Source organism: Enterobacter sp. JMULE2 (assembly GCF_013337145.1).
GTDB lineage: Bacteria > Pseudomonadota > Gammaproteobacteria > Enterobacterales > Enterobacteriaceae > Enterobacter > Enterobacter mori.
On record NZ_SGWD01000013.1, the window covers coordinates 401,560 to 516,902 of the forward strand.

General features: G+C 55.4%; 98 protein-coding genes, 9 tRNA genes, 3 rRNA genes, 2 pseudogenes and 1 riboswitch (3 of these 113 cut by a window edge). Of the genes and pseudogenes, 77 read left to right on the plus strand and 35 right to left on the minus strand.

The features are described 5' to 3' along the window. The 11 genes from rffC to EXW94_RS14220 all read left to right on the plus strand — a co-directional run. Positions 1–266, plus strand: partial view of a dTDP-4-amino-4,6-dideoxy-D-galactose acyltransferase gene (gene rffC / locus EXW94_RS14170; RefSeq protein ID WP_120158936.1) — the 3' portion only. It extends 412 nt beyond the left edge of the window; only the last 266 of its 678 coding nucleotides appear in the window; its start codon lies beyond the left edge, outside the window; it ends in the stop codon at positions 264–266. A 4-nt stretch (positions 267–270) separates the two neighbouring features. After that, complete coding sequence (gene rffA, locus EXW94_RS14175; RefSeq protein ID WP_042717731.1) at positions 271–1,401, plus strand: dTDP-4-amino-4,6-dideoxygalactose transaminase; 1,131 nt, start codon at positions 271–273, stop codon at positions 1,399–1,401. Position 1,402: 1 nt separating this feature from the next. Then, positions 1,403–2,653, plus strand: a complete 1,251-nt coding sequence (wzxE, locus tag EXW94_RS14180; protein ID WP_174340363.1) for a lipid III flippase WzxE — start codon at positions 1,403–1,405, stop codon at positions 2,651–2,653. Beyond that, positions 2,650–3,729 carry a TDP-N-acetylfucosamine:lipid II N-acetylfucosaminyltransferase gene (locus tag EXW94_RS14185; RefSeq protein ID WP_100167452.1) on the plus strand — a complete coding sequence of 360 codons (1,080 nt, stop codon included), beginning with the start codon at positions 2,650–2,652 and terminating at the stop codon, positions 3,727–3,729. The genes wzxE and EXW94_RS14185 overlap by 4 nt, the downstream gene beginning before the upstream one ends. Further along, positions 3,726–5,078, plus strand: coding sequence for an ECA oligosaccharide polymerase (gene wzyE / locus EXW94_RS14190; RefSeq protein WP_174340364.1), 1,353 nt, complete (start codon positions 3,726–3,728; stop codon positions 5,076–5,078). Before EXW94_RS14185 ends, wzyE begins: the two co-directional genes overlap by 4 nt. Positions 5,079–5,090: 12 nt before the next feature. Then, positions 5,091–5,831, plus strand: a complete 741-nt coding sequence (gene wecG / locus EXW94_RS14195) for a lipopolysaccharide N-acetylmannosaminouronosyltransferase (protein WP_120158932.1) — start codon at positions 5,091–5,093, stop codon at positions 5,829–5,831. Between the two features lie 196 nt (positions 5,832–6,027). Continuing rightward, on the plus strand, positions 6,028–7,413 hold the full coding sequence (locus EXW94_RS14200) for an amino acid permease (RefSeq protein WP_010426333.1): 1,386 nt from the start codon (positions 6,028–6,030) through the stop codon (positions 7,411–7,413). 102 nt (positions 7,414–7,515) lie between these two features. Beyond that, a tRNA-Arg gene (locus tag EXW94_RS14205) sits at positions 7,516–7,592 on the plus strand. A 64-nt stretch (positions 7,593–7,656) separates the two neighbouring features. Continuing rightward, positions 7,657–7,732, plus strand: a tRNA-His gene (locus EXW94_RS14210). 22 nt (positions 7,733–7,754) lie between these two features. Then, positions 7,755–7,840 (plus strand) — tRNA-Leu (locus EXW94_RS14215). A 46-nt stretch (positions 7,841–7,886) separates the two neighbouring features. Then, a tRNA-Pro gene (locus tag EXW94_RS14220) sits at positions 7,887–7,963 on the plus strand. 505 nt (positions 7,964–8,468) lie between these two features. On the opposite strand, the gene EXW94_RS14225 is transcribed toward EXW94_RS14220, so the two are convergent. The 5 genes from EXW94_RS14225 to hemC form a co-directional block, all read right to left on the minus strand. After that, positions 8,469–9,680: an MFS transporter gene (locus EXW94_RS14225; protein ID WP_174340365.1), complete on the minus strand. Its 1,212-nt coding sequence runs from the start codon at positions 9,678–9,680 to the stop codon at positions 8,469–8,471. A gap of 171 nt (positions 9,681–9,851) precedes the next feature. Continuing rightward, positions 9,852–11,051, minus strand: a complete 1,200-nt coding sequence (hemY, locus tag EXW94_RS14230; protein WP_029484909.1) for a protoheme IX biogenesis protein HemY — start codon at positions 11,049–11,051, stop codon at positions 9,852–9,854. 2 nt (positions 11,052–11,053) lie between these two features. After that, the gene (hemX, locus tag EXW94_RS14235; protein WP_174340366.1) at positions 11,054–12,247 is read right to left on the minus strand and encodes a uroporphyrinogen-III C-methyltransferase; all 1,194 of its coding nucleotides are present in this window, start codon (positions 12,245–12,247) and stop codon (positions 11,054–11,056) included. A gap of 20 nt (positions 12,248–12,267) precedes the next feature. Continuing rightward, positions 12,268–13,008, minus strand: coding sequence for a uroporphyrinogen-III synthase (gene hemD / locus EXW94_RS14240; RefSeq protein WP_174340367.1), 741 nt, complete (start codon positions 13,006–13,008; stop codon positions 12,268–12,270). Then, complete coding sequence (gene hemC, locus EXW94_RS14245) at positions 13,005–13,946, minus strand: hydroxymethylbilane synthase (RefSeq protein ID WP_143350044.1); 942 nt, start codon at positions 13,944–13,946, stop codon at positions 13,005–13,007. Before hemC ends, hemD begins: the two co-directional genes overlap by 4 nt. Before the next feature lie 350 nt (positions 13,947–14,296). On the opposite strand from hemC, the gene cyaA reads away from it, so the two are divergent. Beyond that, positions 14,297–16,840 carry a class I adenylate cyclase gene (gene cyaA / locus EXW94_RS14250; protein ID WP_108417322.1) on the plus strand — a complete coding sequence of 848 codons (2,544 nt, stop codon included), beginning with the start codon at positions 14,297–14,299 and terminating at the stop codon, positions 16,838–16,840. A 75-nt stretch (positions 16,841–16,915) separates the two neighbouring features. Here the strand turns inward: cyaA and cyaY are convergent, their stop codons facing one another. Further along, positions 16,916–17,236: an iron donor protein CyaY gene (gene cyaY, locus EXW94_RS14255; RefSeq protein WP_126815696.1), complete on the minus strand. Its 321-nt coding sequence runs from the start codon at positions 17,234–17,236 to the stop codon at positions 16,916–16,918. A 135-nt stretch (positions 17,237–17,371) separates the two neighbouring features. Here cyaY and EXW94_RS14260 point away from each other — a divergent pair, with 135 nt between their 5' ends. From EXW94_RS14260 to corA, 8 genes and pseudogenes are all read left to right on the plus strand, one after another. Beyond that, positions 17,372–17,575, plus strand: a complete 204-nt coding sequence (locus tag EXW94_RS14260) for a lipoprotein (RefSeq protein ID WP_042716806.1) — start codon at positions 17,372–17,374, stop codon at positions 17,573–17,575. 36 nt (positions 17,576–17,611) lie between these two features. Beyond that, positions 17,612–18,438 (plus strand): annotated as a pseudogene (gene dapF, locus EXW94_RS14265) (diaminopimelate epimerase). Then, positions 18,435–19,142 (plus strand): DUF484 domain-containing protein, encoded by a 708-nt coding sequence (locus EXW94_RS14270; protein WP_174340368.1) that lies wholly within the window; start codon positions 18,435–18,437, stop codon positions 19,140–19,142. Before dapF ends, EXW94_RS14270 begins: the two are co-directional and overlap by 4 nt. Continuing rightward, entirely contained in the window at positions 19,139–20,038 is a 900-nt protein-coding gene (gene xerC, locus EXW94_RS14275; protein ID WP_174340369.1) for a tyrosine recombinase XerC, read from the plus strand. The genes EXW94_RS14270 and xerC overlap by 4 nt, the downstream gene beginning before the upstream one ends. After that, a complete protein-coding gene (yigB, locus tag EXW94_RS14280; RefSeq protein ID WP_010426308.1) occupies positions 20,038–20,754 on the plus strand; it encodes a 5-amino-6-(5-phospho-D-ribitylamino)uracil phosphatase YigB in 717 nt (238 codons plus the stop codon). The genes xerC and yigB overlap by 1 nt, the downstream gene beginning before the upstream one ends. 107 nt (positions 20,755–20,861) lie before the next feature. Then, positions 20,862–23,024: a DNA helicase II gene (uvrD, locus tag EXW94_RS14285; protein ID WP_120158928.1), complete on the plus strand. Its 2,163-nt coding sequence runs from the start codon at positions 20,862–20,864 to the stop codon at positions 23,022–23,024. Between the two features lie 149 nt (positions 23,025–23,173). Then, complete coding sequence (gene ysgD, locus EXW94_RS28065; RefSeq protein WP_212743980.1) at positions 23,174–23,230, plus strand: YsgD/CorL family protein; 57 nt, start codon at positions 23,174–23,176, stop codon at positions 23,228–23,230. 150 nt (positions 23,231–23,380) lie between these two features. Continuing rightward, positions 23,381–24,331 carry a magnesium/cobalt transporter CorA gene (gene corA / locus EXW94_RS14290; protein WP_010426304.1) on the plus strand — a complete coding sequence of 317 codons (951 nt, stop codon included), beginning with the start codon at positions 23,381–23,383 and terminating at the stop codon, positions 24,329–24,331. A gap of 82 nt (positions 24,332–24,413) precedes the next feature. Here the strand turns inward: corA and rarD are convergent, their stop codons facing one another. Both rarD and yigI read right to left on the minus strand, forming a co-directional pair. Further along, positions 24,414–25,310 (minus strand): EamA family transporter RarD, encoded by an 897-nt coding sequence (gene rarD, locus EXW94_RS14295; RefSeq protein WP_010426302.1) that lies wholly within the window; start codon positions 25,308–25,310, stop codon positions 24,414–24,416. 51 nt (positions 25,311–25,361) lie between these two features. Continuing rightward, positions 25,362–25,829 carry an acyl-CoA thioesterase YigI gene (gene yigI / locus EXW94_RS14300; protein WP_010426301.1) on the minus strand — a complete coding sequence of 156 codons (468 nt, stop codon included), beginning with the start codon at positions 25,827–25,829 and terminating at the stop codon, positions 25,362–25,364. Between the two features lie 160 nt (positions 25,830–25,989). Between yigI and pldA the strand changes: the two genes are divergently transcribed. The 3 genes from pldA to rhtC all read left to right on the plus strand — a co-directional run bounded on the left by pldA (position 25,990) and on the right by rhtC (position 29,461). Further along, positions 25,990–26,859 (plus strand): phospholipase A, encoded by an 870-nt coding sequence (gene pldA / locus EXW94_RS14305; RefSeq protein ID WP_108417326.1) that lies wholly within the window; start codon positions 25,990–25,992, stop codon positions 26,857–26,859. Positions 26,860–26,949: 90 nt separating this feature from the next. Further along, positions 26,950–28,779: an ATP-dependent DNA helicase RecQ gene (gene recQ, locus EXW94_RS14310; RefSeq protein ID WP_010426289.1), complete on the plus strand. Its 1,830-nt coding sequence runs from the start codon at positions 26,950–26,952 to the stop codon at positions 28,777–28,779. Between the two features lie 61 nt (positions 28,780–28,840). Further along, positions 28,841–29,461 carry a threonine export protein RhtC gene (rhtC, locus tag EXW94_RS14315; RefSeq protein WP_010426287.1) on the plus strand — a complete coding sequence of 207 codons (621 nt, stop codon included), beginning with the start codon at positions 28,841–28,843 and terminating at the stop codon, positions 29,459–29,461. Here rhtC and rhtB read toward each other — a convergent pair. Continuing rightward, positions 29,458–30,078, minus strand: coding sequence for a homoserine/homoserine lactone efflux protein (gene rhtB / locus EXW94_RS14320; protein ID WP_008501533.1), 621 nt, complete (start codon positions 30,076–30,078; stop codon positions 29,458–29,460). The two genes, rhtC and rhtB, sit on opposite strands and share 4 nt — an antisense overlap. 110 nt (positions 30,079–30,188) lie before the next feature. Here rhtB and pldB point away from each other — a divergent pair, with 110 nt between their 5' ends. The 3 genes from pldB to EXW94_RS14335 all read left to right on the plus strand — a co-directional run bounded on the left by pldB (position 30,189) and on the right by EXW94_RS14335 (position 32,989). After that, positions 30,189–31,181 (plus strand): lysophospholipase L2, encoded by a 993-nt coding sequence (gene pldB, locus EXW94_RS14325; RefSeq protein ID WP_174340370.1) that lies wholly within the window; start codon positions 30,189–30,191, stop codon positions 31,179–31,181. A 25-nt stretch (positions 31,182–31,206) separates the two neighbouring features. Beyond that, positions 31,207–32,007, plus strand: coding sequence for a sugar/pyridoxal phosphate phosphatase YigL (yigL, locus tag EXW94_RS14330; protein WP_174340371.1), 801 nt, complete (start codon positions 31,207–31,209; stop codon positions 32,005–32,007). 82 nt (positions 32,008–32,089) lie between these two features. Continuing rightward, the gene (locus tag EXW94_RS14335) at positions 32,090–32,989 is read left to right on the plus strand and encodes a carboxylate/amino acid/amine transporter (RefSeq protein ID WP_174340372.1); all 900 of its coding nucleotides are present in this window, start codon (positions 32,090–32,092) and stop codon (positions 32,987–32,989) included. On the opposite strand, the gene metR is transcribed toward EXW94_RS14335, so the two are convergent. Next, positions 32,877–33,830: an HTH-type transcriptional regulator MetR gene (metR, locus tag EXW94_RS14340; RefSeq protein ID WP_010426278.1), complete on the minus strand. Its 954-nt coding sequence runs from the start codon at positions 33,828–33,830 to the stop codon at positions 32,877–32,879. The genes EXW94_RS14335 and metR overlap by 113 nt on opposite strands. 115 nt (positions 33,831–33,945) lie before the next feature. Between metR and metE the strand changes: the two genes are divergently transcribed. Further along, complete coding sequence (gene metE, locus EXW94_RS14345) at positions 33,946–36,207, plus strand: 5-methyltetrahydropteroyltriglutamate--homocysteine S-methyltransferase (protein ID WP_174340373.1); 2,262 nt, start codon at positions 33,946–33,948, stop codon at positions 36,205–36,207. A gap of 48 nt (positions 36,208–36,255) precedes the next feature. On the opposite strand, the gene EXW94_RS14350 is transcribed toward metE, so the two are convergent. Further along, on the minus strand, positions 36,256–37,062 hold the full coding sequence (locus tag EXW94_RS14350) for a dienelactone hydrolase family protein (RefSeq protein ID WP_120158925.1): 807 nt from the start codon (positions 37,060–37,062) through the stop codon (positions 36,256–36,258). A gap of 256 nt (positions 37,063–37,318) precedes the next feature. Here EXW94_RS14350 and udp point away from each other — a divergent pair, with 256 nt between their 5' ends. From udp to tatD, 9 genes are all read left to right on the plus strand, one after another. Beyond that, complete coding sequence (gene udp, locus EXW94_RS14355) at positions 37,319–38,080, plus strand: uridine phosphorylase (protein WP_003860792.1); 762 nt, start codon at positions 37,319–37,321, stop codon at positions 38,078–38,080. 139 nt (positions 38,081–38,219) lie between these two features. Next, positions 38,220–39,677 carry a DNA recombination protein RmuC gene (rmuC, locus tag EXW94_RS14360; protein WP_174340374.1) on the plus strand — a complete coding sequence of 486 codons (1,458 nt, stop codon included), beginning with the start codon at positions 38,220–38,222 and terminating at the stop codon, positions 39,675–39,677. Positions 39,678–39,743: 66 nt separating this feature from the next. Continuing rightward, on the plus strand, positions 39,744–40,499 hold the full coding sequence (ubiE, locus tag EXW94_RS14365) for a bifunctional demethylmenaquinone methyltransferase/2-methoxy-6-polyprenyl-1,4-benzoquinol methylase UbiE (protein ID WP_010426273.1): 756 nt from the start codon (positions 39,744–39,746) through the stop codon (positions 40,497–40,499). Positions 40,500–40,512: 13 nt separating this feature from the next. Then, complete coding sequence (gene ubiJ / locus EXW94_RS14370; RefSeq protein ID WP_042715673.1) at positions 40,513–41,118, plus strand: ubiquinone biosynthesis protein UbiJ; 606 nt, start codon at positions 40,513–40,515, stop codon at positions 41,116–41,118. Next, a complete protein-coding gene (ubiB, locus tag EXW94_RS14375) occupies positions 41,115–42,755 on the plus strand; it encodes a ubiquinone biosynthesis regulatory protein kinase UbiB (protein WP_089598243.1) in 1,641 nt (546 codons plus the stop codon). Before ubiJ ends, ubiB begins: the two co-directional genes overlap by 4 nt. A 76-nt stretch (positions 42,756–42,831) precedes the next feature. Continuing rightward, positions 42,832–43,086 (plus strand): Sec-independent protein translocase subunit TatA, encoded by a 255-nt coding sequence (tatA, locus tag EXW94_RS14380; RefSeq protein ID WP_010426269.1) that lies wholly within the window; start codon positions 42,832–42,834, stop codon positions 43,084–43,086. Between the two features lie 3 nt (positions 43,087–43,089). Next, entirely contained in the window at positions 43,090–43,632 is a 543-nt protein-coding gene (gene tatB / locus EXW94_RS14385) for a Sec-independent protein translocase protein TatB (RefSeq protein ID WP_042715671.1), read from the plus strand. A 2-nt stretch (positions 43,633–43,634) separates the two neighbouring features. Beyond that, a complete protein-coding gene (tatC, locus tag EXW94_RS14390) occupies positions 43,635–44,405 on the plus strand; it encodes a Sec-independent protein translocase subunit TatC (RefSeq protein WP_126546334.1) in 771 nt (256 codons plus the stop codon). A gap of 41 nt (positions 44,406–44,446) precedes the next feature. Next, positions 44,447–45,229 (plus strand): 3'-5' ssDNA/RNA exonuclease TatD, encoded by a 783-nt coding sequence (gene tatD / locus EXW94_RS14395; protein WP_108417331.1) that lies wholly within the window; start codon positions 44,447–44,449, stop codon positions 45,227–45,229. On the opposite strand, the gene rfaH is transcribed toward tatD, so the two are convergent. Continuing rightward, complete coding sequence (gene rfaH, locus EXW94_RS14400) at positions 45,226–45,717, minus strand: transcription/translation regulatory transformer protein RfaH (protein WP_010426265.1); 492 nt, start codon at positions 45,715–45,717, stop codon at positions 45,226–45,228. The genes tatD and rfaH overlap by 4 nt on opposite strands. A gap of 170 nt (positions 45,718–45,887) precedes the next feature. Here rfaH and ubiD point away from each other — a divergent pair, with 170 nt between their 5' ends. The 3 genes from ubiD to EXW94_RS14415 all read left to right on the plus strand — a co-directional run bounded on the left by ubiD (position 45,888) and on the right by EXW94_RS14415 (position 49,960). Then, complete coding sequence (ubiD, locus tag EXW94_RS14405; RefSeq protein ID WP_174340375.1) at positions 45,888–47,381, plus strand: 4-hydroxy-3-polyprenylbenzoate decarboxylase; 1,494 nt, start codon at positions 45,888–45,890, stop codon at positions 47,379–47,381. Between the two features lie 42 nt (positions 47,382–47,423). Beyond that, positions 47,424–48,125 (plus strand): NAD(P)H-flavin reductase, encoded by a 702-nt coding sequence (gene fre, locus EXW94_RS14410; protein ID WP_010426263.1) that lies wholly within the window; start codon positions 47,424–47,426, stop codon positions 48,123–48,125. A gap of 215 nt (positions 48,126–48,340) precedes the next feature. Continuing rightward, positions 48,341–49,960, plus strand: coding sequence for an ABC-F family ATP-binding cassette domain-containing protein (locus EXW94_RS14415; protein ID WP_174340376.1), 1,620 nt, complete (start codon positions 48,341–48,343; stop codon positions 49,958–49,960). A gap of 39 nt (positions 49,961–49,999) precedes the next feature. On the opposite strand, the gene EXW94_RS14420 is transcribed toward EXW94_RS14415, so the two are convergent. Next, entirely contained in the window at positions 50,000–50,287 is a 288-nt protein-coding gene (locus EXW94_RS14420; protein WP_010426260.1) for an HTH-type transcriptional regulator, read from the minus strand. Positions 50,288–50,618: 331 nt separating this feature from the next. Between EXW94_RS14420 and EXW94_RS14425 the strand changes: the two genes are divergently transcribed. Both EXW94_RS14425 and cspA read left to right on the plus strand, forming a co-directional pair. Beyond that, on the plus strand, positions 50,619–51,329 hold the full coding sequence (locus EXW94_RS14425; protein WP_042715665.1) for a DUF3053 domain-containing protein: 711 nt from the start codon (positions 50,619–50,621) through the stop codon (positions 51,327–51,329). A 247-nt stretch (positions 51,330–51,576) separates the two neighbouring features. Beyond that, positions 51,577–51,789 (plus strand): RNA chaperone/antiterminator CspA, encoded by a 213-nt coding sequence (gene cspA / locus EXW94_RS14430; protein ID WP_003860775.1) that lies wholly within the window; start codon positions 51,577–51,579, stop codon positions 51,787–51,789. 58 nt (positions 51,790–51,847) lie between these two features. Here the strand turns inward: cspA and ghrB are convergent, their stop codons facing one another. From ghrB to EXW94_RS14460, 6 genes are all read right to left on the minus strand, one after another. Continuing rightward, on the minus strand, positions 51,848–52,822 hold the full coding sequence (gene ghrB, locus EXW94_RS14435) for a glyoxylate/hydroxypyruvate reductase GhrB (protein ID WP_174340377.1): 975 nt from the start codon (positions 52,820–52,822) through the stop codon (positions 51,848–51,850). A 27-nt stretch (positions 52,823–52,849) separates the two neighbouring features. Continuing rightward, the gene (locus EXW94_RS14440) at positions 52,850–54,130 is read right to left on the minus strand and encodes an MFS transporter (protein WP_174340378.1); all 1,281 of its coding nucleotides are present in this window, start codon (positions 54,128–54,130) and stop codon (positions 52,850–52,852) included. A 117-nt stretch (positions 54,131–54,247) separates the two neighbouring features. Beyond that, a complete protein-coding gene (locus EXW94_RS14445) occupies positions 54,248–55,186 on the minus strand; it encodes a sugar kinase (protein ID WP_174340379.1) in 939 nt (312 codons plus the stop codon). Between the two features lie 3 nt (positions 55,187–55,189). Continuing rightward, the gene (locus EXW94_RS14450; RefSeq protein ID WP_174340380.1) at positions 55,190–55,939 is read right to left on the minus strand and encodes a sugar phosphate isomerase/epimerase; all 750 of its coding nucleotides are present in this window, start codon (positions 55,937–55,939) and stop codon (positions 55,190–55,192) included. Positions 55,940–56,039: 100 nt separating this feature from the next. Next, on the minus strand, positions 56,040–57,056 hold the full coding sequence (locus EXW94_RS14455) for a LacI family DNA-binding transcriptional regulator (RefSeq protein ID WP_010426243.1): 1,017 nt from the start codon (positions 57,054–57,056) through the stop codon (positions 56,040–56,042). Positions 57,057–57,236: 180 nt separating this feature from the next. Continuing rightward, positions 57,237–57,899 carry an OmpA family lipoprotein gene (locus EXW94_RS14460; protein ID WP_010426241.1) on the minus strand — a complete coding sequence of 221 codons (663 nt, stop codon included), beginning with the start codon at positions 57,897–57,899 and terminating at the stop codon, positions 57,237–57,239. Positions 57,900–58,064: 165 nt separating this feature from the next. Here EXW94_RS14460 and EXW94_RS14465 point away from each other — a divergent pair, with 165 nt between their 5' ends. Further along, positions 58,065–60,392, plus strand: coding sequence for a molybdopterin guanine dinucleotide-containing S/N-oxide reductase (locus EXW94_RS14465; protein WP_174340381.1), 2,328 nt, complete (start codon positions 58,065–58,067; stop codon positions 60,390–60,392). Here the strand turns inward: EXW94_RS14465 and EXW94_RS14470 are convergent. Together EXW94_RS14470 and tag are read right to left on the minus strand one after the other, a co-directional pair. Further along, positions 60,355–60,801 (minus strand): N-acetyltransferase, encoded by a 447-nt coding sequence (locus EXW94_RS14470; protein ID WP_010426237.1) that lies wholly within the window; start codon positions 60,799–60,801, stop codon positions 60,355–60,357. The genes EXW94_RS14465 and EXW94_RS14470 overlap by 38 nt on opposite strands. Further along, the gene (tag, locus tag EXW94_RS14475; RefSeq protein WP_010426235.1) at positions 60,779–61,360 is read right to left on the minus strand and encodes a DNA-3-methyladenine glycosylase I; all 582 of its coding nucleotides are present in this window, start codon (positions 61,358–61,360) and stop codon (positions 60,779–60,781) included. Before tag ends, EXW94_RS14470 begins: the two co-directional genes overlap by 23 nt. Before the next feature lie 163 nt (positions 61,361–61,523). Here tag and EXW94_RS14480 point away from each other — a divergent pair, with 163 nt between their 5' ends. The 9 genes from EXW94_RS14480 (at position 61,524) to dppF (ending at position 72,093) form a co-directional block, all read left to right on the plus strand. Further along, entirely contained in the window at positions 61,524–62,222 is a 699-nt protein-coding gene (locus tag EXW94_RS14480; protein WP_174340382.1) for an autotransporter domain-containing protein, read from the plus strand. Positions 62,223–62,460: 238 nt separating this feature from the next. Beyond that, positions 62,461–63,663, plus strand: coding sequence for an MFS transporter (locus EXW94_RS14485; protein WP_126815680.1), 1,203 nt, complete (start codon positions 62,461–62,463; stop codon positions 63,661–63,663). Between the two features lie 241 nt (positions 63,664–63,904). Beyond that, positions 63,905–65,599 (plus strand): kdo(2)-lipid A phosphoethanolamine 7''-transferase, encoded by a 1,695-nt coding sequence (eptB, locus tag EXW94_RS14490; protein WP_174340383.1) that lies wholly within the window; start codon positions 63,905–63,907, stop codon positions 65,597–65,599. A 91-nt stretch (positions 65,600–65,690) separates the two neighbouring features. Continuing rightward, positions 65,691–65,767: transfer RNA gene (locus tag EXW94_RS14495), tRNA-Pro, on the plus strand. 620 nt (positions 65,768–66,387) lie between these two features. Then, entirely contained in the window at positions 66,388–67,995 is a 1,608-nt protein-coding gene (gene dppA, locus EXW94_RS14500; protein WP_010426223.1) for a dipeptide ABC transporter periplasmic-binding protein DppA, read from the plus strand. A gap of 177 nt (positions 67,996–68,172) precedes the next feature. After that, complete coding sequence (gene dppB, locus EXW94_RS14505) at positions 68,173–69,192, plus strand: dipeptide ABC transporter permease DppB (RefSeq protein ID WP_006177810.1); 1,020 nt, start codon at positions 68,173–68,175, stop codon at positions 69,190–69,192. Positions 69,193–69,201: 9 nt separating this feature from the next. After that, positions 69,202–70,104 carry a dipeptide ABC transporter permease DppC gene (dppC, locus tag EXW94_RS14510; protein WP_010426221.1) on the plus strand — a complete coding sequence of 301 codons (903 nt, stop codon included), beginning with the start codon at positions 69,202–69,204 and terminating at the stop codon, positions 70,102–70,104. 10 nt (positions 70,105–70,114) lie between these two features. Further along, a complete protein-coding gene (gene dppD / locus EXW94_RS14515) occupies positions 70,115–71,098 on the plus strand; it encodes a dipeptide ABC transporter ATP-binding protein (RefSeq protein ID WP_010426220.1) in 984 nt (327 codons plus the stop codon). Then, a complete protein-coding gene (dppF, locus tag EXW94_RS14520; protein WP_010426213.1) occupies positions 71,095–72,093 on the plus strand; it encodes a dipeptide ABC transporter ATP-binding subunit DppF in 999 nt (332 codons plus the stop codon). Before dppD ends, dppF begins: the two co-directional genes overlap by 4 nt. Before the next feature lie 41 nt (positions 72,094–72,134). Here the strand turns inward: dppF and coaA are convergent, their stop codons facing one another. Further along, entirely contained in the window at positions 72,135–73,088 is a 954-nt protein-coding gene (gene coaA / locus EXW94_RS14525; RefSeq protein ID WP_010426211.1) for a type I pantothenate kinase, read from the minus strand. A 318-nt stretch (positions 73,089–73,406) separates the two neighbouring features. On the opposite strand from coaA, the gene EXW94_RS14530 reads away from it, so the two are divergent. The 13 genes from EXW94_RS14530 (at position 73,407) to rpoC (ending at position 87,473) form a co-directional block, all read left to right on the plus strand. After that, positions 73,407–73,482: transfer RNA gene (locus tag EXW94_RS14530), tRNA-Thr, on the plus strand. An 8-nt stretch (positions 73,483–73,490) separates the two neighbouring features. Continuing rightward, positions 73,491–73,575: transfer RNA gene (locus EXW94_RS14535), tRNA-Tyr, on the plus strand. A 117-nt stretch (positions 73,576–73,692) separates the two neighbouring features. After that, positions 73,693–73,767: transfer RNA gene (locus tag EXW94_RS14540), tRNA-Gly, on the plus strand. Between the two features lie 6 nt (positions 73,768–73,773). After that, positions 73,774–73,849: transfer RNA gene (locus tag EXW94_RS14545), tRNA-Thr, on the plus strand. Positions 73,850–73,966: 117 nt separating this feature from the next. After that, a complete protein-coding gene (gene tuf / locus EXW94_RS14550; protein ID WP_023309456.1) occupies positions 73,967–75,151 on the plus strand; it encodes an elongation factor Tu in 1,185 nt (394 codons plus the stop codon). A gap of 229 nt (positions 75,152–75,380) precedes the next feature. Continuing rightward, positions 75,381–75,764, plus strand: coding sequence for a preprotein translocase subunit SecE (gene secE / locus EXW94_RS14555; protein WP_003862342.1), 384 nt, complete (start codon positions 75,381–75,383; stop codon positions 75,762–75,764). A gap of 1 nt (position 75,765) precedes the next feature. Next, a complete protein-coding gene (gene nusG / locus EXW94_RS14560) occupies positions 75,766–76,311 on the plus strand; it encodes a transcription termination/antitermination protein NusG (protein WP_003862341.1) in 546 nt (181 codons plus the stop codon). A 156-nt stretch (positions 76,312–76,467) separates the two neighbouring features. Then, a complete protein-coding gene (rplK, locus tag EXW94_RS14565; RefSeq protein WP_008503452.1) occupies positions 76,468–76,896 on the plus strand; it encodes a 50S ribosomal protein L11 in 429 nt (142 codons plus the stop codon). A gap of 3 nt (positions 76,897–76,899) precedes the next feature. Next, positions 76,900–77,604, plus strand: coding sequence for a 50S ribosomal protein L1 (gene rplA, locus EXW94_RS14570; protein ID WP_006176745.1), 705 nt, complete (start codon positions 76,900–76,902; stop codon positions 77,602–77,604). A 291-nt stretch (positions 77,605–77,895) separates the two neighbouring features. Next, on the plus strand, positions 77,896–78,393 hold the full coding sequence (gene rplJ, locus EXW94_RS14575; protein ID WP_001207203.1) for a 50S ribosomal protein L10: 498 nt from the start codon (positions 77,896–77,898) through the stop codon (positions 78,391–78,393). 66 nt (positions 78,394–78,459) lie between these two features. Further along, a complete protein-coding gene (rplL, locus tag EXW94_RS14580) occupies positions 78,460–78,825 on the plus strand; it encodes a 50S ribosomal protein L7/L12 (RefSeq protein ID WP_006176746.1) in 366 nt (121 codons plus the stop codon). 319 nt (positions 78,826–79,144) lie between these two features. After that, positions 79,145–83,173, plus strand: a complete 4,029-nt coding sequence (rpoB, locus tag EXW94_RS14585) for a DNA-directed RNA polymerase subunit beta (protein ID WP_100167617.1) — start codon at positions 79,145–79,147, stop codon at positions 83,171–83,173. A gap of 76 nt (positions 83,174–83,249) precedes the next feature. Beyond that, complete coding sequence (gene rpoC / locus EXW94_RS14590) at positions 83,250–87,473, plus strand: DNA-directed RNA polymerase subunit beta' (protein ID WP_042715985.1); 4,224 nt, start codon at positions 83,250–83,252, stop codon at positions 87,471–87,473. A gap of 115 nt (positions 87,474–87,588) precedes the next feature. On the opposite strand, the gene EXW94_RS14595 is transcribed toward rpoC, so the two are convergent. From EXW94_RS14595 to EXW94_RS14640, 10 genes and pseudogenes are all read right to left on the minus strand, one after another. After that, on the minus strand, positions 87,589–87,906 hold the full coding sequence (locus tag EXW94_RS14595) for a PTS lactose/cellobiose transporter subunit IIA (RefSeq protein ID WP_003862327.1): 318 nt from the start codon (positions 87,904–87,906) through the stop codon (positions 87,589–87,591). Further along, positions 87,906–88,214: a PTS sugar transporter subunit IIB gene (locus EXW94_RS14600; RefSeq protein ID WP_010425948.1), complete on the minus strand. Its 309-nt coding sequence runs from the start codon at positions 88,212–88,214 to the stop codon at positions 87,906–87,908. Before EXW94_RS14600 ends, EXW94_RS14595 begins: the two co-directional genes overlap by 1 nt. Before the next feature lie 133 nt (positions 88,215–88,347). After that, positions 88,348–89,892 (minus strand): sensor domain-containing diguanylate cyclase, encoded by a 1,545-nt coding sequence (locus EXW94_RS14605; RefSeq protein WP_174340384.1) that lies wholly within the window; start codon positions 89,890–89,892, stop codon positions 88,348–88,350. A gap of 334 nt (positions 89,893–90,226) precedes the next feature. Then, entirely contained in the window at positions 90,227–91,360 is a 1,134-nt protein-coding gene (thiH, locus tag EXW94_RS14610; protein WP_148400229.1) for a 2-iminoacetate synthase ThiH, read from the minus strand. Then, a complete protein-coding gene (gene thiG / locus EXW94_RS14615; RefSeq protein ID WP_174340385.1) occupies positions 91,360–92,127 on the minus strand; it encodes a thiazole synthase in 768 nt (255 codons plus the stop codon). Before thiG ends, thiH begins: the two co-directional genes overlap by 1 nt. Before the next feature lies 1 nt (position 92,128). Beyond that, a complete protein-coding gene (gene thiS / locus EXW94_RS14620) occupies positions 92,129–92,329 on the minus strand; it encodes a sulfur carrier protein ThiS (protein WP_010425940.1) in 201 nt (66 codons plus the stop codon). Further along, on the minus strand, positions 92,313–93,068 hold the full coding sequence (thiF, locus tag EXW94_RS14625; protein ID WP_174340386.1) for a thiazole biosynthesis adenylyltransferase ThiF: 756 nt from the start codon (positions 93,066–93,068) through the stop codon (positions 92,313–92,315). Before thiF ends, thiS begins: the two co-directional genes overlap by 17 nt. Next, positions 93,061–93,696, minus strand: a complete 636-nt coding sequence (thiE, locus tag EXW94_RS14630) for a thiamine phosphate synthase (RefSeq protein ID WP_174340387.1) — start codon at positions 93,694–93,696, stop codon at positions 93,061–93,063. The genes thiF and thiE overlap by 8 nt, the downstream gene beginning before the upstream one ends. A gap of 10 nt (positions 93,697–93,706) precedes the next feature. Beyond that, positions 93,707–95,590: pseudogene (gene thiC / locus EXW94_RS14635) on the minus strand (phosphomethylpyrimidine synthase ThiC); the annotation flags it as partial. Positions 95,591–95,668: 78 nt separating this feature from the next. Next, a riboswitch (TPP riboswitch) is annotated at positions 95,669–95,778 on the minus strand. A gap of 54 nt (positions 95,779–95,832) precedes the next feature. After that, complete coding sequence (locus tag EXW94_RS14640; protein WP_010425933.1) at positions 95,833–96,330, minus strand: Rsd/AlgQ family anti-sigma factor; 498 nt, start codon at positions 96,328–96,330, stop codon at positions 95,833–95,835. A 95-nt stretch (positions 96,331–96,425) separates the two neighbouring features. On the opposite strand from EXW94_RS14640, the gene nudC reads away from it, so the two are divergent. The 6 genes from nudC to EXW94_RS14670 all read left to right on the plus strand — a co-directional run bounded on the left by nudC (position 96,426) and on the right by EXW94_RS14670 (position 100,778). Next, positions 96,426–97,199, plus strand: coding sequence for an NAD(+) diphosphatase (nudC, locus tag EXW94_RS14645; RefSeq protein WP_174340388.1), 774 nt, complete (start codon positions 96,426–96,428; stop codon positions 97,197–97,199). 38 nt (positions 97,200–97,237) lie between these two features. Continuing rightward, a complete protein-coding gene (gene hemE, locus EXW94_RS14650; protein WP_174340389.1) occupies positions 97,238–98,302 on the plus strand; it encodes a uroporphyrinogen decarboxylase in 1,065 nt (354 codons plus the stop codon). A 9-nt stretch (positions 98,303–98,311) separates the two neighbouring features. Next, the gene (nfi, locus tag EXW94_RS14655; RefSeq protein ID WP_010425928.1) at positions 98,312–98,983 is read left to right on the plus strand and encodes a deoxyribonuclease V; all 672 of its coding nucleotides are present in this window, start codon (positions 98,312–98,314) and stop codon (positions 98,981–98,983) included. Between the two features lie 41 nt (positions 98,984–99,024). Next, the gene (locus tag EXW94_RS14660) at positions 99,025–99,615 is read left to right on the plus strand and encodes a YjaG family protein (protein ID WP_108418149.1); all 591 of its coding nucleotides are present in this window, start codon (positions 99,025–99,027) and stop codon (positions 99,613–99,615) included. Positions 99,616–99,801: 186 nt separating this feature from the next. Beyond that, the gene (gene hupA / locus EXW94_RS14665; protein WP_002445246.1) at positions 99,802–100,074 is read left to right on the plus strand and encodes a nucleoid-associated protein HU-alpha; all 273 of its coding nucleotides are present in this window, start codon (positions 99,802–99,804) and stop codon (positions 100,072–100,074) included. 11 nt (positions 100,075–100,085) lie between these two features. After that, positions 100,086–100,778 carry a DUF1481 domain-containing protein gene (locus EXW94_RS14670; protein ID WP_174340422.1) on the plus strand — a complete coding sequence of 231 codons (693 nt, stop codon included), beginning with the start codon at positions 100,086–100,088 and terminating at the stop codon, positions 100,776–100,778. 48 nt (positions 100,779–100,826) lie between these two features. Here the strand turns inward: EXW94_RS14670 and purD are convergent, their stop codons facing one another. Continuing rightward, a complete protein-coding gene (gene purD / locus EXW94_RS14675) occupies positions 100,827–102,119 on the minus strand; it encodes a phosphoribosylamine--glycine ligase (protein ID WP_120158905.1) in 1,293 nt (430 codons plus the stop codon). 15 nt (positions 102,120–102,134) lie between these two features. Beyond that, positions 102,135–103,724, minus strand: coding sequence for a bifunctional phosphoribosylaminoimidazolecarboxamide formyltransferase/IMP cyclohydrolase (gene purH / locus EXW94_RS14680; protein ID WP_174340390.1), 1,590 nt, complete (start codon positions 103,722–103,724; stop codon positions 102,135–102,137). Between the two features lie 559 nt (positions 103,725–104,283). Between purH and EXW94_RS14685 the strand changes: the two genes are divergently transcribed. The 7 genes from EXW94_RS14685 to aceK all read left to right on the plus strand — a co-directional run. Next, positions 104,284–105,823: ribosomal RNA gene (locus tag EXW94_RS14685) — 16S ribosomal RNA — on the plus strand. A gap of 208 nt (positions 105,824–106,031) precedes the next feature. Further along, positions 106,032–108,936: ribosomal RNA gene (locus EXW94_RS14690) — 23S ribosomal RNA — on the plus strand. Between the two features lie 73 nt (positions 108,937–109,009). Then, positions 109,010–109,125: ribosomal RNA gene (rrf, locus tag EXW94_RS14695) — 5S ribosomal RNA — on the plus strand. The 16S, 23S and 5S rRNA genes sit together here, the layout of an rRNA operon. A gap of 173 nt (positions 109,126–109,298) precedes the next feature. Then, positions 109,299–110,228: a homoserine O-succinyltransferase gene (metA, locus tag EXW94_RS14700; RefSeq protein ID WP_108418110.1), complete on the plus strand. Its 930-nt coding sequence runs from the start codon at positions 109,299–109,301 to the stop codon at positions 110,226–110,228. Positions 110,229–110,498: 270 nt separating this feature from the next. Continuing rightward, entirely contained in the window at positions 110,499–112,100 is a 1,602-nt protein-coding gene (gene aceB, locus EXW94_RS14705) for a malate synthase A (RefSeq protein WP_174340391.1), read from the plus strand. Between the two features lie 31 nt (positions 112,101–112,131). Next, a complete protein-coding gene (gene aceA / locus EXW94_RS14710; RefSeq protein WP_126817299.1) occupies positions 112,132–113,436 on the plus strand; it encodes an isocitrate lyase in 1,305 nt (434 codons plus the stop codon). A gap of 52 nt (positions 113,437–113,488) precedes the next feature. Continuing rightward, on the plus strand, positions 113,489–115,343 hold the 5' portion of the coding sequence (aceK, locus tag EXW94_RS14715) for a bifunctional isocitrate dehydrogenase kinase/phosphatase (protein ID WP_375336645.1). The gene runs 11 nt beyond the window's last position; the window shows 1,855 of its 1,866 coding nt (coding positions 1–1,855); the start codon lies at positions 113,489–113,491; its stop codon lies off the right edge, out of view. After that, a protein-coding gene (gene iclR / locus EXW94_RS14720) for a glyoxylate bypass operon transcriptional repressor IclR (RefSeq protein ID WP_074136400.1) crosses the window boundary here: on the minus strand, positions 115,262–115,343 show its end. Its footprint extends 746 nt past the window's final position; only the last 82 of its 828 coding nucleotides appear in the window; the start codon falls outside the window, past its right edge; the stop codon is at positions 115,262–115,264. The genes aceK and iclR overlap by 93 nt on opposite strands.

The window sequence follows — 115,343 nt, forward strand, 5'->3', positions numbered from 1 at the left end:
ATGTGTGTCTGGTTTTCCGCGCGGTGGATGGACAGATTCAGGGCTTTGTTTCCCTGCGTAAGGTGAATGAGCAGGACGCGCGTATCGGCTTACTCGCCGGACGCGGCATGGGGAAGAAACTCATGCAGGCCGCGCTGCACTGGGCTGAGCAGGAACAGTTATCGACGCTGCGGGTGGCGACCCAGATGGGCAACACCGCCGCGCTTAAACGTTATATTGCGAGTGGGGCCAACGTCGACGCCACCGCTTACTGGTTATACAGGTGACATGATGATTCCATTTAACGCACCACCCGTCGTGGGAACGGAACTCGACTATATGCAGTCTGCCATGGGCAGCGGCAAACTTTGCGGCGACGGCGGTTTTACCCGTCGCTGCCAGCAGTGGATGGAGCAGCGTTTTCACAGCGCCAAAGTGCTACTGACGCCATCCTGTACGGCCTCCCTGGAGATGGCCGCACTGCTTCTGGACATCCAGCCCGGCGATGAAGTGATCATGCCGAGTTATACCTTTGTCTCTACGGCGAACGCGTTTGTCCTGCGCGGGGCGAAAATTGTCTTTGTGGATATCCGTCCGGATACCATGAACATCGACGAAACGCTGATTGAAGCGGCGATTACCGACAAAACGCGCGCGATTGTCCCGGTTCATTATGCGGGCGTGGCGTGCGAAATGGACACGATTATGGCGATCGCCAAAAAGCACAACCTGTTCGTGGTGGAAGACGCCGCGCAGGGCGTGATGTCCACCTATAAAGGGCGCGCGCTGGGCACGATCGGCCACATCGGCTGCTTTAGCTTCCACGAAACCAAAAACTACACCGCAGGCGGTGAGGGTGGGGCGACGCTGATTAACGACCGTGCGCTGGTGGAGCGTGCCGAGGTGATCCGCGAAAAAGGCACCAACCGCAGCCAGTTCTTCCGTGGTCAGGTTGACAAGTACACCTGGCGCGATATCGGCTCAAGCTACCTGATGGCCGATCTGCAGGCCGCATATCTTTGGGCGCAGCTGGAGGCGGCGGAGCGTATTAATCTGCAGCGCCTGTCCCTGTGGCAAACCTACTACGACGCGCTGGAGCCGCTGGCGAAAGCCGGGCGTATTGAACTGCCGACGATCCCGGCAGACTGCGTCCACAACGCCCATATGTTTTACATCAAGCTGCGCGATAACGACGATCGCAGCAGCCTGATTGCCTGGCTGAAAGAGGCTGAAATTCTGGCGGTATTCCACTACATCCCGCTGCACTCCAGCCCGGCTGGAGAAGCGTTTGGCGTATTCGCGGGCGAAGACCGTTACACCACCAAAGAGAGCGAGCGTTTGCTCCGCCTGCCTCTGTTCTACAACCTCGCACCCGTTAATCAACGCACGGTGATCAATACCCTTCTGAGTTATTTCGGCTGATATGTCTCTGGCAAAAGCATCGGTGTGGACGGCTGCGTCCACGCTTGTAAAAATTGGTGCCGGATTGCTGGTCGTCAAGTTGCTGGCTGTCTCATTCGGCCCGTCAGGCGTCGGGCTGGCGGGCAATTTCCGCCAGCTGGTCACGGTTCTCGGCGTGTTGGCCGGGGCGGGAATATTTAACGGCGTCACCAAATACGTGGCTCAGCATCATGATGATGCCGAAAAACTGCGCACGGTTGTGGGAACGTCCTCGGCCATGGTCCTGGGATTTTCCACGCTGCTGGCCGTTATGTTTTTACTGGCGGCGGCACCGATTAGCCAGGGGCTGTTTGGACACACGCAGTATCAGGGGCTGGTTCGTCTGGTCGCGCTGGTTCAGATGGGGATTGCCTGGGCCAACCTGCTGCTGGCACTGATGAAGGGCTTCCGTGATGCGGCGGGCAATGCGCTGGCGCTGATCCTGGGAAGCATCATCGGTGTGATTGCCTATTATTTCTGCTATCGTCTGGGTTGCTATGAGGGCGCACTGCTGGGGCTGGCGCTCGTGCCTGCTCTGGTTGTCGTTCCGGCAGCGTTTATGCTGATGCGCAGAGGGGTCATCCCGCTACGTTACCTGAAACCGCAGTGGGACACGATGCTGGCGGGGCAGTTAGGCAAATTTACCCTGATGGCGCTCATCACCTCGGTGACGCTTCCGGTGGCCTACGTCATGATGCGAAACCTGCTGGCTGCGCATTACAGTTGGGATGAAGTCGGGATTTGGCAGGGCGTGAGCAGCATTTCCGATGCCTACCTCCAATTTATAACGGCTTCCTTTAGCGTCTATTTGCTGCCAACCTTATCCCGGCTGACCGTAAAAAAGGATATTACCCGCGAGATTTTCCGCTCACTGCGTTTTGTGCTTCCTGCCGTGGCGGCCGCCAGCTTTACCGTCTGGTTATTACGTGATGTCGCCATCTGGCTGCTCTTCTCGGCAAAGTTTATCGCCATGCGCGATCTGTTTGCCTGGCAGCTGGTAGGCGATGTGTTGAAAGTCGGCTCTTACGTTTTCGGCTATCTGGTGATTGCGAAAGCCTCGCTGCGGTTGTATATCCTGGCGGAGATTAGTCAGTTTGCGCTGCTGACGGCGTTCTCTCACTGGCTGATCCCTTCGCACGGCGCGCTGGGGGCTGCTCAGGCCTATATGGCAACTTATATCGTTTATTTCGCTGCCTGTTGCGGCGTATTTTTACTTTGGCGTAAACGCGCATGACTGCACTGATTCACATCCTGGGATCGGACATCCCACACCATAACCAGACCGTACTGCGGTTCTTCAACGATGAGCTGGCGTCGGGCAATCCTGATGCGCGCGAGTTTATGGTTGCAGGTCAGGACAATGGCCTGGGCGCGGCGTGTCCGGCGCTTAACATCACCTTCTGGCCAGATAAAGCCGCGCTGGCGAAAGCGGTCATCGCGAAGGCAAAAGCCGATCGTGAACAACGCTTCTTTTTCCATGGGCAGTTCAATACGGGCCTGTGGATGGCTCTGCTGAGCGGCGGGATAAAGCCTTCCCAGTGTAGCTGGCATATCTGGGGCGCCGATCTCTATGAAGTGTCGCGCGGCTGGAAGTTCCGCCTTTTCTATCCGCTGCGCCGTATGGCTCAGGGGCGCGTGGGCTGCGTGTTCGCGACCCGTGGCGATCTTAACTACTTTGCTGAACGGCATCCGAACGTGCGCGGTGAGCTGCTCTATTTCCCGACCCGCATGAACCCGGCGCTGAACAATATGGCGAACGATACGGTGCGCGAGGGCAAACTGACGATTCTGGTGGGGAACTCCGGGGATCGCAGTAACGAACATGTTGCGGCGCTCCGGGCGGTGCATCAGCAGTTTGGCGATACGGTGAACGTGGTAGTGCCAATGGGCTACCCGGCGAATAACGACGCCTACATCGCTGAGGTCCGTCAGCAGGCGCTGGCGTTATTCAGCGCTGAGCATGTGAATATTCTGCAGGATAAGCTGGAATTTGATGACTATCTCGCGCTCCTGAGACAGTGCGACCTGGGTTATTTTATCTTTGCCCGTCAGCAGGGGATTGGTACCTTATGTCTGCTTATCCAGGCAGGCGTTCCGTGCGTGCTGAACCGCGAAAACCCGTTCTGGCAGGATATGACCGAGCAGCATATTCCGGTATTGTTTACCTCGGACACGCTGAACATCGATATCGTGCGGGAAGCGCAGCGTCAGCTGGCGCTGGTGGATAAAAATAGCATCGACTTCTTTAGCCCGAACTACCTCACGCCGTGGCACCGCGCGCTGCGTATCGCTGCAGGAGACAACGCATGAGCCAGTTGCAATTTAGCGGCTTGTTGGTGGTTTGGCTGCTGAGCACGATGTTTATCGCCACGCTCACCTGGTTTGAGTTTCGTCGGGTGCGCTTTAACTTCAACGTCTTCTTCTCGCTGCTGTTTTTGCTGACCTTTTACTTCGGCTTCCCGCTGACCAGTATTCTGGTTTTCCGTTTTGATGTGGCCGTTGCCCCGCCGGAAATTTTGCTGCAGGCGCTGCTCTCCGCAACCTGCTTCTACGCCGTCTACTACGTCACCTATAAAACGCGCCTGCGCTCAGCGACAGCGTCCGCACCGCGGCGACCGATTTTCACCATGAACCGGGTGGAGACGCACCTTACGTGGGTGATGCTGATGACTATCGCGCTGGTCAGCGTCGGCATCTTCTTCATGCATAACGGCTTCCTGCTGTTTAAGCTCCAGTCCTACAGCCAGATTTTCTCTGCTGAAGTGTCAGGCGTGGCGCTCAAACGGTTCTTCTACTTCTTCATTCCGGCGATGCTGGTGGTCTTTTTCCTGCGCCAGGACAGCAAGGCGTGGCTGTTTTTCCTCGTCAGTACCGTCGCCTTCGGCATCCTGACTTACATGATTGTGGGTGGGACGCGCGCCAACATTATTATCGCCTTCGCCATCTTCCTGTTTATCGGCATCATTCGCGGGTGGATCTCCCTGTGGATGCTGGCGGCGGCAGGCGTATTTGGCATTGTGGGAATGTTCTGGCTGGCGCTGAAGCGCTATGGGTTAAACGTTGCCGGTGACGAAGCGTTTTACACCTTCCTCTACCTCACGCGCGACACCTTCTCGCCGTGGGAAAACCTGGCGTTGCTGCTGCAAAACTACGACAAGATCGACTTCCAGGGGCTGGCACCCATTGCCCGCGACTTCTACGTCTTTATTCCGACCTGGCTGTGGCCGGACCGTCCGGGCGTGGTGCTCAATACGGCGAACTACTTTACCTGGGAAGTGCTGAACAACCATTCTGGCCTGGCGATCTCGCCAACGCTGATTGGCTCGCTGGTCGTAATGGGCGGCGCGTGGTTTATCCTGCCTGGCGCGATTGCGGTTGGGCTGATCATTAAATGGTTCGACTGGCTTTACACGCTCGGTAACGAAGAGACCAACCGCTATAAGGCGGCTATTTTGCACAGTTTCTGCTTTGGTGCCATTTTCAATATGATTGTTCTGGCACGCGAGGGGCTGGATTCGTTCGTCTCGCGCGTGGTGTTCTTCATGGTCGTTTTCGGTGTGTGTCTGGTGCTGGCAAAACTGTTGTACTGGCTGTTTGACAGCGCAGGGCTTGTCCACCGACGCGAGCATCAGGGCAGCACAACGCTGTCGCAAGTCTGAGTAGGGATTGTAATGACTGACACAACTTCTGCGCCGCGCTATGCGCTGCGCGGTCTACAGCTTATAGGCTGGCGTGATATGCAACACGCGCTGGATTTTCTGTTCTCGGACGGGCAGATGAAATCGGGCACGCTGGTGGCCATCAATGCGGAAAAAATGCTCGCGGTTGAAGATAACGCGGAAGTGAAAGACCTGATTACCGCCGCCGAATTCAAGTACGCAGACGGCATCAGCGTCGTGCGCTCTATTCGCAAAAAGTTTCCTGGCGCTAATGTTTCACGCGTGGCGGGGGCTGACCTCTGGGAACAGCTCATGGCGCGCGCGGGAGCGGAAGGCACGCCGGTCTTCCTGATCGGCGGTAAGCCGGAGGTGCTGGCCCAGACGGAGCAGAAGCTGCGTAGCCAGTGGAATGTTAACATTGTGGGTAGCCAGGACGGCTATTTTAAACCTGAGGATCGGCAGGCGCTGTTTGAACGCGTGCGCGACAGCGGGGCGAAAATTGTTACCGTGGCGATGGGCTCGCCGCGTCAGGAGATCCTGATGCGCGATTGCCGTCTGGTCTGCCCGGATGCCCTGTACATGGGCGTTGGTGGCACCTACGACGTCTTTACCGGCCACGTTAAGCGCGCGCCGAAAGTCTGGCAAAACCTCGGCCTGGAGTGGCTGTATCGTCTGTTATCACAACCGACGCGTATCAAACGGCAGATCCGTCTGCTGCGCTATCTCGCCTGGCACTACACCGGTAAAATGTAATCAAAATGTAGCGCGATATGCTGTTCGCGCTGCAACTCCCCTGCAAAACTGCTGCTAATCTGTGCAATGCATTCATTTTTTTAATGCATCGTTTGCCATTTAGCAGAATTTAAGAAACCATTCGCACCGTATTTTAGTTCCCCTAAAAAACAATAACCGGCTTAAGCCGGTAACCAGCAGACACAACCGAGGATTTATGGCAGAGAAAAAACCGGAGCTACAGCGTGGGCTGGAAGCTCGACACATTGAATTGATAGCGCTGGGCGGCACTATCGGCGTTGGCCTGTTCATGGGCTCCGCAAGTACGCTCAAATGGGCGGGTCCTTCCGTATTACTGGCGTACATCATCGCCGGGCTGTTCGTTTTCTTCATCATGCGTTCAATGGGCGAAATGCTCTTCCTGGAGCCTGTCACCGGCTCTTTCGCCGTTTACGCGCACCGCTATATGAGCCCGTTCTTTGGCTACCTTACGGCCTGGTCGTACTGGTTTATGTGGATGGCCGTGGGCATCTCGGAAATCACGGCGATAGGGGTCTACGTACAGTTCTGGTTCCCGGACATGGTCCAGTGGATACCTGCGCTCATTGCTGTGGGGCTGGTGGCGCTGGCTAACCTGGCTGCCGTGCGACTCTACGGTGAGATCGAGTTCTGGTTTGCGATGATCAAAGTCACCACCATTATCGTGATGATTGTCGTGGGTCTCGGGGTTATTTTCTTTGGCTTCGGCAACGGCGGGCACGCGATTGGCTTCGGCAACCTGACCGAGAACGGTGGCTTCTTCGCGGGCGGCTGGAAGGGCTTCCTGACGGCGCTCTGTATCGTTGTCGCCTCCTATCAGGGCGTGGAGCTGATCGGTATTACTGCCGGTGAAGCGAAAAACCCGCAGGTCACGCTGCGTAGCGCGGTGGGCAAAGTGCTGTGGCGTATCCTGATTTTCTATGTGGGCGCAATTTTCGTTATCGTGACTATCTTCCCGTGGAATGAAATCGGCACCACCGGCAGCCCGTTTGTCTTAACCTTCGCGAAGATTGGTATTACGGCAGCAGCAGGGATTATTAACTTCGTGGTGCTGACGGCTGCGCTCTCTGGCTGTAACAGCGGGATGTACAGCTGTGGCCGCATGCTCTACGCGCTTTCTAAAAACAACCAACTGCCTGCGGCGATGGGGAAAGTGTCCCGTGCGGGCGTGCCGGTTATGGGCGTGGCAGTATCGATCGTGATTCTGCTGATTGGTTCATGTCTGAATTACATCATCCCGAATCCGCAGCGCGTGTTCGTTTACGTTTATAGCGCCAGCGTGCTGCCGGGCATGGTGCCGTGGTTTGTGATCCTGATTAGCCAGCTGCGTTTCCGTCATGCGCATAAAAAAGCGATCGCCAGCCATCCGTTCCGCTCCATTTTGTTCCCGTACGCGAACTATTTGACGATGGCGTTCCTGATTTGCGTATTAATTGGGATGTACTTTAATGAAGATACCCGCATGTCGCTGTTTGTCGGGATGATCTTCCTGGCTGCCGTTACAGCGGCATATAAGCTTTTTGGCCTGGGTCGCCGCGCCACCACGCATAAAGTGGAGGAATAAGCGGCAAAATGTGCAAACCATAACCAAACGCGCATTTTTTTCAAAAAAGCACTAGACAGCGGGGACGGAGGTACGTAATATCCAGCCCCGCAACGGCGCTAAGCGCCCGTAGCTCAGCTGGATAGAGCGCTGCCCTCCGGAGGCAGAGGTCTCAGGTTCGAATCCTGTCGGGCGCACCATTAACCCGGTGCTAGAGCTGCGGTGGTCTGAGAAGTAGTCAGTACCGCGTGAAAGAATACAGTGGTGGCTATAGCTCAGTTGGTAGAGCCCTGGATTGTGATTCCAGTTGTCGTGGGTTCGAATCCCATTAGCCACCCCATTATTTGAAAGAGTTGTGAATTGCGAAGGTGGCGGAATTGGTAGACGCGCTAGCTTCAGGTGTTAGTGTCCTTTGGATGTGGGGGTTCGAGTCCCCCCCCTCGCACCACGACTTTTTAAATGAATTGAACTAAAAATTCAAAAAAGCAGTACATCGGCGAGTAGCGCAGCTTGGTAGCGCAACTGGTTTGGGACCAGTGGGTCGGAGGTTCGAATCCTCTCTCGCCGACCAATTTTGAACCCCGCTTCGGCGGGGTTTTTTGTTTTCTGCGGTTTTAATCCCTGTCGTTATTCCCCAACAACACACTTCTCCATTGTCGCGATTTGGCGACACGCAATGCCTTGAAAATAAACAATTTACTATTTCGGCGGCTTTATTGTCTCTTGCCGACGACACGTTGAATCTCTTATCGGTACATTATCGGGCTTCAGGCGGTTCTTAACAGCAGAATTTCCTTTTATCTTAGAATGTTGCGCAATGTAAAAGTTCTGCGTGTAAACCTGGCATGTAACGTGCAATAATATGCGTGTAGATGCTCATTCCATCTCTTATGTTCGCCTTAGTGCCTCATAAACTCAGGAATGACGCAGAGCCGTTTACGGTGCTTATCGTCCACTGACAGATGTCGCTTCGGCCTCATCAAACACCATGGACACAACGTTGAGTGAAGCACCAAATATGTTGTCTTACAGACCTGTTTTAACGCCTGCTTTTATAGCAGGCGTTTTTTTATGTCTTAATCACTGAAACGCCGCAGTACCAGCGTAACGAAAAGCAGCGCGGTGCCAGAGACCATATACAGCGCCTCAACTGCCCCAAATGCTGTCGCTACCATCGCTGCGAGGCCAGTAAAGAGGGAAGCGCTAAGCGTTTGCCAGCGCCAGGCTTTACTGCTTGCTGACGAAATCTGGGCCTTCTGAAAGTTACTAAGCACCCCAAACGTACCTGCCGCAAACACAATATTCGACGCCAGATGTGCAATGAAGATCATTCCCAGCGCCGGCACAACCCAGCCGGATAACAGCGGAAGCACCCCATAAGCAGCCAGAAAGAGAGCAAGGTAGCCCATCAGCAGGAGAGGTTGGGTCGCGACGCGCGTCAGACTGTCTCTCTTGAGCAACACTGGACCGCAAAGCTGCCCCATGCTCCTGGCGAAAAGCAGGGGCAGCGCGAGACCTGCCGCATTCTCAGGCTGTATCTCCTGCGCCAGGGCGGGCAGTAACGCCATAGCGGGTGAGCCTACGGCAGCCAGCGCTGGCAGCAGGAGCAAACAGCGTTTTTGCCGCTGGGTTAGCCTCTGCCAACGTAGCGCGACGAGTGCGTGAGCGTCGGTGGGAGAGGGTTTTATCCGTGCCGCAAACACTCGCCTCGCCAGCAGAAGCATCAAGAGCGATCCCAGAAAACTGGCGGCATCGATTGCCAGCAAATCGACGACCGGCATTTTCTGAAAAAGCACGACGCCAAGTCCGGTTCCCAAAAGGACTTGAGAAGCAAATATGAGATTCTCCAGAACGGTTGCGGCAGGCAGCTCGGCATCACTGAGGCCGCGTTTGAACAGCAGCGTTAGCGCAGGCCAGCCGATCCCACTCAATAATGCTTCAGCGGATTGCATGGCAAGCAGGGCGGGTATGCTGTGATAATGCACGCCGAGAAAGGGAAAGATCAGGGCGAGCAATCCCAGTACCTCAGTCAGAATCAGCAAAGACAACGGGGAAAATCGAGAGCACAATTTTTCGCCGATCATACTGCCGAGGAGTCCCGGCAGCGTGGCAAAAAGAAAAGCGAGCGTTAGCAGTACCGGTGGTGCTGCCCACTGCAGCAGTAAGCCGAAAACAACAACCTGGGTCAAATCATTCCCCAGTGAAGAGAAGATAAACGCGCAGGCAAGCAGGCGCAGCCAGCGGTGGCAGCGCAGCGCTTCAATAAGCGCATACAAAAGCGAATTCATGACGATTTCCTTTCAAAAACGTTTTACTCCACGCTGCAAAATGCGCGTGTGCGAAAAAGGGGTTAATGAAAAGCGATCGTTACATTGGCGGGTTCGTTTCCTGCGGAAGATGCAATGAATGTAGCAGGAGAGTGAAGATAAAAAAAGGAGGCCTCAAGGCCTCCATTTCAATTACGGCTGGTTACCGTTATTTTGCAACGTCAGAAGTAGCCCGTCACGCCGCATGGCGGCGGCCTCTTCCGGCTTGTGCTGTTTATCCAGTGAATCGGCAAGCCAGGCGTAGTCAAACGCGTCCGGACGCTGTTTTAGTGCCGCGCGGAAGGCGAGGCTCGCCTCCTGCCATTCGCCGTGCTTCATCAGCGACTGACCGAGCGTGCTCCACAGCAGCGGGCGGTCGCCCACGGTTTTGATCTGCTGGCGCAGCACTTTTTCGATCTGCTCAGGATTATTGGTTTTCAGGCGCGGGATCACCATTACCAGGCGGTCGTCGTACTGGCGCTTGAGACCGTCGAGGAGGATCTCCTGCGCAGTGTCATGATCGTCACATTCAATCAGATGTTCCGCCATCGCTACCTGCAGTGGAACCTGCTGACGCGTTTTACGGCTCTGATTCTTCCACCAGGTTTTCAGACCGTCGCTGCCCAGGTCGGCGCGCGCCTGATCCATCAGCCCAATCCACGCCATGCGCTGCAGTTCGTCACGATGTTCATCGTCACCGACGTCTGCTTTTGCCATCGACGGAATGATGTCCAGCAGTGAACCCCAGGCACCGGTACGGATGTAGGCCTGTTCAGCAAGACGCAGCACTTCGGGATGGCGTGGGGTGATTTCCAGCAGTCGGTCAACGCCGTGGCGCGCCGCATGGTTTTCGTTCCGCGCCAGCTGCAGGCGAACGCGGGTGATCTCCACCGGAATCGGATCTTTAGGAGAAAGCTCGGACGCGCGCTCAAGATGTTGATTAGCACGGGCTTCATCGCCGCGCTGCTGTGCCGCTTCAGCAGCCAGCAGATAGTTCACCACCGGCTGTTCTGCGTGATCGGCATTCTTCGACATCAGCTTTTCTACCTGCTGATAATCACCTTCGGCCAGTTTCAGCAGCGCTTGCTCTGTTTGCTTACGGGCACGACGGCGCTTACGACCAACGAACCAGCCGCGGGTATGCGCCCCGGTGCGAAAAATACGGCGCAGGATCCATTCCACAGCAAGCAGCACCACCACGCCGAGGACCAGGATAATCACTAAGCCGGTAACGCTGGTTTCAATGTTGTAGTTATCAGTCTGGATCAGCACATAGCCTTGATGGCCCGCGAGCATCGGCCCCAGGACGATCCCGGCGATCAGCAGGATAAAGAGTAAGAGGACTTTAAGCATCATTACTCTCCTTGTGGCGCGCTTTCAGGCGCTGGCGCGGCGGCCGGTGCTTCAGCCGTGCCTTCCGCCGGAACGCCGGGCTGGGCCAGCAGGTTACGCACGCGCGTCTGCATCAGCTTCTCCAGAATCGGCTGGCTTTCCAGCTTATCCGGCACGTTCATGGTGATGTTTTGCTGGCTCAGCTTATCGATGTCTTCCAGGAAGGCCGTGGTCGTCGCGTCATCAGTGTTGTAATACGCACGCACCCACGTCGAGACGTTATCCAGCGCCTGCTTGTAGGTCTCTTCCTGATGACGCGGTACGGCCTGTGCCGCAACCAGCAGGCGGGAGCGGATGTTTTCGCGCAGATAGATATCCTGGTTCGGTGCTAACAGCGGCACGGCGGTTTCATCGCGGCGGCGGATGGTGATGAAGCTGTCCATAAAGTTCTGCCAGCTTTTTTGCAGGTTTATGCGCCATTCGCTCAGGGAGCTGGAAAGCTCGGTACCGTCGGAATCCATCGGGGAGTCGTCGTCGTTGTTATCCGCCAGCTGCAGGTTATCAATCTGGTTCGAAAGCTGGTTCACCTTGAGGATAATGCCGTCGTAATCCACCTGCGAGACGGCGGAGAGGCTGGCGATATCTTCGGTAATGGCGCGGCGCGCGGCGATCAGGCTTGGGTCGTTCATGTCTGCCAGGCTCGCGTCGGCGCTTTTCAGCAGCGCGGCGGCAGTGGTAACGTCCTGATCGCTCCAGAGCTTACGTCCGGCCAGTTTCACCAGAAAATCGGCCTGTGAGAGCAGCCAGGTTTTGGCATCGGTACCCGAAATCGTGGCGACTTTCTCCTGCACTTCACTCAGCTGTTTGGTCAACTCTTCCCGTTTGCTGTTCGCATCGGCAAGCGCGGCGGCCTGCTGTTTGATCACGCCTTCCAGCTCGGTTTTCTGCGTCTCCTGCGCTTTTTGCAGGGCGGTAATTTGATTGACCAGCGCATCGCTGGTGGCCGTCTGGTTAGAGCCTTGCTGCTTAACAAGACCGTACAGGCCAACGCCTGCCGCCAGGGCAATGGCGATGGCAATTGCGCTCAGCGCGAGGCTGGTTTTGTTGCTGCCGTTTTTCTTCTCAGCGGTTTTCTCTGTCGTCTCTGGCTGTGGGGTTGTGTCCACAGTCTCCCTGGTCTCTTCAACCACGGCGGAGGATTTTTCGTGTTCCGTCATTATGGCTTCCCATTTGAGAGTTATTGTAATGCGCGCAGCAGCGCATCGTTGTCGGCGTTATCAGCGATCCGAATATCTTGCCAGCCCAGTTCCCGGGCGTGGTTCGCCAGACGCTCACTGACGACCAGAAGCCGACAGTGGAGTAACCAGTTCTCACGATACCATTGTGGAATAAGCGACCATAGCTGCTGCAGCATTTCACCGCTGGTTACGACCAGGGTATTGATGCCGCGCATGTGCCAGCGCATTGCCTCTTCCGCGCCATCGTAGTGTTTCGCACAACGCTGATAGCATTCGCAGAACGTGACGTTAGCCCCGCGTTCCCGCAGCGTTTCACCCAACAGTTCACGTCCACCGTTACCGCGTAAAATGAGCGCACGTTTTCCGGCAATAGTTTGTAATTCAGGTAATTGTAGCAAGACTTCGCTGATTTCCCGACCTAACGGGTAGCGAATGTCTGTTCCGCTCACGGTATGTAAGGCCAGTGCGGTTGTTCGCCCGATAGCGAAATAGCGGGGAGCGGTTGGCCACTCTCTCCCTGCTTGTTGCAACTGCGCATGGGCAAATTCCACGGCATGTTGCGACAGCGCAAAGATCAGGTCGCCTTCCTGCAGGGCATTCATCTGGCCGACGAGCATGGACAGCTCCCGACCGGGGGAGAATTCAATCAGCGGAAAACTCCAGGCCACCTGCCCCAGTGCGCGCAGACGGCTCACTAATTGCTCTCCTGCGGGAGAAGGGCGGGTGACAAGAATACTCATGCAGGGGGTTCTCCATTATAAACGTCAGCCAGAATTTCGCGGGCACCGTTATCCAGTAACTCTTCGGCCAGCGACACGCCAAGCTGCTCGGCATCTTGCGCCTTACCGCGACGTTCGCCGCGTACCATCTGTGAACCGTCCGGCGCGCCAACCAGCGCACGCAGCCACAGCTCACCGTCGGTTAATTCAGCATAGCTGCCAATTGGCACCTGACAGCCGCCTTCGAGGCGAGTGTTCATGGCACGCTCGGCTTTTACGCGGATGGCGGTCTCGTCATGGTTCAGCGGTGCAAGCAGCTCGCGCGTGCGCACATCGTCAAGACGGCACTCAATGCCCACCGCACCCTGGCCCACGGCCGGTAGCGACAGCTCTGGCGGCAATGCGACGCGAATGCGTGATTCCAGTCCCAGACGCTTCAAACCGGCAACGGCGAGGATAATGGCATCGTAGTCGCCGTTATCCAGCTTGCCCAGACGCGTACCCACGTTTCCGCGCAGCGAGCGAATCACCAGGTCCGGGCGGCGTTCAGCCAGCTGGCACTGACGGCGTAAACTGGACGTGCCAACCACGCTGCCTTCCGGCAACGCGTCAAGAGAATCATACTGGTTGGAGACAAACGCATCGCGCGGATCTTCACGTTCGCAGATGGTCACGAGCCCCAGCCCTTCCGGGAATTCAACGGGCACATCCTTCATGGAGTGCACGGCGATGTCAGCACGGTTCTCAAGCAAGGCCATTTCCAGCTCTTTGACAAACAAGCCTTTTCCGCCGACTTTCGCCAGCGGCGTATCAAGGATCACGTCACCGCGCGTCACCATCGGCACCAGCTCGACGCGCAATCCGGAATGGCAGGCTTCAAGGCGCTGCTTCACATAATGTGCCTGCCAGAGCGCAAGAGGGCTTTGGCGTGTGGCAATTCTCAAAACATTGTCTAACATGCTTGTTACCGTCATTATCAATCGCTAACTATCCTAACATTGTTGACTCTGGGATGGCAGTTTTACGGTTGATGAAGGGTGAGAGGGACAAGGCGGCGTATTCGTCTGCCGTAGCCGTATTCAGGAATTTACACGTACAGAACGGTGCTACACTTGTATGTAGCGCATCTTTCTTTACGGTCAACCGGCAAGGTGTTAAATTGATCACGTTTTAGACCATTTTTTCGTCGGTACCACCATAATGATAAGGGCGAAAGAAGGGTAACGGTTATCTTTTTGAAATACTGCGGGCTCGCTGTTATTCGTGTTTTGAATAGCTTACGACACCCGGAAACATCAGGCGATACGTCTTGTACCTCTATATTGAGACTCTGAAACAGAGACTGGATGCCATAAATCAACTGCGCGTGGATCGCGCGCTTGCTGCCATGGGCCCTGCTTTCCAGCAGGTATACAGTCTGCTGCCGACATTATTGCACTATCACCATCCGCTGATGCCGGGTTACCTCGATGGTAACGTTCCCCAGGGCATTTGCCTTTTCACGCCTGATGAAACCCAACAGCACTATCTGAACGAGCTGGAACTCTACCGCGGCATGCCGCCTCAGGTTTCTCCGAAAGGTGAACTGCCAATCACTGGCGTTTACACAATGGGGAGTACCTCATCGGTAGGGCAAAGCTGTTCTTCTGACCTGGATATCTGGGTCTGCCATCAATCCTGGCTCGATAACGAAGAGCGCCAGCTGCTGCAGCGTAAATGCAGCCTGCTGGAGAGCTGGGCGGCGTCGCTCGGCGTGGAAGTGAGCTTCTTCCTGATTGATGAAAACCGTTTCCGCCATAACGAAAGCGGTAGTCTCGGTGGTGAAGACTGCGGCTCAACTCAGCACATCTTATTGCTGGATGAGTTCTACCGTACTGCCGTTCGCCTCGCCGGGAAGCGTATTCTGTGGAATATGGTGCCGTGCGATGAAGAAGAGCATTACGACGATTACGTCATGTCGCTCTATTCTCAGGGCGTACTGACGCCAAACGAATGGCTGGATCTGGGGGGCCTGAGCTCTCTGTCCGCCGAAGAGTACTTTGGCGCGAGCCTCTGGCAGCTTTATAAGAGCATCGACTCACCGTACAAAGCGGTGCTGAAAACGCTGCTGCTGGAAGCCTATTCCTGGGAATACCCTACGCCGCGCCTGCTGGCGAAAGACATCAAACAGCGTCTGCACGACGGGGAGATTGTCTCCTACGGGCTTGATGCCTACTGCATGATGCTGGAACGCGTTACCGAATACCTGAAAGCCATTGATGACACCACGCGTCTCGATCTGGTGCGTCGATGTTTCTATCTCAAAGTTTGTGAAAAACTGAGCCGCGAACGCGCCTGCGTGGGCTGGCGTCGTGAAGTGGTCAGTCAGTTAGTCAAAGAGTGGGGATGGGACGAAGCGCGTCTGTCCATGCTCGACAACCGCGCCAACTGGAAGATCGATCAGGTGCGTGAAGCGCACAACGAACTGCTCGATGCAATGATGCAAAGCTACCGTAATCTGATCCGCTTTGCGCGCCGTAACAACCTCAGCGTTTCCGCCAGCCCGCAGGACATCGGGGTATTGACCCGCAAGCTGTACGCCGCGTTTGAAGCGCTGCCGGGTAAAGTCACCCTGGTGAACCCGCAGATTTCACCTGACCTGTCAGAGCCGAACCTGACCTTTATCTTTGTGCCACCGGGCCGCGCAAACCGCACCGGGTGGTATCTGTACAACCGTGCCCCAAGCATGGATTCGATCATCAGCCATCAGCCGCTGGAGTATAACCGCTATCTGAACAAGCTGGTGGCCTGGGCCTGGTTCAACGGCCTGCTGACCTCGCGCACGCGCCTGTTTATCAAAGGCAACGAGGTGGTTGATCTCGCTAAGCTGCAGGAGATGGTCGCGGATGTGTCGCACCACTTCCCGCTGCGTCTGCCTGCGCCAACGCCAAAAGCGCTCTACAGCCCGTGCGAGATTCGCCATCTGGCGATTATCGTCAACCTGGAGTACGACCCGACGGCGGCCTTCCGCAATCAGGTGGTCCATTTTGACTTCCGCAAGCTGGACGTCTTCAGCTTTGGCGAGCAGCAAAACTGCCTGGTAGGCAGCGTAGACCTGCTGTACCGCAACTCGTGGAACGAAGTACGTACCCTGCACTTCAACGGCGAGCAGGCGATGATCGAAGCGCTGAAAACCATTCTTGGCAAGATGCACCAGGACGCCGCGCCGCCGGACAGCGTCGAAGTGTTCTGCTACAGCCAGCACCTGCGCGGTTTGATCCGTACCCGCGTGCAGCAGCTGGTCTCTGAGTGCATCGAGCTGCGTCTTTCCAGCACCCGTCACGAAACCGGGCGCTTTAAAGCGCTGCGCGTCTCCGGCCAGACCTGGGGGCTGTTCTTCGAGCGCCTGAACGTGTCAGTACAGAAGCTGGAAAATGCCATCGAGTTCTACGGCGCGATTTCACACAACAAGCTGCATGGCCTGTCGGTGCAGGTGGAAACCAACCACGTTAAGCTGCCGCAGGTGGTGGATGGTTTTGCGAGCGAAGGGATTATTCAGTTCTTCTTCGAAGAGTCGGGTGAGGATGCCGGTTTCAATATCTACATCCTTGATGAGACTAACCGCGCCGAGGTGTATCACCACTGTGAAGGCAGTAAAGAGGAGCTGGTGCGCGACGTCAGCCGCTTCTACTCCTCTTCGCACGACCGTTTCACCTACGGCTCAAGCTTCATTAACTTCAACCTGCCGCAGTTCTATCAGATTGTGAACGTCGATGGTCGTACGCAGGTGATCCCGTTCCGGACCCAGGCCGTAACGCCTGCCGCGCCGGCGAATCAGGATACCGCGCCGCTGTTGCAGCAGTATTTCTCCTGATCCTTTTTGCCGGGTGGCGCTAACGCTTACCCGGCCTACGGTTCGAGTCGCTGTTGCCGCCACCCGACAACAAAACTACCTGAAACTCACTTTCTCACCCGCCTGCGCGGTCGCCGCCTGTTCCAGCAGATCCCAGAACGGTACGCCGCTACGGTCGCACACCCACTCATCACCCTTCAGATCGAAGTGATAGCCGCCCTGTTTGGCCGCCAGCCACACCTGGTGAAGCGGTTCCTGACGGTTAATAATAATTTTGCTGCCGTTTTCAAAGCTTAAGGTCAGGATACCGCCGTTGATTTCACAATCGATATCGCTGTCGCCGTCCCAGTCGTCCAGGCGCTCTTCGATGGTCATCCACAGGGTGTCGGCAAGGCGATGGAATTCACTGTCATTCATGGTTTTGTTCCTGTTTTTCGTGATGCCGGCAGTATAACGCTAAATAATTCCCGTTGCAGGAAAGCGGCAAACTCTTGCTTTTGTGTCTTCTCCTGCGATGATAGAAACAGATTTGAACTTACGAGCAACTTGATAATGAAAAACGTCTTCCGAACGCTTGCCGTTCTCATCACGCTGTTTAGCCTGACGGGTTGTGGACTGAAAGGACCGCTGTACTTCCCGCCAGAGGATAAAAACGCACCGCCGCCAACGAAACCTGTGCAAAGCGGCATTGAGTCGACGACGCCAGATACTAACGATCGCGGCGATAACGGTGGCCCGACTCAGGTTAATCTCTGACAGATTACGTTCTGTACCCGCGCAATGGAGCAAATGATGCAGTTCTCTAAAATGCATGGCCTTGGCAACGATTTTATGGTCGTCGACGCGGTAACGCAGAATGTGTTTTTCTCCCCGGAGCTGATTCGCCGCCTGGCGGATCGGCACGTGGGCGTGGGGTTCGATCAGCTGCTGGTGGTCGAGCCGCCTTACGATCCCGATCTCGATTTCCATTACCGCATTTTTAACGCTGACGGCAGCGAAGTTAACCAGTGCGGCAACGGCGCGCGCTGTTTTGCCCGCTTTGTCCGCCTGAAGGGGCTGACCAACAAGCGCGATATTCGCGTCAGTACTGCGAACGGCCGTATGGTGCTCAGCGTGACCGATGACGAGCTGGTACGCGTGAATATGGGCGAGCCAAACTTCGAGCCTTCCGCCGTACCGTTCCGCGCAAACAAAGCGGAAAAGACCTATATTATGCGTGCGGCGCCGAGCAGACAGTATTGTGCGGCGTCGTCTCGATGGGTAACCCTCACTGTGTGATTCAGGTTGATGATGTGCAAACCGCCGCGGTTGAAACGCTCGGTCCGGTGCTGGAAAGCCACGAACGATTCCCGGAGCGCGCGAACATCGGCTTTATGCAGGTGGTGAAGCGTGAGCACATCCGTCTGCGGGTTTACGAGCGCGGCGCGGGCGAAACCCAGGCCTGCGGAAGCGGTGCCTGTGCTGCAGTTGCTGTGGGCATCTCTCAGGGGTTACTGGCAGAAGAGGTTCGCGTGGAATTACCGGGCGGTCGGCTTGATATCGCCTGGAAAGGACCGGGTCATCCACTGTATATGACGGGCCCGGCGACACATGTTTATGACGGGTTTATCCATCTATGAAACAACCAGGGGAAGAACTGCAGGAAATAATGACGGAACTGGATGACAGCGCTGTTGTTGATTACCTGCTGAACAATCCTGAGTTTTTTATCCGCAATGCACGCGTTGTTGAACAGATGCGCGTACCGCATCCGATTCGTGAAACCGTGTCGCTGGTCGAATGGCACATGGCGCGCTCGCGCAAGCACATCAATCAGCTTGAAGAGAACATGACGCTGCTGATGGAGCAGGCCAGCAATAACGAGAGCCTGTTTTATCGCCTGCTGCACCTGCAGGCGCGTCTGGCCTCGGCGCACAGCCTTGAAGAGTTCCTCAGCCGCTTCCACCGCTGGGCGCGTGAGCTTGGGCTGGCAGGCGCGACGATTCGCCTGTTCCCGGACCGCTGGCGCATTGGCGCGCCGTCCGGGTTTACCCATCTGGCGCTGAGCCGCCAGGCGTTTGAGCCTCTGCGCATTCAGCGTCTGGGCCGTGAGCAGCACTATCTCGGGCCGCTAAACGGGCCTGAGCTGCTGGTCGTGTTGCCGGAAGCCAAAGCGATTGGCTCGGTGGCGATGTCGCTGATGGGGCGCGATGGCGATCTGGGCGTGATGTTATTTACCAGCCGTGACGCACATCATTATGAGCAGGGGCAGGGTACGCACCTGCTGCAGGAAATCGCCCTGATGCTGCCTGAGCTGCTGGAGCGCTGGATTGAGCGCGTATGACAGATGCACTCGCCGCTGACGTCACGCGCTTTCTGCGCTATCTGGGCGTGGAACGTCAGCTCAGCCCCATAACGCTGCTTAACTATCAGCGTCAGCTTGATGCCATCATCCAGATTGCCGACGAGATCGGCCTGAAAAGCTGGCAACAATGTGATGCTGCCACGGTGCGCGGGTTCGTTGTGCGTAGCCGTAAAAAAAAACTCAGCCCGGCGAGCCTGGCGCTCAGGCTTTCCGCCCTGCGCAGTTTCTTCGACTGGCTGGTGAGCCAGGGCGGTTTAAAAGCCAACCCGGCGAAAGGCATCGCCACGCCAAAAGCCCCTCGCCATCTTCCGAAAAATATCGACGTCGACGACGTAAATCGCCTGCTGGATATCGACCTTAACGATCCGCTGGCGGTGCGCGACCGCGCGATGCTGGAGGTAATGTACGGTGCGGGCCTGCGTCTCTCTGAGCTGGTGAACCTCGATTTAAAGCATCTCGATCTGGAATCCGGCGAAGTGTGGGTCATGGGCAAGGGCAGCAAAGAGCGCCGTCTGCCGATTGGCCGCAACGCGGTCTCCTGGATTGAGCACTGGCTGGATCTGCGCGGGCTGTTTGGCGCAGAGGAGAATGCGCTGTTTTTATCAAAGCTCGGCAAGCGGATCTCGGCGCGTAACGTGCAGAAGCGCTTTGCGGAGTGGGGCATCAAGCAGGGGCTAAACAGCCACGTTCACCCGCACAAGCTGCGCCACTCGTTCGCCACCCACATGCTGGAATCCAGCGGCGATCTGCGCGGCGTGCAGGAACTGCTTGGCCACGCAAATCTGTCGACCACTCAAATCTATACCCACTTAGACTTCCAACACCTTGCCTCGGTGTATGACGCGGCGCATCCACGCGCCAAACGGGGGAAATAATGCGTTTTTACCGCCCACTCGGTCAGATCTCGGCCCTGACGTTTGACCTTGATGACACCCTTTATGACAACCGTGAGGTGATCCTGCGTACCGAGCAGGAGTCGCTGGCGTTTGTGCAGAACTACCATCCCGCGCTGAAAGCGATGCAGAACAAGGATTTTCAGACCCTGCGTCAGTCCCTGCGGGAGACCGAGCCGGACATTTACCACGACGTGACCGAATGGCGTCGTCGTGCGGTTGAGCAGGCGATGCTCAACGTGGGCCTGAGCGTACAGGACGCGGCCATCGGTGCCGAAGCGGCAATGGAAAACTTCGCCAAATGGCGCAGCCGTATCGACGTGCCGCAGGAGACCCACGACACGCTGGCGAAGCTTGCCGAAAAGTGGCCGCTGGTGGCCATCACTAACGGTAACGCACAGCCTGAACTGTTTGGCCTCGGGGATTACTTTGAGTTCGTGCTGCGCGCGGGCCCGCACGGGCGCTCGAAGCCGTTCAGCGATATGTACCATCTGGCAGCGGAAAAAATGAACCTGCCGCTCGGTGAAATTTTGCACGTGGGCGACGATCTGACCACGGATGTCGCGGGTGCCATTCGCTGCGGCATGCAGGCCTGCTGGATCAAGCCAGAAAACGCCGACCTGATGACCACGAAGGATAGCCGTCTTCTGCCGCACGTGGAAATTTCGCGGTTGGCATCCCTCACGACGCTGATATAATCACCAGTAATATTGTATAAATTACCAGGGTTTTGCAGTTGTAGGCCCGGTAAGCGAAGCGCCACCGGGCGTTTTGCTGTGTTCCTGAATACTATGTGACGGTGCCAATGGACGTTTCTTACCTGCTCGACAGCCTTAATGACAAACAGCGTGAAGCCGTAGCGGCCTCGCGCACCAATATGCTGGTGCTGGCTGGAGCGGGCAGTGGTAAGACGCGCGTGCTGGTTCACCGTATTGCCTGGTTGCAGAGCGTGGAGAACTGCTCGCCGTACTCCATCATGGCGGTCACGTTTACCAACAAGGCGGCGGCGGAGATGCGCCACCGTATCGCACAGCTGATGGGCACCAGCCAGGGCGGTATGTGGGTTGGCACCTTCCACGGCCTGGCGCACCGCCTGCTGCGCGCGCACCATATGGACGCCAACCTGCCGCAGGATTTCCAGATCCTCGACAGCGAAGACCAGTTGCGCCTGCTGAAGCGCCTGATCAAGGCGATGAACCTCGACGAGAAGCAGTGGCCGCCGCGTCAGGCGATGTGGTACATCAACGGCCAGAAAGATGAAGGGCTGCGCCCGCACCACATTCAGAGCTTCGGCAACCCGGTCGAGCAGACCTGGCAGAACGTCTACAAGGCCTATCAGGAAGCGTGCGATCGCGCCGGTCTGGTGGATTTCGCCGAGCTGCTGCTGCGCGCCCACGAGCTGTGGCTCAACAAGCCGCACATCCTTCAGCACTACCGTGAACGCTTCACCAATATCCTGGTGGACGAATTCCAGGATACCAACAACATCCAGTACGCATGGATCCGCCTGTTGGCCGGTGATACCGGCAAGGTAATGATCGTAGGCGATGACGACCAGTCGATCTACGGGTGGCGCGGGGCGCAGGTGGAGAACATCCAGCGCTTCCTCAAGGACTTCCCCGGCGCGGAAACCATCCGTCTGGAGCAGAACTACCGCTCGACGAACAACATCCTCAGCGCGGCTAACGCCCTGATCGAAAACAACAACGGGCGTCTGGGTAAAAAGCTGTGGACCGACGGCGTCGACGGCGAACCGATTTCGATTTACTGCGCCTTCAACGAGCTCGACGAAGCCCGCTTCGTGGTGAACCGCATCAAAACCTGGCAGGACAACGGCGGTGCCCTGGAGCAGTGCGCCATTCTCTACCGCAGCAACGCCCAGTCGCGCGTGCTGGAAGAGGCGCTGCTGCAGGTGAGCATGCCGTACCGCATTTACGGCGGGATGCGCTTCTTCGAACGTCAGGAGATCAAGGATGCGCTCTCGTATCTGCGCCTGATCGCCAACCGCAACGACGATGCGGCGTTTGAGCGCGTGGTGAACACGCCGACGCGCGGCATCGGTGACCGCACGCTGGACGTGGTGCGCCAGGCCTCGCGTGACCGCCAGCTTACGCTCTGGCAGGCATGCCGCGAGCTGCTGCAGGAAAAAGCCCTCGCCGGACGTGCCGCCAGTGCATTACAGCGCTTCCTCGAACTGATTGACGCGCTGGCGCAGGAAACGGCCGATATGCCGCTGCACGTGCAGACCGACCGGGTGATTAAAGACTCCGGCCTGCGTACCATGTACGAGCAGGAGAAAGGCGAGAAGGGCCAGACCCGTATTGAGAACTTAGAGGAACTGGTGACGGCAACGCGCCAGTTCAGCTACAACGAAGAAGACGAAGACCTGATGCCGCTGCAGGCGTTTCTGTCCCACGCCGCGCTGGAAGCGGGAGAAGGGCAGGCGGACACCTGGCAGGATGCGGTTCAGCTGATGACCCTGCACTCCGCCAAAGGTCTGGAGTTCCCGCAGGTGTTTATCGTTGGGATGGAAGAGGGGATGTTCCCGAGCCAGATGTCGCTGGATGAAGGCGGGCGTCTGGAAGAAGAGCGTCGTCTGGCCTACGTGGGCGTGACCCGTGCGATGCAAAAGCTGACGCTGACCTACGCTGAAACCCGCCGTCTGTACGGCAAAGAGGTTTATCACCGTCCGTCGCGCTTCATCGGCGAGCTGCCGGAAGAGTGCGTGGAAGAGGTGCGTCTGCGGGCAAGCATCAGCCGTCCGGTCAACCATCAGCGTATGGGTTCACCCATCACTGAAACCGATACCGGCTACAAGCTGGGCCAGCGCGTGCGTCATTCGAAATTTGGTGAAGGCACCATCGTGAACCTCGAAGGTAGCGGTGAACACAGCCGCTTACAGGTGGCGTTCCAGGGCCAGGGGATCAAATGGCTGGTGGCTGCTTACGCCAGGCTGGAAACCGTGTAACTTTCAGAAAAATATCATTATTTTGTAATAATCTGCTAACCTTATAGGCTGAAGGTCAATTAATGCCCTTCAGCGTTCCGTTGCGTGTTGACGCCACAGTTACTGCTGGCGTAACATGCGCGCACGATTACGCTAAGAGGACATTCGCCTTGGACACACCCAGTAGATACTGGCTCAATTCCCTGTCATCCAGGAACAACTCCTAAGGCTATCTCCCCTTGCTGATGGCCTTAGTGGTTGTCAGCGACTGCATTATCCCCGTCGCGCTGAGTCAGGCTGTTTAATGGTCTGAAACCCAAATTGTTTCTGTGTGCCCACCGAACTGTCCGATATTTTTTGCATTGGGAGTCCCGGTCATGTTGAGCGCATTTCAACTCGAAAATAACCGACTGACTCGGCTTGAAGCCGAAGAGTCACAGCCCCTCGTTGATGCCGTATGGGTGGATCTGGTCGAGCCGGACGACGATGAGCGCCTTCGCGTACAATCTGAGCTGGGGCAAAGCCTGGCAACGCGTCCTGAACTGGAAGACATCGAAGCATCCGCACGTTTTTTTGAAGATGAAGACGGTCTGCACATCCACTCCTTCTTCTTCTTTGAAGACGCTGATGACCACGCGGGTAACTCCACCGTGGCGTTTACCATCCGCGATGGTCGTCTGTTTACCCTGCGCGAGCGCGAACTGCCTGCGTTTCGTCTCTACCGCATGCGCGCCCGTAGCCAGGCGATGGTGGACGGTAATGCTTACGAGCTGCTGCTCGATCTGTTCGAAACCAAAATTGAACAGCTGGCGGACGAAATTGAGAATATCTACAGCGACCTGGAAAAGCTGAGCCGCGTGATCATGGAAGGCCATCAGGGCGATGAATATGACGAAGCGCTTTCGACGCTGGCGGAGCAGGAAGATATCGGCTGGAAAGTGCGTTTGTGTCTGATGGATACCCAGCGTGCGCTGAACTTCCTGGTGCGTAAAGCACGTCTGCCGGGCGGTCAGCTGGAGCAGGCGCGTGAGATCTTACGAGATATCGAATCCCTGCTGCCGCACAACGAATCCCTGTTCCAGAAGGTGAACTTCCTGATGCAGGCGGCGATGGGCTTTATCAACATCGAGCAGAACCGCATCATCAAGATCTTCTCGGTGGTGTCCGTGGTGTTCCTGCCGCCGACGCTGGTGGCATCCAGCTATGGGATGAACTTTGAGTTTATGCCGGAGCTGAAGTGGAGCTTTGGCTACCCGGGGGCGATTATCTTCATGATCCTCGCCGGGCTGGCACCGTATCTCTATTTCAAGCGTCGGAACTGGCTGTAAAAATCTGGCGGGTGGCGCTCCGCTTACCCGCCCTACGATCGAACGCCCTCTCCTGTGGGAGAGGGTTGGGGTGAGGGCAACATTACAACCCTTTGCGCACCCTGCGCTGGGTATAAATTGCATCGGCAACGAAAATCGCCAGCGCCACCCAGATAAAGGCGAAGGTAACCATCTTATCCGCACCCGGCACTTCCCCGTAAAACACCACTGCCAGCAGGAACATCAGCGTCGGGCCAATGTACTGGAAGAAGCCCAGCGTGGAGAGACGCAGCCGCGTCGCCGCGCCGGTGAAGCACAGCAGCGGAATGGTGGTCACCACGCCCGCGGCCATCAGCATCAGGTTCAGCGACCACGGGTTGCTGCCCATGTGGCTGGTGGCGCTGTCGGCGATGCCAAACAGATAAATTGCCGCCACCGGCAGCAGCCACAGGGTTTCAAACAGCATCCCGGTCTGTGCTTCCACCGCAATCTTCTTACGTACCAGCCCATAGAACGCAAAGCTGAACGCCAGACCGAGGGCAATAATCGGCAGTGAGCCGAAGGTCCACAGCTGCACCAGCACGCCGCAGAAAGCCAGAATGACCGCTACCCACTGCATCCGGCGAAAGCGTTCGCCGAGGAAAATCATCCCCAGCACAATGTTCACCAGCGGGTTAATAAAGTATCCCAGGCTCGCTTCAAGCATGTGATGGTTATTCACCGCCCAAATGAACAGCAGCCAGTTGCCGCCGATCAGTACCGCAGAAAGCGCCAGCAGGAAGACCTTTTTAGGGGTTTGCAGCAGCGTTTTGACGCCGGACCACTGACGGCTGACGCTCATCAGCGCAATCATAAAGAAGAACGACCAGATGACGCGGTGGGTGAGGATCTCGTCGGCCGGTACATAGGCGATAAATTTGAAGTACGCCGGTGCGATACCCCAAATAAAATAAGCGGCAAGGGCGAGTAAAACGCCCTGCCGCGTCTGTTTAGCATCCATCGGGAAAATCCGTTACAAAAGAGTGAATTAATTTTACCCGTTTTTATCGCCTTAACCCACCATATAAGTGGCGGTTGCGCTGGCGATATAAACCTGTTCTTCGTTATGCAACTCAACGCGCGCTACCGCGACTTTGTTGCCCGCGCGCAGCAGGCTGCTGGTACAGGTAAAGCGATTACCCCGTCCAGGGCGCAGATAGTCGACGCGTAAATCGATAGTGCCCATCCGCGAAAGACGCTGGCGGAGCTCCTCTTCATTGATGGTGTCATGGCGCGTCAGCGTGCTGCCGACGCAGACCAGCCCCGCCGCCACGTCCAGCGCGGAGGCAATTACTCCGCCGTGCAAAATGCTTTGCGCCCAGTTGCCTACCATCATTGGCTGATTATTAAAGCTGAGCTGGGCAAAGTCTTTCTCGTATCGCTCCAGCTCCAGCCCCAGCGCGCGGTTAAACGGCATGTGGTACACAAAAATCTCGCCCACGAGTTTTAACGTTTCTTCGGCGGTAAGCGTGGCTGACATGAGGGGTTGCATCCTTGTTGTTAACAAAATGTTGATTTTATGCCTCAACAATAAGGATTTCCACTTTCAGAAACGAGGAGGCGGAAGTTGCTGCAGAAGTCTGTAGAATGCCCGGACAAAACTATTCATTAAATATCACCCTTTCAGGAGAACACCACCGATGCGGACGTATCTGGGTTGGTTACTGGCGGCGGTTTCGCTGCCCCTCACAGCATATGCGCAAGAAGCAACCGTCAAAGAAGTGCACGATGCCCCCGCAGTGCGCGGCAGCATCATCGCCAATATGCTTCAGGAGCATGACAATCCGTTCACGCTGTACCCGTATGACACCAACTACGTGATCTACACCCAGACCAGCGATCTCAACAAAGAGGCGATAAGTTCCTATAACTGGTCCGATAATGCGCGTAAAGATGAGGTGAAGTTCCAGCTCAGCCTCGCGTTCCCGTTCTGGCGAGGCATTCTTGGGCCGAACTCGGTGCTCGGTGCGTCATACACCCAAAAGTCCTGGTGGCAGCTCTCCAACAGCGGGGAGTCCTCGCCGTTCCGTGAAACCAACTATGAGCCGCAGCTGTTCCTCGGCTTCGCAACGGATTACGAATTTGCTGGCTGGACGCTGCGTGACGTCGAGGTGGGCTTTAACCACGATTCCAACGGACGTTCCGACCCAACCTCGCGCAGCTGGAACCGTGCCTATACGCGCCTGATGGCGCAGAACGGTAACTGGATGGTGGAAGTGAAGCCGTGGTATGTGGTGGGTGACACTGACGATAACCCTGACATCACCAAATACATGGGTTACTACCAGCTCAAGATTGGCTATCAGCTGGGTGATGCCGTGCTGAGCGCGAAAGGCCAGTACAACTGGAACACCGGCTACGGTGGTGCTGAGGTTGGCCTGAGCTACCCGGTAACGAAACACGTGCGTCTTTATACGCAGGTGTACAGCGGTTACGGCGAGTCGCTTATCGATTACAACTTCAACCAGACCCGTGTGGGTGTGGGCGTTATGCTGAACGATATTTTCTAGGTCGCTCGAATGTTTTTGCGTTAAACGTTGAAGTTTCTTTCTCAGGCGCTGAAAATAGCGCCTGTTTCATTTCTGGCATATGGGGTTAACGTGGCGCAGGCGGAAGTATTGAATCAGGAATCGCTGGCTAAACAGGTTTTGCATGAAACCTTTGGCTACCAGCAGTTCCGCCCCGGCCAGGAAACCATCATTGAAACCGTGCTGGAAGGCCGCGATTGCCTGGTGGTGATGCCGACCGGCGGCGGGAAATCCCTCTGCTATCAGGTGCCCGCGCTGGTGCTGAACGGCCTGACGGTCGTGGTATCCCCCCTCATTTCTCTGATGAAAGACCAGGTCGACCAGCTGCTCGCCAACGGCGTGGCGGCCGCCTGTCTTAACTCCACGCAGACCCGCGAGCAGCAGCAAGAGGTGATGGCGGGTTGCCGCACCGGACAGATTCGCCTGCTGTATATCGCGCCGGAACGCCTGATGCTGGATAACTTCCTCGACCATCTCGCGCACTGGAACCCGGTGCTGCTGGCGGTGGATGAAGCGCACTGTATCTCCCAGTGGGGACACGATTTCCGCCCGGAATATGCCGCCCTCGGCCAGCTGCGTCAGCGCTTCCCCGAGCTGCCGTTTATGGCGCTTACCGCCACGGCGGATGACACTACACGCCTGGATATCGTTCGTCTGCTCGGGCTGAACGACCCCTACATTCAGGTCAGCAGCTTCGATCGTCCAAACATCCGCTATATGCTGATGGAAAAATTCAAGCCGCTGGATCAGCTCTTGCGCTATGTGCAGGAGCAGCGCGGCAAGTCCGGCATCATCTACTGCAACAGCCGTGCGAAGGTGGAAGACACCGCCGCGCGTCTGCAAAACCGCGGCTTTAGCGCCGCCGCGTATCACGCCGGACTGGAGAACCACATCCGCGCCGACGTGCAGGAGAAATTCCAGCGCGACGACCTTCAAATCGTGGTCGCGACGGTGGCGTTCGGGATGGGCATCAACAAGCCCAACGTGCGCTTTGTGGTGCATTTCGACATCCCGCGCAATATCGAATCCTACTATCAGGAAACCGGTCGCGCCGGGCGTGACGGCCTGCCTGCGGAAGCGATGCTGTTTTACGATCCGGCGGACATGGCGTGGCTGCGCCGCTGCCTGGAAGAGAAACCGCAGGGACAGCTGCAGGATATCGAGCGTCACAAGCTCAACGCGATGGGCGCCTTTGCCGAAGCGCAAACCTGCCGCCGTCTGGTGCTGCTCAACTACTTTGGCGAGGGGCGACAAGAGCCGTGCGGCAACTGCGATATCTGCCTTGATCCGCCGAAGCAGTACGATGGTCTGATGGACGCGCGTAAAGCGCTCTCAACCATTGGGCGCGTCAATCAACGCTTTGGTATGGGCTACGTGGTGGAAGTGCTGCGCGGGGCGAATAACCAGCGTATCCGCGATATGGGCCACGACAAGCTGCCGGTTTACGGCATCGGTAAAGAGCAGAGCCACGAGCACTGGGTGAGTATCATTCGCCAGCTGATCCACCTTGGCTTTGCTACGCAAAACATTGCCCAGCACTCTGCGTTGCAGCTTACCGAAGCCGCGCGTCCGGTACTGCGCGGTGAAGTTGAACTGAAACTGGCCGTTCCACGCGTCATCGCCCTGAAGCCGCGTGTGATGCAAAAATCCTACGGCGGCAACTACGACCGCAAGCTGTTCGCCAAACTGCGCAAGCTGCGTAAAGCGATTGCCGACGAAGAAAACATCCCGCCGTACGTGGTGTTCAACGACGCGACGCTGATTGAGATGGCCGAGCAGATGCCGCTCAGCGCGAGCGAGATGCTGAGCGTCAATGGCGTCGGCACGCGCAAGCTGGAGCGCTTCGGGAAAGAGTTTATGGCGCTCATCCGCTCTCACGCCGATGGTGATGACGAGGAGTAGTCAGCCGGGCGAAAAAGTGCCAGGATGGTGACTCACTACATTATTTCCCCGCGAGCTAATTATGTTAATGCTATTTCTCACCGTGGCATTGGTGCACATCGTTGCGCTGATGAGCCCTGGCCCTGACTTTTTCTTCGTGTCGCAAACCGCCGTCAGCCGCTCCCGCAAAGAGGCGATGATGGGCGTGCTCGGTATTACCATGGGCGTCATGGTCTGGGCGGCGGTCGCACTGCTCGGTCTGAACCTGATCCTGGCGAAGATGGCCTGGCTGCATAACATCATTATGGTCGGCGGTGGGCTGTACCTGTGCTGGATGGGCTACCAGATGCTGCGCGGGGCGCTGAAGAAAGAAGAGAAAAAGCCGGAAGAGCCAAAGGTGGAGCTGGCGACGGGCGGTCGCAGCTTTGTGAAAGGGCTGCTGACCAACCTGGCGAACCCGAAAGCGATTATCTATTTCGGCTCGGTGTTCTCGCTGTTTGTCGGCGATAGCGTTGGCGCGGGCGCGCGCTGGGGTATCTTCCTGCTGATCGTCGTTGAAACCTTTGCCTGGTTCACTATCGTGGCCAGCCTGTTCGCTTTACCGGCAATGCGCCGTGGCTACCAGCGCATTGCGAAGTGGATCGACGGCTTCGCCGGCGCGCTGTTCGCCGGCTTCGGCATTCATCTCATCATCTCTCGCTAAGCATGACGCGCTGACGCAAGCAGCGCGCCAACCAGCATAAACAGCGAGCCAAAGACTTTATTCAGGGCCTTCATCTGCTTAGGCCCTTTGATCCACGCCGCAATTCGCTGCGCCAGCGTCGCATAGCCAATCATCACGATGATATCGACAATGATGGTGGTCGCTCCCAGCACCACGTACTGCATCACCTGCGGCTGGTGCGGCACGATAAACTGCGGGAACAGCGCGGCGAGGAAAACGATGCTCTTCGGGTTGGTCAGGTTGACGAAGACCGCGCGCTTAAAGAGATGGCCTCGGTTTTGCGTCTGAGCGAGCGTATTGAGGTTGATGGAGCCTGCCGCGCGCCACTGCTGGATGCCGAGCCAAATCAGATATGCCGCACCGGCCCATTTCAGCACTTCAAACGCCAGCACCGAGCGGGAGAACAGGGTCCCCAGACCAATTCCGACCAGGACGATATGAATGCCCAGCCCGGTCTGCAAACCGGCAATCGACGCCGCCGCACCGCGATAGCCGTGATTGATGGAGGTAGTCATGGTGTTAATGGCACCCGAGCCCGGTGAAAGGCTGAGGATAATGGATGTCAGCAGGTAGGCGAACCACCATTCGAAGGTCATTTGAAACTCCCGAACCGTCTATTTTTATGCCACAATACGCTATTATTGCGTCATTTTGTGACCAGTGATGAAAAAAACGATATTCCCTGGATTACGTGAGTGGAAACCCAATGTTTCAGCAGAAAAAGGACTGGGAAACACGAGAAAACGCTTTTGCTGCTTTCTCTATGGGGCCGCTGACCGATTTCTGGCGGCAGCGTGAGGAAGATGAGTTTACGGGCGTCGGGGGCATCCCGGTGCGCTTCGTTCGTTTCCGCAATGAAAAAAATGACCGTGTGATTGTCGTCTGCCCCGGACGCATCGAAAGCTACGTTAAATATGCCGAACTGGCTTACGACCTGGTCCATATGGGGTTCGACGTGCTGATCATCGACCACCGTGGACAGGGGTTGTCCGGTCGTATGCTGCCGGATACGCACCGTGGGCACGTGGATAACTTCAGCGATTACGTCGACGATTTTGCCGCGTTCTGGCAGCAGGAAGTCCAGCCTGGCCCCTGGCGCAAGCGGTATATCCTTGCGCACTCCATGGGCGGTGCCATTTCGATGCTGTTTTTGCAGCGGTATGAGCACCAGTGCGACGCCATTGCGCTCACCGCACCGATGTACGGTATTGTCATTCGTTTTCCCGATTGGATGGTGCGCCATCTTCTCGACTGGGCTGAGGGCCATCAGCGCATTCGTGAAGGCTATGCCATCGGTACCGGACGCTGGCGGGCATTGCCGTTCGCCATCAACGTTCTGACCCACAGCCGGCAGCGCTATCGTCGCAACCTGCGCTTTTATGCCGATGAACCGCGCTTGCGCGTTGGCGGCCCGACCTGGCACTGGGTGCGGGAAGGGATTCATGCCGGTGAGCAGGTGCTGGCGGGCGTAGGCGATGATGACACGCCGACGCTTCTGATTCAGGCGGAAGAAGAGCGTGTGGTGGATAACCGCATGCATGACCGCTATTGTGAACTGCGCGCTGCCGCCGGTCACCCCTGCGAAGGGGGAAAACCGCTGGTCATCAACGGCGCGTACCATGAGATCCTTTTTGAAAAGGACGCTATGCGCTCAGTCGCGCTTAACGCCATTGTTGAATTTTTCAACAGGCATAATTGATATTCACCAGAGGTTAAATTTCCCTATGTACCAGGTTGTTGCATCTGACTTAGATGGCACGCTGCTTTCCCCCGACCACACCCTCTCGCCTTACGCGAAAGAGACATTAAAACTCCTGACTGCCCGTGGCGTGAACTTCGTGTTTGCCACCGGTCGCCACCACGTGGACGTGGGGCAGATCCGCGATAATCTGGAAATCAAATCGTACATGATCACCTCCAACGGTGCGCGCGTGCACGACACGGATGGTAACCTGATTTTTACCCACAATCTGGACCGCGATATTGCCGCCGATTTGTTCGGCGTGGTGCACAATAACCCGGATATCGTCACCAACGTTTATCGCGATGACGAGTGGTTTATGAACCGCCACCGCCCGGATGAGATGCGCTTTTTCAAGGAGGCCGTATTCCAGTACTCACTGTACGAGCCTGGCCTGCTGGAGCCGGAAGGGATCAGTAAGGTGTTCTTCACCTGCGAAAGCCATGAAGCGCTGCTGCCGCTGGAGCAGGTGATCAACGCTCGCTGGGGCGACCGCGTTAACGTGAGCTTCTCCACGCTGACCTGTCTGGAAGTGATGGCCGGTGGCGTCTCCAAAGGTCATGCGCTGGAAGCGGTGGCTAAACGTCTGGGCTTTGAGCTGAAAGACTGCATCGCGTTTGGCGACGGCATGAACGACGCTGAGATGCTCTCCATGGCGGGCAAAGGCTGCATCATGGAGAACGCGCACCAGCGTCTGAAAGACCTGCACCCGGAGCTGGAAGTGATCGGCACTAACGGCGATAACGCTGTGCCTAAGTACCTGCGCAAACTGTTCCTTGAATAATCTTCATTCGATTATTTATTGTTCAGTTGTCAACTAAAGAGTTCGCTACAATGCCTGTCCTTCTTTCTGAGAGACAAGCATTGTGGCGCTACTCATTATCACCACTATCCTGTGGGCCTTCTCCTTTAGCCTGATTGGCGAATACCTTGCCGGATCGGTCGACAGTTACTTCTCGGTGCTGATGCGCGTGGGGCTGGCGGCGCTGGTGTTCCTGCCGTTTCTGCGCGCGCGCGGACAATCGCTGAAAACGATACTGCTGTATATGCTGGTGGGCGCGATGCAGCTCGGCATCATGTACCTGTTCAGCTTCCGGGCTTACGTTTATCTGTCTGTCTCGGAATTCCTGCTGTTCACCGTGCTCACGCCGCTCTACATCACCCTGATCTACGACCTGCTCAGCAAGCGTCGTCTGCGCTGGGGATATCTTTTAAGTGCGGGGCTGGCGGTGCTTGGGGCGGCGATTATTCGCTATGACAAGGTAAGCGATCACTTCTGGACAGGGCTGATGTTCGTCCAGCTCGCCAATATCAGCTTCGCCATCGGCATGGTGGGATACAAACGGTTGATGGAGACCCGTCCGATGCCACAGCACAACGCGTTCGCCTGGTTCTATATGGGCGCCGCGATTGTCGCGGTAGCGGCGTGGTTTATGCTCGGCAACCCGCAAAAACTGCCGACGACCACCGTGCAGTGGAGCGTTCTGGTCTGGCTGGGCGTGGTGGCTTCCGGGCTGGGATACTTCATGTGGAACTACGGCGCTACGCAGGTAGACGCCGGTACGCTGGGGATCATGAATAACGTGCATGTCCCGGCAGGGCTGCTGGTCAATCTTGCCATCTGGCAGCAACAGCCGCACTGGCCGAGTTTCCTTATTGGGGGAGCGGTGATCCTGGCTTCGCTGTGGGTACATCGCCGTTGGGTCGCTCCGCGCTCCGCACAAACGGAAGATGGTCGCACGCGTGGTTCCGCGCTGAGCGAATAAACGCTTCCGTAATCGGCTGACGCTGCTCGCCATCGCGCACGGCGGCGTACAGCCTGCTCCACAGTCCTTCACCCAGGGTTTTGGTCACCACCAGACCCTGGCGTTCAAAACTCTCCACTACCCAGTGCGGCAATGCCGCGATGCCCATTCTGGCCGCCACCATCTGTATCAACAGCAACGTGTTATCCACGCTTTTCAGCTGTGGGCTAATCCCAGCGGGCTGCAGGAAGTGACGCCAGATATCCAGGCGACTGCGCTGCACGGGATAAATCAGCAGCGTTTCTGTCGCTAAATCTTCCGGCGTGATGCGCGTTTTACTGGCCAGCGGATGGTCCGGGGCCAGCACCAGGCGCACTTCATAATCAAACATCGGCGAATAGTGCAGGCCGCTGCGCGGCAGAATATCTGACGTCATCACCAGATCCAGCTCGCCCTGCTGCAGCGACGGCTGCGGGTCAAAGGTCACGCCGGATGTAAAGTCCATTTCCACCTGCGGCCACTTCTGGCGGAAGTTCTCAAGCGCGGGGGTCAGCCACTGAATACAGCTATGGCACTCAATGGCAATACGCAGTTTGGTTTGCTGCGGCTCGTTACAGGACTGCAGCGCGCTGGCGATCTGCGGCAGTACCTGATTTGCCAGTTGCAGCAGAATTTCACCCTGCGGCGTAAAGCGCAAAGGCTGGCTCTTACGCACAAAAAGACGAAAGCCGAGGCGTTGTTCCAGATCGCTGAACTGGTGAGAAAGGGCAGACTGGGTCTGGTGCAGCGTGGCCGCCGCTGCCGCAAGAGAACCGCAGTTCCGCAACGCTTGTAGCGTTTTCAGGTGTTTAATCTCGATCATGAAAGTCCTTCACTTCGCCATGAACATTTTGCGCTTGAGGAATATACAGTACCTGCCAATTATAGATGTGTAAACATCTGGACGTCTAAATAACAAATTTCACAAGGGGCATAACATGACAATCCGCAATCACACTCTCGGTTTTCCTCGCGTTGGCCTGCGCCGCGAACTGAAAAAAGCGCAAGAAAACTACTGGGCGGGTAGCACCACCCGTGAAGAACTGCTGACGGTGGGACGCGAGCTGCGCGCCCGTCACTGGGAGCAGCAAAAACAGGCGGGCATTGACCTGCTGCCGGTGGGCGATTTCGCCTGGTACGACCATGTTCTGACGACCAGCCTGCTGCTTGGCAACGTGCCGGCTCGTCATCAGAACAAAGATGGATCGGTAGATATCGATACTCTGTTCCGCATCGGCCGTGGCCGTGCACCAACGGGGGAGCCAGCGGCAGCGGCGGAAATGACCAAGTGGTTCAACACCAACTATCACTATATGGTGCCGGAGTTCGTGAAAGGTCAGCAGTTCAGGCTGACCTGGACGCAGCTGCTGGATGAAGTGGACGAAGCGCTGGCGCTGGGTCATCAGGTGAAGCCCGTATTGCTGGGGCCAGTCACCTACCTGTGGCTGGGTAAAGTAAAAGGCGAACAGTTTGACCGCCTCAGCCTGCTGAACGATATTCTGCCGGTCTACAAACAGGTGCTGATTGAGCTGGGCAAGCGCGGCATTCAGTGGGTGCAAATCGACGAACCCGCGCTGGTGCTCGAGCTGCCGCAGGCGTGGCTTGATGCCTTCAAACCGGCGTATGACGCGCTCACCGGGCAAGTGAAGCTGCTGCTCACTACCTATTTCGAAGGCGTGACGCCAAACCTGAAGACCATTACCGCGCTGCCGGTTCAGGGCCTGCACGTTGACCTCGTTCACGGTAAAGACGATGTCGCGGAGCTGCACAAGCGCCTGCCAGCGGACTGGCTGCTTTCTGCCGGGTTGGTTAACGGTCGCAACGTCTGGCGTGCCGATCTGACCGAGAAATATGCACAAATCAAAGACATTGTCGGCAAACGTGAGCTGTGGGTGGCATCCTCTTGCTCGCTGCTGCACAGCCCAATCGATCTCAGCGTGGAGACCCGTCTCGACCCTGAAGTGAAAAGCTGGTTTGCCTTTGCCCTGCAAAAATGCGAAGAGCTGACGCTGCTGCGCGACGCGCTGAACAACGGCGAGACGGCGGCGATTACCGAATGGAGCGCACCGATCCAGGCGCGTCGTCACTCGGCCCGTGTGCACAACCCGGAGGTGGAAAAACGCCTGGCGGCCATCACCGCACAGGACAGCCAGCGCCAGAACCCGTATGAAGTACGCGCCGAAGCGCAGCGTGCCCGTTTCAACCTGCCCGCGTGGCCGACCACCACAATTGGTTCTTTCCCGCAAACCACAGAAATCCGCGGCCTGCGTCTGGACTTCAGGAAGGGCAACCTGGATGCGAACAACTACCGTACCGGTATCGCTGAGCACATTAAGCAGGCAATTATCGAGCAGGAGCGTTTAGGTCTGGACGTGCTGGTGCACGGTGAGGCCGAGCGTAACGACATGGTCGAATACTTCGGTGAGCACCTGGACGGTTTTGTCTTTACCCAGAACGGCTGGGTGCAGAGCTATGGCTCCCGCTGCGTGAAGCCGCCAGTGGTCATCGGCGACGTTAGCCGCCCGGAAGCGATCACCGTGGAGTGGGCGAAGTATGCCCAATCCCTGACCGATAAGCCGGTGAAAGGGATGCTCACCGGTCCGGTAACCATTCTCTGCTGGTCCTTCCCGCGCGAAGACGTGACCCGTGAGACCATCGCGAAGCAAATTGCGCTGGCGCTGCGTGATGAAGTGGCAGATTTGGAAGCCGCAGGCATTGGCATCATCCAGATTGACGAACCGGCGCTGCGTGAAGGTCTGCCGCTGCGTCGCAGCGACTGGGATGCTTACCTGCAGTGGGGCGTGGAAGCGTTCCGCATCAACGCCGCGGTGGCGAAGGACGACACCCAGATCCACACCCACATGTGCTACTGCGAATTTAACGACATCATGGATTCGATTGCCGCGCTGGACGCCGACGTGATCACCATCGAGACCTCGCGTTCAGACATGGAGCTGCTGGAGTCGTTTGAAGAGTTCGACTACCCGAACGAAATCGGGCCGGGCGTGTACGACATTCACTCCCCGAACGTGCCGAGCGTGGAGTGGATCGAAGCCCTGCTGAAAAAAGCCGCCCAGCGGATCCCGGCGGAACGTCTGTGGGTGAACCCGGACTGCGGACTGAAAACCCGCGGCTGGCCGGAGACGCGCGCGGCGCTGGCGAACATGGTGAAGGCGGCGCAGAACTTGCGTCAGGCTTGATGCAGCGTAGGCCCGGTAAGGCGTTGCCGCCACCGGGCTTTTTTGCTTTTATGCTTTTTTCCCGCCGTACTGGCTAAACCACGCCAGCATCCGCTGCCAGCCATCTTTGGCTGATTCTGCGTGATAGCTCGGGCGATAATCGGCATTAAACGCGTGTCCGGCATCCGGGTATACCACAATCTCCGCCTTCGCGTTCGCCGCGCGTAGCGCATGACGCATGGTCTCGACGGTATCAAGCGGAATGCCTGTATCCTGACCACCATAAAGCCCTAGCACCGGTGCATTCAAATCCGTTGCGATATCAACAGGCTGTTTCGGTGAGTTCAGCGTTTTTTCGCCCACCAGTTTGCCATACCAGGCGACGGCCGCTTTCAACTGCGGGTTATGCGCGGCATACAGCCAGCTAATGCGTCCGCCCCAGCAGAAGCCGGTCACCAGCAGACGATGTGCATCGCCCCCGTTGCGCGCGGCCCAGCTGGCAACGTGATCAAGGTCAGCCAGCACCTGGGCATCCGGAACTTTGCTCACCAGATTGTTGAACAATGTAGGGATATCGCTGTAATCGTTCGGATCGCCCTGACGGAAATAGAGCTCTGGCGCAATGGCCAGGTACCCTTCCTGCGCCAGGCGGCGGCAGAGGTCGCGAATATGCTCGTGAACGCCAAAAATTTCCTGAACCACAATCACGATCGGCAGCGGGCCGTCTGCCGATTTTGGCCGCGCGTGATAAGCAGGCATATTCTCCCCCTGCGAGGGGATGGAGGTCTCGCCCGCAGTAATGGCTTCTTCTGAGGTTGAGACGATGGTTGAAGCATGCGGAGCCGCAGCAGGTGCAAAACCGGTTTTTTCAGTCATGGCATTCTCCGTACCAATGAGTTAGCGCAAAGGTAAATATAGTCACCAGGTTAACAACCCACAGTGCCTTATACGGTCTATCTTTTGTGCAGCACCTGTCGATATAACTTGTTAATGTGATGTAAGTCACTATTTAATGGAAATTAACTGCAACCATTTTCATTCATGGTGAGGTGTGTCACGAAAATATGCTTACTGCTTCTGTAAAGTACCGTTTTACTTCTTCTGACTAACCGACCCACAGAGGAGTCACCCTATGTCTAAGTCTGATGTTTTTCATCTCGGCCTCACAAAAAACGATTTACAAGGGGCTACGCTCGCTATCGTCCCTGGCGATCCTGAGCGTGTGGAAAAGATCGCCGCGCTGATGGATAAGCCGGTTAAGCTGGCAGCCCATCGTGAATTCACCACCTGGCGCGCAGAGCTGGATGGCAAAGCGGTGATCGTGTGCTCTACCGGTATCGGTGGCCCGTCTACGTCTATTGCGGTGGAAGAGCTGGCGCAGCTGGGCATTCGTACTTTCCTGCGTATCGGCACCACTGGCGCTATTCAGCCGCACATCAACGTGGGCGACGTGCTGGTCACGACCGCCTCCGTCCGTCTGGACGGTGCAAGCCTGCACTTTGCACCGATGGAATTCCCGGCAGTGGCTGATTTCGAATGCACCACCGCGCTGGTTGAAGCCGCGAAATCCGTGGGCGCGACCACTCACGTGGGCGTCACCGCCTCTTCCGATACCTTCTATCCGGGCCAGGAGCGTTACGACACCTTCTCAGGCCGCGTGGTGAGCCGTTTCAAAGGCTCTATGGAAGAGTGGCAGTCCATGGGCGTGATGAACTACGAAATGGAGTCTGCAACGCTGCTGACCATGTGCGCAAGCCAGGGTCTGCGTGCCGGTATGGTGGCGGGCGTGATCGTCAACCGTACCCAGCAGGAGATCCCGAACGCCGAAACCATGAAGCAGACCGAAAGTCATGCGGTGAAAATCGTGGTGGAAGCGGCTCGTCGGCTCATCTAATCCTCTCTTCAGAGACACAAGGCCGACATGTTCGGCCTTTATTTTTTGCGTAGCGCCTCGCAGGAAAACCCTTTCAAACTGGACGTTTATACAGCACAATTCTATTTTGTGCGGGTAATACGTTGATGCAGGGGGCATTGTGGATATCTCAATCCTGATTTATGCGGTGGTTGCGCTGGTGAGCGTGGCGGTAGGCTGGCTGATTTCCAGCTACCAGCATGCGCAGCAGAAAGCCGAGCAGCTGGCAGAGCGCGAGGAGATCGTCGCCGATCTCAGCGCGGCAAAACAACAGCTTGCTCAAGGCTCGCACTGGCGTGACGAGTGCGAGCTGCTTAATAATGAACTGCGTAACCTGCGCGACATCAACACTTCGCTGGAGGCCGATCTCCGCGAAGTGACCACCCGTCTTGAATCCACCCAACTGCATGCGGAAGACAAAATCCGCCAGATGATCAACAGCGAGCAGCGCCTCAGCGAACAGTTTGAGAACCTCGCCAACCGAATTTTTGAGCACAGCAACCGCCGCGTTGACGAACAGAACCGACAGAGCCTGAATAGCCTGCTGACGCCACTGCGTGAACAGCTGGACGGGTTTCGCCGTCAGGTACAGGACAGCTTTGGTCAGGAGGCGCGCGAGCGGCACACCCTGGCGCATGAAATCCGTAATCTCCAGCAGCTGAATGCCCAGATGGCGCAGGAGGCGGTGAACCTGACGCGCGCGCTCAAAGGCGATAACAAAACGCAAGGAAACTGGGGGGAAGTGGTGCTGACGCGCGTGCTTGAAGCGTCTGGCCTGCGCGAAGGGTATGAATACGAAACCCAGGTCAGCATTGAGAACGATGCCCGCTCGCGTATGCAGCCGGATGTCATTGTACGTCTGCCGCAGGGTAAAGATGTGGTAATTGACGCCAAAATGACGCTGGTGGCCTACGAGCGCTATTTCAACGCGGAAGATGACTACACCCGCGAGTCGGCGCTGCAGGAACACATCGCCTCCGTGCGTAACCATATTCGTCTGCTGGGCAGAAAGGATTATCAGCAGCTGCCGGGCCTGCGCTCGCTGGACTACGTGCTGATGTTTATCCCGGTAGAGCCCGCCTTCCTGCTGGCGCTCGACAGACAGCCCGAACTGATCACCGAAGCGCTGAAAAATAACATTATGCTGGTCAGCCCTACCACGCTGCTGGTGGCCTTGCGGACCATTGCTAATCTGTGGCGTTACGAGCATCAAAGCCGTAACGCGCAACATATTGCCGATCGCGCCAGCAAACTTTACGACAAAATGCGCCTGTTTGTGGACGATATGTCCTCGGTCGGGCAAAGCCTGGATCGTGCGCAGGATAACTACCGGCAGGCGATGAAAAAGCTCTCCTCCGGGCGTGGCAACCTGCTGGCGCAAGCCGAAGCGTTTCGCAGCCTGGGGGTGGAGGTGAAACGCGAGATTAATCCGGAATTGGTTGAACAGGCGACGTCGCAGGACGAAGAGTTCCGCCTGCGTGAAGGCGCGGGTGAACAAAATACACACAGTGAAGACAACGATTTAGCGGCGAATTTATCGCCAGAAGAGCAGCCGACGCGTTTCTTTCGCGGTGGTTGAATCGTAGGGCAAACGCGCCCAATCTGTTACACTTCACGAACATTTTACTGATAAGCAGGCTCTGAGATGGTTGACGATTCACAAGACACGACGCACTTTGGCTTTCAGACTGTTGCCAAAGCGCAGAAAGCTGACATGGTGGCCCACGTATTTCATTCCGTGGCGGCGAAGTACGATGTGATGAATGACTTGATGTCCTTCGGCATTCATCGCTTGTGGAAGCGCTTTACTATTGACTGCAGCGGTGTGCGTCGTGGACAAACAGTTCTCGATCTGGCTGGCGGAACGGGCGATCTGACGGCGAAATTCTCTCGTCTGGTGGGTGAAACCGGTCGCGTCGTGCTGGCTGATATCAACGACTCAATGCTGAAAATGGGACGCGAGAAGCTGCGTAACATCGGCGTTGTGGGTAACGTGGAATATGTGCAGGCAAACGCCGAAGCGCTGCCGTTCCCGGATAACACCTTTGACTGCATCACCATCTCTTTTGGTCTGCGTAACGTCACCGACAAAGACAAAGCGCTGCGCTCCATGTACCGCGTGCTGAAGCCGGGTGGACGTCTGCTGGTGCTTGAATTCTCCAAGCCCATTATTGAGCCGCTGAGCAAAGCCTACGACGCCTACTCCTTCCACGTTCTGCCGCGTATTGGTGAGCTGGTAGCGAACGATGCAGAGAGCTATCGCTACCTGGCCGAATCCATTCGTATGCACCCGGATCAGGATACCCTGAAAGCGATGATGCAGGACGCAGGCTTTGAAAACGTTGAGTATTTCAACATGACGGCGGGTGTCGTCGCGCTACACCGCGGTTACAAGTTCTGAGTGGAGGTGTCCCGTGCCCTTTAAACCCTTAGTCACCGCAGGCATTGAGAATGTACTGAATGCCTTTCTGTATCGCGCTCCGGCGCTGAAGGCTGCACGTCAGCGGCTGAACGGAAAGGTACTGCGTATCGTTTTAAAAGAGTTCTCGACGCCGCTTGTGCTGGTCTTCAGCGAGCGCCAGCTTGACGTTCTGGGTGAATGGGAGGGCGAGGCGGATTGCTCGGTCATCACTCATATGAGCGTGCTGCCAAAACTGCGTGACCGTCAGCAACTGACGGCGCTTATCCGCAGCGGTGAACTCGAAGTTGAAGGCGACATTCAGGTCGTGCAGAACTTCGTGGCGCTCAGCGATCTGGCTGAGTTTGACCCGGCAGAACTGCTTGCGCCTTTTATCGGCGACATCGCCGCCGAAGGGATCGGAAAAGCGATTCATGGCGGTACGGCGTTCCTGCGCAAAAATCTGCAACGGCAGCAGCGCTATGCCGCAGAGGTCATCACCGAAGAGTGGCGCATGGCCCCCGGGCCGCTGGAAGTGGCATGGTTTGCAGAAGAGACCGCTGCTGTTGAACGCGCGGTTGATGCGTTAACCAAACGCCTGGAAAAACTGGAGGGCAAATGACGCCTGGTGAAATTCGGCGCCTCTATTTTATCGTTCGCACCTTTTTGAGCTACGGGCTCGACGAGCTTATCCCCAGAATGCGTATCACGCTGCCGCTTCGTATCTGGCGGCGCACGCTGTTCTGGATGCCAAATCGCCACAAAGATCAGGTTTTAGGCGAACGCTTGCGTCTTGCGCTGCAGGAGCTGGGCCCGGTATGGATCAAGTTTGGGCAGATGCTTTCTACCCGCCGCGATCTCTTCCCACCGCAAATTGCCGATGAACTGGCGATGCTGCAGGATCGCGTTGCGCCGTTCGACGGGGTGAGAGCGAAGAAGCAGATCGAAGAAGCGATGGGCAACATCCCTGTTGAAACCTGGTTTGATGATTTCGACATTCAGCCGCTCGCATCGGCCTCCATTGCCCAGGTACATACGGCTCGCCTGAAAGAAAACGGCAAAGAAGTGGTTATCAAGGTTATTCGTCCGGATATCCTGCCGATCATCAAAGCCGATATGAAGCTGATCTACAGGTTGGCCCGTTGGGTACCGCGTCTGTTACCGGATGGCCGCCGACTGCGCCCGATGGAAGTGGTGCGGGAGTATGAAAAAACGCTGATTGACGAGCTTAACCTGCTGCGTGAATCGGCGAACGCCATTCAGCTGCGTCGTAACTTTGAAGACAGCCCAATGCTGTATGTTCCTGAAGTCTATTCTGACTATTGCAGCCAGAACATGATGGTCATGGAGCGTATATACGGTATTCCGGTCTCGGATGTTGTTGCGCTGGAAAAGCAGGGCACCAACATGAAGCTGCTGGCCGAGCGTGGTGTGCAGGTCTTCTTTACCCAGGTCTTCCGCGACAGCTTTTTCCATGCGGACATGCACCCGGGCAACATCTTCGTGAGCTACGAACACCCGGAGGATCCGAAGTACATCGGGATCGACTGTGGCATTGTTGGCTCGCTGAACAAAGAAGATAAGCGCTATCTCGCAGAGAACTTCATCGCGTTCTTCAACCGCGACTACCGCAAGGTGGCCGAGCTGCACGTGGATTCTGGCTGGGTTCCACCAGACACCAATGTCGAAGAGTTTGAGTTTGCGATCCGCACGGTATGCGAACCGATTTTCGAAAAACCGCTGTCGGAGATCTCCTTCGGTCACGTTTTGCTGAACCTGTTCAATACCGCGCGTCGCTTCAATATGGAAGTGCAGCCACAATTAGTTTTACTTCAGAAAACATTACTTTACGTTGAAGGCGTAGGTCGCCAGCTCTATCCTCAGTTAGACTTATGGAAAACGGCGAAACCTTTCCTTGAATCCTGGATCAAAGATCAGGTTGGCATTCCAGCGCTGGTTCGCTCCCTTAAGGAGAAAGGCCCGTTCTGGATTGAAAAAATGCCTGAAATTCCTGAACTGGTTTACGACAGTTTGCGTCAGAGCAAGAACCTTCAGCACAGCATGGATAAAATCGCGCACGAGCTTCAGTCCAGCCGCGTGCGCCAGGGACAGTCACGCTACCTCTTTGGCATTGGCGCGACGTTGCTGCTGAGCGGTACGCTGCTGCTCATCAATCGCCCTGACTGGGAGATGATGCCCGCCTGGCTCATGGCTGGCGGCGTTGTTGTCTGGCTCGCTGGCTGGAGAAAAACGCGCTGATTTTGCGTCGCTATCACCAGGTTGCATACGTATAATGCAACCTGACTCATTAAGCATCTATCACTGAGGATTACGTATGGGTGGTATCAGTATCTGGCAATTGTTAATCATTGCCGTCATCGTCGTACTGCTGTTTGGTACGAAGAAACTCGGTTCTATCGGTTCCGACCTTGGTGCATCTATCAAAGGCTTTAAGAAGGCCATGGGTGATGATGAAAGTAAGCAGGATAAAACCAGCCAGGACGCTGACTTTACTGCTAAATCCATCGCTGATAAGCAAGATGAAGCCAAAAAGGAAGACGCTAAACGCCACGATAAAGAGCAGGTGTAATTCGTGTTCGACATTGGTTTTAGTGAGCTGCTGCTGGTCTTTGTGATTGGTTTGATTGTGCTGGGGCCGCAGCGTCTTCCTGTTGCGGTCAAAACCGTGGTGGGTTGGGTGCGTGCGCTTCGCTCGCTGGCAACCACCGTGCAAAACGAGCTGGCGCAGGAGCTTAAGCTCCAGGAATTTCAGGACAGCCTGAAAAAAGTTGAGAAGGCGAGCATGGAAAACCTGACGCCCGAGCTGAAAGCATCAATGGATGAGTTGCGCGAAGCGGCTGAATCTATGAAGCGTTCATACAGCATCAACGATCCTGAAAAGGCGAGTGATGAAGCTAACACCATCCATAACCCGGTGGTGAAGGGCAGCGAAGAGCAGCGTGAGGGCGTAACGCCGTCCAGCGCGGAGCATCAGGCTGCCGCACCAGAACAGACGCCGCAGGAACCTGAAGTGAAAAAACAGGCGCAGTCGGTCGAGCCAGTGTTAAAAGCGGCTGAAGCAAAGCCTGCTGCGTCCGTTTCCGAATCATCCCCTTCCTCGAGTGATAAAGCGTAAACATGGCAGTAGATGATACTCAACCGCTCATTACGCACCTCATTGAGCTGCGCAAGCGCCTGTTAAACTGCATTATTGCGGTTCTCCTTATATTCCTGTGCCTGGTCTATTTTGCCAACGATATCTATCAGGTGGTCTCTGCACCGCTGATTAAACAGATGCCGCTGGGCGCGACGATGATCGCCACGGACGTGGCTTCACCGTTTTTCACCCCGATCAAGCTGACCTTCTGGGTATCCTTGATTGCGTCTGCGCCGGTTATTTTGTACCAGGTCTGGGCCTTCGTCGCGCCGGCGCTGTACAAGCACGAGCGTAAACTGGTGATCCCTCTGCTGGTCTCCAGCTCGCTGCTGTTCTATATCGGCATGGCGTTCGCCTATTTCGTTGTCTTCCCTCTGGCCTTTGGCTTCCTGACGCATACCGCGCCGGAAGGGGTTCAGGTGTCGACAGACATCGCCAGCTATCTCAGCTTCGTCATGGCGCTGTTTATGGCGTTTGGTGTGGCGTTCGAAGTACCGGTGGCGATTGTCCTGCTGTGCTGGATGGGCGTGACAACGCCTGACGATCTCCGCAAGAAGCGTCCGTATATCCTCGTAGGCGCATTTGTGGTGGGCATGCTGCTGACGCCACCGGATGTCTTCTCGCAAACCTTACTGGCGATACCGATGTATTGTTTGTTTGAGGTCGGCGTGTTCTTCTCGCGCTTCTATGTGGGCAAACGACGTCCGCAGGAAGATGAAGAAGACGGGTCTGAAAAGACCACTGAAGAATAACACCAGCCGCCCGTCAGGGCGGTTGTCATATGGAGAGGGGCATGTTTGATATTGGGCTTAACCTGACCAGCTCGCAGTTCGCGAAAGACCGGGATGAGGTCGTCGCCCGTGCTTTTGCCGCCGGGGTGAAAGGGCTGTTGCTGACGGGAACCAACCTTCATGAAAGTGAGCAGGCGCAGTTGCTGGCGCAACGCTACGAACGCTGCTGGTCAACCGCAGGCGTCCACCCTCATGACAGTAGCCAGTGGACGCAACACAGCGCTGAAACGCTCCACGCGCTGGCGAAAATGCCACAGGTGGTCGCCATCGGCGAGTGCGGTCTTGATTTCAATCGCAATTTTTCCACGCCGGAAGACCAGGAAAAAGCATTCACCGCACAATTGGCGCTGGCCGCTGAGCTTGAAATGCCGGTGTTCATGCATTGCCGCGATGCGCATGAGCGTTTTCTGACCCTTCTGGAACCGTGGCTGGATAAACTGCCTGGTGCTGTGTTGCACTGCTTTACCGGATCGCGTCAGGACGCGCTGGATTGCCTGAATCGAGGACTTTATCTGGGCATTACCGGTTGGGTTTGCGATGAGCGTCGCGGGCTGGAACTGCGTGAATTGTTGCCAGCGATCCCGGCCGAACGCCTGCTGCTGGAAACCGATGCCCCTTATTTGCTGCCGCGTGACATGAAGCCCAAACCGGCATCGCGGCGTAACGAACCGGCGTATCTGGGGCACATCGTTGAGAGTGTGGCGCACTGGCGCGGAGAAGATCCGCACTGGCTGGCCGCGCAGACGGATGACAACGTGCGCCGCCTGTTTCGAATTGCGTTTTAAAGCTTACGGAAGTCGGTGTTTTTCACGCTCTGTAGCACCTGTTTATTCAACAGGTTAAGCAGCAACATAGAGCGCGCTTCGCCATCAGGTTCAGAGAATATGGCCTGCAGGCCTTCAAAGGCACCTTCTGTAATCACCACGCTATCGCCCGCATAAGGGGTTTCCGGGTCGGTAATCCCTTCGGGTTGTTGATAAATCGAAAGCTGATGAATGACGGTTGAGGGAACCGTCGCTGGGCTGGTGCCAAAACGGACAAAGTGACTGACACCGCGCGTGGCGCTGATTGTCGTGGTGTGGATCACTTCCGGGTCGAATTCGACGAACAGATAGTTCGGGAAGAGAGGCTCGCTGACCATCGTGCGTTTCCCGCGCTGCATTTTTTCAAGCGTGATCACGGGCGTCAGGCAATTCACCGACTGACGTTCAAGATGTTCCTGCGCGCGCTGAAGTTGCCCGCGTTTGCAATACAGTAAATACCAGGCCTGCATAATCACTCTTTCCCTTAGTTCGGGGCGCAAGCATATCAAAACCCTGGCCGGATCGCTAAGTTGATTATAATGGGCGAAAGTGGAGTAAGTCGCGGAAGTTCACGCTAATTTAACAAAATTACAGCATCACGTAGGCTTACGCCGTATAATGAAGCGCTTACAGAGAGGCCATGACTAACTGCATGAAATACCACGATCTACGCGACTTCCTGACGCTGCTGGAAAAGCAGGGCGAACTTAAACGGATTACGCTTCCTGTTGATCCTTATCTGGAAATGACAGAAATTGCTGACCGCACCCTGCGTGCCGGTGGGCCTGCGCTGCTGTTTGAAAATCCGAAAGGCTACAACATGCCGGTGCTGTGCAATCTGTTCGGCACGCCGCGCCGCGTGGCGCTAGGCATGGGGCAAGAGGATGTCACGGCGTTGCGTGAAGTGGGTAAACTGCTGGCGTTTTTGAAAGAGCCGGAGCCGCCGAAAGGTTTCCGCGATCTGTTCGACAAGCTGCCGCAGTTCAAGCAGGTACTGAACATGCCAACCAAACGCCTGCGCGGAGCGCCGTGCCAGCAAAAAGTGCTGGAAGGCGATGCGGTTGATCTGACAAAAATCCCGATTATGCAGTGCTGGCCTGAAGATGCTGCGCCGCTGATTACCTGGGGTCTGACCGTCACCCGTGGGCCGCACAAAGAGCGCCAAAACCTCGGTATCTACCGCCAGCAGCTGATTGGTAAAAATAAACTTATTATGCGCTGGCTGTCACATCGTGGCGGCGCGCTCGATTTCCAGGAGTGGTGCGCGGAACATCCCGGTGAACGATTCCCGGTTTCTGTTGCCCTGGGGGCCGATCCGGCAACGATTCTGGGCGCGGTTACGCCTGTTCCGGATACGCTGTCCGAGTATGCCTTTGCAGGGCTGCTGCGCGGCACTAAAACGGAAGTCGTAAAGTGTGTCTCCAATGACCTGGAAGTGCCAGCCAGTGCGGAAATCGTGCTGGAAGGCTACATCGAACAGGGTGAGCTTGCACCGGAAGGGCCTTACGGCGACCATACGGGTTATTACAATGAAATTGATAACTTCCCGGTGTTTACCGTCACGCACATTACCCAGCGTGAAGATGCGATTTACCACTCGACCTATACCGGCCGTCCACCGGATGAGCCTGCGGTGCTGGGCGTGGCGCTGAACGAAGTCTTTGTGCCGATTTTGCAAAAACAGTTCCCGGAAATTGTTGATTTCTATCTGCCGCCGGAAGGGTGCTCGTATCGTCTGGCGGTAGTGACGATGAAGAAGCAGTATGCCGGTCACGCTAAACGCGTGATGATGGGCGTATGGTCTTTCCTGCGCCAGTTTATGTATACCAAGTTTGTTATCGTCTGCGATGATGACGTCAACGCCCGCGACTGGAACGATGTTATTTGGGCGATTACTACACGCATGGACCCCGCGCGTGATACGGTGTTAGTCGAAAACACGCCGATAGATTATCTGGACTTTGCCTCGCCGGTTTCCGGTCTTGGCTCAAAAATGGGACTGGATGCCACGAATAAATGGCCTGGCGAAACCGACCGTGAATGGGGTCGCCCGATCAAAAAAGATCCTGCCGTGACCGCGCGAATAGACGCGATCTGGGACGAACTGGCCATAATGAATAACGGTAAATCTTAAGCTGACCGTTAAGCCCTATAGACTTCCCGACAGAGAGAGCGAATGACAACCTTAAGCTGTAAAGTGACCTCGGTAGATGCCATTACCGACACCGTATATCGCGTCCGTTTAGTGCCAGAATCGGCATTCTCTTTCCGCGCTGGTCAGTACCTGATGGTCGTGATGGATGAGCGCGATAAACGTCCTTTCTCTATGGCGTCTACGCCAGCGGAGCAGGAATTTATTGAGCTTCATATTGGTGCGTCTGAGCTTAACCTTTACGCCATGGCTGTCATGGACCGCATCCTGAAAGAGCGTGAAATCGTGGTAGACATTCCGCACGGTGAAGCCTGGCTGCGTGAAGATGAAGACCGTCCGCTTATCCTGATTGCTGGCGGTACGGGGTTCTCGTATGTTCGCTCTATTCTGTTGACCGCGCTGGCACGTAACCCGAACCGCGACATCACCATCTACTGGGGCGGCCGCGAAGAGAAACACCTGTACGACCTGTCCGAACTGGAAGCGCTGAGCGTGAATCACCCGAACCTGCGCGTTGAGCCGGTTGTTGAGCAGCCGGAAGAGGGCTGGCGCGGGCGCAGTGGTACGGTGCTAACGGCGGTCCTGCAGGATCATGGCACGCTCGCCGGGCACGATATCTACATTGCTGGCCGTTTTGAAATGGCGAAAATTGCCCGCGACCTGTTCTGTAATGAGCGCGACGCGCGGGAAGATCGCCTGTTTGGCGATGCGTTCGCGTTTATCTAAGTGTCTAACCCGCTTCGGCGGGTTTTTTGTCTCGGTGAGAATTGGCGATAATTTGACCTTGAAAAGGTTAGTGCATTGCCGCTATCCTTAGCGCTGTTATTGTCCTCCCTCAGGAGCGCCCCCCAAAAATGAACAAACACGACTGATGAATTTCTGTCCTTGCTAAACGCTACCGCGTCGGCAGGGGAAGTTTTTGATTTCATTCAGGAGTGCTTATGGCTCATTTTGCGCAGTCCCCTTCTTTTATTTTGCATCAGGTCACCTGTCAGTTTGCGACGGGCGATACCCTTTTCGGTCCGCTAAATCTTACACTCGATGCGTCGCCGTGCGCGCTGGTTGGCCGCAACGGCAGCGGTAAAACACGCCTGCTGCGTCTACTGGCAGGCATTGATGAACCTGAAAACGGCCATATTGAGCGTTTCGGTACCCATGTCTATGTGGCGCAGCAGCATGATATTTCCTCGCAGACCACGCTTACGGAACTGCTCGGATATGACGCGATTTTCGCCGCCCGTAAGCGCATCGACAGCGGTGACTATCAGCCAGAGGATCTGGAAACGCTCGACGGTAACTGGGATTTGGCGGAACGCCTGAGTGAAGCGTTTATGAACGCGCACCTCCCGCCGTTTGATCCCGATAAACCGGCCAGGGAACTCAGCGGCGGTGAGCGTATTCGCGCCCTGCTCTGCGGGGCATTGATTGCGGATGCGGATTACCTTCTGCTGGATGAACCCACGAACCATCTGGACAGACAAGGGCGTGAATGGTTTTACGACCAGCTTTTCCACCACCAGGGCGGCGTGCTGGTGGCTTCTCACGATCGTGAATTGCTGGCACAGGTGCCGCGCATTCTCGAGCTGAGCCCTTTTGGCCTGCGCAGCTTCGGTGGAAACTATGCTGATTATCAAACTCAGCGCGATACGGAACAGCAGGCTGCCCGCGCCGCGCTGGAGCACGCGGCCACCGAGCGCAAACGAATCCGCGCGCGGATGCATAAAGAGCACGACGACAGCCAGCGACGTTCAGCAAAAACGTTGCGTACGGTTGATAGCCTCAATATCGCCTCCTTTGAGCGGGTGAAATACAAAATGGCGGCAAAAGAGCGCATTGGCTCGTGGAAAAAACAGCACAGCGAACAGAATGACGCGTTAAATACCGCAGTAAGCAACGCGCGCGAGCGGGTAGAAGACGATAACCCGGTCATCTTCACCCTGCCGGGCAGTCGCGTCTCGGAGGGGAAACAGGTACTGGTGCTGGAGGCGCTGGCGCTGCCGCATGTGGATATTCCGCCGATAAGCTGGCGTATGGACGGGCCAATGCGTGTCGCACTCCGTGGGCCGAATGGCTGTGGTAAATCGACGCTCTTGAAAGTGATGTCTGGAGAGGAAGCACCTCTTTCAGGAACCTGCACGGTATCGGTCACCTCCGCCTATCTCGATCAACAGCTGTCGCAGTTCGATCTTTCACAGTCGGTGATGACGCATCTCAACCTCAGCAACTCGCCGCTTGAAGAAGGCACGTTGCGTACTCGCCTGGCACAGCTTCAGCTTGGCGCAGATAAGGTCTCGCTCCCCCTGGCGGAACTGAGCGGCGGTGAACGCCTCAAAGCCGCGCTGGCCATTGTCTTATGGCGTGAAGAGGCCACGCAGCTTTTGCTCCTGGATGAGCCCACTAACCATTTGGATCTGGCCTCCGTTCAGGCCATTGAGGCTGCACTGGCGGAATTCCCTGGCGCGCTGCTGGTGGTGTCGCATGATGAAACGTTTTTGAAGGGATTAACGCTGACGCATAACCTGGTGTGGAATGAGGCGGGATGGAATTGTGTAAGCCTGTAAAACACAAGCCCCCGCAAGGGCGGGGGCGGTCAAACTGTATTAGGCTATCTGTTTACTGAGTGCAGGGTTCGCCTGAATCAGGCGCATCAGCTTTAACTCGGTTGGCGTGGGCTTTTCACGTTTTGATTCCCACTCCAGCACCATCGCCACGCTGACACCCATCGCTCTGGCGAATTCATCTGTTTGCAGCCCTGTCCCTTTGCGCAATTGCTCAAATTCTGTAAAGGGATTGGACTTTTGTTGCAGGGTAACCGTCTGCGGTACATCTTTAAAAATAATCTGTTCCAGGCTGCTCAGCAGCTCAAACTCAGGATCTTTATATTCCATTGAGGACTCCTCTTAAATCACACATCGGGATCAAGAACATCAGAGAGCCAATTAAGAATAGTCCCTAATACAAACGAAGGATCGTTGCGGATGTGATTAATCGTGCGGTAACGATAGCTTTATCCGTTTCAGCTATATGGATAGTTATGCTAATTACCTGATTAGCCATATATCGGCTTCGACAGGTATTTTTTTGTAAATGGTAAGAAATAAAACGGCAATAGCCGTTTTGCATGAAAAGAGTATCTTGCGGGGCTGACCTGGACTATCCTTGTCAGCGTTGGGCACGCGTGTGCCGGTGTGCGCTTTTTTGGGTGAAAGGAGTAATAAAATGGCGACAGGAAAGTCCTGCTCTCGCTGGTTTGCGCCTCTTGCGGCGTTGTTGATGGTAGTTAGCCTGAGTGGGTGTTTCGATAAAGAAGGCGATCAGCGCAAAGCGTTTATCGATTTTCTTCAGAATACAGTGATGCGTAGCGGCGAGCGTTTACCAACGTTGACTGCGGATCAGAAAAAACAGTTTGGTCCTTTCGTGTCCGATTACGCCATCCTTTATGGTTATTCGCAGCAGGTGAGCCAGGCGATGGACTCCGGCCTTCGTCCGGTGCTGGATAGCGTTAATGCGATCCGTGTACCGCAGGATTATATGACCCAACGTGAACCGCTGCGCCAGTCCAACGGCGCGCTTGGCGTGCTGAGCCAGCAGTTACAGAATGCGAAAATGCAGGCTGATGCGTCACGTTCTGCGCTGAAACAGGGCGAGGATCTCAAGCCTGTCTTTGACAAAGTGTATGAGAAAGTGGTGACGAAGCCGTCTGACGCTTTGCAGCCGTTGATCCCGGCCGCGCAGGTCTTCACGCAGCAGCTGGTTCAGGTGGGGGATTTTATCTCCCAACAGGGGACGCAGGTGAGCTTTGTCTCTAACGGTATCCAGTTCCCAACCTCACAGCAGGCAAGTCAATATAATACGCTGATTGGGCCGCTGGCTTCCCAGCACCAGGCCTTTAGCCAGGCGTGGAGTGCGGCAGTCGCTGCCACCGAGTAAGATAAAAATCCCCGCTTCGTGCGGGGTTTTTTTTGGGGGTAGTGAAAATAACGCTTGTCATTCCTCTACCACATCGGTATAACTATCCCCGTCGGTTTGTTACACAGACCTAAAGCAGTTTAGTAAAGCAGTCCAGATTGTTATCCATAGATACCCTTCGTTGTGACCCTTCCTTCATCGCTTAAAAATCTGTAACGCAATCCATCAAGCCGGAAGGCACAATATATTTGTTAATAAGGTAATTTCTATGTCTGCTAAAATGACTGGTCTGGTAAAATGGTTCAACGCTGATAAAGGTTTCGGCTTCATCACTCCTGACGATGGCTCAAAAGACGTGTTCGTACACTTCTCTGCTATCCAGAACGATGGCTACAAATCTCTTGATGAAGGTCAGAAAGTTTCCTTCACCATCGAAAGCGGCGCTAAAGGCCCAGCAGCTGGTAACGTTGTAAGCCTGTAAGCTTCCAACCCAGTAGCACAAAATTCAAAAACCCGCCTTCTGGCGGGTTTTTTCGTTTCTACTGTTGGATCTGCGGGTTAACGCAGTTCTTATCCACTTTTCCGCCGAGCGCGGCAATCAGATTGTCTACCGCAGTCGCCGCCATGTTATAGCGCGTCTCGTGAGTGGCAGAGCCGATGTGGGGCAGGGCGACGACGTTTGGCAGTTTGAGCAGCGGGGAATCGACTGACAGCGGCTCTTGTTCAAACACGTCCAGACCTGCTGCATGGATCTCGCCGTTTTGCAGCGCCTCAATCAGCGCCTTCTCATCCACTACCGGGCCGCGACCCGCATTGATGAAAATGGCCGACGTCTTCATCTTTTCAAACTCGGCTTTGCCAATCAGGTGACGCGTTTCGTCCGTCAGCGGCAGAACCAGGCAGACAAAATCGGCTTCCTGCAGCAGGCTATCAAGCTCGCAGTAACGCGCGTTGAAACGTTCTTCAGCTTCACCGTGGTGACGGCGTGCGTTGTACAGAATCGGCATGTTAAAACCGAAATGCGCGCGCTGTGCCAGCGCCAGCCCGATACGCCCCATACCCACGATGCCCAGCGTTTTGCCGTGAACGTCCACGCCGAACCAGTCCGGACCAATGCTTTTGGTCCATTCGCCCGCTTTGACGCGCTCAGCCACTTCTACCACGCGGCGGGCCGTGCTGAGCACTAGCGCCATCAGCGTGTCGGCCACGGTTTCCGTCAGGGCATGTGGCGTATGCATCAGTAGGATCTTGCGGGCGTTAAGGGCACCCACGTCGAAGTTGTCGTAACCCACAGAAACGGTAGACGTCGCACGAAGCTTCGGCATTTTCTCCAGCAGGGCGACATCCACTTTCTCGCTTGAACCCAGCAGACCTTCAGCGCTGGCGAACGCCCCGGCGTGCTGTGCCACGGTTTCCGGGCTCAGGTTCTTCACCTGCGTGACGGTGAAGTGTTCTTCAAGGCGTTTTTGCAGATCATCAGGCAGTGCTTTGTACAAAATGACGGACGGCTTCATGCTAATCTCCGTTGATTTTAAAAGGTTTCAGGCGTGTCGTACGCCGACGGGAAGCTGTTGATTATTAGCAGGCTTAACGATCAGAGTAAGCCATACCGAGGCGAAAAGCGCCACCCCCATAAAGATGTACGACGCTGACGGGCTGCCGGTTGCACCGTTCAGATAGCCCACAAACCAGGAACCACAGAACGACCCCAGCGCGCCCATGCTGTTAATCAGCGCCATCGCGCCGCCTGCCACATTACGCGGCAGCATTTCCGGAATGATGGCAAAGAACGGACCATACGGGGCGTACATCGCTGCACCCGCAATCACCAGCAGCGTATAAGAGACCCAGAAATGGTTCGCACCAACGGCCCAGGAGCCAATGAAGGCAAAGGCAGCGATGAGCAGCAGGGGCCAGACGAACAGCTTACGATTTTGCAGTTTGTCCGATGCCCAGGAAGCGATAATCATCGCGATGGTGGCAGCCAGATAAGGCACGGATGACAGCCAGCCCACTTCGACCATGCCAAGATTGTCGCCACCGCTGCGGATAATCGACGGCAGCCACAGTACAAAGCCATATACGCCAATGCTCCAGGTAAAATATTGCGCGCACAGCAGGATCACGTTGCGAGAGCGGAAGGCTTCACCGTAGTTGCGAACCGCCTTCAGACCCTGCTGCTCTTTATCCAGCTGGGCCTGCAGCGCGGCTTTTTCATCTTCGGAAAGCCATTTCGCCTGGGCAGGTTTATCCTTCACCAGCACCCACCAGCAGAATGCCCAGATCACTGCTGGCACCCCTTCGATGATAAACATTTCGCGCCAGCCGAAGGACTGGATCAGGTAGCCAGACACCACCGACATCCACAGTACCGTGACCGGGTTACCGAGGATCAGGAAGGTATTCGCGCGCGAGCGTTCAGATTTGGTAAACCAGTTGCTGATGTAAATCAACATCGCCGGCATGACCGCCGCTTCAACGACGCCGAGGATAAAGCGAATGGCGGCCAGAGCAGGAATATTGTTTACCACGCCGGTCAGTGACGCGCAGGCGCCCCACAGGATCAGGCAGACGAAGATCAGCTTGCGCACGCTGCGGCGTTCCGCGTAAATCGCGCCGGGGATCTGGAAGAAGAAGTAGCCGAGGAAGAAAAGGGCGCCGAGCAGGGAGGATACACCTTTGGTGATACCGAGGTCTTCGGTGATCCCCGCAGCGGATGCGAAACTGAAGTTAGCACGATCGAGGTACGCCAGGCTGTACGTGATAAACACGATTGGCATAATGTACCACCAGCGTTTTACTGCATTGGTCGAACTGTTCATAGGCTTGCCTCTGTTGTTGAGGTTGTTACCGCCGTTGTCTGTAGGGTACACGGTGGCTTAATTATTTGGTGCGGTCTGTTGCCCTCACCCTGGCCCTCTCCCACGGGGAGAGGGAATTTAAACGCCGAGCTCTGCTCGCGTTGGTAATCCTTCGCTGTCGCCCTGCACCTGAATCGCCAGCGAGCCAATCTTGTTGCCACGCGCAACGGCCTGCTGCAGCGGTTTGCCTTCCAGCAGGGCGCTAATGACGCCCACGGCAAAACCATCGCCCGCGCCGACGGTGTCGACCACGTTCTCAACCTTCACCGCCGCGACCGCGCCCTGTTCGCCGTTGGCCGTTTTAAACCATGCGCCATCGGCACCGGTCTTCAGCACCACCGCTTTTACCCCGTTATTCAGGTAGAAATCGGCAATGGCTTCCGGCGTCTTTTCACCCGTCAGGATCATCCCTTCTTTCAGGCCCGGCAGAACCCAGTCAGCCTGGAACGCCAGACGGTTCAGCTTCTCGACCATTTCCGCTTCGCTTTTCCACAGCACCGGGCGCAAATTGGGATCGAAAGAGATCGTTTTACCCTGAGACTTCATGGCTGTTGCCGCATGGTCCAGCAACGCATACGAGCTGGCAGACAGCGCTGCCGCCACGCCGCTGAGGTGCAGATGGCGCGCGGAGGCAAAATAGTCGGCGTGGTAATCCTCCACGGAGAGATGGCTTGCGGCCGATCCCTTACGGAAATACTCCACGATGGGATCGGTTCCATTTTCGACTTTAGATTTCAGCTGAAAACCCGTTGCGAAACGTCCGTCGAGCGTGACGCCTGCGGCATCAATTCCCTCTTTTTTCAGTGAATCGAGAACGAAATGGCCAAAGCTGTCGTCCCCTACGCGACTCACCCAGCCGACGTTCAGGCCCAGGCGCGCCAGGCCCGTGGCGACGTTCAGCTCTGCACCCGCCACGCGTTTCATAAAGTGTTCTACCGCGCTCAGGTCGCCCGTTTCGGTGGCCACAAACATCGCCATGGCTTCGCCGATAGTGATCACATCCAGCGTCTTTTGCATGGTTTACTCCTCACGCAGCAGGTTAACGTAGTGGCGGGTAACGGCAGTTAAATCTGCCCCCTCCAGGGGGAATTCGATACCGCGCGGGGCATCGGCAGGAAGCTGATTAAGCAGGTCCAGCCAGCGTGATTCCGCGCGGTCCGGCGCAATGGCGCGGAACTGCTCCTTATGCGGAACGGCGGCCTTAACGTGGATATAGCTCACGGCCGGAGCCAGATGACGCGCGGCTTCTTCGGGGGAATCGCCCACCCACAGCCAGTTGCCCATATCGAACGTCAGGGTGACGGGCAATGCCATCACCCGGCAGGCGGCTTTGAAGCGCTGCATGGGCGCGAGCTGGCCGCAGTCGGTCTGGTCATTTTCCACCACCAGCGCCATGCCGCTTTCATTCAGCATCGCGCGTAAAGCTTCAAGCGGCTGTTTATCGTTGAAATGACCCAGCGAGACTTTCAACCACAGCGCGTTGAGCGCGGTGGCTTCGGCCAGATAGCGGGGAAGGTCGGGGTTAAGCGTTCCGTTGGGCATAAACAGGGGGGCGGGTGCGGAATAGCATGCCAGCAGACCCAGCAGTTCGATGGATTCGCCCAGCGCAGGTAGCGCCAGCAGCTCTTCGCTGTTGAACAGCTCACGGCGGATTTCTACACCGTCCGCGCCTGCGCCCGCAATGACGGGAAGCATTGCGCGTTGACCACCGGCCTGTCGGACCTGGTCCGCGCCATAAGCGGCGGTGACCACCATTATTTTCCTGCTCATACCAGACTCCATCGCGTAATCGATAGTATTACGCTAGATGGAACCGGTTCCAAAGAAAAGATCGGGATGTTGAATTTATGATCGCTGTCACGAAGGGAATTTAGCGGGCGGTAGAGCCGCGAACGATCAGTTCGCCAGAGAAGACCTGTTCACGCACGGCGTCGCTTGCACCTTCAATACGGCGAACCACCTGTTCAACAGCGGCATAGCCGATTTGCCACGTGGGTTGCTTGAGCGTGGTGATGCCGACGCCAGCCAGCTCTGCCCACTCAAGCTCATCGAAACCCAGCAGGCCGATATCACTTCCCCAGTGCAGGCCAATGCGCTTGAGGGAGCGGGCAACCTGGAGCGTTAGCGCCCCGTTTGCGGAGATGACGGCTTTACGCATTCCACGGTGACGCGTGTGGAACTGGCGAAGGGTATTGTCAATCTGGTCAGCTTCATGCAGCGGCGTTTCGGCATTTTCGGCGATCACGCCGGGATAGCGGTCCAGCGTGGCGCGAAAGGCGCTTAAGCGCTCGCGACGCGTGTTGACCATTCCCAACGGTTCACTCAGGAAAAGGACCGCTTCAAAACCCTGTTCGATGAGGTGCTCGGTGGCGGTAGTGGCCGCCTGCGTGTTATCCAGCCCGACGACATCGCAGGCAAATTCCGGGATTTTGCGGTCGATAAGCACCATTGGCAGCGAAGACTGCTGCAGCCGGTTGAGCCCTTCTTCACGCATGCCCACGGCATTCACCACAATACCTTCCACCTGGTAGCTGCGTAGCAAATCCAGATAGTGCAGCTCCTGATCGACCTCATTGTTGGTGTTACAGACCAGCGGCGTAAAGCCTTTTTCGCGACAGGCGGCTTCGATGCCGCTGAGCACGTTGACGGAGTAGGGGTTAGTGATATCGGCGATGATCAGACCAATCAGGCGAGTTCTGCCGCGTTTCAGGCCGCGCGCCATAAGGCTTGGGCGATAGTCGAGTTCGGCAATGGCCTGTTCAATGCGGGCGAGCAGCGCGTCGGACAGCAGGTGTTTCTCACCGTTGAGATAGCGCGAAATGCTGGTTTTACCGGTTTTGGCGGCTTTCGCCACGTCGCTGATGGTGGCCCGGGTTGGTTTGCTCATCGCTGATTTCCCTGAATTTAGTGAGAATACCTTAGCGGGAAAATCTGGCGAATCAAGTAATTTGCCCGGTGTCGCTGCGCTTACCGGAGGTTGCGGTCTGATGCCCTCACCCCAACCCTCTCCCACGGGAGAGGGCGCAAAACACTAAAAACGGCAACGGGGTTGCCGTTTTGCTTTTACCTACTGAATTGGGCTTAACGTAATCTCTACGCGACGGTTCTGCGCTTTGCCTTCCGCCGTGCTGTTGCTGGCGATTGGATTTGCCGGACCCATGCCGCTGGTGCGGATACGGTTCGCTTCAACACCCTGGGCGATCAGCGAGCTGGCCACGGAATCGGCGCGCTGCTGAGACAGACGCATGTTCAGATCCTGGCTGCCGGTACTGTCGGTATAGCCAATCACGTTAACGGCGGTTTTATTGTACTCTTTCAGCACCATCGCAACGCCGGTCAGGGTGTTTGCGCCTGCTGGTTTCAGCGTTGCGCTGCTGCTGTCAAAGGTCACGTTGTTTGGCATGTTCAGGATGATGTTGTCGCCGCTGCGCGTGACGCTCACGCCTGTGCCTTTCATTTTGTCGCGCAGTTTCGCTTCCTGCACATCCATGTAATAACCGACGCCGCCGCCCAGTGCTGCACCTGCTGCTGCGCCAATCAGTGCGCCTTTACCGCGATCTTTCTTGGAGGAGGAGAGTGCCCCAACGCCTGCCCCAACCAGCGAGCCGATGCCCGCGCCGATGCCGGATTTACCCGCTTCGCGTTCACCGGTGTAAGGGTTAGTTGTGCAGCCAGAAACAGCCAGTGCACCGCTCACCAGAGCGGCAATAACGAGTACGCGTTTTTTCATCTTATTTCCTTAATCCTTTTTATTCTTTGCCACGGCGAGCGTGGCAGTTGATTATGACGTCCAGATACGGAGAAAATTCAGTGTATAACTCTGAAATTTGTGACAAACCATAAATCGCCTCAATTAAGAAGGCCGTAAACCTGCACGCAACCAGGAGCGCACGCTTTGAGCACCTCAACCAAAACCATTCTGACCGCCGCCCACTGGGGACCCATGCTGGTCGAAACCGACGGGGAAACTGTCCTGTCGTCCCGCGGGGCACTGCCAACACAGCATCCCAATTCGTTACAGACTGTCGTTCGCGATCAGGTGCATAGCAAAACGCGCGTGCGCTGGCCGATGGTGCGTAAAGGTTATCTGGCTTCGCCAGACAAACCGCAAGGTATTCGGGGACAGGATGAGTTTGTCCGCGTGAGCTGGGATGAGGCGCTGGCATTGATTCACACCCAGCATAAACGTATCCGTAATAGCTATGGTCCGTCGTCCATTTTCGCCGGCTCTTACGGCTGGCGTTCGAACGGCGTGCTGCACAAGGCCTCGACGCTGCTGCAGCGCTATATGAGTCTGGCCGGGGGCTATACCGGGCATCTGGGAGATTACTCCACCGGTGCGGCGCAGGCGATTATGCCGTATGTCGTGGGAGGGAATGAGGTCTACCAACAGCAGACCAGCTGGCCGCTGGTGCTGGAACATACTGATGTGGTTGTGCTGTGGAGCGCTAACCCCCTCAATACCCTGAAAATTGCCTGGAATGCCAGCGATGAGCAGGGCGTGTCATATTTCGACGCGCTGCGCAAAAGCGGCAAGCGCATCATCTGTATTGACCCAATGCGTTCGGAAACCATGGATTTCTTCGGCGACAGCGCCGAGTGGATTGCCCCGCATATGGGCACCGACGTGGCGATGATGCTGGGTATCGCCCATACGCTGGTTGAAAACGGCTGGCACGATGCGGAATTCCTGGCGCGTTGTACCACCGGTTTCGATAAATTTGCCGACTACCTGACGGGCCAATTCGATGGGGTGGCTAAAACAGCGGAATGGGCAGCAGAGATTTGTGGCGTTCCTGCGGGTAAACTCCGCGAACTGGCGGCGTTGTTCCATAAAAATACCACCATGTTAATGTCCGGCTGGGGAATGCAGCGCCAGCAGTTTGGCGAGCAGAAGCACTGGATGCTGGTGACCCTTGCCGCAATGCTTGGGCAGATTGGCACGCCGGGCGGAGGTTTTGGTCTCTCCTATCACTTTGCGAACGGCGGTAACCCAACGCGTAAAGCGGCGGTGCTGGCGTCTCTGCAGGGCTCGGTGCAGGGCGGCGTGGATGCCGTGGATAAAATCCCGGTGGCGCGCATTGTTGAAGCCCTGGAAAACCCGGGCGGTTTTTATCAGCACAACGGTCTGGACCGCCACTTCCCGGATATTAAATTTGTCTGGTGGGCGGGCGGGTCGAACTTCACGCACCATCAGGACACCAACCGCCTGATCCGCGCCTGGCAGAAGCCGGAGCTGGTGGTCATTTCCGAGTGCTTCTGGACCGGCTCGGCTAAGCATGCCGATATTGTGCTGCCTGCGACCACGTCGTTTGAGCGTAACGATCTCACCATGACCGGCGACTACAGCAACCAGCACATGGTGCCAATGAAGCGTGTTGTCGCGCCGCGCGATGAAGCGCGTGATGATTTTGACGTCTTTGCGGAACTGAGCGAGCGCTGGGAAGCGGGCGGGCGCGAGCGTTTTACCGAAGGCAAAACGGATCTGGAATGGCTGGAAACCTTCTACCAGATTGCGGCCCAGCGTGGCGCAGCCCAAGGGGTGACGCTACCGCCGTTTGCTGAGTTCTGGGAAGCGAACGGCATCTTCGAAATGCCGGAGAGCGAGCAAAATGCGCAGTTTGTCCGTTTCGCTGATTTCCGCCGCGACCCGGAGAACCACCCGCTAAAAACCGAAAGCGGGAAAATCGTTCTCTTCAGCGAGCGCATTGCTGGCTTTGGCTATGCTGATTGCCCACCGCACCCCATGTGGCTGGAGCCAGACGAATGGCACGGCAACGCGCAGCCGGGGCAGCTTCAGATCTTATCTGCCCATCCGGCGCACCGCCTGCACAGCCAGCTGAACTATACGTCACTGCGCGAGCAGTATGCGGTTGCCGGGCGCGAGCCCATTACCCTGCATTTCGAAGATGCGAAAGCACGTGGAATCGCAGATGGCGATGTGGTGCGCGTCTGGAACGGGCGCGGACAGGTGCTGGCGGGAGCGGTGGTGAGCGACGGAATTAAGCCGGGCGTTATCTGCATTCACCAGGGGGCATGGCCGGATCTGGACCTGAGCGAAGGCGGTATTTGTAAAAACGGGGCGGTTAACGTGCTGACCAAAGATCTCCCCAGCTCGAAGCTGGGGAATGGCTGCGCGGGGAATACGGCGCTGGCATGGGTCGAGAAATATCAGGGGCCAGCGCTTACGTTAACGGCGTTTGATCCGCCTGCCAGCTCATGATCCACGTCGGGTGTTGGGTATCATCCTGCCAGGCGCTATCTTCAATACGAAAGCCCTGCGCATGGTAGAAATTCACTGCCCGGACATTTTTCTGGTACACCTCGAGGCTTAAATGCGGAAAGCGCTGTTGAACATGGTTCAGCAGCGCCCGCCCGATGCCTTTCCCGATGTACGACGGTGCGACAAACAGCGCGCCGACAAACTGCGACTGCATCACGCTGATAAATCCGCACGGCTTTCCGTCCTGTTCCCAGACCCAGGTTTCCGCCGACGGCAGGTAAACCTCCCGCACCATGGCTTCGTTCTCTTTCCAGTAGTTTGCATCGATAAACGGATGCGCCTCCGTGGTGCTTGCAAGCCACAAACTCAGAAGCGGATCGGTATTTTCACTTTGCCATTTGCGGATCATGGTGGCCTCCCGGATGACAGAAGCAGCCCGTAATATGATCGTTGACCAGCCCACAGGCTTGCATAAAGGCGTAACAGATGGTGCTGCCCACAAATTTAAAACCGCGTTTTTTCAGCGCCTTAGAGAGTGCATCTGAAGCGGGTGTGGAGGCGGGGATCTCCCCGAGCGTAGCGGCCTGCGTGACGTGTGGCGTGTCATTCACAAAAGACCAGACAAATTCTGAAAATGACTCGCCGTTTTGCTCCATCGCCAGGTAAGCGCGTGCATTGCCGATGATGGCCTGGATTTTCCCGCGATGACGAATGATACCAGCGTCCAGTACCAGTCGTTCGACGTCCTCTTCGGTCATGGCGGCGACGGCGACAGGATCGAACTGGTGGAAGGCGTTGCGGTAATTTTCCCGTTTTTTCAGTACGGTAATCCATGACAAACCCGCCTGCTGGCCCTCAAGGCAGATCATTTCAAACAGTTTTTTGCCATCCGTTTCCGGTATGCCCCATTCACGATCGTGATAGTCGATATAGAGCTGATCCTGGCTTACCCAGCCGCAACGTTGCATAGGTTATCTCCCTTATTCACACGGTTATCGCAAAAAATTTCATTTCGTCAGGCTTGACGTGTCTACTTTAAAGACAATAGTTAATACAGGGCTATATGCCCGTTAACCTCTTCCTGAACAACGATAAATATCGCCGAAATTGGCTCTTTCTGGAGTCGCTTTGATGATGATAAAAAAAATCAGTGGTCGCCATGCTGTTTCTGGCCTGGTGGGGATTTCAGCGTGGTTGTTTTTTTGTCACACAGCATCTGCCTGGCAACAGGAATATATCGTTTCAGACGCACAAAGTAATACGGCGGAACGCTATACATGGGATGCGGATCACCAACCGCGTTATGAAGACATTCTGGCTGAACGTATCAAGACTTCGCAAACTGGACCTGGGCTTGCCCTGAATTCGCCTTCTGGCCCGACAGCGGAAGGCAGCATGAGCGTGGGCTGGAATTTTCCGCTGACGGGAAATATAACAACCGGCCCGGTGATGGCGTGGCGTTACGATGGCACGGCACCCATGATGATTAATGAATTCGGCGATAGCGTGACGACGCAGGGGCTGACCGATCCGCTCTGGCATGCCAGCGTGAGCAGCCTGGGCTGGCGCGTGGATACGCAATATGGCGATCTTCGGCCCTGGGCGCAGGTCAGTTTCAACCAGCAGTTTGGCGAGAACCAGTGGAAATCTCAGTTCGGCATGTCACAGACGCCTGCTATTGCACAAAACAGCAGCTGGATGGACGTGACCGTCGGAACGGATATGCCGTTTACAACCCATATGGCGGCCTATGCGTCATTGGCTCAGGGGGAAAACACCACGACGGGCGAGGAGTTCATGTACACCCTGGGCGTGAGTGCAAACTTTTAAAGTTGTCACTTTTTCCAACGTTGCGATAACATCTTAAATACAATAACGGCGCGCCTTGTCGCGATAGCGAGCACTAACAATTGTGCATGTCGTTCCCCGGCAAGGTCATTCATTCCCAATTCCAGGCATTTCATTCCGTTCCTCCTGCATTTCATGCCGTTTTACCCCAGCGGTAATAAGGTTTTGTTTATTGTTGTCCTCAGCGAACTTCCTTAATTTCTCTTGCAGGACAACGGCCATGAACACTTCAACTTATAACCGTACGCGCTGGCTCACGCTTTTCGGCACTATCGTCACCCAGTTCGCGCTGGGCTCGGTCTACACCTGGAGCCTGTTCAACAGTGCGCTTTCCGATAAGCTCGGTGCACCGGTGAGCCAGGTGGCGTTCTCTTTCGGCCTGCTGAGCCTGGGGCTGGCGCTTTCCTCTTCCGTAGCGGGCAAACTGCAGGAGCGCTTTGGCGTTAAGCGCGTCACCATGGCGTCCGGGATCCTGCTGGGCGTGGGCTTTTTCCTGACGGCGCATTCCAACAACCTGATGATGCTCTGGCTGAGCGCCGGGGTGCTGGTGGGTCTGGCAGACGGTGCGGGTTATCTGCTGACGCTGTCGAACTGCGTGAAGTGGTTCCCGGAGCGTAAAGGTTTGATCTCTGCGTTTGCCATCGGTTCATATGGTTTGGGCAGCCTCGGGTTCAAATTTATCGATTCCCACTTGCTGGCCTCCGTTGGCCTTGAAAAAACCTTTATGATCTGGGGCGTTATCGTTCTGGTGATGATTCTGTTCGGTGCAACGCTGATGACCGATGCGCCACAGCAGGAGGTGAAATCCGTTAACGGCGTGGTGGAGAACGACTTCACCCTGGCTCAGTCTATGCGCAAACCACAGTACTGGATGCTGGCGGTGATGTTCCTGACGGCCTGCATGAGCGGTCTGTATGTCATTGGCGTGGCGAAAGATATCGCGCAGGGCATGGTGAAACTGGACGCGGCCACGGCGGCGAATGCGGTCACCGTGATTTCTATTGCCAACCTCTCGGGCCGTCTGGTGCTCGGTATTCTGTCTGATAAAATTGCCCGTATCCGGGTCATTACGATAGGGCAGGTGGTTTCGCTGGTGGGCATGGCGGCACTGCTGTTTGCACCGCTGAATGAGGCCACTTTCTTTGCCGCGATTGCCTGTGTAGCCTTTAACTTTGGCGGCACCATTACCGTCTTCCCGTCTTTGGTGAGCGAGTTCTTTGGTCTGAACAATCTGGCAAAAAACTACGGCGTCATCTATCTGGGCTTCGGGATCGGCAGTATCTGCGGTTCGCTGATTGCCTCCTTGTTCGGCGGGTTCTACGTGACCTTCTGCGTGATATTTGCCTTGCTGATTATTTCCCTCGCGCTGTCGACCACTATTCGCCAGCCGCAGCGTGAAGTATTTAAAGAAGCGCATGCTTAACGAATAAGAAGAGGCCGTAATGGCCTCTTTTTTTTGCGCTGGGGAATACGCTTCCTGACTTGCTTTTTTGTAAAAATTTGCACGGATCACATTCTCTGCTGCCACTTTTCTCTCCCGCTGTGGTCTACTTACCGCGCTTGTAGACGTTTCTGATAACGCTTTCCTACGCACATACTTACTCTGTCTGTTTTCTCGATGAGAGTCGGCGGGTCTCTATACCCCTTCCCCCAGGGTTGTTTGCATGAAATACATTAGGTCTCTTACCCAGCAAAGATTGTGTCTGATGCTGGCTGTCTATATCGGTTTGTTTCTGAATGGCGCGGTGCTGTTCAGACGAGTGGAAGGTTATTTCGAGCACCTCACCGTAAGAAATGGAATTTTTGCTGCAATTGAAGTGTTCGGTTCCATCCTCGCGACATTCTTCCTGTTACGTCTGCTTTCCCTTTTTGGCCGACGCCCGTGGCAAATTCTGGCTTCACTGGTTGTCATTATTTCTGCCGCCGCCAGTTATTACATGACCTTTATGAATGTGGTCATTGGCTATGGGATTGTGGCGTCAGTCATGACCACCGATATCGATCTCTCGAAAGAGGTCGTAGGTAAGGGCTTTATCGTCTGGACGGTTTTAACCTGTCTGATACCGCTCTTCTTTATCTGGAGTAATACCTGCCGCTATACGTTGTTACGCCAGCTGCGCACGCGCGGGCAGCGGATCCGGAATATCGCCGTTGTCCTGTTGGCCGGATTACTGGTCTGGGCACCGATTCGCTTGATGGAAAAACAGCAAAAACGTATCGAAAAAGCGACGGGCGTCGACATGCCAAGCTACGGCGGTGTGGTCGCTAACTCTTATTTGCCCTCCAACTGGCTCTCGGCCTTAGGCCTGTATGCCTGGGCACAGGCGGACGAATCGAGTGATGTAAAATCCCTGATAAATCCGACGAAAAAATTCAATTACGTGGCACCGGCTGACGGGCTGGATGATACCTACGTCGTCTTTGTTATCGGTGAAACCACGCGCTGGGATCATATGGGTATTCTCGGCTATGACCGCGATACCACGCCAAAACTGGCCCAGGAAAAGAACCTCGTGGCTTACCGCGGTTACTCCTGCGATACCGCGACGAAGCTCTCTCTGCGCTGTATGTTTGTGCGTGAAGGCGGTGCCAGCGATAACCCGCAGCGTACGCTCAAAGAGCAGAACGTATTTGCTGTACTGAAGCAGCTTGGATTTAGCTCCGACCTGTTCGCTATGCAAAGTGAGATGTGGTTCTACACCAACACCATGGCGGATAACATCGCCTATCGTGAGCAGATTGGCGCCGAGCCGCGCAACCGTGGGAAGAATGTCGATGACATGCTGCTGCTCTCCGAGATGGAACAGTCGCTGAAAAACCATCCGCAGGGTAAGCACCTTATCGTGCTGCATACCAAAGGCTCGCACTACAGCTATTATCAGCGTTATACGCGCGATTTCGCGAAATGGACGCCTGAGTGTGTCGGCATTAACAAAAACTGCAGCAAGCAGGAGCTGATCAATGCCTACGACAACTCGATTCTGTATGTGGACACGTTCCTGAGCAGGGTGATCGACGAGCTTCGCGATAAGAAAGCGATTGTGATATACGCGGCTGACCACGGCGAGTCCATCAACGAAAAAGAACACCTGCACGGTACGCCACGCAAGCTTGCGCCGCCGGAGCAGTTCCGCGTGCCGATGATCATGTGGATGTCGGATAAGTACCTTGAGAACCCTGATAAAGCCAAAATGTTTGCGCATTTGAAGCAGCAGGCAGAGATCAAGGTCCCGCGCCGTCACGTTGAGCTGTACGATACCATTATGGGTTGTCTCGGCTATACCTCACCGAACGGTGGGATTAACGAAAACAACAACTGGTGTAAACTCCCTGATAACACCGCAAAAGCCGCGCAGTAGCTGCTCTGGCGAGAATATCGCCAGTTGAATGGCTTTTTGAAAATAAGGGATTGACGGGGGCGCACCTCAGCAGTAAGATGCGCTCCGCATTCGGCGAGTAGCGCAGCTTGGTAGCGCAACTGGTTTGGGACCAGTGGGTCGGAGGTTCGAATCCTCTCTCGCCGACCACATTTAAAAAAGGGCTAACCGCAAGGTTAGCCCTTTTTGCATTATGGCGTTAGCCAGCCAGACTCATTAAAACGCCCCTTAGCCCTGCTTCACCCTGCCTGTTAACGATTTTGTGACATTATCCATTGTATTTTTTTATATATGGATTGATCTTTTTTCGCGTTGCTTATGGATAACCTTAGCATTTTTCGCTGTGCGTTTTAACGTTCGCGGAATTTAGTGCTCAGATAATCACCATTCCGCAAGAAAATTTACCCAATCTGAATAAAAGTTAATCACTACATGTTGCGAAATATGAAGATATTTGTGCTGCCACATGGCGAGTAGCATAAATTTCCCTGCTGAAAACTGGCGCCGGAGGTTTTTTTAATCTTTGTTTGCGGTTTCTCACACTCCGCGTAAATCCCCGTCACCTGTATTGACGTTTTCACATTCTGTTGACAGATTGTAGGGCATGAGGGGCATTTCAGGGACGATCTGCGCTGCAACTCAAACGCTCTTCTGAAAGGATTCTCCATCCCTTTAAAGCCTTCGGGCATCACCGACCAGACCGGGTAAAAAATAAATAAAGGTCAGGCGGCGTAACACAACAAAGCAAAACATCACATTGGAGCAGAATAATGAGTATTTCCTTGAAGAAGTCAGGGATGCTAAAGCTTGGTCTGAGCCTGGTGGCTATGACCGTAGCAGCAAGCGTACAGGCAAAAACCCTGGTTTACTGTTCTGAAGGCTCGCCGGAAGGCTTTAACCCACAGCTCTTTACCTCTGGTACGACGTACGACGCAAGCTCAGTACCGATCTATAACCGTCTGGTTGAATTTAAAACCGGCACCACGGAAGTGATTCCGGGTCTGGCTGAGAAGTGGGAAGTCAGCGAAGACGGTAAAACCTATACCTTCCACCTGCGTCAGGGCGTGAAGTGGCAGGACAGCAAAGAATTCAAACCAACGCGCGACTTTAACGCCGACGACGTTGTGTTCTCTTTCGACCGTCAGAAAAATGCCCAAAACCCGTACCATAAAGTGTCTGGCGGCAGCTATGAATACTTCGAAGGGATGGGTCTGCCGGACCTGATCGCCGAAGTGAAGAAAGTGGACGATAAAACCGTTCAGTTCGTGCTGACGCGTCCGGAAGCGCCATTCCTGGCTGACCTGGCCATGGACTTCGCTTCTATCCTCTCTAAAGAGTACGCGGACAACATGCTGAAAGCCGGTACGCCGGAGAAAGTCGACCTGAACCCAATCGGTACTGGTCCATTCCAGCTGCTGCAGTACCAGAAAGACTCCCGCATTCTGTATAAAGCATTCGAAGGCTATTGGGGCACCAAGCCGAAGATCGACCGTCTGGTCTTCTCCATCACGCCTGACGCTTCCGTGCGTTACGCAAAACTGCAGAAAAACGAATGCCAGGTGATGCCGTACCCGAACCCGGCTGACATCGCTCGTATGAAGCAGGACAAGAACATCAACCTGCTGGAGCAGGCTGGCCTGAACGTGGGCTATCTCTCCTTCAACACCGAGAAGAAACCGTTTGATGATGTGAAAGTGCGTCAGGCGCTGACCTACGCGGTGAACAAAGAAGCGATCATCAAAGCCGTTTACCAGGGCGCTGGCGTTGCTGCCAAGAACCTGATCCCACCAACCATGTGGGGCTATAACGACGACATTAAAGACTACACCTACGATCCTGAGAAAGCGAAAGCGCTGCTGAAAGAAGCAGGCCAGGATAAAGGCTTTACCGTTGAACTGTGGGCAATGCCTGTTCAGCGTCCATATAACCCGAACGCGCGCCGTATGGCGGAAATGGTTCAGGCTGACTGGGCGAAGATCGGCGTTCAGGCCAAGATTGTGACCTACGAGTGGGGCGAGTACCTGAAGCGCGCCAAAGCGGGTGAACACCAGGCGGTGATGATGGGCTGGACCGGCGACAATGGGGATCCGGACAACTTCTTCGCCACCCTGTTCAGCTGCGCGGCAGCGAAAGACGGTTCCAACTACTCTCGCTGGTGCTACAAGCCGTTTGAAGATCTGATCCAGCCGGCGCGTGCGACCGACGATCACAACAAACGTATTGAACTGTACAAGCAAGCGCAGGTTGTTATGCACGATCAGGCCCCGGCGCTGATTGTTGCTCACTCCACCGTGTACGAGCCAGTGCGTAAAGAAGTGAAGGGCTACGTGGTTGATCCACTGGGCAAACACCACTTCGAAAACGTATCTGTTGAATAATTAAAAGCAACGCCAGGCGGCGCTGCGCTTGCACTGGCCTACGGTATGTAGGCCGGGTAAGCGTAGCGCCACCCGGCAGCAGTGCTTTATTCCCTCTCTAAAAGGGGAGGGAATAAGATTTGTGAGCAATACAGACGTCACGCCACTGGTCGTGCGTCATCAGAGAGAATCCGGGTTATGTTGCAGTTCATCCTCCGACGTCTGGGACTCGTTATCCCGACGTTTATCGGTATCACCCTTCTCACTTTTGCCTTCGTCCATATGATCCCCGGCGACCCGGTAATGATTATGGCGGGCGAGCGTGGTATCTCCCCTGAGCGTCATGCGCAACTGCTGGCTGAACTCGGCCTTGATAAGCCAATGTGGCAGCAGTACCTCCACTATATCTGGGGCGTGTTGCATGGTGATTTAGGGATTTCACTCAAAAGCCGTCTTCCGGTGTGGGACGAGTTCGTGCCGCGTTTCAAAGCGACGCTGGAACTGGGCATCTGCGCCATGATTTTCGCCACTGCGGTGGGTATTCCTGTTGGGGTACTGGCTGCCGTTAAGCGTGGCTCTATTTTCGATCATACCGCCGTGGGTCTGGCGCTGACCGGTTACTCCATGCCTATCTTCTGGTGGGGCATGATGCTGATCATGCTGGTCTCCGTGCAATGGAACCTAACCCCGGTCTCCGGGCGCGTCAGCGATATGGTCTTCCTTGATGATACCAACCCGCTCACCGGCTTTATGCTGATCGACACGGCTATCTGGGGCGAAGAGGGCAACTTCATTGATGCCGTCGCGCACATGATCCTGCCTGCGATGGTGCTGGGCACCATTCCTCTGGCGGTCATCGTGCGTATGACCCGTTCCTCCATGCTGGAAGTGCTGGGCGAAGATTACATCCGTACCGCGCGTGCCAAAGGGTTAACCCGCATGCGCGTCATCATCGTTCATGCCCTGCGTAACGCCATGCTGCCGGTCGTTACCGTTATCGGTCTGCAGGTGGGGACGCTGCTGGCAGGGGCGATCCTGACGGAAACCATCTTCTCCTGGCCGGGCCTCGGTCGCTGGCTGATTGACGCGCTGCAGCGCCGTGACTATCCGGTTGTGCAGGGCGGTGTACTGCTGGTTGCGACGATGATTATCCTCGTCAACCTGCTGGTCGATTTGCTGTACGGCGTGGTGAACCCGCGTATTCGTCATAAGAAGTAAGGGGCCGTCATGTCACAAGTCACTCAAAATAACGTGGTCGCTGCACCGGTTCCTATGACGCCGCTGCAGGAGTTCTGGCACTACTTCAAGCGCAACAAAGGCGCGGTGGTAGGGCTGGTGTATGTTGTTATCATGATCCTGATTGCGGTGTTTGCGAACTTCCTCGCACCGTATAACCCGGCGGACCAGTTCCGCGATGCGCTACTCGCGCCACCTGCCTGGCAGGACGGCGGTAGCCTGACACACCTGCTCGGTACCGATGATGTGGGTCGTGACGTGCTGTCACGTCTGATGTACGGCGCGCGTCTGTCGCTGCTGGTGGGCTGCCTCGTTGTTGTACTGTCGCTGATCATGGGCGTTGTGCTCGGCCTGGTGGCTGGCTACTTCGGCGGCATCGTCGATAACGTCATTATGCGTATCGTCGACATCATGCTGGCGTTGCCAAGCCTGCTGCTGGCGCTAGTGCTGGTGGCGGTCTTTGGACCTTCGATAGGTAATGCTGCCCTGGCGTTGACGTTCGTTGCGCTGCCGCACTATGTCCGATTAACCCGTGCGGCTGTCCTGGTTGAGGTGAATCGAGACTACGTCACCGCTTCTCGCGTGGCGGGTGCGGGTGCGATGCGCCAGATGTTCGTCAATATTCTGCCTAACTGCCTTGCGCCGCTGATTGTTCAGGCGTCGCTCGGTTTCTCTAACGCCATTCTCGATATGGCCGCTCTTGGCTTCCTTGGCATGGGTGCGCAGCCGCCAACACCGGAGTGGGGCACTATGCTCTCCGACGTGTTGCAGTTCGCGCAAAGCGCCTGGTGGGTCGTCACCTTCCCGGGTCTGGCGATTCTGCTGACGGTGCTGGCATTTAACCTGATGGGTGATGGTCTGCGTGATGCACTTGATCCCAAACTGAAGCAGTAAGAGGCACGAGATGGCGTTATTAAATGTAGATAAATTATCGGTGCACTTCGGCGATGAAGGCACACCGTTTCGCGCCGTGGACCGCATCAGCTACAGCGTAAATCAGGGCGAAGTGGTTGGTATCGTAGGGGAGTCTGGTTCCGGCAAGTCAGTCAGCTCGCTGGCAATTATGGGACTGATTGATTATCCCGGCCGCGTAATGGCGGAAAGCCTGGAATTTAATGGTCAGGATCTGCAGCGCATTTCCGAGAAGCAGCGCCGCCAGCTGGTGGGCGCGGAAGTGGCAATGATCTTCCAGGATCCAATGACCAGCCTGAACCCGTGTTACACCGTGGGTTTCCAGATTATGGAAGCCATTAAGGTGCATCAGGGGGGGAACAAGCAAACCCGTCGTCAGCGCGCTATCGATCTGCTGACGCAGGTGGGTATTCCCGATCCGGCATCGCGTCTGGATGTGTATCCGCACCAGTTATCCGGCGGGATGAGCCAGCGTGTGATGATCGCCATGGCAATTGCCTGTCGGCCAAAACTGCTGATCGCCGATGAACCGACAACCGCGCTGGATGTCACCATCCAGGCGCAAATCATCGAGCTGCTGCTGGAGCTGCAGCAGAAAGAGAATATGGCGCTGGTGCTGATTACGCACGATCTGGCGCTGGTGGCTGAAGCGGCACATAAAATCATCGTGATGTATGCAGGCCAGGTGGTGGAGACCGGAAGTTCGCACGATATCTTCCGTGCCCCGCGTCATCCGTATACGCAGGCTCTGCTGCGTGCGCTGCCGGAATTTGCGCAGGATAAAGCGCGTCTGGCCTCGCTTCCGGGGGTTGTGCCGGGTAAATATGACCGTCCGCAGGGCTGTCTGCTTAACCCGCGCTGCCCGTATGCGACGGATAAATGCCGCGTCGACGAGCCAGAGCTGAATCTGCTGGCTGACGGTCGCCAGTCCAAATGCCACTATCCACTCGATGATGCCGGGAGGCCAACACTATGAGTACGCAACAACTGCTGTTGCAGGCCATCGACCTGAAAAAACACTACCCGGTGAAGAAGGGCTTATTTGCTCCCGAGCGCCTGGTCAAAGCGCTGGACGGTGTCTCCTTTACCCTTGAGCGCGGTAAAACGCTCGCGGTGGTGGGGGAGTCCGGCTGTGGCAAATCGACGCTGGGCCGTCTGCTGACGATGATTGAAGTGCCAACCGGCGGCGAACTGTACTATCAGGGGCAGGATCTGCTCAAGCACGACCCACAGGCGCAGAAGCTGCGTCGCCAGAAAATCCAGATTGTGTTCCAGAACCCGTACGGTTCACTGAACCCGCGCAAAAAAGTGGGGCAGATTCTGGAAGAGCCTTTGCTTATCAACAGCAACCTGAGCAAAGAGCAGCGTCGTGAGAAAGCGCTGGCGATGATGGCGAAAGTGGGTTTGAAAACTGAGCATTACGATCGCTACCCGCATATGTTCTCGGGCGGCCAGCGTCAGCGTATCGCCATCGCCCGTGGTCTGATGCTTGACCCGGACGTGGTGATTGCCGATGAGCCTGTTTCTGCGCTCGACGTATCCGTACGTGCGCAGGTGCTGAACCTGATGATGGATCTGCAGCAGGATCTGGGGCTGTCGTATGTGTTCATTTCACATGATTTGTCTGTCGTGGAGCACATTGCCGATGAAGTGATGGTGATGTACTTAGGGCGCTGCGTGGAGAAAGGGACGAAAGAGCAGATCTTCAATAATCCTCGTCACCCGTATACCCAGGCACTGCTGTCTGCGACGCCGCGTCTGAATCCGGACGATCGTCGTGAGCGCATTAAGCTGACCGGCGAGTTGCCAAGCCCGCTGAATCCACCTCCGGGATGTGCGTTCAATGCCCGCTGTAGCCGACGCTTCGGGCCCTGCACGCAGTTGCAGCCACAGTTGAAGGATTATCGTGGACAACTGGTGGCCTGCTTCGCGGTCGATCAGGATGAAAATGGCGAAAAGCCGCATGCGTAAAGAAAAAAACCGGCGTGAAGCCGGTTTTTTTTATATCTGCGTTATGACTTCCGTAGACGGATCTGGTCGACAGCGTGTTTCTCACTCTTGGTGAGGATCAGGCTGGCGCGCTCACGTGTTGGCAGGATGTTCTCTTTCAGGTTCACGTAGTTGATCTCATTCCACAGTCCCGTTGCGACGTTGATCGCCTCTTCTTTAGAGAGTTGGGCGTAATTATGGAAGTAGGAATCAGGATCGGTGAACGCCCCTTCGCGGAACTTCAGGAAGCGGTTGATATACCAGCTTTTCAGCAGATCTTCCGGCGCATCAACATAGATAGAGAAGTCAACAAAGTCGGACACAAAGACGTGGTGCGGGTCGTGAGGATAATCCATCCCGCTTTGCAGCACGTTTAACCCTTCCAGAATCAGGATGTCCGGCTGCACAACCGTTTTGTCTCCATCCGGGATACGGTCGTAAATCAGATGTGAGTAAACCGGCGCGGTGACGTTAGGCGCGCCCGATTTCAGATCAGAGACGAATTTCACCAGACGGTGCATATCATAAGAGAGCGGGAAGCCCTTCTTCTTCATCAACCCGCGTTCTTTCAATACTTCATTGGGATGCAGGAAGCCGTCGGTGGTAATCAGCTCCACGCTGCGGTGTTCTGGCCAGCGGCTTAGTAACGCCTGTAACACGCGCGCGGTGGTGCTTTTACCCACTGCCACGCTACCCGCGATACTGATGATATAAGGAATACGCTGACCGTTAGTACCGAGGAACTGTTCCAGTACCGCCTGGCGGCGGAGGTTCGAGCTTATATAGAAGTTAAGCAAGCGAGAGAGGGGAAGATAAATTTCTGCCACCTCTTCCAGGGACAGATCTTCGTTTATCCCTTTTAACCGTGCGATTTCACCTTCCGTCAGCGTCATAGGAACGGAATCACGCAGGGCAGCCCACTGGCTGCGGTTAAAGTGAAGATAGGGTGTCATTAACGTTTGCTCTTTTTTGCTCATAAGCATGCTTCTGTGAGCCAGCACAAAACTGCCGGGTCATGGCTCTTCACATAGTTAATTTTGGACAATGGGCAGGAGGTTAACACCAGATGACAGGAATAATAAGAAAAAATATGGGAAAGCGATGCTTTACGCGGGAGGTATCACGGTACGGTATAGAAGGGGTAAATCAGGGGTTCATGTTGAATATTTGACCGCGAGCGGATGAATTTAAAGCGGTAAGCACTGGTTTCGCATAAAATGTGAGCGAAAGAACGTTTTATGCAATTTTTTAGTTGCATGACTGCGCATGTCTCCATAGAATGCGCGCTACTTGATGCCGACTTAGCTCAGTAGGTAGAGCAACTGACTTGTAATCAGTAGGTCACCAGTTCGATTCCGGTAGTCGGCACCATCAAGTCCGGTGGGGTTCCCGAGCGGCCAAAGGGAGCAGACTGTAAATCTGCCGTCACAGACTTCGAAGGTTCGAATCCTTCCCCCACCACCACTTTCTGGCAGCGTAAATGCCGCCGGAGCTGGTTGGAAAAATTAACCAGCTCGAACATGAAAAGAGAGAAATCTCTTTTTTTGTTACAGAAAGAACTGGGTAGCCGAGTTTCAGGATGCGGGCATCGTATAATGGCTATTACCTCAGCCTTCCAAGCTGATGATGCGGGTTCGATTCCCGCTGCCCGCTCCAATACGTGCTGATATGGCTCAGTTGGTAGAGCGCACCCTTGGTAAGGGTGAGGTCCCCAGTTCGACTCTGGGTATCAGCACCACTTCACTTCTCCTCCCGTTTCTCTCTGTTTCAATTTAAATGTATTCAACAGTTCAGGCATTTCGCCTGGTTGATGTGGTGATATCACCGATTTATCCGTGTCTTAGAGGGACAATCGATGTCTAAAGAAAAGTTTGAACGTACAAAACCGCACGTTAACGTCGGTACTATCGGCCACGTTGACCATGGTAAAACAACGCTGACCGCTGCAATCACTACCGTTCTGGCAAAAACCTACGGTGGTTCTGCTCGCGCATTCGACCAGATCGATAACGCACCAGAAGAAAAAGCTCGTGGTATCACCATCAACACTTCCCACGTTGAGTACGACACCCCGACTCGCCACTACGCACACGTAGACTGCCCAGGCCACGCCGACTATGTTAAAAACATGATCACCGGTGCTGCGCAGATGGACGGCGCGATCCTGGTTGTTGCTGCGACTGACGGCCCAATGCCTCAGACTCGTGAGCACATCCTGCTGGGTCGTCAGGTAGGCGTTCCTTTCATCATCGTGTTCCTGAACAAATGCGACATGGTTGATGACGAAGAGCTGCTGGAACTGGTAGAGATGGAAGTTCGTGAACTGCTGTCTCAGTACGATTTCCCAGGCGACGATACCCCAATCGTTCGTGGTTCCGCGCTGAAAGCGCTGGAAGGCGACGCAGAGTGGGAAGCAAAAATCATCGAACTGGCTGGCTTCCTGGATTCTTACATCCCAGAACCAGAGCGTGCGATTGACAAGCCATTCCTGCTGCCAATCGAAGACGTATTCTCCATCTCCGGTCGTGGTACCGTTGTTACCGGTCGTGTAGAGCGCGGTATCATCAAAGTTGGTGAAGAAGTTGAAATCGTTGGTATCAAAGAGACTGCTAAGTCTACCTGTACTGGCGTTGAAATGTTCCGCAAACTGCTGGACGAAGGCCGTGCTGGTGAGAACGTTGGTGTTCTGCTGCGTGGTATCAAACGTGAAGAAATCGAACGTGGTCAGGTTCTGGCGAAGCCAGGCTCAATCAAGCCGCACACCAAGTTCGAATCTGAAGTGTACATCCTGTCCAAAGACGAAGGCGGCCGTCATACTCCGTTCTTCAAAGGCTACCGTCCACAGTTCTACTTCCGTACAACTGACGTGACCGGTACCATCGAACTGCCAGAAGGCGTTGAGATGGTAATGCCAGGCGACAACATCAAGATGGTTGTGACTCTGATCCACCCAATCGCGATGGACGATGGTCTGCGTTTCGCAATCCGTGAAGGCGGCCGTACCGTTGGCGCGGGCGTTGTTGCTAAAGTTCTCGGCTAATCGCTGATAACATTTGACGCAATGCGCAATAAAAGGGCATCATTTGATGCCCTTTTTGCACGCTTTCACATCAGAACCTGGCTCATCAGTGATTATTTTTGTCATAATCATTGCTGAGACAGGCTCTGCAGAGAGCGTATAATCCGAAAAGCGAATAAGCATTTCGATTTGGTTTGCCTCGCAATCGCGGGGTGAAAATGTTTGTAGAATACTTCTGACAGGTTGGTTTATGAGTGCGAATACCGAAGCTCAAGGGAGCGGGCGCGGCCTGGAAGCGATGAAATGGGTAGTTGTAGCCGTGCTGCTGATCGTGGCAATTGTTGGCAACTATCTTTATCGTGACATGATGCTGCCGCTACGCGCGCTTGCAGTGGTAATTCTGATTGCTGCAGCGGGTGGTGTCGCGCTGTTGACGACAAAAGGCAAAGCGACTGTCGCTTTCGCTCGCGAAGCACGTACCGAAGTCCGCAAGGTCATTTGGCCGACTCGCCAGGAAACATTGCACACCACGCTGATCGTAGCGGCGGTTACCGCTGTAATGTCACTGATCCTGTGGGGACTGGATGGTATTCTGGTTCGCCTGGTTTCCTTTATCACTGGCCTGAGGTTCTAAGATGTCTGAAGCCCCTAAAAAGCGTTGGTACGTCGTTCAGGCGTTTTCCGGTTTTGAAGGCCGCGTAGCTACGTCGCTGCGTGAGCATATCAAATTACACAACATGGAAGAGTTATTTGGCGAAGTTATGGTTCCGACCGAAGAAGTGGTCGAGATCCGTGGCGGCCAACGTCGCAAAAGCGAGCGTAAATTCTTCCCGGGTTACGTGCTGGTTCAGATGGTGATGAACGACGCGAGCTGGCACCTGGTGCGCAGCGTACCGCGCGTGATGGGCTTTATCGGCGGCACGTCTGACCGTCCGGCGCCAATCAGCGATAAAGAAGTTGATGCGATTATGAACCGCCTGCAGCAGGTGGGTGATAAGCCGCGTCCGAAAACGCTGTTTGAACCGGGTGAGATGGTTCGTGTTAATGACGGTCCGTTTGCTGACTTTAACGGCGTCGTTGAAGAAGTGGACTACGAGAAGTCCCGCCTGAAAGTGTCTGTTTCTATCTTCGGTCGTGCGACCCCGGTAGAGCTGGACTTTGCACAGGTCGAAAAAGCCTAAGCAGCGATCAAAAAAGCAACGATTAAATCGTTGCACAAGGCGCGAGATTGGAATACAATTTCGCGCCTTTTGTTTTTATGGGTTACGGCCCGTAAAACGAATTTTATTCACGGGGAGCCTCTCTGAGGCGCTATCACCCAATCAGAGGATTTTAGAATGGCTAAGAAAGTACAAGCCTACGTCAAGCTGCAGGTTGCAGCTGGTATGGCGAACCCAAGTCCACCAGTTGGTCCAGCTCTGGGTCAGCAGGGTGTGAACATCATGGAATTCTGTAAAGCGTTCAACGCAAAAACTGAATCCCTGGAAAAAGGTCTGCCAATCCCAGTCGTAATCACTGTTTACGCTGACCGTTCTTTCACTTTCGTTACCAAAACCCCTCCAGCAGCAGTTCTGCTGAAGAAAGCGGCTGGTATCAAGTCTGGTTCCGGTAAACCGAACAAAGACAAAGTGGGTAAAATTTCCCGCGCTCAGCTGCAGGAAATCGCGCAGACCAAAGCTGCCGACATGACTGGTGCCGACATTGAAGCGATGACTCGCTCAATCGAAGGTACTGCACGTTCCATGGGCCTGGTAGTGGAGGACTAAGAAATGGCTAAACTGACCAAGCGCATGTCCGTGATCCGTGACAAAGTTGATGCGACCAAACAGTACGACATCAACGAAGCTATCGCTCTGCTGAAAGAACTGGCAACTGCTAAGTTCGTTGAAAGCGTTGACGTTGCTGTTAACCTGGGCATCGACGCTCGTAAATCCGATCAGAACGTTCGTGGCGCAACTGTACTGCCACACGGTACTGGCCGTTCCGTTCGCGTAGCTGTATTTGCTCAGGGTGCAAACGCTGAAGCTGCTAAAGCTGCCGGCGCTGAACTGGTAGGTATGGAAGATCTGGCTGATCAGATCAAGAAAGGCGAAATGAACTTTGACGTTGTTATTGCTTCTCCAGATGCAATGCGCGTTGTTGGCCAGCTGGGCCAGGTTCTGGGTCCACGCGGCCTGATGCCAAACCCGAAAGTGGGTACTGTAACCCCTAACGTTGCTGAAGCGGTTAAGAACGCTAAAGCAGGTCAGGTTCGTTATCGTAACGACAAAAACGGCATCATCCACACCACCATCGGTAAAGTGGACTTTGACGCTGACAAACTGAAAGAAAACCTGGAATCTCTGCTGGTTGCGCTGAAAAAAGCAAAACCAACTCAGGCTAAAGGCGTGTACATCAAGAAAGTTAGCATCTCCACCACCATGGGTGCAGGTGTTGCAGTTGACCAGGCTGGCCTGAGCGCTGCTGCAAACTAATGCCTTTACGTGGGCGGTGATTTTGTCTACAATCTTACCCCCACGTTTGCTAACGAAAGTTAGCGGCTAACAGAATTGTTCGTTGGAGCCTGGCCTAATCCAGGCCTCCGTCGAAGACCGCAGGTGTTTCGCAAGAGACTTAATCCCCTGCGTAGACGGTGACAGAACGCTAAGATTATTTTTGAATACTCTGGCTTGTTTCTGCTCACCGTATTAAGACGCTCTTCTCGTTGGGGAGAGTGAAGTGAGTTCCGGGACATGAGTTCCGGCAAACATCCAGGAGCAAAGCTAATGGCTTTAAATCTTCAAGACAAACAAGCGATTGTTGCTGAAGTCAGCGAAGTAGCCAAAGGCGCGCTGTCTGCAGTAGTTGCGGATTCCCGTGGCGTTACTGTAGACAAAATGACTGAACTGCGTAAAGCAGGTCGTGAAGCTGGCGTATACATGCGTGTTGTTCGTAACACCCTGCTGCGTCGCGTAGTTGAAGGTACTCAGTTCGAGTGCCTGAAAGACACGTTTGTTGGTCCGACCCTTATTGCATACTCTATGGAACACCCGGGCGCTGCTGCTCGTCTGTTCAAAGAGTTCGCGAAAGCGAATGCAAAATTTGAGGTCAAAGCTGCAGCCTTTGAAGGTGAGTTGATCCCGGCATCGCAAATCGATCGCCTGGCAACCCTGCCGACCTACGAAGAAGCAATTGCACGCCTGATGGCAACCATGAAAGAAGCTTCGGCTGGCAAACTGGTTCGCACTCTGGCTGCTGTTCGCGATGCGAAAGAAGCTGCTTAATCGCAGTTATCTTTATAAAGCATTTGCTTACGTATAAACTTATTCTGATTTTCAGGAACAATTTAAATGTCTATCACTAAAGATCAAATCATTGAAGCAGTTGCAGCTATGTCCGTAATGGACGTTGTAGAACTGATTTCTGCAATGGAAGAAAAATTCGGTGTTTCTGCTGCTGCTGCTGTAGCTGTAGCTGCGGGCCCGGCTGAAGCTGCTGAAGAAAAAACTGAATTCGACGTAATTCTGAAAGCTGCTGGCGCTAACAAAGTTGCTGTTATCAAAGCAGTACGTGGCGCAACTGGCCTGGGTCTGAAAGAAGCTAAAGACCTGGTAGAATCTGCTCCAGCTGCGCTGAAAGAAGGCGTGAGCAAAGACGACGCAGAAGCACTGAAAAAATCTCTGGAAGAAGCTGGCGCTGAAGTTGAAGTTAAATAAGCCAACTTTTCTGGTTGCAGCCTAAGTCATTAGGCTGATGGCTGGTGACTTTTTAGTCACCAGCCTTTTTGCGCTGTAAGGCATCAGTAGCATTTCACACTGTTTGACTGCTGGTTGTCCTGACAATGCATGTTTCTATCGACGACTTAATATATTGCGACAGGGTGCTCGCTCTGTGTAAATCGCGACGAAATGATTTAAGCGTGATAGCAACAGGTATTGCGGAAAGTATTCAATTTTCCGGTCCACAAAATGGTGTTGCACAAACTGTCCCTTCGTCGGACAGATGGGTCGACTTGTCAGCGAGCTGAGGAACCCTATGGTTTACTCCTATACCGAGAAAAAACGTATTCGTAAGGATTTTGGTAAACGTCCACAAGTTCTGGACATTCCATATCTCCTTTCTATCCAGCTTGACTCGTTCCAGAAGTTTATCGAGCAAGATCCTGAAGGGCAGTACGGTCTGGAAGCAGCCTTCCGCTCCGTGTTCCCGATTCAGAGCTACAGCGGTAACTCCGAGCTGCAGTACGTCAGCTACCGCCTTGGCGAACCGGTGTTTGACGTTCAGGAATGTCAGATCCGTGGCGTGACCTATTCCGCACCGCTGCGCGTAAAACTGCGTCTGGTGATCTACGAGCGCGAAGCGCCGGAAGGCACCGTTAAAGACATTAAAGAACAAGAAGTCTACATGGGTGAAATTCCACTCATGACAGACAACGGTACTTTCGTAATCAACGGTACTGAGCGTGTTATCGTTTCCCAGCTGCATCGTAGCCCGGGCGTCTTCTTCGACAGCGATAAAGGTAAAACACACTCTTCCGGTAAAGTACTGTATAACGCACGTATCATTCCTTACCGTGGTTCATGGCTGGACTTCGAGTTCGATCCGAAAGACAACCTGTTTGTCCGTATCGACCGTCGTCGTAAGCTGCCTGCAACCATCATTCTGCGTGCGCTGCAATACACCACTGAACAGATCCTGGACCTGTTCTTTGAGAAAGTGATCTTTGAAATCCGCGACAACAAGCTGCAGATGGAGCTGGTGCCGGAACGTCTGCGTGGTGAGACCGCGTCGTTCGACATCGAAGCCGACGGCAAAGTGTATGTGGAAAAAGGTCGCCGTATCACCGCGCGCCATATCCGCCAGCTGGAAAAAGATGATATCAAACTCATCGAAGTTCCGGTTGAGTACATTGCAGGAAAAGTAGCCGCGAAAGATTACGTTGACGAATCAACGGGTGAGCTGATCTGCCCAGCGAACATGGAGCTGAGCCTGGATCTGCTGGCTAAGCTGAGCCAGTCTGGCCACAAACGTATCGAAACGCTGTTCACCAACGATCTGGACCACGGCGCGTATATTTCTGAGACTATCCGTGTCGACCCAACCACCGATCGTCTGAGCGCGCTGGTAGAAATCTACCGCATGATGCGTCCTGGTGAGCCACCAACTCGCGAAGCGGCGGAAAGCCTGTTCGAGAACCTGTTCTTCTCCGAAGACCGCTACGATCTGTCCGCGGTTGGTCGTATGAAGTTCAACCGTTCTCTGCTGCGTGATGAGATCGAAGGTTCCGGTATCCTGAGCAAAGACGACATCATCGAAGTGATGAAGAAGCTCATCGATATCCGTAACGGTAAAGGCGAAGTGGATGATATCGACCACCTCGGCAACCGTCGTATCCGTTCCGTAGGCGAAATGGCGGAAAACCAGTTCCGCGTTGGCCTGGTGCGTGTTGAGCGTGCGGTGAAAGAGCGTCTGTCTCTGGGCGATCTGGATACCCTGATGCCTCAGGATATGATCAACGCCAAGCCGATTTCTGCAGCAGTGAAAGAGTTCTTCGGTTCAAGCCAGCTGTCTCAGTTCATGGACCAGAACAACCCGCTGTCTGAGATTACGCACAAACGTCGTATCTCTGCACTCGGCCCAGGCGGTCTGACCCGTGAACGCGCAGGCTTTGAAGTTCGAGACGTACACCCGACCCACTACGGTCGCGTATGTCCAATCGAAACGCCTGAAGGTCCAAACATCGGTCTGATCAACTCCCTGTCCGTGTACGCACAGACTAACGAATACGGTTTCCTCGAGACCCCGTATCGTAAAGTGACCGACGGTGTTGTTACCGACGAAATTCATTACCTGTCTGCTATCGAAGAAGGCAACTACGTTATCGCTCAGGCGAACTCCAACCTGGATGACGAAGGCCACTTTGTAGAAGATCTGGTTACCTGCCGTAGCAAAGGCGAATCCAGCTTGTTCAGCCGCGACCAGGTTGACTACATGGACGTATCCACCCAGCAGGTGGTATCCGTCGGTGCGTCCCTGATCCCGTTCCTGGAACACGATGACGCCAACCGTGCATTGATGGGTGCGAACATGCAACGTCAGGCCGTTCCAACTCTGCGTGCTGATAAGCCGCTGGTTGGTACCGGTATGGAACGTGCTGTTGCCGTTGACTCCGGTGTTACTGCAGTTGCTAAGCGTGGCGGTACCGTTCAGTACGTCGACGCATCCCGTATCGTTATCAAAGTTAACGAAGACGAGATGTATCCGGGCGAAGCGGGTATCGACATTTATAACCTGACCAAATACACCCGTTCTAACCAGAACACCTGTATCAACCAGATGCCTTGCGTATCTCTGGGTGAGCCAGTTGAGCGCGGCGACGTGCTGGCAGACGGTCCGTCCACCGACCTCGGTGAACTGGCGCTCGGTCAGAACATGCGCGTAGCGTTCATGCCGTGGAACGGTTACAACTTCGAAGACTCCATCCTCGTCTCCGAGCGTGTGGTTCAGGAAGATCGTTTCACCACCATCCACATTCAGGAACTGGCATGTGTGTCCCGTGACACCAAGCTGGGGCCAGAAGAGATCACCGCTGACATCCCGAACGTGGGTGAAGCTGCGCTCTCTAAACTGGATGAATCCGGTATCGTTTACATCGGTGCTGAAGTGACCGGCGGCGACATTCTGGTTGGTAAGGTTACGCCTAAAGGTGAAACCCAGCTGACGCCAGAAGAGAAACTGCTGCGTGCAATCTTCGGTGAGAAAGCGTCTGACGTTAAAGACTCTTCTCTGCGCGTACCAAACGGTGTTTCCGGTACGGTTATCGATGTTCAGGTCTTCACCCGTGACGGCGTTGAGAAAGATAAGCGTGCGCTGGAAATCGAAGAGATGCAGCTCAAACAGGCTAAGAAAGACCTGTCTGAAGAACTGCAGATCCTCGAAGCGGGTCTGTTCAGCCGTATCTATGCGGTGCTGGTTGCCGGTGGCGTTGAAGCTGAGAAGCTCGACAAACTGCCACGCGATCGCTGGCTGGAACTGGGCCTGACCGATGAAGAGAAACAAAATCAGCTGGAACAGCTGGCTGAGCAGTATGACGAACTGAAACACGAGTTCGAGAAAAAACTCGAAGCGAAACGCCGCAAAATCACTCAGGGCGACGATCTGGCACCAGGCGTGCTGAAGATTGTTAAGGTTTATCTGGCCGTTAAACGTCAGATCCAGCCTGGTGATAAGATGGCAGGTCGTCACGGTAACAAGGGTGTTATCTCTAAGATCAACCCGATCGAAGATATGCCGCACGATGCTAACGGTACGCCGGTAGATATCGTACTGAACCCACTGGGTGTACCGTCTCGTATGAACATCGGTCAGATCCTGGAAACCCACCTGGGTATGGCTGCGAAAGGTATCGGCGACAAGATTAACGCCATGCTGAAGCAGCAGGAAGAAGTCGCGAAACTGCGCGAATTCATCCAGCGTGCCTACGATCTGGGTACCGACGTGCGTCAGAAAGTCGACCTGAACACCTTCAGCGATGATGAAGTTCTGCGTCTGGCGGAAAACCTGCGTAAGGGTATGCCAATTGCAACGCCGGTATTCGACGGTGCAAAAGAAGCTGAAATTAAAGAGCTGCTGCAACTGGGTGGTCTGCCAACGTCTGGTCAGATTACGCTGTTTGACGGCCGTACCGGTGAACAGTTCGAGCGTCCGGTAACCGTAGGTTACATGTACATGCTGAAACTGAACCACCTGGTCGACGACAAGATGCACGCTCGTTCTACCGGTTCTTACAGCCTGGTTACTCAGCAGCCGCTGGGTGGTAAGGCTCAGTTCGGTGGTCAGCGCTTCGGGGAGATGGAAGTGTGGGCGCTGGAAGCATACGGCGCAGCATACACCCTGCAGGAAATGCTCACCGTTAAGTCTGATGACGTGAACGGTCGTACCAAGATGTATAAGAACATCGTGGACGGCAACCATCAGATGGAGCCGGGCATGCCAGAATCCTTCAACGTACTGTTGAAAGAGATTCGTTCGCTGGGTATCAACATCGAACTGGAAGACGAGTAATTCTCGCTCAAACAGGTCACTGGTGTCGGGTTAACCCCCGACACCAGATTGTGCTAACTCCGACGGGAGCAAATCCGTGAAAGATTTATTAAAGTTTCTGAAAGCGCAGACTAAAACCGAAGAGTTTGATGCGATCAAAATTGCTCTGGCTTCGCCAGACATGATCCGTTCATGGTCTTTTGGTGAAGTTAAAAAGCCGGAAACCATCAACTACCGTACGTTCAAACCTGAGCGTGACGGCCTTTTCTGTGCGCGTATTTTCGGGCCAGTAAAAGACTACGAGTGCCTGTGCGGTAAGTACAAGCGCCTGAAACACCGTGGTGTGATCTGTGAGAAGTGCGGCGTTGAAGTGACCCAGACCAAAGTACGCCGTGAGCGTATGGGCCACATTGAGCTGGCGTCTCCGACTGCTCACATCTGGTTCCTGAAATCTCTGCCGTCCCGTATCGGCCTGCTGCTGGATATGCCGCTGCGCGATATCGAACGTGTTCTGTACTTCGAATCTTATGTTGTGATCGAAGGCGGTATGACGAACCTGGAACGTAACCAGATTCTGACCGAAGAACAGTATCTGGACGCGCTGGAAGAGTTCGGTGACGAATTCGACGCGAAGATGGGTGCGGAAGCTATCCAGGCCCTGCTGAAGAGCATGGATCTGGAGCAAGAGTGCGAGCAGCTGCGTGAAGAGCTGAACGAAACTAACTCCGAAACCAAGCGTAAAAAGCTGACCAAGCGTATCAAACTGCTGGAAGCGTTCGTTCAGTCTGGCAACAAGCCAGAGTGGATGATCCTGACCGTTCTGCCGGTTCTGCCGCCAGATCTGCGTCCACTGGTACCGCTGGATGGTGGTCGTTTCGCAACGTCCGATCTGAACGATCTGTATCGTCGCGTTATCAACCGTAACAACCGTCTGAAGCGTCTGCTGGATCTGGCTGCGCCGGACATCATCGTACGCAACGAAAAACGTATGCTGCAAGAAGCGGTAGATGCCCTGCTGGATAACGGTCGTCGCGGTCGTGCGATCACTGGTTCGAACAAACGTCCTCTGAAATCTTTGGCCGACATGATCAAAGGTAAACAGGGTCGTTTCCGTCAGAACCTGCTCGGTAAGCGTGTTGACTACTCCGGTCGTTCTGTAATCACCGTAGGTCCATACCTGCGTCTGCATCAGTGCGGTCTGCCGAAGAAAATGGCACTGGAGCTGTTCAAACCGTTCATTTACGGCAAGCTGGAACTGCGTGGCCTGGCCACCACCATCAAAGCCGCGAAGAAAATGGTTGAGCGTGAAGAAGCTGTCGTTTGGGATATCCTGGACGAAGTGATCCGCGAACACCCGGTACTGCTGAACCGTGCACCAACACTGCACCGTCTGGGTATCCAGGCATTTGAGCCAGTCCTGATCGAAGGTAAAGCTATCCAGCTGCACCCGCTGGTTTGTGCGGCTTATAACGCCGACTTCGATGGTGACCAGATGGCTGTTCACGTACCGCTGACGCTGGAAGCCCAGCTCGAAGCGCGTGCGCTGATGATGTCTACCAACAACATCCTGTCTCCAGCGAACGGTGAACCAATTATCGTTCCTTCTCAGGACGTTGTATTGGGTCTGTACTACATGACCCGTGACTGTGTTAACGCCAAAGGCGAAGGCATGGTGCTGACTGGCCCGAAAGAAGCTGAGCGTATTTATCGCGCTGGCCTGGCCTCTCTGCATGCGCGCGTTAAAGTGCGTATCACCGAATACGAAAAAGATGAAAACGGCGAATTCGTTGCGAAAACCAGCCTGAAAGACACGACCGTTGGCCGTGCCATTCTGTGGATGATCGTACCGAAAGGTCTGCCTTTCTCCATCGTCAACCAGGCGCTGGGCAAGAAAGCGATCTCCAAAATGCTGAACACCTGTTACCGCATTCTGGGTCTGAAGCCGACCGTAATCTTCGCTGACCAGACAATGTACACCGGCTTTGCTTATGCAGCGCGTTCAGGTGCATCTGTTGGTATCGATGACATGGTCATCCCAGAGAAGAAACACGAGATCATCTCTGAAGCGGAAGCCGAAGTTGCTGAGATCCAGGAGCAGTTCCAGTCTGGTCTGGTAACCGCAGGCGAACGCTATAACAAAGTTATCGATATCTGGGCAGCGGCGAACGATCGTGTATCCAAAGCGATGATGGATAACCTGCAGACCGAAACCGTGATTAACCGTGACGGCGTAGAAGAGCAGCAGGTTTCCTTCAACAGCATCTACATGATGGCCGACTCCGGTGCGCGTGGTTCCGCAGCACAGATTCGTCAGCTGGCAGGTATGCGTGGTCTGATGGCGAAGCCAGATGGCTCCATCATCGAAACGCCAATCACCGCGAACTTCCGTGAAGGTCTGAACGTACTCCAGTACTTCATCTCCACGCACGGTGCTCGTAAAGGTCTGGCGGATACCGCACTGAAAACAGCGAACTCCGGTTATCTGACGCGTCGTCTGGTTGACGTTGCGCAGGATCTGGTTGTGACCGAAGACGATTGTGGCACCCTCGAAGGTATCACCATGACCCCGGTTATCGAGGGTGGTGATGTTAAAGAGCCACTGCGCGATCGCGTTCTGGGTCGTGTGACCGCGGAAGACATTCTGAAGCCGGGCACTGCAGACATTCTGGTTCCACGCAACACGCTGCTGCACGAGCACTGGTGTGACCTGCTGGAAGCGAACTCTGTTGACTCCGTGAAAGTGCGTTCCGTTGTATCCTGTGACACCGACTTTGGTGTATGTGCGCACTGCTACGGTCGTGACCTGGCGCGTGGCCACATCATCAACAAAGGTGAAGCAATCGGCGTTATCGCGGCACAGTCCATCGGTGAGCCGGGTACACAGCTGACGATGCGTACGTTCCACATCGGTGGTGCGGCATCTCGTGCGGCTGCTGAATCCAGCATCCAGGTGAAAAACAAAGGTAGCATCAAGCTCAGCAACGCGAAGTCTGTTGTTAACTCCGCAGGCAAGCTGGTTGTGACCTCTCGTAACACCGAGCTGAAGCTGATCGACGAATTCGGTCGTACCAAAGAGAGCTATAAAGTGCCTTACGGTGCGGTTATGGCGAAAGGTGATGGCGAGCAGGTTGCCGGCGGTGAAACCGTTGCAAACTGGGATCCACACACCATGCCGGTTATCACCGAAGTAAGTGGTTTCATCCGCTTCACTGACATGATCGACGGCCAGACCATTACTCGTCAGACCGACGAGCTGACCGGTCTGTCTTCTCTGGTGGTTCTGGATTCTGCTGAACGTACTGCCGGTGGTAAAGATCTGCGTCCTGCACTGAAAATCGTTGATGGTCAGGGTAACGACGTTCTGATCCCGGGTACCGACATGCCTGCGCAGTACTTCCTGCCGGGTAAAGCGATCGTACAGCTGGAAGATGGCATTCAGATCGGTGCGGGTGATGCTCTGGCGCGTATTCCTCAGGAATCCAGCGGTACCAAGGACATCACCGGTGGTCTGCCACGCGTTGCGGACCTGTTTGAAGCACGTCGTCCGAAAGAGCCTGCAATCCTGGCTGAAATCAGCGGTATCATTTCCTTCGGTAAAGAGACCAAAGGTAAACGCCGTCTGGTTATCACCCCAGTAGATGGCAGCGAGCCGTACGAAGAGATGATTCCTAAATGGCGTCAGCTCAACGTGTTCGAAGGTGAACGTGTAGAACGTGGTGACGTGGTTTCCGATGGTCCAGAAGCTCCGCACGACATTCTGCGTCTTCGTGGCGTACACGCGGTAACGCGTTACATCACCAACGAAGTACAGGACGTTTACCGTCTGCAGGGCGTTAAGATTAACGATAAGCACATCGAAGTTATCGTTCGTCAGATGCTGCGTAAAGCAACCATCGAAAACGCAGGCAGCTCCGAGTTCCTGGAAGGCGAACAGGTTGAATACTCTCGCGTTAAGATTGCTAACCGCGATCTGGAAGCGAACGGCAAAATCGGTGCGACCTTCGCACGCGATCTGCTGGGTATCACCAAAGCGTCTCTGGCAACCGAGTCCTTCATCTCTGCAGCATCGTTCCAGGAGACCACGCGTGTCCTGACCGAAGCGGCTGTTGCTGGTAAGCGTGATGAATTGCGCGGTCTGAAAGAGAACGTTATCGTGGGTCGTCTGATCCCGGCCGGTACCGGTTATGCGTACCACCAGGATCGTATGCGTCGTCGTGCTGCGGGCGAACTGCCAGCTGCACCGCAGGTCACTGCAGAAGATGCATCCGCGAGCCTGGCAGAACTGCTGAACGCAGGTCTGGGCGGTTCCGACAACGAGTAATCGTTGATGCCCGGTGATAAACATTACCGGGCATGTGCCTCGTAGGTCGGGTAAGCGTAGCGCCACTCGACAATAAAAAACCCGCCTCGGCGGGTTTTTTTACATCTGTGTGTTATCAGTTTACCAACGGGATCCGTCGATAAAGTTCAATCATATCGCCCGCCAGATCCTGAATGACCATCGCGTTCATCAGGTGATCCTGAGAGTGAACGGTGATCAGGTTAACCGGAAGTTTCCCGGTTCCTTCATCAAGACCGATAAGCTGCGTCTGGATCGTATGCGCGTGTTTTACATATTCGCGCGACTCTTCCATCGCCTTCTCGGCTTCGTCAAAGTCGCCTTTACGTGCCATCTGCAGTGCGGTCAGAGCAGCACTTCGCGCTGCGCCCGCGTTCACCAGCAGTTCCATGATTGTGGTTTCTAAGTCTTCCATTATGACTCCAGCAGCTTGAGCGCTTTTTCCAGTACGGCATCACCTTTCATCATGCCGTAATCCATCATGTCGATCACCGCGACTTTTTTGCCCAGCGGGTCGGCCTGAGCCTGAAGTTTCGCCTGCTCGTATTTTACCTGTGGCCCCAGCAATACGATGTCGGCCGTCGCGATATTGTCTTTAAACTCCGCGACCGGAACGGCTTTAATGGTGACTTCAACCCCTTTTTTCTGCGCGGCATCTTTCATACGTTGAACCAGCATGCTGGTTGACATTCCCGCTGCACAGCATAAAACGATGTTCTTCATAATCAGCCTCGATCTACATGTGTTTATTGATAATTATCCCGTGCAGACCGCTTCAACAACCGCTTTACCGTGATTGTGTGTCAGGCATCACAAAGAAATCGGCATTTTTCTGAAACCGGTTACAATTTTGTGGTCACTCGCTGTCAGATGTACGAACGATACGATTTTTTCCCTGCTGTTTTGCCGTGTAAAGCGCGCCATCGACGCTACCTACAAAGTGTTCCAGCGGCTCGAAGTGCCATTCCCCTAGGCCCGCACTGAACGTCACGTGCAGGTTTTCCTCACGCCAGACGCGCCGTTCCACGGCGGTGCGCCACGCTTCCAGCAGCGCGTGAGCGGTAGCGATCGGCTCCGTATGGAAGATCACCGCGAACTCTTCGCCGCCGTAGCGGTAAACAGAGATGTGATGGGGCTGCATGATCTGGATCCCCTCGCGGGCAACGTTACGCAAAACGATATCGCCGCTCAGGTGTCCCCAGGTGTCATTAATGGATTTGAAGTTATCGATATCGATCAGGCCCAGCGCGAAAGGTTGATGGGCGTTCAGCAGTTCATCCACATCGTTGTCGAAAGCGCGGCGGTTTTTACAGCCCGTTAATGCATCATGGGTTGCCTGACGCACATAGGCCTGTTCACGCTCTTTGTTTGACTGAATGGTATGGCTGAGCATTGCCTCAAGGCGCGGGGCCTGGCTGACATCCCCGGTTTTGATGGCGTTGATAATATTCATCAGCACAGTACGGGAAGCATGGCGCAGGTACAAACCAAACAGAATGATGATAATGGCTGCGAGTGCAAATCCCCAACTGACAACAACGGTTTCGTGGCGGGTAATGGCGGTAAGCGTGGCGTCGGATACCCGATAAATAACAAACCAGTCCGGGTTGGTGAAGGAGTAGTAGTAGTACCAGGATTTGCTTTTTGGATCGAATAAATGGCCTTCGCCGCTGGTCATTTTGTCCATCAGCGCTTCGCTGACGTACGGTTTAAAGAGCGCGCCCGTGTCCGGGTGAAGTACCACGGCACCATCGCGTTCGACAACGAAAAATTCCCCCTGTACGGGTGCCACCATTTGACGAAGGGTGTATCCCATAGAGGTCAAATCGAGATGAAAAGCGAGCGTTCCCTTCAGCCTGCCTTCGGGTGAAATCACCGGTTTGTAGAGGGTGACGGTTGGGTGGTCGGTGAAATAGTCCATATAGGGGCTGGTATAGTGGCTAAAGATACTGGCCTCTGCCTGGCCTATAAACCACGGGCGGGTTCGCGCGTCGAATGTCTTGCTCTTTTCCGTTGGAAGCACTTCCGGCGCGCGCAGATAATGCCCCTGCGTGTCTGTCAAAGAGATGGACGACACGGTCGGCATCAGGTTTTGCAAATGCATTAACATCTGCAGCCCTTGTGCCGGGTCGACGTTGATTGTCTGATTCAGCCGGTCATTGCGCGCAAAATACATCGCTGCACGCCCCAGAATATAGTCGTTTTCACGCAGAATGGATTCGGTATAGTTCACCGCCAGGTTATGGGTGAAATTACTATTAATCTTATGATAATCCTCAAGAAAATCCTTTCTCTGAGAAAGCGTAATCAACACGGCGATCAGCGCGAAGCTGCAGAGGATCCCCGCAAAGCTGACCATAATCGGCCGGGTGAAAGAGAGCTTTTTACTGTGAAGTGCCATGAGCTGTAGATTAATCCAGATGATGAATACGTTACGCCTGCTGATATTCTCTCAGCTTAGTCGCTGTCCTGAGGTTGGTAGCGAATTATACGGAACAGGATTTCAGGCGAGATGATTTATCTTAAGAATCATTAAGAAATTACTCATTATTTTTATTTTCTCAACTTTTGTTATGTTTGGGAGGAGGCAGGGCGAAACGAGGAAGAAGCTTTTCGCCCTGGACAGCATCCGTTGCTGACGAAAGCAGAATAGAAAAACCGGGCACCTGTTCACAACTGCCCGGTGTTTATCTCAGAAGACGCCTCGTCATTTTTTTACGTAGTTGCAGCACATTTCAACGTAATTGCGAGGCGCGTCCCAGCCAGCTGTCCCAGTCTTTCCAGACAGGCTGAAGCCCCTGGGCGATCAGCGCTTCAGCGACGGCTTCCGGACGTCGAGCATCGTGTGGCGCAAACTGCTCCAGCTCCGAACGATCGTCGGCGTAACCGCCCGGCTGCGTTTTGGAAAACGCGCTGACGTTGTTAATCGCAAGCGGGATAACGCGATCGCGAAACGCCGGGGATTCACGCGTTGAGAGCGATAATTCAACGTCCGGGGCGAGCAGGCGAAACGCGCAGATAGTTTGTACCAGCTGGCGCTCATCCATCACCGAGGCCGGTTCGATGCCGCCTGTACACGGACGCAATCTGGGGAAAGAGATGGAGTAGCGACTCTGCCAGTAATGCTGCTGGAGCCACAGCAGATGTTCCGCCACCAGATAGTTATCCACTCGCCAGTTGTCTGAAAGCCCCGTCAGTGCGCCGAGGCCGATTTTGTCGATCCCGGCGCGTCCCAGCCTGTCCGGCGTTTCCAGCCGGAAGAAAAAGTCCTGCTTTTTCCCCTTCAGGTGATGCCGGGCGTACGTCGCCTCGTGATAGGTTTCCTGGTAGACCATGACCCCGTCCAGCCCAAGCGTTTTCAGTTCTGCGTACTCGTCCTGCGACAGGGGCTGCACTTCCATCTGCAACGATGCAAACTCACGGCGAATAGCCGGAAGATGCTGACGGAAATAGTCCATTCCCACCTTCCCCTGATGTTCGCCCGTGACCAGCAGAAGATGCTCAAAGCCCATTTCACGAATGGCCGCACACTCGCGCGCAATCTCACCTTCATCGAGCGTTTTGCGCTTAATGCGGTTGCTCATGGAGAAGCCGCAGTAGGTGCAGTCGTTGGCGCACAGGTTTGAGAGGTAGAGCGGCACGTAGAAGCTCACCGTGTTGCCAAAGCGCTGGCGGGTGAGCCGCTGCGCGCGCTGCGCCATCGGCTCAAGGTAGGCGCTAGCCGCCGGTGAAAGCAGGGCCATCATGTCTTCGCGGGTCGGATGACGCGCGTTTAACGCACGCTCGACATCCGCAGCCGTTTTGCTGTTGATGCGCAGGGCAATATCGTCCCAGTGGATCTGCCGCCAGCGATCGGTAAACGTGGTCATCAGAGCGCCTCCAGGAAACCGGTCAGCGGGCTGGTGGCCTGCGCCTGAACACTGCGGGAGCCGGGGCCAGACTGCCGTGCCAGCAAACCTGACTCCACCGCCAGGCGAAACGCACGCGCCATCATGACCGGATCGTCAGCCACCGCAATAGCCGTGTTCACCAGCACCGCGTCGGCGCCCATCTCCAGCGCCTGCGTCGCATGGCTTGGTACGCCGATACCGGCGTCCACCACCACCGGCACGGTGGCCTGCTCAATGATGATCTCCAGCATGGCGCGTGTCTCCAGCCCCTGGTTGGAACCAATCGGTGCGCCGAGCGGCATGACGGCAGCGCAGCCAGCTTCCTCCAGCCGCTTGCACAGGACGGGGTCGGCACCGCAATAGGGCAGGACGGTAAACCCCTGCTGCACCAGCTTTTCCGCCGCTTTAAGGGTTTCAATGGGATCGGGTAGAAGCCAGCGGGCATCCGGATGAATCTCCAGCTTTAGCCAGTGCGTACCCAGCGCCTCGCGCGCCAGCCGGGCGGCAAAAATCGCCTCCTCAGCGGTTTTGGCTCCGGACGTGTTCGGCAGCAGCGTCACGCCTGCCTCCAGCAGCGGCGCCAGAATGGCATCGCTATGATGGCGCAGGTCCACGCGCTTCATCGCCAGCGTCACCAGCTGGCTGCCGCTTTCACGGATGGCATCCACCATCAGCTGCGGCGAGGCGAATTTTCCGGTTCCGGTAAACAGATGCGAATCAAAAACTTTATCGGCAATACGTAACATTTCAGCCCCCTGCGATGACCTGAAACAGCAGGATCTGGTCGCCTTCATTGACCTGCTGATGTTCCCACTGCTCGCGCGGCAGGATCTGTTGATTGAGCGCCAGCGCCGTTCCCGGCTTGAGCTGGCGTAGCCTTTCGAGCAGCACGGCAACGGTAAGTCCGTCATCGCACTTCATTGGCTCATCGTTAAACAGAATGCGCATCGCGGCCTCCGCATACCGGGCAGCGGCTGGCGCGGTGCAAGGCCAGGTGACGCCAGCCGCTTGAGCGCGCATCAAACAGCCGCAGCGTATTACGTTCCGTCTCCATGCCGCTGAGCAGCTTGATGGCCTCCAGTGCCTGCAGCGTGCCCATCACACCAACGACTGGACCGAGAATGCCTGCGGTGCGGCAGTTACGCTCTGGCTCGGCATCGTCCGGCCACAGGCAGCGATAGCAGCCCTGCGCCCACGGAGGCGTCAGGACCATCATCTGTCCCCCGAAACCGACCGCGCTGGCGGTGATAAGCGGCGTGTTATGTGCCACACAGACGGCGTTAATCGCCTGACGCGTCGCCATATTGTCCGTGCAGTCCAGCACCACGTCGGCAAGGGCAACTTCACGCTGCAGGCGTTCACCACCGAGCCGCTCCTGCAGGGCAATCAGCTCGATGTCCGGGTTAAGCTGGTTCAGCCGCTGCCGGGTGATCTGCGCTTTAGGCTGGTCGATATCTTCCATGGTGAAAAGAATTTGCCGCTGCAGGTTGCTGAGATGTACCTCGTCGTCGTCGGCAAGCACCAGCGTGCCGACGCCCGCACCCGCCAGATAAAGCGCGGCGGGCGCGCCTAAGCCGCCCAGACCGACAATCAGCACCCGGCTGGCGAGCAGTTTTTGCTGCCCGTCGATGGCGATATCCTCCAGCAGGATCTGACGGCTGTAGCGCATAAAATCACGATCATTCATCGCCTGCTCCTGCCAGCTGTAACAGCTGTGCGGTCGCGGCCTGCCAGTCAGCGGCCTGGGTGATGGCGCTGACGACGGCGATACTGCCGACGCCGGTATCCAGCACCGACGGGGCACGTTCAAGGCTGATCCCGCCGATGGCGACGGTGGGGTAATCCGCCAGACGCTTAACATGACTCGCCAGCTGCGTCAGCCCCTGCGGTGCGGAGGGCATCTGCTTGGTTTGCGTCGGGAATACGTGACCCAGCGCGATGTAAGAGGGACGGGCCGCCAGCGCCACGTCGATCTCCATGTCATCATGCGTTGAAACGCCAAGGCGTAGCCCGGCTTCACGGATAGCGCTCAGATCCGTTGTTTCCAGGTCCTCCTGGCCCAGATGCACGCCATACGCCCGGTGCTTAACGGCCAGCCGCCAGTAGTCGTTGATAAACAGGCGGGCGTTATGTCGACGCCCAAGCGCGACGGCGGCAACCACATCGGCTTCCACCTCGACATCGCGTTTATCTTTGATGCGCAGCTGGAGAGTGCGAACGCCAGCCTTCAGCAGGCGCTCTATCCACTCCACGCTGTCCACCACCGGATAAAGCCCTAAGCGGAAGGGCACCGGGGGAAAATCGGGCTGGTACATTACGCCTCCTCTTTTTGAGGTAGATTTCGCCGCCTTTGGCGCGGAAGGTTTCTGACATGTCCGCCATACCCACTTCAATGGTTTGCGCGGCGGCGTAGTCGCGCACCTCCTGGCTGATTTTCATCGAGCAGAATTTTGGCCCGCACATGGAGCAGAAGTGCGCGACTTTGCCCGATTCCTGCGGCAGGGTCTCGTCGTGATAGGCGCGCGCGGTGAACGGGTCCAGCGCCAGGTTGAACTGGTCTTCCCAGCGAAATTCAAAGCGTGCCTTCGACATGGCGTTATCGCGGATTTGCGCGCCCGGGTGGCCTTTCGCCAAATCCGCCGCGTGGGCGGCAATCTTGTAGGTAATCAGCCCCTGCTTAACGTCCTCTTTGTTAGGCAGGCCGAGGTGCTCTTTTGGCGTCACGTAGCAGAGCATGGCGCAGCCGAACCAGCCGATCATCGCCGCCCCAATGCCTGACGTGAAGTGGTCATAGCCCGGCGCGATGTCGGTTGTCAGTGGCCCCAGCGTGTAGAACGGCGCTTCGTGGCAGTGCTCCAGCTCCTCGGTCATATTGCGGCGGATCATCTGCATCGGCACGTGGCCCGGGCCTTCAATCATCACCTGCACGTCGTATTCCCAGGCGATTTTGGTCAGCTCGCCCAGCGTGTGCAGTTCGGCAAACTGCGCTTCGTCATTCGCGTCGCGAATAGAGCCCGGACGCAAGCCGTCGCCCAGTGACAGAGAGACATCATACGCGGCGCAGATTTCGCAGATCTCGCGGAAGTGTTCGTAGAGGAAGTTTTCCTGATGATGTGACAGGCACCACTTCGCCATGATGGAGCCGCCGCGCGAGACGATGCCGGTCAGACGTTTCGCCGTCATCGGCACGTAGCGCAGCAGCACGCCCGCGTGAATGGTGAAGTAGTCCACGCCCTGTTCCGCCTGCTCCAGCAGCGTGTCGCGGAACGCTTCCCAGGTGAGGTCTTCGGCAATGCCGTTGACCTTCTCCAGCGCCTGATAAATCGGGACGGTGCCAATCGGTACCGGGCTGTTACGCAGGATCCACTCGCGGGTTTCGTGAATATAGCGGCCGGTGGAGAGGTCCATTACCGTGTCCGCACCCCAGCGCGTGGACCAGACCAGCTTTTCCACCTCTTCTTCGATGGAGGAGGTGACGGCAGAGTTACCGATGTTCGCGTTGACCTTCACCAGGAAGTTGCGGCCGATAATCATCGGCTCGGATTCCGGGTGGTTGATGTTGGCGGGGATGATCGCGCGACCGGCAGCCACTTCGTCACGCACAAACTCCGGCGTGATGTTCTCCGGCAGACGAGCGCCAAAGCCTTCGCCCGGATGCTGATAGCGCAGTATTTCGCTACGGATGCGCTCGCGACCCATGTTTTCGCGGATGGCGATGAACTCCATCTCCGGCGTGACGATGCCCTGGCGCGCGTAGTGCAGCTGGGTCACGCATTTGCCCGCTTTAGCACGTTTTGGCGTCAGCAGGCCGGTAAAGCGCAACTCGTCCAAACCGTCGTCGGCCAGGCGTTCTTTGGTGTAAGCAGAGCTTTGCTCGTTTAGCGCTTCGCTGTCATTACGCGCGTCAATCCACGGCTGGCGCAGCTTCGCCAGACCCTGCTGGACGTTAATTGCCACATCGGGATCGCCATACGGGCCGGAGGTGTCGTATACCGGCACGGCTTCGTTGTCTTCAAACTGCGGATCCTCTTTGCTGCCGCCGATAAGCGTCGGGCTGAGCTGGATCTCACGCATCGGGACGCGAATATCGGCCTGCGAGCCGGAAATGTAGATACGTTTAGAGTTCGGGAAAGCAGTGCCTTCCAGGGTATCGATGAAGTGTTGGGCCTGTGCGCGCTGTTCGCGGCGGGTCAGTTTTGCAGTAGACATAGCTCATTCCAAAAGTGAAGGACATGGCTTGTCAGACGACGGATGAAGCAAGAGAGGATCGCCCTCAGGCGATACAACAGCTGTGTGACTCTTGTTCCCTTCGCAGGTATTAGCCTGATCAGGTTCCGCGGATCCCGAATTAACGGTCTCAGCCCGTGCTTTCACACTGGGCACTCCGACAAGAAAAATCCCCCTCGTGAGAGGGGCGAATGGTTGTAAATTACTCGTTAACGATTAAGAACTCAAGCAGGGCGCGCCACGTTCTCTTCATTGCTGGTATTCACGTCATTGTCCAGCACGAGGGCGATCAGCTTATCTTCCAGCGTGAATCGCTCCTCCAGCGCTTCACCGAGATCGGACAGCGCCTGCTGAAACTCAAGATAGTTATCGTGATCGATGGCGTTTTCGAGCGTGGAATCGTAGTAATCCATGATCTGCTGGGTGTTGGCTTCCAGCAGCGGATAGAGTTTGCTGGCCGCTAAATACGGTGTTGTCCCTTCCATTTCGCGGATAATGCGTTCATAAATATTGAAATGGCCGTCGGACAGGTAGTCGACCAGGCTCTGGCAAAAATCATCCAGCGCTTTTTCATTCAGCCGCATAAACGATTCTTTGCCAGGCTTAATACCGACCAGATTGTAATAAGCCACGAGTAGATGCTTGCGCACGTGTAGCCAGCGATCCACCAGTTTGTTACTTCCTCTAACGCGCTCAGTCAGGCTCTCTAGCTGGTTTAACATGGTCGACTCCGCAAGGTATAGGATTGAATCTGCTTATCCAAAATGTAACCACAATGCTAACAACATGTCAGTGAAGCGAAGGTAGTGCAATAGATATGGATCGTATTATTGAAAAATCAGATCTGGGTTGGTGGATCGTTAGTCACGAACAAAAATTATGGCTGCCCGCCGGGGAAATCCCCCATGGCACGGCGGAAACGTTCGATCTTGTCGGACAAACCGCGCTGTGGATCGGCGAGTGGCAGGGCGAGCCGGTGTGGTTGATCCAACAGGCGCGTCGCCAGGATATGGGGTCTTTGCGGCAGGTGCTGGATCAGGATGTCGGGCTGTTCCAGCTGGCGGGGCGCGGCGTGCAGCTGGCGGAGTTTTACCGCTCGCATAAATACTGCGGCTACTGCGGTCATACCATGCACCCGAGCAAAACCGAGTGGGCGATGCTCTGCAGCCACTGCCGCGAGCGCTACTATCCTCAGATTGCACCCTGCATTATCGTCGCTATCCGTCGGGAGGATTCCATCCTGCTGGCGCAGCATACTCGTCATCGCAACGGCATTCACACCGTGCTGGCCGGGTTCGTCGAAGTAGGCGAAACGCTGGAGCAGGCGGTGGCGCGCGAGGTGATGGAAGAGAGCAGTATTAAGGTGAAGAACCTGCGCTACGTCACCTCCCAGCCCTGGCCGTTCCCGATGTCGCTGATGACCGCGTTTATGGCGGAATACGATAGCGGCGAGATCGTTATCGATCAGAAAGAGCTGCTGGAAGCGAACTGGTATCGCTATGACGATTTACCGCTGTTGCCTCCGCCGGGCACCGTGGCGCGTCGGCTGATAGAAGATACCGTGGCGATGTGTCGGGCCGAGTATGAGTAGTGTTACACTGAGGCCATGACGCTTAAGGAACTGCAAAAATGACCGAACTGAAGAACGATCGTTATCTGCGTGCGCTGCTGCGCCAGCCCGTTGATGTCACCCCGGTGTGGATGATGCGCCAGGCGGGACGCTATCTGCCAGAGTACAAAGCCACGCGCGCGCAGGCGGGCGATTTTATGTCGCTGTGCAAAAACGACGAGCTGGCCTGCGAAGTCACGCTCCAGCCGCTGCGCCGCTTCCCGCTGGATGCTGCGATCCTCTTCTCGGATATTCTGACCATTCCGGATGCAATGGGCCTTGGCCTGTACTTCGAAACCGGTGAAGGTCCGCGTTTCACCTCCCCAATCAAAAGCAAAGCCGACGTGGATAAGCTGCCGATCCCCGATCCGGAAGGCGAGCTGGGCTACGTGATGAACGCCGTACGCACCATCCGCCGCGAGCTGAAAGGCGAAGTGCCGCTGATTGGCTTCTCCGGCAGCCCGTGGACATTGGCGACCTATATGGTGGAAGGGGGCAGCAGCAAAGCCTTCACCATGATTAAAAAGATGATGTACGCCGAGCCGCTGGCGCTGCATGCGCTTCTCGACAAGCTGGCGAAGAGCGTCACGCTCTATCTGAACGCGCAGATTAAAGCCGGTGCGCAGTCGGTGATGATTTTCGATACCTGGGGCGGCGTGCTGACCGGACGCGATTATCAGCAGTTCTCCCTGTATTACATGCACAAAATCGTCGACGGCCTGCTGCGGGAAAATGAAGGCCGCCGCGTGCCTGTGACGCTGTTCACCAAAGGTGGCGGTCAGTGGCTGGAAGCGATGGCGGCGACCGGCTGTGACGCGCTGGGCCTCGACTGGACCACCGATATCGCCGATGCGCGCCGTCGCGTGGGCGACAAAGTGGCGCTGCAGGGTAATATGGATCCGTCCATGCTCTATGCTCAGCCCGCCCGCATTGAAGAAGAAGTGTCGACTATACTGTCTGGTTTCGGCCAGGGTGAAGGCCACGTCTTTAACCTCGGCCACGGCATTCATCAGGATGTGCCGCCAGAACACGCTGGCGTATTTGTGGAGGCGGTGCATCGGCTTTCTGCCCAGTATCACAAGTAAGGAGTGGTTATGGATCTCGCGTCGCTGCGCGCTCAACAAATCGAACTGGCTTCATCGGTGATCCGCGAGGATCGTCTGGATAAGGATCCCCCGCAGTACATTGGCGGAGCGGACGTCGGGTTCGAGCAGGGTGGGGAAGTGACGCGAGCGGCGATGGTGGTGCTGAAATACCCTTCGCTTGAGCTGGTGGAGTACAAGGTGGCGCGTATCGCGACCACCATGCCGTACATTCCGGGCTTTCTCTCCTTTCGCGAATATCCCGCGCTGCTGGCAGCGTGGGAGCAACTCTCGCAAAAACCTGACCTGCTGTTTGTTGATGGACACGGTATTTCACACCCGCGCCGTCTAGGCGTTGCCAGCCACTTTGGGCTGCTGGTGGATGTGCCGACCATCGGCGTCGCCAAGAAACGCCTGTGCGGCGCGTTTGAACCTCTCTCCGCCGAGCCGGGCGCGCTGGCGCCGCTTATCCATAAAGGCGAGCAGTTAGCGTGGGTCTGGCGCAGCAAGGCGCGCTGTAACCCGCTCTTTATCGCCACCGGTCACCGGGTGAGCATGGACAGCGCCCTGGCGTGGGTACAGCGCTGCATGAAGGGCTACCGCTTACCGGAGCCGACGCGCTGGGCAGATGCTGTCGCCTCCTCGCGCCCGGCATTCATTCGTTGGCAGGAAATTCAGCCGTGATTCAGGTAAACTGCGGCTAATTTTCGATTCGAGACATCATCATGTTACAAAACCCGATTCATCTGCGCCTTGAGAAGCTGGAAAGCTGGCAGCACGTGACCTTTATGGCTTGCCTGTGCGAGCGCATGTATCCCAACTATGCCGCGTTCTGCAAGCAGACGGCGTTTGGCGAAGGCCAGATTTATCGTCGTATCCTGGATTTAATCTGGGAAACGCTGACGGTGAAAGACGCGAAGGTGAATTTTGACTCCCAGCTGGAAAAGCTGGAAGAGGCGATCCCCGCTGCGGATGATTTTGACCTGTACGGTGTCTACCCGGCCATTGATGCCTGCGTGGCGTTAAGTGAGCTGATCCACTCCCGCCTGAGTGGTGAAACGCTGGAGCACGCCATCGAAGTCAGTAAAGCGTCCATTACGACCGTCGCGATGCTCGAAATGACCCAGGAAGGTCGCGAAATGACCGACGAAGAGCTGCGTGCTAACCCGGCCGTTGAGCAAGAATGGGATATTCAGTGGGAGATTTTCCGCCTGCTGGCAGAGTGTGAAGAACGCGATATTGACCTGATAAAAGGGCTGCGCGCGGACTTACGTGAGGCCGGTGAGAGCAATATTGGTATAATTTTTAACCAATGAGATAAGAAAACTTGAGATAACGCGCGTTTTGTCGCTCCTCGACTCTTCCCTTTCGCCCCTTGTCTGGTCTACATTTGGGGGGCGAAAAAAAGTGGCTATCGGTGCGTGTATGCAGGAGAGTGCTTTTTTGGCATTTTCGTCGCACTCGATGCTTAGCAAGCGATAAACACATTGAAAGGATAACTTATGAACAAGACTCAACTGATTGATGTAATTGCGGACAAGGCTGATCTGTCTAAGGTGCAGGCTAAAGCTGCTCTGGAATCTACCCTGGCTGCTATTACTGAGTCTCTGAAAGAAGGCGATGCTGTACAACTGGTTGGTTTCGGTACCTTCAAAGTGAACCACCGCGCTGAGCGTACTGGCCGCAACCCGCAGACCGGTAAAGAAATCAAAATCGCCGCAGCTAACGTGCCGGCATTTGTTTCTGGTAAAGCACTGAAAGACGCAGTTAAGTAAGACGCGTGGCAGTGAACAGTTTTAACGAAGGGGCGGAAACGCCCCTTTTGTCATTCTGGCGTGGAACGCTCGCGCTGGCAGGCGTGCTGTTGCTGTCAGCCTGTAGCCACGACTCCTCCCTCCCTCCGTTTACCGCCAGCGGTTACGCGGACAACCAGGGCGCGGTCAGGATCTGGCGCAAAGATTCCGGCGGCGAAGTGCATCTGCTTTCTGCCTTCAGCCCGTGGCATAACGGCAATACATCGACGGCGGAATATCGCTGGCAGGGAGATGACCTGTCGCTGATTGAACTGAACGTCTACAGCAAGACCCCCGAACACGTGAAAGTGCGTTTTGACGACCATGGTGAGCTGAGCTTTATGCAGCGTGAAGTCAGCGGTCAAAAACAGCAGCTTTCCAGCGATCAAATCGCCCTCTACCGTTATCGTGCTGAACAAATCCGCCAGACCAGCGATGCGCTTCGTCTGGGACGCGTTGTGCTGCGCCAGGGGCGCTGGCATGCCGATGGGACGGTGACAACCTGTGAAGGGCAGACGGTCAAGCCTGAGCTCGAATCCTGGGCGACAGAACACATTCAGCGTCGTCAGCGGCATTCATCAATGGAAGTGAGTGTGGCGTGGCTGGAAGCGCCGGAAGGCTCTCAGCTGCTGCTGGTGGCGAACGAAGACTTCTGCACCTGGCAGCCGACAGAGAAGAGTTTTTGATTTAAGTCCCCTCTCCCTGTGGGAGAGGGTTAGGGTGAGGGTGTGAAATTACTCGCCCTGCTCACGCGCAATCGCGCGATAGCCGATATCCTGACGGCTAAAGCTGCCGTTCCAGTGAATATCCGCCATCAGCGCATAGGCGCGTTTCTGCGCTTCTGCAACGGTATGGCCCAGCGCGGTCGCACACAGCACGCGTCCACCGTTAGTGAGGACGCGGTCATCATCAGCCAGCTTCGTTCCGGCGTGGAATACCTTCGCGCCTTCAATCTCTTCCAGCGGTAAGCCGTGGATCTCATCCCCGGTGTTGTAGTTGCCAGGGTAACCACCTGCAGCAATCACCACGCCCAGGGACGCGCGCTCGTCCCACTCTGAGGTTTTCTCGTCGAGCTTGCCTTCGCAGGCCGCCAGGCACAGATCCACCAGGTCAGATTTCATGCGCAGCATGATGGGCTGCGTTTCCGGATCGCCAAAGCGGCAGTTAAATTCGATAACCTTCGGGTTACCCTGCTTGTCTATCATCAGACCTGCGTAAAGGAAACCGGTGTAGGTGTTGCCTTCCGCCGCCATCCCTTTCACGGTAGGCCAGATGACGCGATCCATGGTGCGCTGATGTACTTCGTCAGTCACTACCGGAGCAGGGGAGTAGGCACCCATCCCACCGGTATTCGGGCCGGTATCGCCATTGCCCACACGCTTGTGGTCCTGGCTGGTGGCCATCGGCAGAACGTGCTCGCCGTCGACCATCACGATAAAGCTGGCCTCTTCGCCGTCGAGGAACTCTTCGATCACGATGCGGTGGCCCGCGTCGCCAAAAGCGTTGCCTGCCAGCATATCCTGAACCGCGGCTTCGGCTTCTTCGAGGGTCATCGCGACGATAACGCCTTTACCGGCTGCCAGGCCGTCGGCCTTGATAACAATCGGCGCACCTTTTTCACGCAGGTATGCCAGGGCTGGCTCTACTTCGGTGAAGTTCTGATATTCCGCCGTCGGGATGTTATGACGCGCGAGGAAATCTTTGGTGAAGGCTTTAGAGCCTTCCAGCTGCGCGGCACCTTGCGTTGGGCCGAAGATTGTCAGGCCCGCCGCGCGGAACGCATCAACGACGCCAATCACCAGAGGGGCTTCCGGGCCCACAATCGTCAGATCGATTTTCTCGTTCTGGGCAAAGCTCAGCAGCGCCGGAATGTCGGTCACGCCGATAGCCACATTCTGCAGCGCGGGCTCCAGCGCGGTACCGGCGTTGCCCGGCGCTACGAAGACCGTTTTCACCAGCGGAGACTGCGCCGCTTTCCACGCCAGAGCGTGCTCGCGCCCGCCGTTACCAATGACTAATACTTTCATTTTCAGCTCCGGGAATTAATGACGGAAGTGGCGCATATCGGTGAAGATCATCGCGATGCCGTGTTCGTCGGCGGCTGCAATCACTTCGTCGTCGCGGATTGAGCCGCCAGGCTGGATCACACAGGTGATCCCTACAGCGGCTGCCGCGTCGATACCGTCACGGAACGGGAAGAAGGCGTCAGAAGCCATGGCGGAGCCTTTTACTTCCAGACCTTCATCGCCTGCTTTAATGCCCGCGATTTTCGCGGAGTAGACGCGGCTCATCTGGCCTGCACCTATTCCGATGGTCATGTTCTCTTTCGCGTAGACGATGGCATTGGATTTGACGAACTTCGCGACCTTCCAGCAGAACAGCGCGTCACGCAGTTCCTGTTCGCTCGGCTGACGTTTGGTCACCACGCGCAGGTCGGCTTCTGTCACCATACCCAGATCGCGGTCCTGAACCAGCAGACCGCCGTTCACGCGCTTGTAGTCCAGGCCCGGCACGCGTTCTGCCCACTGGCCGCAAACCAGCACGCGCACGTTCTGTTTTGCCGCGGTGATTTTCAGCGCTTCTTCGGATGCGGATGGCGCGATGATCACTTCAACGAACTGACGGGAGATGATGGCCTGTGCGGTTTCAGCATCCAGTTCGCGGTTGAAGGCGATAATGCCGCCGAATGCGGAGGTCGGGTCGGTTTTGTAGGCGCGATCGTAGGCATCCAGAATAGAGGTGCTTACCGCGACGCCGCATGGGTTGGCGTGCTTAACGATAACGCAGGCTGGCTCGCTGAACTCTTTCACGCATTCCAGCGCGGCGTCGGTGTCGGCAATGTTGTTATAGGAGAGCGCTTTGCCCTGAACCTGCTGGGCAGTCGCAACAGAGGCTTCTTTTACCTCTTCTTCTATATAGAAGGCAGCCTGCTGGTGGCTGTTCTCGCCGTAGCGCATATCCTGCTTCTTAATGAAGTTCAGATTCAGGGTGCGCGGGAAGCGGCCAGAAGGATCTTTGCTTTCACCGTGGTAGGCAGGTACCAGGCTACCGAAGTAGTTGGCGATCATGCTGTCGTACGCGGCGGTGTGTTCGAAGGCTTTGATGGCGAGGTCGAAACGCGTTTCTAGCGTCAGTGACCCTTCGTTGGCATCCATCTCATTAATAATGGTTTCGTAATCGCTGCTCTTTACGACGATGGCCACATCTTTATGGTTCTTGGCCGCGGAGCGCACCATGGTTGGGCCGCCGATGTCGATATTCTCTACGGCATCTTCCAGAGAGCAGCCTTCGCGGGCAACGGTCTGGGCAAACGGGTAGAGGTTAACAACCACCATGTCGATTGGCGCGATGTCATGCTGTTCCATAATGGCGTCGTCCTGACCGCGACGGCCAAGAATGCCGCCGTGCACTTTCGGGTGCAGGGTTTTGACGCGTCCATCCATCATTTCCGGGAAACCGGTGTAATCGGACACTTCGGTTACCGGCAGACCTTTATCTGCTAACAGGCGAGCGGTACCGCCTGTAGAAAGCAGCTCCACACCGCGTGCAGAAAGTGCCTGAGCGAATTCGACGATACCGGCTTTATCAGAAACACTGAGCAGAGCGCGGCGGACTGGACGACGTTGTTGCATGGTAAATCCCCTGGATTTCACGATTACAGAGAGCGTTAGATGAATTTTCCTGCGAAAAACTCATCTAACACACCTGACGGGGCATCCTTGTTAAGCGCGAGCATTTTAACGAAAACGTTTGCGCAACGCTCGCACATTTTCACTTTTTCGTATCATTGTGGATAAGTCTGTGTGTAAAAAGGTATAAGGCGGGGTTTTGCTGTGTAATGCAGCAGTCAGTCATTTTTCTGTCATTTAGCGGTTGCGGCCTGCGGAGAACTCCCTATAATGCGCCTCCATCGACACGGAACATGTGAATCACTTCACAAACAACCAGGTCGATTGAAGAGAAAAATCCTGAAATAACGGGTTGACTCTGAAAGAGGAAAGCGTAATATACGCCACCTCGCAACGGTGAGCGAAAGCCGCGTTGCACTGCTCTTTAACAATTTATCAGACAATCTGTGTGGGCACTCAAAGTGACATGGATTCTTAATGTCTTCGGACAATAAATGAATACCAAGTCTCTGAGTGAACATACGTAATTCATTACGAAGTTTAATTCACGAGCATCAAACTTAAATTGAAGAGTTTGATCATGGCTCAGATTGAACGCTGGCGGCAGGCCTAACACATGCAAGTCGAGCGGTAACACAGAGAGCTTGCTCTCGGGTGACGAGCGGCGGACGGGTGAGTAATGTCTGGGAAACTGCCTGATGGAGGGGGATAACTACTGGAAACGGTAGCTAATACCGCATAACGTCGCAAGACCAAAGAGGGGGACCTTCGGGCCTCTTGCCATCAGATGTGCCCAGATGGGATTAGCTAGTAGGTGGGGTAACGGCTCACCTAGGCGACGATCCCTAGCTGGTCTGAGAGGATGACCAGCCACACTGGAACTGAGACACGGTCCAGACTCCTACGGGAGGCAGCAGTGGGGAATATTGCACAATGGGCGCAAGCCTGATGCAGCCATGCCGCGTGTATGAAGAAGGCCTTCGGGTTGTAAAGTACTTTCAGCGGGGAGGAAGGTGCTGAGGTTAATAACCTCAGCAATTGACGTTACCCGCAGAAGAAGCACCGGCTAACTCCGTGCCAGCAGCCGCGGTAATACGGAGGGTGCAAGCGTTAATCGGAATTACTGGGCGTAAAGCGCACGCAGGCGGTCTGTCAAGTCGGATGTGAAATCCCCGGGCTCAACCTGGGAACTGCATTCGAAACTGGCAGGCTAGAGTCTTGTAGAGGGGGGTAGAATTCCAGGTGTAGCGGTGAAATGCGTAGAGATCTGGAGGAATACCGGTGGCGAAGGCGGCCCCCTGGACAAAGACTGACGCTCAGGTGCGAAAGCGTGGGGAGCAAACAGGATTAGATACCCTGGTAGTCCACGCCGTAAACGATGTCGACTTGGAGGTTGTGCCCTTGAGGCGTGGCTTCCGGAGCTAACGCGTTAAGTCGACCGCCTGGGGAGTACGGCCGCAAGGTTAAAACTCAAATGAATTGACGGGGGCCCGCACAAGCGGTGGAGCATGTGGTTTAATTCGATGCAACGCGAAGAACCTTACCTACTCTTGACATCCAGAGAACTTTCCAGAGATGGATTGGTGCCTTCGGGAACTCTGAGACAGGTGCTGCATGGCTGTCGTCAGCTCGTGTTGTGAAATGTTGGGTTAAGTCCCGCAACGAGCGCAACCCTTATCCTTTGTTGCCAGCGGTCCGGCCGGGAACTCAAAGGAGACTGCCAGTGATAAACTGGAGGAAGGTGGGGATGACGTCAAGTCATCATGGCCCTTACGAGTAGGGCTACACACGTGCTACAATGGCGCATACAAAGAGAAGCGACCTCGCGAGAGCAAGCGGACCTCATAAAGTGCGTCGTAGTCCGGATTGGAGTCTGCAACTCGACTCCATGAAGTCGGAATCGCTAGTAATCGTAGATCAGAATGCTACGGTGAATACGTTCCCGGGCCTTGTACACACCGCCCGTCACACCATGGGAGTGGGTTGCAAAAGAAGTAGGTAGCTTAACCTTCGGGAGGGCGCTTACCACTTTGTGATTCATGACTGGGGTGAAGTCGTAACAAGGTAACCGTAGGGGAACCTGCGGTTGGATCACCTCCTTACCTTAAAGAACCTGCCTTTGTAGTGCTCACACAGATTGTCTGATGAATGATGAACTTCTGAATGTACTTTTGAGTGCATTAAGAAGTTTTGCTCTTTAAAAATCTGGATCAAGCTGAAAATTGAAACGACACACATGTTATGTGTGTTCGAGTCTCTCAAATTTTCGCAAGTCGGTGATGAATCGAAAGAAACATCTTCGGGTTGTGAGGTTAAGCGACTAAGCGTACACGGTGGATGCCCTGGCAGTCAGAGGCGATGAAGGACGTGCTAATCTGCGAAAAGCGCCGGCGAGGTGATATGAACCTTTGACCCGGCGATGTCCGAATGGGGAAACCCAGTGTGTTCCGACACACTATCGTTAACTGAATACATAGGTTAACGAGGCGAACCGGGGGAACTGAAACATCTAAGTACCCCGAGGAAAAGAAATCAACCGAGATTCCCCCAGTAGCGGCGAGCGAACGGGGAGCAGCCCAGAGTCTGAATCAGCTTGTGTGTTAGTGGAAGCGTCTGGAAAGTCGCACGGTACAGGGTGATAGTCCCGTACACGAAAGCACACTTGCTGTGAACTCGAAGAGTAGGGCGGGACACGTGGTATCCTGTCTGAATATGGGGGGACCATCCTCCAAGGCTAAATACTCCTGACTGACCGATAGTGAACCAGTACCGTGAGAGAAAGGCGAAAAGAACCCCGGCGAGGGGAGTGAAAAAGAACCTGAAACCGTGTACGTACAAGCAGTGGGAGCCTACTTGTTAGGTGACTGCGTACCTTTTGTATAATGGGTCAGCGACTTATATTCTGTAGCAAGGTTAACCGTATAGGGGAGCCGAAGGGAAACCGAGTCTTAACTGGGCGTTAAGTTGCAGGGTATAGACCCGAAACCCGGTGATCTAGCCATGGGCAGGTTGAAGGTTGGGTAACACTAACTGGAGGACCGAACCGACTAATGTTGAAAAATTAGCGGATGACTTGTGGCTGGGGGTGAAAGGCCAATCAAACCGGGAGATAGCTGGTTCTCCCCGAAAGCTATTTAGGTAGCGCCTCGTGAACTCATCTTCGGGGGTAGAGCACTGTTTCGGCTAGGGGGCCATCCCGGCTTACCAACCCGATGCAAACTACGAATACCGAAGAATGTTATCACGGGAGACACACGGCGGGTGCTAACGTCCGTCGTGAAGAGGGAAACAACCCAGACCGCCAGCTAAGGTCCCAAAGTCATGGTTAAGTGGGAAACGATGTGGGAAGGCACAGACAGCCAGGATGTTGGCTTAGAAGCAGCCATCATTTAAAGAAAGCGTAATAGCTCACTGGTCGAGTCGGCCTGCGCGGAAGATGTAACGGGGCTAAACCATGCACCGAAGCTGCGGCAGCGACACTATGTGTTGTTGGGTAGGGGAGCGTTCTGTAAGCCGTTGAAGGTGGCCTGTGAGGGTTGCTGGAGGTATCAGAAGTGCGAATGCTGACATAAGTAACGATAATGCGGGTGAAAAGCCCGCACGCCGGAAGACCAAGGGTTCCTGTCCAACGTTAATCGGGGCAGGGTGAGTCGACCCCTAAGGCGAGGCCGAAAGGCGTAGTCGATGGGAAACAGGTTAATATTCCTGTACTTGGTGTTACTGCGAAGGGGGGACGGAGAAGGCTATGTTAGCCGGGCGACGGTTGTCCCGGTTTAAGCATGTAGGCGGAGGTTCCAGGTAAATCCGGTACCTTATTAACGCTGAGGTGTGATGACGAGGCACTACGGTGCTGAAGTAACAAATGCCCTGCTTCCAGGAAAAGCCTCTAAGCATCAGGTAACATCAAATCGTACCCCAAACCGACACAGGTGGTCAGGTAGAGAATACCAAGGCGCTTGAGAGAACTCGGGTGAAGGAACTAGGCAAAATGGTGCCGTAACTTCGGGAGAAGGCACGCTGATATGTAGGTGAAGCCCCTGCGGGTGGAGCTGAAATCAGTCGAAGATACCAGCTGGCTGCAACTGTTTATTAAAAACACAGCACTGTGCAAACACGAAAGTGGACGTATACGGTGTGACGCCTGCCCGGTGCCGGAAGGTTAATTGATGGGGTTAGCGGCAACGCGAAGCTCTTGATCGAAGCCCCGGTAAACGGCGGCCGTAACTATAACGGTCCTAAGGTAGCGAAATTCCTTGTCGGGTAAGTTCCGACCTGCACGAATGGCGTAATGATGGCCAGGCTGTCTCCACCCGAGACTCAGTGAAATTGAACTCGCTGTGAAGATGCAGTGTACCCGCGGCAAGACGGAAAGACCCCGTGAACCTTTACTATAGCTTGACACTGAACACTGGTCCTTGATGTGTAGGATAGGTGGGAGGCTTTGAAGCGTGGACGCCAGTCTGCGTGGAGCCGCCCTTGAAATACCACCCTTTAATGGCTGGTGTTCTAACGTAGACCCGTGATCCGGGTTGCGGACAGTGTCTGGTGGGTAGTTTGACTGGGGCGGTCTCCTCCCAAAGAGTAACGGAGGAGCACGAAGGTTAGCTAATCCTGGTCGGACATCAGGAGGTTAGTGCAATGGCATAAGCTAGCTTGACTGCGAGAGTGACGGCTCGAGCAGGTGCGAAAGCAGGTCATAGTGATCCGGTGGTTCTGAATGGAAGGGCCATCGCTCAACGGATAAAAGGTACTCCGGGGATAACAGGCTGATACCGCCCAAGAGTTCATATCGACGGCGGTGTTTGGCACCTCGATGTCGGCTCATCACATCCTGGGGCTGAAGTAGGTCCCAAGGGTATGGCTGTTCGCCATTTAAAGTGGTACGCGAGCTGGGTTTAGAACGTCGTGAGACAGTTCGGTCCCTATCTGCCGTGGGCGCTGGAGAATTGAGGGGGGCTGCTCCTAGTACGAGAGGACCGGAGTGGACGCATCACTGGTGTTCGGGTTGTCATGCCAATGGCATTGCCCGGTAGCTAAATGCGGAAGAGATAAGTGCTGAAAGCATCTAAGCACGAAACTTGCCCCGAGATGAGTTCTCCCTGACCCTTTAAGGGTCCTGAAGGAACGTTGAAGACTACGACGTTGATAGGTCGGGTGTGTAAGCGCAGCGATGCGTTGAGCTAACCGATACTAATGAACCGTGAGGCTTAACCTTACAACGCCGAAGGTGTTTTGGCGAAGAGACAGACACGATATTTTCAGCTTTGATACAGATTTAACAGAATTTGCCTGGCGGCTTTAGCGCGGTGGTCCCACCTGACCCCATGCCGAACTCAGAAGTGAAACGCCGTAGCGCCGATGGTAGTGTGGGGTCTCCCCATGTGAGAGTAGGGAACTGCCAGGCATCAATTAGAAGAACCCCGTACCGAAAGGTGCGGGGTTTTTTGCTTTTGTTTTTCCCCCTCCTTGAAACTTTCTCACCTTACGCTTGCAGGCTCGACATTATGCCTGTTTCTGGGTATCGTTAGCTATCTGGATGTCTAAACGTTTATACGTATGCTGTGAGGATATTAAGTTATGCCGATTCGGGTGCAGGACGAGCTACCAGCCGTCAATTTCTTGCGTGAAGAAAACGTCTTCGTCATGACGGCTTCGCGTGCGACAGGTCAGGAAATTCGCCCGCTGAAGGTGCTTATTCTCAATCTGATGCCGAAAAAGATCGAAACAGAAAACCAGTTCCTGCGTCTTCTGTCGAACTCCCCACTGCAGGTCGATATTCAGCTGCTGCGAATCGATGCCCGCGAGTCGCGTAACACGCCTTCTGAGCATCTGAACAACTTCTACTGTAACTTCGCTGACATTCAGGGTGAAAACTTCGACGGACTGATTGTGACCGGCGCGCCGCTCGGTCTGGTTGAATTTAATGATGTCGCCTACTGGCCACAGATCAAACAGGTCCTGGAGTGGGCAAAAGATCACGTCACGTCCACATTGTTTGTCTGTTGGGCGGTACAAGCCGCACTGAATATTCTTTATGGCATCCCCAAGCAAACCCGCACTGAAAAACTCTCCGGCGTATACGAACACCACATTCTTCATCCCCATGCGTTGCTGACGCGTGGTTTCGATGACTCTTTCCTGGCCCCGCATTCTCGCTACGCCGATTTCCCGGCCCAGCTGATTCGTGATTACACCGATCTGGAGATCCTGGCCGAAACGGAAGATGGGGATGCTTACCTGTTTGCCAGCAAGGATAAACGCATTGCATTTGTGACCGGGCATCCTGAGTACGATCCGCATACTCTCGCGTCAGAGTATTTCCGTGATGTCGAAGCGGGTCTTAATCCGGAAGTACCGTACAACTATTTCCCAAAAGACGATCCGCAAAACAAACCGAGAGCAACCTGGCGCAGCCACGGGAATTTGCTTTTCACTAACTGGCTCAACTATTACGTCTACCAGATAACGCCATACGATCTGCGTCACATGAATCCGACGCTGGAGTAATCTTCTGCATTAAACGATCCTAAAGCGTTTCAGCTATTCAAATCAGGCACCTTCAGGTGCCTTTTTTATTTCCGAAATGCCACTCACCATTCGATCAAACTTTAACCTCAATAAAATCAATAAATTAATTACAGTTAACAATTAAAATGGAAATTGTTTTTGATTTTGGAAAAAATATAGATAGTCTTAATTCTGCTGAGCGAAAACTACCCAACGATCTTTCGTTCGCATCGGGGGCGTGATTTTGGATCTTTGATGAGGAGCAGAGTAATGACTCAACAGGCAACGACGGTCGATGAACTGGCCTTTACCCAGCTGTATGGCGAGCAAGAACAGCAAGTTTTGACGGCGGAAGCGGTAGAATTTCTGACTGAACTGGTGACTCGCTTTACGCCACAGCGCAATAAGCTGCTGGCGGCACGTATTCATCAGCAGCAGGAAATTGACGATGGCAAGTTGCCTGGCTTCATTTCGGAAACCGCTTCCATTCGCCATGGTGAATGGAAAATCCGCGGCATCCCTGAAGATTTACAGGATCGTCGCGTTGAGATCACCGGTCCGGTAGAGCGCAAAATGGTGATCAACGCCATGAATGCCAACGTTAAAGTCTTTATGGCGGATTTTGAAGATTCACTGGCGCCAGACTGGAACAAAGTTATCGACGGGCAGATCAACCTGCGCGACGCCGTGAACGGCACCATTAGCTATACCAACGAAGCCGGTAAAATTTACCAGCTCAAGCCGAACCCGGCGGTGCTGATCTGTCGCGTACGCGGCCTGCACCTGCCTGAAAAACATGTCACCTGGCGTGGGGAAGCCATTCCGGGCAGCCTGTTTGATTTCGCACTCTATTTCTTCCACAACTACAAGAACCTGCTGGCAAAAGGCAGCGGTCCCTATTTCTATCTGCCAAAAACACAGTCCTGGCAGGAAGCGGCCTGGTGGAGCGAGGTGTTCAGCTATGCGGAAGACCGTTTTGACCTGCCGCGCGGCACCATCAAGGCCACGCTGCTGATTGAAACGCTGCCTGCGGTATTCCAGATGCATGAAATCCTGCATGCGCTGCGCGATCATATTGTCGGCCTGAACTGCGGACGCTGGGACTACATCTTCAGCTACATCAAAACCCTGAAAAATCACGGCGATCGCGTGCTGCCGGATCGCCAGGTGGTCACTATGGATAAACCATTCCTCAGTGCCTACTCACGTCTGCTGATCAAAACCTGCCACAAGCGCGGTGCCTTTGCGATGGGCGGCATGGCGGCATTCATTCCGAGCAAAGATGCAGAACGCAATAACCAGGTGCTCAACAAGGTGAAAGCCGATAAAGAACTTGAGGCCCGTAACGGCCATGACGGCACGTGGATTGCCCATCCAGGACTAGCCGACACGGCGATGGAGGTCTTCAACCGCGTGCTTGGTGACAATAAAAACCAGCTGTTTGTCACACGTGAAGACGACGCACCCATCGCAGAAGAACAGCTGCTGGCACCGTGTACGGGTGAGCGTACGGAGGAGGGCATGCGTGCCAATATCCGCGTCGCGGTCCAGTACATCGAAGCGTGGATCTCCGGTAACGGCTGCGTGCCGATCTACGGCCTGATGGAAGATGCCGCGACGGCGGAGATCTCTCGCACCTCCATCTGGCAGTGGATCCATCATCAAAAAACGCTCAGCAACGGCAAGCCGGTGACCAAATCTCTGTTCCGCCAGATGCTGGCCGAAGAGATGCGGGTGATCCAGGACGAGCTGGGCGAACACCGCTTCAGCAGTGGACATTTTGACGACGCTGCGCGCCTGATGGAGCAAATCACCACCTCAGATGACTTAATCGACTTCCTGACCCTGCCGGGCTACCGCTTCCTGGCGTAACTCACCACATAACAAAATGGAGCATCTGCACATGAAAACCCGTACCCAACAAATCGAAGAGTTAAAGAAAGAGTGGACTCAACCGCGCTGGGAAGGCATCCGCCGTCCGTACAGCGCAGAGGAAGTGGTGAAATTACGCGGCTCGGTCAACCCAGAGTGCACGCTGGCACAGAACGGTGCGGCGAAAATGTGGAAGCTGCTGCACGGTGGCTCCAAAAAGGGCTATATCAACAGCCTCGGCGCGCTGACCGGCGGTCAGGCGCTGCAGCAGGCGAAGGCCGGGATCGAGGCGATTTACCTCTCCGGATGGCAGGTCGCAGCGGACGCCAACCTGGCCTCCAGCATGTACCCGGATCAGTCGCTCTACCCGGCTAACTCCGTGCCGTCGGTGGTGGATCGGATCAACAACACCTTCCGCCGTGCGGATCAGATCCAGTGGGCCGCCGGTATCGAACCAAACGATCCGCGCTTTACGGATTACTTCCTGCCGATCGTCGCGGATGCAGAAGCGGGCTTCGGCGGCGTGCTGAACGCCTTCGAGCTGATGAAATCGATGATTGAGGCCGGTGCAGCGGCCGTTCACTTCGAAGACCAGCTGGCGTCCGTGAAGAAATGCGGACACATGGGCGGCAAAGTCCTCGTCCCAACCCAGGAAGCCGTGCAGAAGCTGGTTGCGGCGCGTCTGGCTGCTGACGTGCTCGGCGTGCCGACGCTGGTGATTGCCCGTACCGATGCGGACGCGGCGGATCTGATCACCTCTGACTGCGACCCGTACGACAGCGAGTTCATCACCGGCGAGCGCACCAGTGAAGGCTTCTACCGTACCCATGCCGGCATTGAACAGGCGATCAGCCGTGGCCTGGCGTACGCGCCTTATGCGGACCTGGTCTGGTGTGAAACCTCAACGCCGGATCTGGCGCTGGCAAAACGCTTTGCCGACGCCATCCACGCGAAATACCCGGGCAAGCTGCTGGCCTACAACTGCTCGCCGTCCTTCAACTGGCAGAAAAAGCTGGATGACGAAACTATCGCCAGCTTCCAGCAGCAGCTGTCCGACATGGGTTACAAATACCAGTTCATTACCCTGGCAGGCATCCACAGCATGTGGTTCAACATGTTCGACCTGGCGCACGCCTACGCGCAGGGTGAAGGCATGAAGCACTACGTTGAGAAGGTGCAGCAGCCGGAGTTTGCTGCGGGTAAAGACGGCTATACCTTCGTCTCTCACCAGCAGGAGGTGGGAACCGGATACTTCGATAACGTGACGACCATCATTCAGGGCGGCACCTCCTCCGTCACCGCCTTAACGGGCTCAACCGAAGAAGCACAGTTCTAATCTTTTCCCCCTCTCCCCCCTCGGGGAGAGGGTTGGGGGTGAGGGGGAATATATGTCGCGTGGTCTGGAATTACTGATTGCCCAAACTATTTTGCAGGGCTTTGATGCCCAGTATGGTCGTTTTCTTGAAGTGACATCCGGCGCGCAGCAGCGCTTCGAACATGCAGACTGGCATGCGGTTCAGCAGGCCATGAAGCAGCGTATCCATCTCTATGATCACCACGTGGGTCTGGTGGTGGAGCAGCTTCGCTGTATTACCGACGGTAAAAGCCCGGATGCGGATTTTTTACTGCGCGTGAAGGAGCATTACACCCACCTGTTACCCGACTACCCTCGCTTCGAGATTGCGGAGAGCTTTTTTAACTCCGTCTATTGCCGGTTATTTGACCACCGCTCACTATCTCCTGAGCGGTTATTTATCTTCAGCTCCCAGCCCGAGCGACGCTTTCGAACCATTCCGCGTCCGCTGGCGAAAGACTTCTTTCCCGATCGCGGATGGGAAAAGCTCCTGCACCGCGTGCTAACGGATCTGCCGCTGCGCTTGCCCTGGGAAAACAAAACCCGGGATATCGGTTATATCCACGCGCATCTCAACGAAACCTTCGGCTCGGAGGTGCTCAGCCGCAGCCATTTGCAGGTTGCCAACGAGCTTTTCTACCGCAATAAAGCCGCCTGGCTGGTGGGTAAACTGGTTACGCCAACCGCTATTGTGCCGTTTCTGCTGCCGATTCACCGTACCGACGACGGGGAACTGTTTGTCGATACCTGCCTAACCACCGGCGCCGAGGCCAGCATCGTATTTGGCTTCGCCCGCTCCTATTTCATGGTGTACGCCCCGCTGCCTGCCGCTCTGGTGGAGTGGCTGCGCGAGATCCTGCCGGGCAAAACCACCGCCGAGCTGTATATGGCGATTGGCTGCCAGAAGCACGCCAAAACGGAAAGCTACCGGGAGTACCTGCGCTACGTCACTGCGGCCGACGAGCAGTTTATCGAAGCGCCAGGCATTCGCGGTATGGTGATGCTGGTCTTTACGCTGCCGGGTTTCGACCGGGTCTTTAAGGTGATTAAAGACAGATTCGCGCCGCAGAAGGAGATGAGCGCTGCGCACGTCCGCGCCTGCTATCAGCTGGTTAAAGAGCACGATCGCGTCGGGCGGATGGCGGATACCCAGGAATTCGAAAACTTTGTGCTGGATAAACAGCAGATCGACCCGGCGCTCATGGCGCTGTTAATGCAGGAAGCGCCCGCGAAAATCACCGATCTGGGTGACAAAATCGTGATCAGCCATCTCTACATCGAACGCCGCATGGTACCGCTGAATATCTGGCTTGAGCAGGCTGACGGTCAGGCCTTACGTGACGCCATTGAAGAATACGGCAACGCGATTCGCCAGCTTGCCGCCGCCAATATTTTTCCCGGCGACATGCTGTTTAAAAACTTTGGCGTCACCCGTCACGGGCGGGTGGTGTTCTACGATTACGACGAAATTTGCTACATGACCGAGGTGAATTTCCGCGATATACCACAGCCCCGCTACCCGGAAGATGAGCTTTCCAGCGAGCCGTGGTATAGCGTCTCGCCGGGGGACGTGTTTCCGGAGGAGTTTCGCCACTGGCTGTGCGCCGACCCGCGCATCGGGCCGCTATTCGAAGAGATGCATGAGGATCTTTTCCGCGCCAGCTACTGGCGCGGACTGCAAACGCGGATCAAAAATGGGCACGTGGAAGATGTGTACGCTTACCGCCGCAAGCAGCGGTTTAGCATCCGGTTTTCTCCCTCCCCTGTGGGAGAGGGCCGGGGTGAGGGCATCAGGCCGCACTCAACCTCAACGAATCCCACCATACGCCAGCGTCACCTCTTTCGCCGCCTTAATCACCAGCGCACCCAGCTCGGTCACGCGGTCATCA

What these genes read in the sequence shown, in the direction of transcription:
- aceB (WP_174340391.1), top strand. Translation starts at nt 110,499, where the DNA reads ATGACTCAACAGGCAACGACGGTCGATGAACTGGCCTTTACCCAGCTG.
- EXW94_RS14470 (WP_010426237.1), bottom strand. Translation starts at nt 60,801, where the DNA reads ATGATCCGCAAATGGCAAAGTGAAAATACCGATCCGCTTCTGAGTTTG.
- EXW94_RS14595 (WP_003862327.1), bottom strand. Translation starts at nt 87,906, where the DNA reads ATGGAAGACTTAGAAACCACAATCATGGAACTGCTGGTGAACGCGGGC.
- hemX (WP_174340366.1), bottom strand. Translation starts at nt 12,247, where the DNA reads ATGACGGAACACGAAAAATCCTCCGCCGTGGTTGAAGAGACCAGGGAG.
- rhtB (WP_008501533.1), bottom strand. Translation starts at nt 30,078, where the DNA reads ATGACCTTCGAATGGTGGTTCGCCTACCTGCTGACATCCATTATCCTC.
- yigI (WP_010426301.1), bottom strand. Translation starts at nt 25,829, where the DNA reads ATGTCAGCCACGCTTACCGCCGAAGAAACGTTAAAACTCGTGGGCGAG.
- tatA (WP_010426269.1), top strand. Translation starts at nt 42,832, where the DNA reads ATGGGTGGTATCAGTATCTGGCAATTGTTAATCATTGCCGTCATCGTC.
- hemD (WP_174340367.1), bottom strand. Translation starts at nt 13,008, where the DNA reads ATGAGTATTCTTGTCACCCGCCCTTCTCCCGCAGGAGAGCAATTAGTG.
- hemY (WP_029484909.1), bottom strand. Translation starts at nt 11,051, where the DNA reads ATGCTTAAAGTCCTCTTACTCTTTATCCTGCTGATCGCCGGGATCGTC.
- EXW94_RS14415 (WP_174340376.1), top strand. Translation starts at nt 48,341, where the DNA reads ATGGCTCATTTTGCGCAGTCCCCTTCTTTTATTTTGCATCAGGTCACC.
- tag (WP_010426235.1), bottom strand. Translation starts at nt 61,360, where the DNA reads ATGCAACGTTGCGGCTGGGTAAGCCAGGATCAGCTCTATATCGACTAT.
- fre (WP_010426263.1), top strand. Translation starts at nt 47,424, where the DNA reads ATGACAACCTTAAGCTGTAAAGTGACCTCGGTAGATGCCATTACCGAC.
- rplK (WP_008503452.1), top strand. Translation starts at nt 76,468, where the DNA reads ATGGCTAAGAAAGTACAAGCCTACGTCAAGCTGCAGGTTGCAGCTGGT.
- corA (WP_010426304.1), top strand. Translation starts at nt 23,381, where the DNA reads ATGTTGAGCGCATTTCAACTCGAAAATAACCGACTGACTCGGCTTGAA.
- eptB (WP_174340383.1), top strand. Translation starts at nt 63,905, where the DNA reads ATGAAATACATTAGGTCTCTTACCCAGCAAAGATTGTGTCTGATGCTG.
- EXW94_RS14350 (WP_120158925.1), bottom strand. Translation starts at nt 37,062, where the DNA reads ATGACTGAAAAAACCGGTTTTGCACCTGCTGCGGCTCCGCATGCTTCA.
- nusG (WP_003862341.1), top strand. Translation starts at nt 75,766, where the DNA reads ATGTCTGAAGCCCCTAAAAAGCGTTGGTACGTCGTTCAGGCGTTTTCC.
- xerC (WP_174340369.1), top strand. Translation starts at nt 19,139, where the DNA reads ATGACAGATGCACTCGCCGCTGACGTCACGCGCTTTCTGCGCTATCTG.
- nudC (WP_174340388.1), top strand. Translation starts at nt 96,426, where the DNA reads ATGGATCGTATTATTGAAAAATCAGATCTGGGTTGGTGGATCGTTAGT.
- rfaH (WP_010426265.1), bottom strand. Translation starts at nt 45,717, where the DNA reads ATGCAGGCCTGGTATTTACTGTATTGCAAACGCGGGCAACTTCAGCGC.
- rplL (WP_006176746.1), top strand. Translation starts at nt 78,460, where the DNA reads ATGTCTATCACTAAAGATCAAATCATTGAAGCAGTTGCAGCTATGTCC.
- EXW94_RS14485 (WP_126815680.1), top strand. Translation starts at nt 62,461, where the DNA reads ATGAACACTTCAACTTATAACCGTACGCGCTGGCTCACGCTTTTCGGC.
- EXW94_RS14640 (WP_010425933.1), bottom strand. Translation starts at nt 96,330, where the DNA reads ATGTTAAACCAGCTAGAGAGCCTGACTGAGCGCGTTAGAGGAAGTAAC.
- EXW94_RS14270 (WP_174340368.1), top strand. Translation starts at nt 18,435, where the DNA reads ATGAAACAACCAGGGGAAGAACTGCAGGAAATAATGACGGAACTGGAT.
- uvrD (WP_120158928.1), top strand. Translation starts at nt 20,862, where the DNA reads ATGGACGTTTCTTACCTGCTCGACAGCCTTAATGACAAACAGCGTGAA.
- thiF (WP_174340386.1), bottom strand. Translation starts at nt 93,068, where the DNA reads ATGAATGATCGTGATTTTATGCGCTACAGCCGTCAGATCCTGCTGGAG.
- ubiE (WP_010426273.1), top strand. Translation starts at nt 39,744, where the DNA reads ATGGTTGACGATTCACAAGACACGACGCACTTTGGCTTTCAGACTGTT.
- metE (WP_174340373.1), top strand. Translation starts at nt 33,946, where the DNA reads ATGACAATCCGCAATCACACTCTCGGTTTTCCTCGCGTTGGCCTGCGC.
- dppD (WP_010426220.1), top strand. Translation starts at nt 70,115, where the DNA reads ATGGCGTTATTAAATGTAGATAAATTATCGGTGCACTTCGGCGATGAA.
- EXW94_RS14425 (WP_042715665.1), top strand. Translation starts at nt 50,619, where the DNA reads ATGGCGACAGGAAAGTCCTGCTCTCGCTGGTTTGCGCCTCTTGCGGCG.
- EXW94_RS14605 (WP_174340384.1), bottom strand. Translation starts at nt 89,892, where the DNA reads ATGGCACTTCACAGTAAAAAGCTCTCTTTCACCCGGCCGATTATGGTC.
- ubiD (WP_174340375.1), top strand. Translation starts at nt 45,888, where the DNA reads ATGACTAACTGCATGAAATACCACGATCTACGCGACTTCCTGACGCTG.
- yigL (WP_174340371.1), top strand. Translation starts at nt 31,207, where the DNA reads ATGTACCAGGTTGTTGCATCTGACTTAGATGGCACGCTGCTTTCCCCC.
- rhtC (WP_010426287.1), top strand. Translation starts at nt 28,841, where the DNA reads ATGTTAATGCTATTTCTCACCGTGGCATTGGTGCACATCGTTGCGCTG.
- rplJ (WP_001207203.1), top strand. Translation starts at nt 77,896, where the DNA reads ATGGCTTTAAATCTTCAAGACAAACAAGCGATTGTTGCTGAAGTCAGC.
- EXW94_RS14440 (WP_174340378.1), bottom strand. Translation starts at nt 54,130, where the DNA reads ATGAACAGTTCGACCAATGCAGTAAAACGCTGGTGGTACATTATGCCA.
- EXW94_RS14600 (WP_010425948.1), bottom strand. Translation starts at nt 88,214, where the DNA reads ATGAAGAACATCGTTTTATGCTGTGCAGCGGGAATGTCAACCAGCATG.
- purD (WP_120158905.1), bottom strand. Translation starts at nt 102,119, where the DNA reads ATGAAAGTATTAGTCATTGGTAACGGCGGGCGCGAGCACGCTCTGGCG.
- secE (WP_003862342.1), top strand. Translation starts at nt 75,381, where the DNA reads ATGAGTGCGAATACCGAAGCTCAAGGGAGCGGGCGCGGCCTGGAAGCG.
- nfi (WP_010425928.1), top strand. Translation starts at nt 98,312, where the DNA reads ATGGATCTCGCGTCGCTGCGCGCTCAACAAATCGAACTGGCTTCATCG.
- coaA (WP_010426211.1), bottom strand. Translation starts at nt 73,088, where the DNA reads ATGAGCAAAAAAGAGCAAACGTTAATGACACCCTATCTTCACTTTAAC.
- dppF (WP_010426213.1), top strand. Translation starts at nt 71,095, where the DNA reads ATGAGTACGCAACAACTGCTGTTGCAGGCCATCGACCTGAAAAAACAC.
- ghrB (WP_174340377.1), bottom strand. Translation starts at nt 52,822, where the DNA reads ATGAAGCCGTCCGTCATTTTGTACAAAGCACTGCCTGATGATCTGCAA.
- EXW94_RS14455 (WP_010426243.1), bottom strand. Translation starts at nt 57,056, where the DNA reads ATGAGCAAACCAACCCGGGCCACCATCAGCGACGTGGCGAAAGCCGCC.
- thiH (WP_148400229.1), bottom strand. Translation starts at nt 91,360, where the DNA reads ATGACCACGTTTACCGATCGCTGGCGGCAGATCCACTGGGACGATATT.
- EXW94_RS14460 (WP_010426241.1), bottom strand. Translation starts at nt 57,899, where the DNA reads ATGAAAAAACGCGTACTCGTTATTGCCGCTCTGGTGAGCGGTGCACTG.
- EXW94_RS14185 (WP_100167452.1), top strand. Translation starts at nt 2,650, where the DNA reads ATGACTGCACTGATTCACATCCTGGGATCGGACATCCCACACCATAAC.
- wzyE (WP_174340364.1), top strand. Translation starts at nt 3,726, where the DNA reads ATGAGCCAGTTGCAATTTAGCGGCTTGTTGGTGGTTTGGCTGCTGAGC.
- dppB (WP_006177810.1), top strand. Translation starts at nt 68,173, where the DNA reads ATGTTGCAGTTCATCCTCCGACGTCTGGGACTCGTTATCCCGACGTTT.
- rplA (WP_006176745.1), top strand. Translation starts at nt 76,900, where the DNA reads ATGGCTAAACTGACCAAGCGCATGTCCGTGATCCGTGACAAAGTTGAT.
- yigB (WP_010426308.1), top strand. Translation starts at nt 20,038, where the DNA reads ATGCGTTTTTACCGCCCACTCGGTCAGATCTCGGCCCTGACGTTTGAC.
- hemE (WP_174340389.1), top strand. Translation starts at nt 97,238, where the DNA reads ATGACCGAACTGAAGAACGATCGTTATCTGCGTGCGCTGCTGCGCCAG.
- EXW94_RS14260 (WP_042716806.1), top strand. Translation starts at nt 17,372, where the DNA reads ATGAAAAACGTCTTCCGAACGCTTGCCGTTCTCATCACGCTGTTTAGC.
- purH (WP_174340390.1), bottom strand. Translation starts at nt 103,724, where the DNA reads ATGCAACAACGTCGTCCAGTCCGCCGCGCTCTGCTCAGTGTTTCTGAT.
- metR (WP_010426278.1), bottom strand. Translation starts at nt 33,830, where the DNA reads ATGATCGAGATTAAACACCTGAAAACGCTACAAGCGTTGCGGAACTGC.
- metA (WP_108418110.1), top strand. Translation starts at nt 109,299, where the DNA reads ATGCCGATTCGGGTGCAGGACGAGCTACCAGCCGTCAATTTCTTGCGT.
- tatD (WP_108417331.1), top strand. Translation starts at nt 44,447, where the DNA reads ATGTTTGATATTGGGCTTAACCTGACCAGCTCGCAGTTCGCGAAAGAC.
- thiE (WP_174340387.1), bottom strand. Translation starts at nt 93,696, where the DNA reads ATGTACCAGCCCGATTTTCCCCCGGTGCCCTTCCGCTTAGGGCTTTAT.
- wecG (WP_120158932.1), top strand. Translation starts at nt 5,091, where the DNA reads ATGACTGACACAACTTCTGCGCCGCGCTATGCGCTGCGCGGTCTACAG.
- EXW94_RS14420 (WP_010426260.1), bottom strand. Translation starts at nt 50,287, where the DNA reads ATGGAATATAAAGATCCTGAGTTTGAGCTGCTGAGCAGCCTGGAACAG.
- tatC (WP_126546334.1), top strand. Translation starts at nt 43,635, where the DNA reads ATGGCAGTAGATGATACTCAACCGCTCATTACGCACCTCATTGAGCTG.
- dppA (WP_010426223.1), top strand. Translation starts at nt 66,388, where the DNA reads ATGAGTATTTCCTTGAAGAAGTCAGGGATGCTAAAGCTTGGTCTGAGC.
- pldB (WP_174340370.1), top strand. Translation starts at nt 30,189, where the DNA reads ATGTTTCAGCAGAAAAAGGACTGGGAAACACGAGAAAACGCTTTTGCT.
- hemC (WP_143350044.1), bottom strand. Translation starts at nt 13,946, where the DNA reads ATGTTAGACAATGTTTTGAGAATTGCCACACGCCAAAGCCCTCTTGCG.
- EXW94_RS14480 (WP_174340382.1), top strand. Translation starts at nt 61,524, where the DNA reads ATGATGATAAAAAAAATCAGTGGTCGCCATGCTGTTTCTGGCCTGGTG.
- hupA (WP_002445246.1), top strand. Translation starts at nt 99,802, where the DNA reads ATGAACAAGACTCAACTGATTGATGTAATTGCGGACAAGGCTGATCTG.
- EXW94_RS14450 (WP_174340380.1), bottom strand. Translation starts at nt 55,939, where the DNA reads ATGAGCAGGAAAATAATGGTGGTCACCGCCGCTTATGGCGCGGACCAG.
- pldA (WP_108417326.1), top strand. Translation starts at nt 25,990, where the DNA reads ATGCGGACGTATCTGGGTTGGTTACTGGCGGCGGTTTCGCTGCCCCTC.
- dppC (WP_010426221.1), top strand. Translation starts at nt 69,202, where the DNA reads ATGTCACAAGTCACTCAAAATAACGTGGTCGCTGCACCGGTTCCTATG.
- EXW94_RS14660 (WP_108418149.1), top strand. Translation starts at nt 99,025, where the DNA reads ATGTTACAAAACCCGATTCATCTGCGCCTTGAGAAGCTGGAAAGCTGG.
- EXW94_RS14225 (WP_174340365.1), bottom strand. Translation starts at nt 9,680, where the DNA reads ATGAATTCGCTTTTGTATGCGCTTATTGAAGCGCTGCGCTGCCACCGC.
- EXW94_RS14445 (WP_174340379.1), bottom strand. Translation starts at nt 55,186, where the DNA reads ATGCAAAAGACGCTGGATGTGATCACTATCGGCGAAGCCATGGCGATG.
- aceA (WP_126817299.1), top strand. Translation starts at nt 112,132, where the DNA reads ATGAAAACCCGTACCCAACAAATCGAAGAGTTAAAGAAAGAGTGGACT.
- rpoB (WP_100167617.1), top strand. Translation starts at nt 79,145, where the DNA reads ATGGTTTACTCCTATACCGAGAAAAAACGTATTCGTAAGGATTTTGGT.
- thiG (WP_174340385.1), bottom strand. Translation starts at nt 92,127, where the DNA reads ATGTTACGTATTGCCGATAAAGTTTTTGATTCGCATCTGTTTACCGGA.
- wzxE (WP_174340363.1), top strand. Translation starts at nt 1,403, where the DNA reads ATGTCTCTGGCAAAAGCATCGGTGTGGACGGCTGCGTCCACGCTTGTA.
- ubiB (WP_089598243.1), top strand. Translation starts at nt 41,115, where the DNA reads ATGACGCCTGGTGAAATTCGGCGCCTCTATTTTATCGTTCGCACCTTT.
- rarD (WP_010426302.1), bottom strand. Translation starts at nt 25,310, where the DNA reads ATGGATGCTAAACAGACGCGGCAGGGCGTTTTACTCGCCCTTGCCGCT.
- udp (WP_003860792.1), top strand. Translation starts at nt 37,319, where the DNA reads ATGTCTAAGTCTGATGTTTTTCATCTCGGCCTCACAAAAAACGATTTA.
- cspA (WP_003860775.1), top strand. Translation starts at nt 51,577, where the DNA reads ATGTCTGCTAAAATGACTGGTCTGGTAAAATGGTTCAACGCTGATAAA.
- thiS (WP_010425940.1), bottom strand. Translation starts at nt 92,329, where the DNA reads ATGCGCATTCTGTTTAACGATGAGCCAATGAAGTGCGATGACGGACTT.
- tuf (WP_023309456.1), top strand. Translation starts at nt 73,967, where the DNA reads ATGTCTAAAGAAAAGTTTGAACGTACAAAACCGCACGTTAACGTCGGT.
- cyaY (WP_126815696.1), bottom strand. Translation starts at nt 17,236, where the DNA reads ATGAATGACAGTGAATTCCATCGCCTTGCCGACACCCTGTGGATGACC.
- rffA (WP_042717731.1), top strand. Translation starts at nt 271, where the DNA reads ATGATTCCATTTAACGCACCACCCGTCGTGGGAACGGAACTCGACTAT.
- EXW94_RS14200 (WP_010426333.1), top strand. Translation starts at nt 6,028, where the DNA reads ATGGCAGAGAAAAAACCGGAGCTACAGCGTGGGCTGGAAGCTCGACAC.